The 115,343-nt window shown below is 45.9% G+C and carries 108 protein-coding genes, 1 tRNA gene, 1 rRNA gene and 2 riboswitches (1 of these 112 running past the window's edge); of the genes, 81 read left to right on the top strand and 29 right to left on the bottom strand.

Annotated elements, in window-relative coordinates; all coding sequences use genetic code 11:
* The 4 genes from ACI3E1_RS04975 to ACI3E1_RS04960 form a co-directional block, all read left to right on the top strand.
* A protein-coding gene (locus tag ACI3E1_RS04975; RefSeq protein ID WP_405024554.1) for an adenylosuccinate synthase crosses the window boundary here: on the top strand, positions 1-980 show its 3' portion. It extends 316 nt beyond the left edge of the window; 980 of the gene's 1,296 nt are visible here — the last part of the coding sequence; the start codon falls outside the window, past its left edge; it ends in the stop codon at positions 978-980.
* 700 nt (positions 981-1,680) lie between these two features.
* Complete coding sequence (locus tag ACI3E1_RS04970) at positions 1,681-2,565, top strand: LysR family transcriptional regulator (protein WP_405024553.1); 885 nt, start codon at positions 1,681-1,683, stop codon at positions 2,563-2,565.
* Positions 2,566-2,664: 99 nt separating this feature from the next.
* Complete coding sequence (locus tag ACI3E1_RS04965; RefSeq protein WP_405024552.1) at positions 2,665-3,228, top strand: redoxin domain-containing protein; 564 nt, start codon at positions 2,665-2,667, stop codon at positions 3,226-3,228.
* A gap of 172 nt (positions 3,229-3,400) precedes the next feature.
* Positions 3,401-3,775: a hypothetical protein gene (locus tag ACI3E1_RS04960; protein ID WP_405024551.1), complete on the top strand. Its 375-nt coding sequence runs from the start codon at positions 3,401-3,403 to the stop codon at positions 3,773-3,775.
* A 153-nt stretch (positions 3,776-3,928) separates the two neighbouring features.
* Here the strand turns inward: ACI3E1_RS04960 and ACI3E1_RS04955 are convergent, their stop codons facing one another.
* Positions 3,929-4,906, bottom strand: coding sequence for an FAD:protein FMN transferase (locus ACI3E1_RS04955; protein WP_405024550.1), 978 nt, complete (start codon positions 4,904-4,906; stop codon positions 3,929-3,931).
* Positions 4,907-5,102: 196 nt separating this feature from the next.
* Here ACI3E1_RS04955 and mnmE point away from each other — a divergent pair, with 196 nt between their 5' ends.
* The 5 genes from mnmE to ACI3E1_RS04930 all read left to right on the top strand — a co-directional run bounded on the left by mnmE (position 5,103) and on the right by ACI3E1_RS04930 (position 13,274).
* Positions 5,103-6,497, top strand: a complete 1,395-nt coding sequence (mnmE, locus tag ACI3E1_RS04950) for a tRNA uridine-5-carboxymethylaminomethyl(34) synthesis GTPase MnmE (protein ID WP_405024549.1) — start codon at positions 5,103-5,105, stop codon at positions 6,495-6,497.
* A gap of 13 nt (positions 6,498-6,510) precedes the next feature.
* Entirely contained in the window at positions 6,511-8,418 is a 1,908-nt protein-coding gene (gene mnmG, locus ACI3E1_RS04945) for a tRNA uridine-5-carboxymethylaminomethyl(34) synthesis enzyme MnmG (RefSeq protein WP_405024548.1), read from the top strand.
* Between the two features lie 263 nt (positions 8,419-8,681).
* Positions 8,682-10,109 (top strand): flippase, encoded by a 1,428-nt coding sequence (locus ACI3E1_RS04940; RefSeq protein WP_405024547.1) that lies wholly within the window; start codon positions 8,682-8,684, stop codon positions 10,107-10,109.
* A 154-nt stretch (positions 10,110-10,263) separates the two neighbouring features.
* The gene (locus ACI3E1_RS04935; protein WP_405024546.1) at positions 10,264-12,225 is read left to right on the top strand and encodes a GH25 family lysozyme; all 1,962 of its coding nucleotides are present in this window, start codon (positions 10,264-10,266) and stop codon (positions 12,223-12,225) included.
* A gap of 401 nt (positions 12,226-12,626) precedes the next feature.
* Entirely contained in the window at positions 12,627-13,274 is a 648-nt protein-coding gene (locus ACI3E1_RS04930; RefSeq protein ID WP_405024611.1) for a uracil-DNA glycosylase, read from the top strand.
* A 35-nt stretch (positions 13,275-13,309) separates the two neighbouring features.
* Here the strand turns inward: ACI3E1_RS04930 and ACI3E1_RS04925 are convergent, their stop codons facing one another.
* Complete coding sequence (locus ACI3E1_RS04925) at positions 13,310-13,567, bottom strand: hypothetical protein (protein ID WP_405024545.1); 258 nt, start codon at positions 13,565-13,567, stop codon at positions 13,310-13,312.
* 152 nt (positions 13,568-13,719) lie between these two features.
* Here ACI3E1_RS04925 and ACI3E1_RS04920 point away from each other — a divergent pair, with 152 nt between their 5' ends.
* The 12 genes from ACI3E1_RS04920 to ACI3E1_RS04865 all read left to right on the top strand — a co-directional run bounded on the left by ACI3E1_RS04920 (position 13,720) and on the right by ACI3E1_RS04865 (position 32,550).
* The gene (locus ACI3E1_RS04920) at positions 13,720-16,743 is read left to right on the top strand and encodes a glycoside hydrolase family 2 TIM barrel-domain containing protein (protein WP_405024544.1); all 3,024 of its coding nucleotides are present in this window, start codon (positions 13,720-13,722) and stop codon (positions 16,741-16,743) included.
* Positions 16,744-16,770: 27 nt separating this feature from the next.
* Positions 16,771-18,384 (top strand): hypothetical protein, encoded by a 1,614-nt coding sequence (locus ACI3E1_RS04915; RefSeq protein WP_405024543.1) that lies wholly within the window; start codon positions 16,771-16,773, stop codon positions 18,382-18,384.
* A gap of 34 nt (positions 18,385-18,418) precedes the next feature.
* Positions 18,419-21,022 carry a YfhO family protein gene (locus ACI3E1_RS04910; protein WP_405024542.1) on the top strand — a complete coding sequence of 868 codons (2,604 nt, stop codon included), beginning with the start codon at positions 18,419-18,421 and terminating at the stop codon, positions 21,020-21,022.
* Positions 21,023-21,085: 63 nt separating this feature from the next.
* Positions 21,086-22,864, top strand: a complete 1,779-nt coding sequence (locus ACI3E1_RS04905; RefSeq protein WP_405024541.1) for a hypothetical protein — start codon at positions 21,086-21,088, stop codon at positions 22,862-22,864.
* Between the two features lie 92 nt (positions 22,865-22,956).
* Positions 22,957-24,675, top strand: a complete 1,719-nt coding sequence (locus tag ACI3E1_RS04900) for a hypothetical protein (protein ID WP_405024540.1) — start codon at positions 22,957-22,959, stop codon at positions 24,673-24,675.
* A gap of 23 nt (positions 24,676-24,698) precedes the next feature.
* A complete protein-coding gene (locus ACI3E1_RS04895) occupies positions 24,699-26,318 on the top strand; it encodes a hypothetical protein (RefSeq protein ID WP_405024539.1) in 1,620 nt (539 codons plus the stop codon).
* 33 nt (positions 26,319-26,351) lie between these two features.
* Positions 26,352-27,407: a glycosyltransferase gene (locus tag ACI3E1_RS04890; RefSeq protein WP_405024538.1), complete on the top strand. Its 1,056-nt coding sequence runs from the start codon at positions 26,352-26,354 to the stop codon at positions 27,405-27,407.
* A gap of 6 nt (positions 27,408-27,413) precedes the next feature.
* Positions 27,414-28,235 (top strand): DUF4422 domain-containing protein, encoded by an 822-nt coding sequence (locus ACI3E1_RS04885; protein ID WP_405024537.1) that lies wholly within the window; start codon positions 27,414-27,416, stop codon positions 28,233-28,235.
* A 44-nt stretch (positions 28,236-28,279) separates the two neighbouring features.
* Positions 28,280-28,729 carry a GtrA family protein gene (locus ACI3E1_RS04880; protein ID WP_405024536.1) on the top strand — a complete coding sequence of 150 codons (450 nt, stop codon included), beginning with the start codon at positions 28,280-28,282 and terminating at the stop codon, positions 28,727-28,729.
* A 189-nt stretch (positions 28,730-28,918) separates the two neighbouring features.
* Positions 28,919-29,674: a DeoR/GlpR family DNA-binding transcription regulator gene (locus tag ACI3E1_RS04875; RefSeq protein WP_405024610.1), complete on the top strand. Its 756-nt coding sequence runs from the start codon at positions 28,919-28,921 to the stop codon at positions 29,672-29,674.
* On the top strand, positions 29,671-30,585 hold the full coding sequence (gene pfkB / locus ACI3E1_RS04870) for a 1-phosphofructokinase (protein ID WP_405024535.1): 915 nt from the start codon (positions 29,671-29,673) through the stop codon (positions 30,583-30,585). The genes ACI3E1_RS04875 and pfkB overlap by 4 nt, the downstream gene beginning before the upstream one ends.
* Positions 30,586-30,603: 18 nt before the next feature.
* Positions 30,604-32,550 carry a fructose-specific PTS transporter subunit EIIC gene (locus ACI3E1_RS04865; RefSeq protein WP_405024534.1) on the top strand — a complete coding sequence of 649 codons (1,947 nt, stop codon included), beginning with the start codon at positions 30,604-30,606 and terminating at the stop codon, positions 32,548-32,550.
* Positions 32,551-32,704: 154 nt separating this feature from the next.
* On the opposite strand, the gene ACI3E1_RS04860 is transcribed toward ACI3E1_RS04865, so the two are convergent.
* Entirely contained in the window at positions 32,705-33,727 is a 1,023-nt protein-coding gene (locus ACI3E1_RS04860) for a galactofuranosyltransferase (RefSeq protein WP_405024533.1), read from the bottom strand.
* A gap of 185 nt (positions 33,728-33,912) precedes the next feature.
* Here ACI3E1_RS04860 and glf point away from each other — a divergent pair, with 185 nt between their 5' ends.
* The 13 genes from glf to ACI3E1_RS04795 all read left to right on the top strand — a co-directional run bounded on the left by glf (position 33,913) and on the right by ACI3E1_RS04795 (position 44,337).
* Positions 33,913-35,028, top strand: a complete 1,116-nt coding sequence (gene glf, locus ACI3E1_RS04855; protein ID WP_405024532.1) for a UDP-galactopyranose mutase — start codon at positions 33,913-33,915, stop codon at positions 35,026-35,028.
* A gap of 104 nt (positions 35,029-35,132) precedes the next feature.
* A complete protein-coding gene (locus ACI3E1_RS04850) occupies positions 35,133-35,777 on the top strand; it encodes a sugar transferase (protein ID WP_405024531.1) in 645 nt (214 codons plus the stop codon).
* Positions 35,777-36,592, top strand: a complete 816-nt coding sequence (locus ACI3E1_RS04845) for a DUF4422 domain-containing protein (RefSeq protein ID WP_405024530.1) — start codon at positions 35,777-35,779, stop codon at positions 36,590-36,592. The genes ACI3E1_RS04850 and ACI3E1_RS04845 overlap by 1 nt, the downstream gene beginning before the upstream one ends.
* 78 nt (positions 36,593-36,670) lie before the next feature.
* On the top strand, positions 36,671-37,879 hold the full coding sequence (locus tag ACI3E1_RS04840) for a hypothetical protein (RefSeq protein WP_405024529.1): 1,209 nt from the start codon (positions 36,671-36,673) through the stop codon (positions 37,877-37,879).
* Between the two features lie 9 nt (positions 37,880-37,888).
* Complete coding sequence (locus tag ACI3E1_RS04835; protein ID WP_405024528.1) at positions 37,889-38,794, top strand: beta-1,6-N-acetylglucosaminyltransferase; 906 nt, start codon at positions 37,889-37,891, stop codon at positions 38,792-38,794.
* A 2-nt stretch (positions 38,795-38,796) separates the two neighbouring features.
* Complete coding sequence (locus ACI3E1_RS04830; RefSeq protein ID WP_405024527.1) at positions 38,797-39,774, top strand: glycosyltransferase family 2 protein; 978 nt, start codon at positions 38,797-38,799, stop codon at positions 39,772-39,774.
* The gene (locus ACI3E1_RS04825; protein WP_405024526.1) at positions 39,767-40,183 is read left to right on the top strand and encodes a helix-turn-helix domain-containing protein; all 417 of its coding nucleotides are present in this window, start codon (positions 39,767-39,769) and stop codon (positions 40,181-40,183) included. The genes ACI3E1_RS04830 and ACI3E1_RS04825 overlap by 8 nt, the downstream gene beginning before the upstream one ends.
* A gap of 47 nt (positions 40,184-40,230) precedes the next feature.
* Positions 40,231-41,067, top strand: a complete 837-nt coding sequence (locus ACI3E1_RS04820; protein WP_405024525.1) for a YitT family protein — start codon at positions 40,231-40,233, stop codon at positions 41,065-41,067.
* 42 nt (positions 41,068-41,109) lie between these two features.
* Positions 41,110-41,835 (top strand): TerC family protein, encoded by a 726-nt coding sequence (locus ACI3E1_RS04815; protein ID WP_405024524.1) that lies wholly within the window; start codon positions 41,110-41,112, stop codon positions 41,833-41,835.
* 29 nt (positions 41,836-41,864) lie between these two features.
* Positions 41,865-42,698 carry a Cof-type HAD-IIB family hydrolase gene (locus tag ACI3E1_RS04810; RefSeq protein ID WP_405024523.1) on the top strand — a complete coding sequence of 278 codons (834 nt, stop codon included), beginning with the start codon at positions 41,865-41,867 and terminating at the stop codon, positions 42,696-42,698.
* Between the two features lie 30 nt (positions 42,699-42,728).
* The gene (locus tag ACI3E1_RS04805; RefSeq protein ID WP_405024522.1) at positions 42,729-43,103 is read left to right on the top strand and encodes a fluoride efflux transporter FluC; all 375 of its coding nucleotides are present in this window, start codon (positions 42,729-42,731) and stop codon (positions 43,101-43,103) included.
* The gene (locus tag ACI3E1_RS04800) at positions 43,100-43,453 is read left to right on the top strand and encodes a fluoride efflux transporter FluC (RefSeq protein WP_405024521.1); all 354 of its coding nucleotides are present in this window, start codon (positions 43,100-43,102) and stop codon (positions 43,451-43,453) included. Before ACI3E1_RS04805 ends, ACI3E1_RS04800 begins: the two co-directional genes overlap by 4 nt.
* 11 nt (positions 43,454-43,464) lie before the next feature.
* Positions 43,465-44,337: a DegV family protein gene (locus ACI3E1_RS04795; RefSeq protein ID WP_405024520.1), complete on the top strand. Its 873-nt coding sequence runs from the start codon at positions 43,465-43,467 to the stop codon at positions 44,335-44,337.
* Between the two features lie 71 nt (positions 44,338-44,408).
* Here the strand turns inward: ACI3E1_RS04795 and ACI3E1_RS04790 are convergent, their stop codons facing one another.
* Positions 44,409-44,570 carry a hypothetical protein gene (locus ACI3E1_RS04790; RefSeq protein WP_405024519.1) on the bottom strand — a complete coding sequence of 54 codons (162 nt, stop codon included), beginning with the start codon at positions 44,568-44,570 and terminating at the stop codon, positions 44,409-44,411.
* Positions 44,571-44,830: 260 nt separating this feature from the next.
* Between ACI3E1_RS04790 and ACI3E1_RS04785 the strand changes: the two genes are divergently transcribed.
* From ACI3E1_RS04785 to ACI3E1_RS04775, 3 genes are all read left to right on the top strand, one after another.
* A complete protein-coding gene (locus ACI3E1_RS04785) occupies positions 44,831-45,442 on the top strand; it encodes a class A sortase (RefSeq protein ID WP_405024518.1) in 612 nt (203 codons plus the stop codon).
* Between the two features lie 91 nt (positions 45,443-45,533).
* Positions 45,534-45,674 carry a hypothetical protein gene (locus ACI3E1_RS04780; protein WP_283582288.1) on the top strand — a complete coding sequence of 47 codons (141 nt, stop codon included), beginning with the start codon at positions 45,534-45,536 and terminating at the stop codon, positions 45,672-45,674.
* Positions 45,675-45,770: 96 nt separating this feature from the next.
* A complete protein-coding gene (locus ACI3E1_RS04775; RefSeq protein ID WP_405024517.1) occupies positions 45,771-46,583 on the top strand; it encodes a L,D-transpeptidase in 813 nt (270 codons plus the stop codon).
* A gap of 140 nt (positions 46,584-46,723) precedes the next feature.
* On the opposite strand, the gene ACI3E1_RS04770 is transcribed toward ACI3E1_RS04775, so the two are convergent.
* Both ACI3E1_RS04770 and ACI3E1_RS04765 read right to left on the bottom strand, forming a co-directional pair.
* Positions 46,724-47,326: a L,D-transpeptidase gene (locus ACI3E1_RS04770; RefSeq protein ID WP_405024516.1), complete on the bottom strand. Its 603-nt coding sequence runs from the start codon at positions 47,324-47,326 to the stop codon at positions 46,724-46,726.
* Between the two features lie 58 nt (positions 47,327-47,384).
* Positions 47,385-48,080 (bottom strand): L,D-transpeptidase, encoded by a 696-nt coding sequence (locus ACI3E1_RS04765; RefSeq protein WP_405024515.1) that lies wholly within the window; start codon positions 48,078-48,080, stop codon positions 47,385-47,387.
* A gap of 154 nt (positions 48,081-48,234) precedes the next feature.
* On the opposite strand from ACI3E1_RS04765, the gene ACI3E1_RS04760 reads away from it, so the two are divergent.
* The 10 genes from ACI3E1_RS04760 to ACI3E1_RS04715 all read left to right on the top strand — a co-directional run bounded on the left by ACI3E1_RS04760 (position 48,235) and on the right by ACI3E1_RS04715 (position 57,994).
* The gene (locus tag ACI3E1_RS04760; protein WP_405024514.1) at positions 48,235-48,705 is read left to right on the top strand and encodes a hypothetical protein; all 471 of its coding nucleotides are present in this window, start codon (positions 48,235-48,237) and stop codon (positions 48,703-48,705) included.
* A gap of 59 nt (positions 48,706-48,764) precedes the next feature.
* A complete protein-coding gene (locus tag ACI3E1_RS04755; protein ID WP_405024513.1) occupies positions 48,765-50,138 on the top strand; it encodes a hemolysin family protein in 1,374 nt (457 codons plus the stop codon).
* A gap of 62 nt (positions 50,139-50,200) precedes the next feature.
* Complete coding sequence (locus ACI3E1_RS04750; RefSeq protein WP_405024512.1) at positions 50,201-50,977, top strand: tyrosine-protein phosphatase; 777 nt, start codon at positions 50,201-50,203, stop codon at positions 50,975-50,977.
* Between the two features lie 138 nt (positions 50,978-51,115).
* Positions 51,116-52,606 (top strand): IMP dehydrogenase, encoded by a 1,491-nt coding sequence (gene guaB, locus ACI3E1_RS04745; protein WP_405024511.1) that lies wholly within the window; start codon positions 51,116-51,118, stop codon positions 52,604-52,606.
* Between the two features lie 210 nt (positions 52,607-52,816).
* Positions 52,817-53,503 (top strand): response regulator transcription factor, encoded by a 687-nt coding sequence (locus ACI3E1_RS04740; protein WP_405024510.1) that lies wholly within the window; start codon positions 52,817-52,819, stop codon positions 53,501-53,503.
* Positions 53,504-53,515: 12 nt separating this feature from the next.
* Positions 53,516-54,670 carry a sensor histidine kinase gene (locus tag ACI3E1_RS04735; RefSeq protein WP_405024509.1) on the top strand — a complete coding sequence of 385 codons (1,155 nt, stop codon included), beginning with the start codon at positions 53,516-53,518 and terminating at the stop codon, positions 54,668-54,670.
* 21 nt (positions 54,671-54,691) lie between these two features.
* A complete protein-coding gene (locus ACI3E1_RS04730; protein WP_405024508.1) occupies positions 54,692-55,951 on the top strand; it encodes a D-alanyl-D-alanine carboxypeptidase family protein in 1,260 nt (419 codons plus the stop codon).
* Between the two features lie 10 nt (positions 55,952-55,961).
* Positions 55,962-56,210 carry a hypothetical protein gene (locus ACI3E1_RS04725; RefSeq protein WP_405024507.1) on the top strand — a complete coding sequence of 83 codons (249 nt, stop codon included), beginning with the start codon at positions 55,962-55,964 and terminating at the stop codon, positions 56,208-56,210.
* Positions 56,211-56,222: 12 nt separating this feature from the next.
* The gene (locus ACI3E1_RS04720) at positions 56,223-56,879 is read left to right on the top strand and encodes a TVP38/TMEM64 family protein (protein ID WP_405024506.1); all 657 of its coding nucleotides are present in this window, start codon (positions 56,223-56,225) and stop codon (positions 56,877-56,879) included.
* Between the two features lie 200 nt (positions 56,880-57,079).
* Positions 57,080-57,994, top strand: a complete 915-nt coding sequence (locus tag ACI3E1_RS04715) for a LysM peptidoglycan-binding domain-containing protein (RefSeq protein WP_405024505.1) — start codon at positions 57,080-57,082, stop codon at positions 57,992-57,994.
* A 75-nt stretch (positions 57,995-58,069) separates the two neighbouring features.
* Here ACI3E1_RS04715 and ACI3E1_RS04710 read toward each other — a convergent pair whose 3' ends face one another.
* Both ACI3E1_RS04710 and ACI3E1_RS04705 read right to left on the bottom strand, forming a co-directional pair.
* Entirely contained in the window at positions 58,070-59,182 is a 1,113-nt protein-coding gene (locus ACI3E1_RS04710; protein WP_405024504.1) for an MFS transporter, read from the bottom strand.
* Positions 59,183-59,395: 213 nt separating this feature from the next.
* Positions 59,396-59,989, bottom strand: a complete 594-nt coding sequence (locus ACI3E1_RS04705; protein WP_405024503.1) for a LysM peptidoglycan-binding domain-containing protein — start codon at positions 59,987-59,989, stop codon at positions 59,396-59,398.
* 272 nt (positions 59,990-60,261) lie between these two features.
* Here ACI3E1_RS04705 and ACI3E1_RS04700 point away from each other — a divergent pair, with 272 nt between their 5' ends.
* The gene (locus ACI3E1_RS04700) at positions 60,262-61,470 is read left to right on the top strand and encodes an acetate/propionate family kinase (protein ID WP_405024502.1); all 1,209 of its coding nucleotides are present in this window, start codon (positions 60,262-60,264) and stop codon (positions 61,468-61,470) included.
* A 58-nt stretch (positions 61,471-61,528) separates the two neighbouring features.
* Here ACI3E1_RS04700 and ACI3E1_RS04695 read toward each other — a convergent pair whose 3' ends face one another.
* Positions 61,529-62,155 carry a TetR/AcrR family transcriptional regulator gene (locus tag ACI3E1_RS04695; protein ID WP_405024501.1) on the bottom strand — a complete coding sequence of 209 codons (627 nt, stop codon included), beginning with the start codon at positions 62,153-62,155 and terminating at the stop codon, positions 61,529-61,531.
* Between the two features lie 211 nt (positions 62,156-62,366).
* Here ACI3E1_RS04695 and ACI3E1_RS04690 point away from each other — a divergent pair, with 211 nt between their 5' ends.
* Both ACI3E1_RS04690 and ACI3E1_RS04685 read left to right on the top strand, forming a co-directional pair.
* Positions 62,367-65,864 (top strand): MMPL family transporter, encoded by a 3,498-nt coding sequence (locus tag ACI3E1_RS04690; protein WP_405024500.1) that lies wholly within the window; start codon positions 62,367-62,369, stop codon positions 65,862-65,864.
* Positions 65,865-66,033: 169 nt separating this feature from the next.
* A complete protein-coding gene (locus tag ACI3E1_RS04685) occupies positions 66,034-67,401 on the top strand; it encodes a sugar porter family MFS transporter (protein WP_405024499.1) in 1,368 nt (455 codons plus the stop codon).
* A 120-nt stretch (positions 67,402-67,521) separates the two neighbouring features.
* On the opposite strand, the gene ACI3E1_RS04680 is transcribed toward ACI3E1_RS04685, so the two are convergent.
* The 4 genes from ACI3E1_RS04680 to ACI3E1_RS04665 form a co-directional block, all read right to left on the bottom strand.
* On the bottom strand, positions 67,522-68,394 hold the full coding sequence (locus ACI3E1_RS04680) for a DNA/RNA non-specific endonuclease (RefSeq protein ID WP_405024498.1): 873 nt from the start codon (positions 68,392-68,394) through the stop codon (positions 67,522-67,524).
* A gap of 13 nt (positions 68,395-68,407) precedes the next feature.
* The gene (locus tag ACI3E1_RS04675) at positions 68,408-68,854 is read right to left on the bottom strand and encodes a DUF805 domain-containing protein (RefSeq protein ID WP_405024497.1); all 447 of its coding nucleotides are present in this window, start codon (positions 68,852-68,854) and stop codon (positions 68,408-68,410) included.
* A 123-nt stretch (positions 68,855-68,977) separates the two neighbouring features.
* Positions 68,978-69,565, bottom strand: coding sequence for a sigma-70 family RNA polymerase sigma factor (locus ACI3E1_RS04670; protein WP_405024496.1), 588 nt, complete (start codon positions 69,563-69,565; stop codon positions 68,978-68,980).
* A 191-nt stretch (positions 69,566-69,756) separates the two neighbouring features.
* Positions 69,757-69,829: transfer RNA gene (locus ACI3E1_RS04665), tRNA-Thr, on the bottom strand.
* Between the two features lie 293 nt (positions 69,830-70,122).
* On the opposite strand from ACI3E1_RS04665, the gene trpS reads away from it, so the two are divergent.
* The gene (trpS, locus tag ACI3E1_RS04660; protein WP_405024495.1) at positions 70,123-71,142 is read left to right on the top strand and encodes a tryptophan--tRNA ligase; all 1,020 of its coding nucleotides are present in this window, start codon (positions 70,123-70,125) and stop codon (positions 71,140-71,142) included.
* A gap of 12 nt (positions 71,143-71,154) precedes the next feature.
* Entirely contained in the window at positions 71,155-72,084 is a 930-nt protein-coding gene (locus tag ACI3E1_RS04655) for an exopolyphosphatase (RefSeq protein WP_405024494.1), read from the top strand.
* A gap of 56 nt (positions 72,085-72,140) precedes the next feature.
* Here the strand turns inward: ACI3E1_RS04655 and dltD are convergent, their stop codons facing one another.
* The 6 genes from dltD to ACI3E1_RS04625 all read right to left on the bottom strand — a co-directional run bounded on the left by dltD (position 72,141) and on the right by ACI3E1_RS04625 (position 77,640).
* Positions 72,141-73,433: a D-alanyl-lipoteichoic acid biosynthesis protein DltD gene (gene dltD / locus ACI3E1_RS04650; protein WP_405024493.1), complete on the bottom strand. Its 1,293-nt coding sequence runs from the start codon at positions 73,431-73,433 to the stop codon at positions 72,141-72,143.
* Complete coding sequence (dltC, locus tag ACI3E1_RS04645; protein ID WP_405024492.1) at positions 73,426-73,665, bottom strand: D-alanine--poly(phosphoribitol) ligase subunit DltC; 240 nt, start codon at positions 73,663-73,665, stop codon at positions 73,426-73,428. The genes dltD and dltC overlap by 8 nt, the downstream gene beginning before the upstream one ends.
* Positions 73,666-73,701: 36 nt before the next feature.
* A complete protein-coding gene (dltB, locus tag ACI3E1_RS04640) occupies positions 73,702-74,940 on the bottom strand; it encodes a D-alanyl-lipoteichoic acid biosynthesis protein DltB (RefSeq protein ID WP_405024491.1) in 1,239 nt (412 codons plus the stop codon).
* Positions 74,940-76,466, bottom strand: coding sequence for a D-alanine--poly(phosphoribitol) ligase subunit DltA (gene dltA / locus ACI3E1_RS04635; RefSeq protein ID WP_405024609.1), 1,527 nt, complete (start codon positions 76,464-76,466; stop codon positions 74,940-74,942). Before dltA ends, dltB begins: the two co-directional genes overlap by 1 nt.
* 73 nt (positions 76,467-76,539) lie before the next feature.
* Positions 76,540-76,680 (bottom strand): teichoic acid D-Ala incorporation-associated protein DltX, encoded by a 141-nt coding sequence (locus ACI3E1_RS04630; RefSeq protein WP_405024490.1) that lies wholly within the window; start codon positions 76,678-76,680, stop codon positions 76,540-76,542.
* 153 nt (positions 76,681-76,833) lie between these two features.
* Entirely contained in the window at positions 76,834-77,640 is an 807-nt protein-coding gene (locus tag ACI3E1_RS04625; RefSeq protein WP_405024489.1) for a transporter substrate-binding domain-containing protein, read from the bottom strand.
* A gap of 116 nt (positions 77,641-77,756) precedes the next feature.
* Between ACI3E1_RS04625 and ACI3E1_RS04620 the strand changes: the two genes are divergently transcribed.
* The 6 genes from ACI3E1_RS04620 (at position 77,757) to ACI3E1_RS04595 (ending at position 83,654) form a co-directional block, all read left to right on the top strand.
* A complete protein-coding gene (locus ACI3E1_RS04620) occupies positions 77,757-79,016 on the top strand; it encodes a hydroxymethylglutaryl-CoA reductase, degradative (protein ID WP_405024488.1) in 1,260 nt (419 codons plus the stop codon).
* An 83-nt stretch (positions 79,017-79,099) separates the two neighbouring features.
* Positions 79,100-81,124, top strand: coding sequence for a methionine--tRNA ligase (metG, locus tag ACI3E1_RS04615; protein ID WP_405024487.1), 2,025 nt, complete (start codon positions 79,100-79,102; stop codon positions 81,122-81,124).
* A 1-nt stretch (position 81,125) separates the two neighbouring features.
* On the top strand, positions 81,126-81,914 hold the full coding sequence (locus ACI3E1_RS04610; RefSeq protein WP_405024486.1) for a TatD family hydrolase: 789 nt from the start codon (positions 81,126-81,128) through the stop codon (positions 81,912-81,914).
* The gene (gene rnmV / locus ACI3E1_RS04605) at positions 81,904-82,458 is read left to right on the top strand and encodes a ribonuclease M5 (protein WP_405024485.1); all 555 of its coding nucleotides are present in this window, start codon (positions 81,904-81,906) and stop codon (positions 82,456-82,458) included. The genes ACI3E1_RS04610 and rnmV overlap by 11 nt, the downstream gene beginning before the upstream one ends.
* Position 82,459: 1 nt before the next feature.
* Positions 82,460-83,335, top strand: a complete 876-nt coding sequence (rsmA, locus tag ACI3E1_RS04600) for a 16S rRNA (adenine(1518)-N(6)/adenine(1519)-N(6))-dimethyltransferase RsmA (protein ID WP_405024484.1) — start codon at positions 82,460-82,462, stop codon at positions 83,333-83,335.
* Between the two features lie 73 nt (positions 83,336-83,408).
* Positions 83,409-83,654 carry a Veg family protein gene (locus ACI3E1_RS04595; protein ID WP_405024483.1) on the top strand — a complete coding sequence of 82 codons (246 nt, stop codon included), beginning with the start codon at positions 83,409-83,411 and terminating at the stop codon, positions 83,652-83,654.
* Positions 83,655-83,731: 77 nt separating this feature from the next.
* On the opposite strand, the gene ACI3E1_RS04590 is transcribed toward ACI3E1_RS04595, so the two are convergent.
* From ACI3E1_RS04590 to ACI3E1_RS04580, 3 genes are all read right to left on the bottom strand, one after another.
* Positions 83,732-85,348: a bifunctional aspartate transaminase/aspartate 4-decarboxylase gene (locus ACI3E1_RS04590; protein WP_405024482.1), complete on the bottom strand. Its 1,617-nt coding sequence runs from the start codon at positions 85,346-85,348 to the stop codon at positions 83,732-83,734.
* Between the two features lie 392 nt (positions 85,349-85,740).
* Positions 85,741-86,601, bottom strand: coding sequence for a DegV family protein (locus ACI3E1_RS04585; protein WP_405024481.1), 861 nt, complete (start codon positions 86,599-86,601; stop codon positions 85,741-85,743).
* Between the two features lie 79 nt (positions 86,602-86,680).
* Positions 86,681-87,223 carry a folate family ECF transporter S component gene (locus ACI3E1_RS04580; RefSeq protein WP_405024480.1) on the bottom strand — a complete coding sequence of 181 codons (543 nt, stop codon included), beginning with the start codon at positions 87,221-87,223 and terminating at the stop codon, positions 86,681-86,683.
* Positions 87,224-87,275: 52 nt separating this feature from the next.
* Positions 87,276-87,371, bottom strand: a riboswitch (THF riboswitch).
* A 453-nt stretch (positions 87,372-87,824) separates the two neighbouring features.
* On the opposite strand from ACI3E1_RS04580, the gene rsmG reads away from it, so the two are divergent.
* From rsmG to ACI3E1_RS04530, 10 genes are all read left to right on the top strand, one after another.
* Entirely contained in the window at positions 87,825-88,556 is a 732-nt protein-coding gene (gene rsmG / locus ACI3E1_RS04575) for a 16S rRNA (guanine(527)-N(7))-methyltransferase RsmG (RefSeq protein WP_405024479.1), read from the top strand.
* Positions 88,557-88,566: 10 nt separating this feature from the next.
* A complete protein-coding gene (locus ACI3E1_RS04570; RefSeq protein ID WP_405024478.1) occupies positions 88,567-89,412 on the top strand; it encodes a ParB/RepB/Spo0J family partition protein in 846 nt (281 codons plus the stop codon).
* A 2-nt stretch (positions 89,413-89,414) separates the two neighbouring features.
* Positions 89,415-90,179 (top strand): ParA family protein, encoded by a 765-nt coding sequence (locus ACI3E1_RS04565; RefSeq protein ID WP_405024477.1) that lies wholly within the window; start codon positions 89,415-89,417, stop codon positions 90,177-90,179.
* A complete protein-coding gene (locus tag ACI3E1_RS04560; protein WP_405024476.1) occupies positions 90,172-91,053 on the top strand; it encodes a ParB/RepB/Spo0J family partition protein in 882 nt (293 codons plus the stop codon). The genes ACI3E1_RS04565 and ACI3E1_RS04560 overlap by 8 nt, the downstream gene beginning before the upstream one ends.
* A gap of 14 nt (positions 91,054-91,067) precedes the next feature.
* Entirely contained in the window at positions 91,068-91,271 is a 204-nt protein-coding gene (locus tag ACI3E1_RS04555) for a DUF951 domain-containing protein (RefSeq protein ID WP_405024608.1), read from the top strand.
* A complete protein-coding gene (gene ychF / locus ACI3E1_RS04550) occupies positions 91,271-92,380 on the top strand; it encodes a redox-regulated ATPase YchF (RefSeq protein ID WP_405024475.1) in 1,110 nt (369 codons plus the stop codon). Before ACI3E1_RS04555 ends, ychF begins: the two co-directional genes overlap by 1 nt.
* Before the next feature lie 42 nt (positions 92,381-92,422).
* On the top strand, positions 92,423-93,160 hold the full coding sequence (locus ACI3E1_RS04545; protein WP_405024474.1) for a DUF1129 domain-containing protein: 738 nt from the start codon (positions 92,423-92,425) through the stop codon (positions 93,158-93,160).
* Between the two features lie 172 nt (positions 93,161-93,332).
* Complete coding sequence (locus ACI3E1_RS04540; RefSeq protein WP_405024473.1) at positions 93,333-94,610, top strand: PTS transporter subunit EIIC; 1,278 nt, start codon at positions 93,333-93,335, stop codon at positions 94,608-94,610.
* Between the two features lie 7 nt (positions 94,611-94,617).
* The gene (locus tag ACI3E1_RS04535; protein ID WP_405024472.1) at positions 94,618-95,523 is read left to right on the top strand and encodes an alpha/beta hydrolase; all 906 of its coding nucleotides are present in this window, start codon (positions 94,618-94,620) and stop codon (positions 95,521-95,523) included.
* Positions 95,524-95,591: 68 nt separating this feature from the next.
* Complete coding sequence (locus ACI3E1_RS04530) at positions 95,592-96,542, top strand: ribose-phosphate diphosphokinase (RefSeq protein WP_405024471.1); 951 nt, start codon at positions 95,592-95,594, stop codon at positions 96,540-96,542.
* Between the two features lie 114 nt (positions 96,543-96,656).
* On the opposite strand, the gene ACI3E1_RS04525 is transcribed toward ACI3E1_RS04530, so the two are convergent.
* From ACI3E1_RS04525 to ACI3E1_RS04515, 3 genes are read right to left on the bottom strand one after another with little or no spacing between them, the layout of a single operon-like run.
* Positions 96,657-98,588, bottom strand: a complete 1,932-nt coding sequence (locus ACI3E1_RS04525) for a copper-translocating P-type ATPase (RefSeq protein WP_405024470.1) — start codon at positions 98,586-98,588, stop codon at positions 96,657-96,659.
* Positions 98,589-98,613: 25 nt separating this feature from the next.
* Positions 98,614-98,931: a cupredoxin domain-containing protein gene (locus ACI3E1_RS04520; protein ID WP_405024469.1), complete on the bottom strand. Its 318-nt coding sequence runs from the start codon at positions 98,929-98,931 to the stop codon at positions 98,614-98,616.
* Positions 98,932-98,950: 19 nt separating this feature from the next.
* Entirely contained in the window at positions 98,951-99,337 is a 387-nt protein-coding gene (locus tag ACI3E1_RS04515; RefSeq protein ID WP_405024468.1) for a cupredoxin domain-containing protein, read from the bottom strand.
* Positions 99,338-99,651: 314 nt separating this feature from the next.
* Here ACI3E1_RS04515 and tyrS point away from each other — a divergent pair, with 314 nt between their 5' ends.
* The 4 genes from tyrS to ACI3E1_RS04495 all read left to right on the top strand — a co-directional run bounded on the left by tyrS (position 99,652) and on the right by ACI3E1_RS04495 (position 102,328).
* Positions 99,652-100,905 (top strand): tyrosine--tRNA ligase, encoded by a 1,254-nt coding sequence (gene tyrS / locus ACI3E1_RS04510; RefSeq protein WP_405024467.1) that lies wholly within the window; start codon positions 99,652-99,654, stop codon positions 100,903-100,905.
* 251 nt (positions 100,906-101,156) lie between these two features.
* Positions 101,157-101,732, top strand: coding sequence for an NADPH-dependent FMN reductase (locus ACI3E1_RS04505; protein ID WP_405024466.1), 576 nt, complete (start codon positions 101,157-101,159; stop codon positions 101,730-101,732).
* A 112-nt stretch (positions 101,733-101,844) separates the two neighbouring features.
* On the top strand, positions 101,845-101,994 hold the full coding sequence (locus tag ACI3E1_RS04500; RefSeq protein ID WP_405024465.1) for an HTH domain-containing protein: 150 nt from the start codon (positions 101,845-101,847) through the stop codon (positions 101,992-101,994).
* Positions 101,995-102,151: 157 nt separating this feature from the next.
* Positions 102,152-102,328, top strand: a complete 177-nt coding sequence (locus ACI3E1_RS04495; RefSeq protein ID WP_405024464.1) for a hypothetical protein — start codon at positions 102,152-102,154, stop codon at positions 102,326-102,328.
* A 120-nt stretch (positions 102,329-102,448) separates the two neighbouring features.
* On the opposite strand, the gene ispE is transcribed toward ACI3E1_RS04495, so the two are convergent.
* Complete coding sequence (gene ispE / locus ACI3E1_RS04490) at positions 102,449-103,303, bottom strand: 4-(cytidine 5'-diphospho)-2-C-methyl-D-erythritol kinase (protein ID WP_405024463.1); 855 nt, start codon at positions 103,301-103,303, stop codon at positions 102,449-102,451.
* A 180-nt stretch (positions 103,304-103,483) separates the two neighbouring features.
* Here ispE and ACI3E1_RS04485 point away from each other — a divergent pair, with 180 nt between their 5' ends.
* From ACI3E1_RS04485 to purR, 4 genes are all read left to right on the top strand, one after another.
* Entirely contained in the window at positions 103,484-104,458 is a 975-nt protein-coding gene (locus ACI3E1_RS04485; protein WP_405024462.1) for a metal ABC transporter substrate-binding protein, read from the top strand.
* 9 nt (positions 104,459-104,467) lie between these two features.
* Complete coding sequence (locus tag ACI3E1_RS04480) at positions 104,468-105,160, top strand: metal ABC transporter ATP-binding protein (protein ID WP_405024461.1); 693 nt, start codon at positions 104,468-104,470, stop codon at positions 105,158-105,160.
* The gene (locus tag ACI3E1_RS04475) at positions 105,121-105,957 is read left to right on the top strand and encodes a metal ABC transporter permease (protein WP_405024460.1); all 837 of its coding nucleotides are present in this window, start codon (positions 105,121-105,123) and stop codon (positions 105,955-105,957) included. The genes ACI3E1_RS04480 and ACI3E1_RS04475 overlap by 40 nt, the downstream gene beginning before the upstream one ends.
* Before the next feature lie 167 nt (positions 105,958-106,124).
* Positions 106,125-106,952 (top strand): pur operon repressor, encoded by an 828-nt coding sequence (gene purR, locus ACI3E1_RS04470; RefSeq protein WP_405024459.1) that lies wholly within the window; start codon positions 106,125-106,127, stop codon positions 106,950-106,952.
* A gap of 78 nt (positions 106,953-107,030) precedes the next feature.
* On the opposite strand, the gene ACI3E1_RS04465 is transcribed toward purR, so the two are convergent.
* The 3 genes from ACI3E1_RS04465 to ACI3E1_RS04455 all read right to left on the bottom strand — a co-directional run bounded on the left by ACI3E1_RS04465 (position 107,031) and on the right by ACI3E1_RS04455 (position 109,795).
* Positions 107,031-108,389 (bottom strand): LCP family protein, encoded by a 1,359-nt coding sequence (locus ACI3E1_RS04465; protein ID WP_405024458.1) that lies wholly within the window; start codon positions 108,387-108,389, stop codon positions 107,031-107,033.
* Positions 108,390-108,534: 145 nt separating this feature from the next.
* Positions 108,535-108,849 (bottom strand): DUF1634 domain-containing protein, encoded by a 315-nt coding sequence (locus tag ACI3E1_RS04460; protein ID WP_405024607.1) that lies wholly within the window; start codon positions 108,847-108,849, stop codon positions 108,535-108,537.
* Between the two features lie 97 nt (positions 108,850-108,946).
* Entirely contained in the window at positions 108,947-109,795 is an 849-nt protein-coding gene (locus ACI3E1_RS04455; protein ID WP_405024457.1) for a sulfite exporter TauE/SafE family protein, read from the bottom strand.
* 148 nt (positions 109,796-109,943) lie between these two features.
* On the opposite strand from ACI3E1_RS04455, the gene ACI3E1_RS04450 reads away from it, so the two are divergent.
* From ACI3E1_RS04450 to ACI3E1_RS04430, 5 genes are all read left to right on the top strand, one after another.
* Positions 109,944-110,846, top strand: coding sequence for a zinc-ribbon domain-containing protein (locus ACI3E1_RS04450; RefSeq protein ID WP_405024456.1), 903 nt, complete (start codon positions 109,944-109,946; stop codon positions 110,844-110,846).
* 41 nt (positions 110,847-110,887) lie between these two features.
* A riboswitch (Lysine riboswitch) is annotated at positions 110,888-111,063 on the top strand.
* A gap of 107 nt (positions 111,064-111,170) precedes the next feature.
* On the top strand, positions 111,171-112,643 hold the full coding sequence (locus ACI3E1_RS04445) for an amino acid permease (RefSeq protein ID WP_405024455.1): 1,473 nt from the start codon (positions 111,171-111,173) through the stop codon (positions 112,641-112,643).
* Between the two features lie 256 nt (positions 112,644-112,899).
* Positions 112,900-114,171 carry a serine--tRNA ligase gene (serS, locus tag ACI3E1_RS04440; protein ID WP_405024454.1) on the top strand — a complete coding sequence of 424 codons (1,272 nt, stop codon included), beginning with the start codon at positions 112,900-112,902 and terminating at the stop codon, positions 114,169-114,171.
* Positions 114,172-114,372: 201 nt separating this feature from the next.
* Positions 114,373-114,993 carry a histidine phosphatase family protein gene (locus ACI3E1_RS04435; protein WP_405024453.1) on the top strand — a complete coding sequence of 207 codons (621 nt, stop codon included), beginning with the start codon at positions 114,373-114,375 and terminating at the stop codon, positions 114,991-114,993.
* 239 nt (positions 114,994-115,232) lie between these two features.
* Positions 115,233-115,343: ribosomal RNA gene (locus tag ACI3E1_RS04430) — 16S ribosomal RNA — on the top strand; the annotation flags it as partial.

Raw genomic sequence — 115,343 nt, 5'->3', positions numbered from 1 at the left:
TTCCATACCATATTCTTCTCGATAAATTACAGGAACGGGCTAAACAGGATGGTAAAATCGGGACGACCCAGAAGGGAATTGGCCCGGCGTACGTTGATAAGGCTGCCCGGGTAGGAATTCGGGTAGCTGACTTACTTGATGAGGAGACATTTGCGACAAAACTTAAGCAAAATTTGGCCGTAAAAAATGAGCTATTTACAAAGATTTATGACGTAGCGCCACTGTCATTTGATGACATTTTCACCGAGTATTATGGTTACGGGCAGCAAATTAAGAAGTTTGTTTGTGACACGGCGGTTGTGATTGATGATGCCTTGAATGCAGGACAAAACGTTTTGTTTGAGGGCGCTCAGGGAGTAATGCTTGACATTGACCATGGAACGTACCCGTTTGTCACGTCGTCGAATCCAATTGCCGGGGGTGCAGCAACCGGTAACGGTGTCGGTCCCGAACAGATCGGCGCGGTTTGCGGTGCTTGCAAGGCATATACTTCTCGTGTAGGTGCGGGCCCGTTCCCAACGGAATTAGCGGGCCAGACGGGCGATTATATTCGCGAACGAGGGCACGAGTACGGGACGGTTACTAAGCGGCCCCGGCGGGTTGGCTGGCTTGATACGGTTGTGTTACGGCATTCCAGGCGGGTATCCGGGCTAAGTGCAATGTGTTTGAACTGTCTAGACGTACTAACCGGACTTGACGAGGTAAAGGTTTGCACAGCGTATGAACTTGACGGTAACCGTATTGACCGGTATCCAGCCACCCTGAAGGAGATTGCAGCATGTCACCCGGTTTACGAAACTCTTCCGGGATGGCAAGAAGATATTACCGGCTGCCGGAGCTTAGCGGAATTACCGGTAAATGCCCAAAATTACGTAAAACGGGTTGCTGAGCTGGTAGGGGTACCCGTTGCAATGTTTTCGGTTGGCCCGGACAGGGAGCAGACAATTGTTTTGCAGAATTGCTGGGATATGACCCGGTAAAGAGTAGTTGAATGACTTTTTGCAAAACAGTAAAAGAAAACGATTCTATTAATGCTATATGTAGAATATAATGCGTAGATAAGTATATAATTATATAAAGTCTAGAAGAATTCTAGTAAGAAACGCACTCTCAGTTAGGTACAGGGATTATTTGGCTGGGGGTGCGTTAGTTCTTGCTAGTGGAAGGTTTCGCTTTGAAATGTTAACCGAAGAAGAGGGATTTTGAAATTTAATTTATTAAGTTTTCTTGGGAATTTTTTTAGAGTGAAGACGGACTGCCAAAGCACGCTTAATTCGCTGTCAAGTAAATTTTTAGAGTTAAAATTAAGGGGTGTTCAGTAGTAAGGGAACGCGTTAGAATAGGACACGTAGTTCCGAAACGGAAACATGTGTTCGGATAAATGGACGGATGGAGGGATTAACGTGGTAATCTCGGCACACACATCGGCGGCGGAGCTTGCGCGGCAAATTATGGACCAACAAGGGTGCAGTTACCAGGAAGCGCTGGAGGCATTGCTGGCAGTTGCACAGGGTAAATAGGTTCGAAGAGCGCGTGATGGAGAAGGTGTTTTCCATCACGTTCTTTTTATTTCTAGTAATAATTGCAGCTTTCTATAAAATTCCATATCATAAGGGGGAAGAATAGCTTCGTAAACTAGAAAGCTAATTCAAACTAAACGAGATAAAGGAATGAGATTAATTGGATATCCAGAAGCTAACACTTTTTGCAACGCTTGCGAAAACGAAAAGTTACCCGGAAACAGCCGCGCAGCTACAAATGAGCGTAACTGCGGTACGGGAACAAATTCGTGAGTTTGAGGATCAATTAGGCGCCCCCCTCTTTGAGCGGGAGGTTGAAGCAGTACGGTTAACGGGAAGCGGCCAGGCGCTTTACCCTGCCGTGCAGCGGTTCCTGGTTGATTACCAGCGGGTTGAAAAACAAATGCATCGATTAAGGAACCAGCGGGACCATGAACTCTACCTAATTACGATCCCTACCATGCTTAACTACGCTGCTTTTGACCGGGTGACCCACTTCCTTCGGGAGCACCCAGTTGTTAATGCCCGGTTCCGGGAAACAACGAAGCATATTTTTAACCCGCAAAATGTAACTGATCCGGGGGACATCATGTTTACCCGGATTTTTAAGAATTGTAGGGATAACAGGTTCGAGTATATTTCCGTGGATGATGACGAGTATGTTTTGGTTACTGCTAAGGATGGGCGGTGGGCTCACCGCCCGGATCTCACCCTAAAAGACGTTCAGGATGAACCGTTGTACACGTTAGATCAGGCAACGGGGCTATATGATGGAGCGTTGAAGGTGTGTGCCCAAAATGATGCCCAGCCACGGGAGTTACGGCCGCAGCACCGGGTTGACCTTATTTTGCAGGCAGTGCGGAACGGCGAAGGAGTTGGGTTATTAATGCGGAAATCCGTTGTCAACCGGCCGAACGCCAACGTTCAGGTGATTTCGGTTCCGCATAATATCGCTTTGGGGTTATATTTTATTCGGCCTACCGGAGAGCATACGGCTGCTGCGGACGATTTGTGGCGGTTTTTAAAGCAACAGTATCAGGAATAACTTGGTTGGAATAATTCTGAATTATCGAGCAAAACGCTTTAATCATTGACTTTTTGGCGGTATACTATCAATGAATTAAGTTTCTAATGGGGTGAGATAATGAACTACATCGATAAGGAAATTGATGATTTTAAAGTAACTGCATACCAGCAAGGTGAAACCATGGACGTTACGAAACAAGACGTCTTAGGAAAGTGGGCTATTTTCCTGTTTTATCCGGCGGATTTTTCGTTTATTTGTCCAACAGAGCTAGAAGCACTTCAGGATAAGTACGAGGAGTTTAAGCAGGCGGGGGCTGAAATCTACACGATTTCAGAGGACACTGAATTTGTTCACAAGGCGTGGGCAGATGCCTCGCCAGAAATTGGGAAGATTCAGTATAAAATGCTTGCTGACCCGGCTGGGAAACTGGCCCGGCAGTTTGATGTCCTTGACGAAGAGGCTGGGCAAGCATACCGGGGGGTCTTTATCATTGACCCTGACGGAAAGATCCAGTCATACACGGTAAATAACATGGCGATTGGCCGGAGCGTGGATGAAATTTTGCGGACGCTTCAGGCCGCACAGTTTGTTCGGAAGTACGGCGATCAGGTTTGCCCGGTAAATTGGCATCCGGGTGACAAGACCCTTAAGCCGGGAATGGACTTAGTAGGGAAGTTATAAACATTGTGTTAAAAAAACCGTGACGAAAGTTGCGGTTTTTTGTTGCCTTCGGGTAACTAGCCTTTTCCCTTATTTTGAGCAGTTTGCCGGAAAAACATCATCAATGTTAGAATTAAAGTACGAATGACGGGATTATTTCCGCGGAAATAGCCTGAGAAAGAGGGAAGTATGGATGGCAAAGGAAGATTTAACCCGGTTAACGGAGCTTGCTGATCAGGTAACTGAATTGCCGGCGTTTAAGCGGACGGAAACTGAGGGAGCATATAATAAGGTGGTTATTCCCCTTAAGAAAATTATCAAGGCAAACCAGGCAGAGGATTTATATGATCAGCTCAACATTGTTCCTGTAATGCAGGGAAAGCCGATCATGGACATGATGCGGGATGTTCCCCTTAAGGTCCGGGAAAAAGCAATGTGGGATTTTAGTAAGAAGATGGAGATGCACTATTTTACCAAGGAAGAAGACGGGTACTATTATTTCCATGATGATCATCTTCAACAGATCTTATTAAAGTTAATTGCTGCTTTACAGCAACGGCTCGGTTAGGAAAACAAGGTGGATCAAGAGGACAGGAAGCGAATAAATCACGAAACAAAGATCCAGAGGTGCGAACGTCCACTTAGCTCGCTTGTTTTGGAACCTAATTATGTGAAGATAATAAAGAGGTTGCGACTTGTGTCACAACCTCTTGTTATTCGATTAGGGTTCATTCGTAAATCCCACCCGCTCAACGTGGTGATCCTGGTAAACGAAAACGGCACCATAAATGGCGGGGTTGTTTTGCCCCCATCCTTTAGGAGCATGTCCGGCAAAAAATAACCGGGTTGATTCAATTTCACCGATAACAGAATCCCGGGTAAAAACGGTAACCCCCGCAACGGAGGTTTCTAGTGGGTGACCTGTCCGGGGATCAATAATATGGTGATAGGTGTGCCCATCCTTCTTGAGGTAGCGTTCATAAATGCCAGATGTAACTGCAGAACACGCGGCGTGGTGGACAGTGGCCACTACGCGCCCTCGGGCTTTGACGGGGTCTTGGACCCCAATTCGCCATAAGCCATCAGGATGAAGGGGACACGGGCCCATTGTTAAAAGATTGCCGCCAAGGTTAATCATGCCGGATTGGATTCCGCGGGAGCGCCAGAGGTCCCGGATACGGTCCGCAATGTAGCCCTTCGCAATTCCCCCGAGGTCAAGCTCCATCCCATGCTTAGTCAAGAAGACTGTAAGGTTGTCATCGTCAAGCAGAATGTTTTTAGGATCACATAGTGCTTGGTGCTTTTTGATTGCCGTTTCTGAGGGAACGTTGGCCCCTGAAAAACCAATCCGCCAGAGTTTGACGAGAGGTCCGATTGCGGCGTTAAAGCCGCAGTTTTCCCGGCTTACTGCCACGGCGAGTTTAGTAAGAGCGTACGTGCTGGCGCTAACCTGAACTGGATGGTCCCCCGCAGCGTGATTGACGCTCATGAGTTCGGAGTGGTCGCGGTTAACGGTTAACCGATCTTCATACCCCTGGATGAGGTGGTACGCATCATCTAGGTCGGCTTCGGCTGCCGTGCCAAAAGCGGTTAGCTCGATTTGGGTGCCAAGGGCAAAGTATTGTTTTTGAATTTGGCGGCGCCGGACACCTGGAATGGCCGGGGTGGTTGCCCGCCATGTATTTTCAGTGACTGTCATTTGCGTGTTCCCCCTATAAGTTCATGGTGTCATTATATCATTTCGCGGACTTAGAAAATTGACAGGTGGGGGAAACGGGGTATAATAAACGGCGTAAATATTAGACCGGTAAAGTAGTCAAAGTGCTTTATCCACAAGTTTTCGCAGGGGCGGAGTGTGGACGAAAGCACTTTTTTTATGGCAAGGAGGAATGAAGATGCCGTTAGCAAAGGCAACAGAATACGATACGATTGCAGCGATTGCCACGCCACCAGGTGAAGGAGCCATCTCGATCGTGCGGGTTAGTGGGGATGATGCCGTCGAATTAGTGACTAAGTTATTCCGGGGAAAGGACCTCCGGCAGGTGCCAACCCATACAATTAACTACGGTCACATTGTTGATCCAAAGACGCACGAGGAAATCGACGAGGTGTTGGTGTCAGTAATGCGAGCGCCCCGGACGTTTACCCGGGAAGACATCGTGGAAATTAATTGTCATGGCGGAATCGTTCCGACAAACCGAATTCTTCAGCTGGCATTGACAAACGGGGCGCGGCTGGCGGAACCGGGAGAGTTTACCAAACGTGCCTTCTTACACGGGCGGATTGACCTTTCGCAGGCGGAAGCCGTGATGGATATGATCACCGCAAAAACGGACCGGTCGCGGCAAGTAGCGCTCGGACAACTGGACGGTAACTTAGCCACGCGGATTCGAGCCCTTCGGCAGGAGATTCTGGATGTACTGGCTGAGGTTGAGGTTAATATTGATTATCCAGAATACGATGACGTTGAAACGGTCACAACGAAGCTCATGCATGACCACGCAATCAGTGTTCGGCAAAAAATTAAGGAATTGCTGGCAACTGCCCAGCAAGGAAAGGTTTTGCGGGATGGTCTTGCTACGGCAATTGTTGGGCGGCCAAATGTCGGGAAATCAAGTTTGCTGAATTACCTTTTACATGAGGATAAGGCGATTGTGACCGATGTTGCCGGAACCACCCGGGACGTGATTGAAGAATACGTCAACGTCCACGGAGTCCCGTTAAAGTTGATTGATACGGCTGGGATCCACGCAACGGATGATAAGGTTGAAAAAATTGGGGTTGAGCGGTCGAAGCAGGCAATTCAACGCGCCGATCTTGTAATTGTGGTGCTAAACGCAAGCGAACCCTTAACCACCGAAGATCGGGATTTACTGCAGTTTACGCAGGGAAAGAAGCGGATCATTCTGTTAAATAAGACGGATCTCCCCCAGCAAATCGAGCGCGATACCATCCAGCAATTAAGCGGTGATGATCCAGTAATGTCAATCTCCGTGTTACAAAATGATGGCTTAACGGCTTTGGAGGATAAAATTCAGGAACTTTTCTTCGGCGGAATTGAGAATTCCCAGACAACGGTGATGGTTACTAACGACCGGCACATCGCGTTGTTGAACCAGGCGGAACAGGCCCTTGATGACGTGTTAACGGGAATTGCGAATGGGATGCCAGTTGACTTGGTCCAGATTGACCTTACTCATTGTTGGGATCTGTTGGGAGAAATTACTGGTGATAGTTATACGGATGAGCTCTTGGATGAACTCTTTAGTAAGTTCTGTTTAGGAAAGTAACGGGGGAAAGAACATGAAGTTATATGATGGCGGAAACTATGATGTAATCGTAGTTGGTGCCGGTCACGCAGGATGTGAGGCGGCACTAGCGGCAGCGCGCATGGGAAACGAAACGTTGTTAATTACGATTAACCTTGAGATGGTTGCCTTTATGCCGTGTAACCCGTCGGTGGGGGGACCAGCGAAGGGAATTGTGGTTCGGGAACTTGACGCCCTAGGGGGCGAAATGGGCCGAAACATTGATAAGACCTACGTCCAAATGCGGATGTTGAATACCGGGAAGGGTCCAGCCGTCCAGGCACTCCGCGCCCAAGCAGATAAGCGGCAATACTCGATCGAGATGAAACATACCCTTGAGCGGCAGGAGCACCTGACGCTTCGCCAGGCAGTAGTGGACGACCTGATTGTTGAAGACGGAACGGTTAAGGGCGTTATTACGAATACCGGTGCTAAGTACGGCGCTAAGGCGGTTGTTTTAACAACGGGAACAGCGGCCCGCGGAAAGATTTTTATTGGCGAATTATCCTATTCATCAGGGCCAAATAACACGAAACCTGCTGAGAAGTTATCCGGCAACTTAGAGAAACTCGGTTTCAGCCTAAAACGGTTTAAGACGGGGACCCCGCCGCGGATTGACGGGAACACCATTGACTATGATGAGACGGAAGAACAACCGGGGGATGCAACGCCCAACCACTTTAGTTTTACAACGCCGGATGAAGACTACCTTCCTGTTTCCCAGCAGTTATCGTGTTGGTTAACGTACACTAACCCGGAAGTCCATCAGATTATTCGCGATAACTTTGATCGGGCCCCAATGTTTTCGGGGGTGATTAAGGGGGTCGGCCCGCGGTATTGCCCGTCAATCGAAGATAAATTGGTGCGGTTTGCCGATAAAACCCGACATCAACTTTTCTTAGAACCTGAAGGCCGCAACACGGATGAAGTGTACGTTCAAGGATTGTCCACCTCAATGCCCGAAGAGGTCCAGCAGGAGATGATCCACGGAATCCAAGGAATGCACCACGCCCAAATGATGCGTCCCGGTTACGCCATTGAGTATGACATTATTGAACCCTACCAGTTACGCCCAACCCTGGAAACAAAGTTAGTGAAGGGGTTATATACAGCCGGTCAGACAAACGGAACTTCCGGGTACGAAGAGGCTGCCGGTCAGGGAATGATTGCCGGAATTAATGCGGGACGGCACGCACTTGGGAAAAGCGAAGTTGTCCTTAAACGGAGTGAGGCATATATCGGTGTTATGATTGATGACCTGGTAACGAAGGGAACGAACGAACCGTACCGGTTGTTAACTTCCCGGGCGGAATACCGGCTACTTCTCCGCCACGATAATGCGGATTTACGCTTAACTGACCTTGGGTATGAACTTGGTTTAATTAACGAGGAACGGTACGCCCGGTTTAAACAGAAGCGGGCAACGATTGCTGCTGAAAAGGACCGGCTGCGCCGTCTGCGGATTAAACCGGGAAAGGAAGTTGATGAATTTTTGAAAGCCCACGGTGCTCATCCGTTGAAGGATGCCGTGTTAGCGGCTGATTTCCTTCGGCGGCCAGAGGTAACGTATCGGGACTTACTTCAATTCATTCCGGCACCTGAAACACCGTTAAAACGGCGGGAAATTGAACAAGTTGAAATCCAGTTCAAGTATGAAGGGTATATCAAAAAGGAAGAACGGAACGTTGAGAAGTTAAAGAAGATGGAAGCCAAGAAGATTCCGGACCGGATCAATTATGATGCGATTGAGGGACTAGCAACCGAAGCGCGGCAAAAGTTCGATAAGATTCGGCCCGAAACAATGGCTCAAGCCAGTCGAATTAGTGGGGTTAATCCAGCAGACCTGTCGATTTTAGCGGTGTACATCGAACAGGGAAAGATTGATAAGTTACCAGCAGAATAGTAAGGAATAAAGGTTGGGACAGCAGTCCTAGCCTTTTTACGTTCGCTGGATACAAATAACCGAACTGAGAAGGAATGCACCAGCCGTGAGTTTTGTAGCTTGCGTTATGGTTATTTTTAACTTTGGTATGCGTTTACTTATTAAGCCAAAATATTTCCCGGGAAATTACCTTAAATAAAAAATAAGCAAACTATATTACCGCCAGTGAATTAAAATGTGCTAAATTATAGGGTGAATTAATTGAACGGTCACGGTGAATTAAAATGAAGGTCATTAAAAATTTTCTGTACAATGCGGGCTATCAGCTTTTAGTATTAATTGTCCCGTTTGTTACGGCTCCCTACATTAGCCGGGTTTTACACGCCGGGGGGGTGGGAATTAATGCGTACACAAATTCAATTGTGCAGTACTTTGTGCTGTTAGCTGGATTAGGAATCGAGACGTACGGGAACCGGGAAATTGCGTATGTACGGGAAAACCCGAGAAAATTATCACAAGTTTTCTGGGAAATTCAAATTGTGAAGATTATTATGACGATGGTGTCGTTGATAATTTTCTTTCTTTTTGTTAGGACATACAATAAGTACGTTTACTTTTTAGCAATTCAAGCGATTAATATTGTCGGGGTTGCGTTTGATATTTCGTGGGCTTATATGGGGCTCGAGGATTTTAAGCGAACGGCTGTTAAGAATACGGTTGTTCGGTTACTGTCCGTTGTTTTGATTTTTACGCTGGTTCGAAATATCCATGATGTTGGATTATATATATTAATTGTTGCTGGCTCTAATCTGGCGGGTAATCTTACCCTGTGGCCGCATATGAGACGGATTCTTCGACCGGTTCGACTTCATGATCTTCGTCCTTTGCGGCACATCGGGCCAACAATCAGTTTATTTATTCCGACTATTGCAACCCAAATTTATGTTCAGTTAAATAAAACAATGCTTGGGGTAATGATTGGTGCAACTTATTCGGGGTATTACTATAACTCTGATCAAGTAATTAAAATGGTATTGTCGGTTGCAACGGCATTGGGAGTTGTAATGCTGCCCCACGTGGCAGCTGAGTTTGCGAAGGGGAACCAGGAGAAAATTAATGAACTCCTGTATAAGTCGTTTGATGCCATGAGTCTGCTGTGTACTGCGATGTTCTTTGGGGTGGCGGCGGTTAGCTTGCGCCTTGGGCCGTGGTTTTACGGGAAGGGATTTCAACCGGTTGGTCCTGCGATGGTGATTGAATCGGTTGTCCTTCTTGTAATCGGGTGGAGTAATGTCATTGGGACGCAATTCTTGGTTCCGACTAACCGGGTTCGGCCGTATACGGTGTCGATTATTGCAGGATCGTTATTTAATATTTGTGCAAATTTTTTCCTAATCAAGACCTGGGGGCTAAACGGGGCAATGGTTTCAACCGTGTTATCAGAAATCGTGGTAACAAGTTATCAGTTATGGTCGATTCGCCACATTGTTCGGTTCCAGGCAATGTTTAAAAACGTGTGGAAGTATTTGCTAGCTGGAGCTGGAATGTTTGTTCCAGTGTTCTACCTTAACTATACGTTAACACCTGGAATAATTCACTTTGCAATCGAGATCATCCTAGGCGCGGTAATTTATGTTGTCTTGGTCATTCTTTTACATCCAGCAATTGTGCGGGAAGCCGTTGCTTTGATAAAGCAACGGCGGGCCGATTGATTTGTTAATAACTAATAATTATGTGTCGAATGAGAAAATCATTCGGCTTTTTATTTAGGGAAGGTTAAAAAACGGATAACAATGTTGATTTTAAATTGACAAAAAAGCAGTGCTTCTTTCATAATGCCTTCAGGATATTTATTTGGAGGTTACCATGGAAAAGAAAAAGCATTTTAAGATGTATAAAAGTGGCAAGCAGTGGGTAATTGCGGGAATTACTACGGCAGTAGCGACGATTGGAACGGTTACTGTTGGTAATCACCGGGTAAAGGCGGATGCACCCGCAACGGCAACAACGCAATCAACAACAACGCCAGTGGCTCAATCTTCCCGGACAGTTGTTTTGCGGAACACACCGGCGACCGCAGCAAGTAGTTCTTCGGCAACGACCGGAGCAAGTGCTTCTACCCAACAGAAGGATGCGCAGTTAAGTTCAGCTTCATCCCAACCAGCAACAAAGGCGGCAAATGAACAAAGTCAAGAGAAGAATGATACTCCTCAGACGAATATCACGGCAACGCAAGAGGCTACCAATCAGCAAATTCTAGATAATGGAAAGAATACACTTCGGGAAAACCAGAATGCAAATATTTACAACATGACTTGCTTTTCAGCAGGCGTGGTTTCTAACCGGAGCTTAGGGGTTGACGTTTCAAGTTACCAGGGAACGGACATGTCTTCGTACGCACAGGCAGGAGCAACGTTCTCAATCGTTAAGGTTTCGCAAGGAACGGGATACGTAAATCCTAATGCTGCTGGCCAGATTAGTTCGTCAGAAGCAAACGGAATGATGACGCAGGGGTACCACTACGCAACGTTTGGGGGAAATTCTGGCGCGGCTGACGCTGAGGCGGCCCATGCCATTGCTGCCGCTCAGCAAGTAGGGTTACCTAAGGGGACGTACCTGGCATGTGACTACGAACAATACGCAAGTGGGGACGTTAATGCCAATACAAGTGCGGTTATTGAATTCATGCAACGAATTAAGGATGCTGGGTACATTCCACTTCTATATTCTGGGGCATATTACATGAAGACCAACCTTAATTTAAGCGCAATTACTGGCCGGTTTGGAAATTGTCTATGGATCGCATCATATCCAACGACGGCAGCAGTTGATGGTCCTGATTTTAATTATTTTCCAAGTACTGATGGGGTTATCATGTGGCAGTACACTGATAACTGGAAGGGAATGAACGTTGATTCTAGTGTAAACGTGCTGCCGATGCAGACGCAAAACACTGCGCAACATTCTCAGGGTTATGAGTGGATTTCCGGGCAGAATATTGAAGTTTATTATGATGCTCAGGGGAACATGGTTCATGGTGAACAATGTATTAACGGCCATTGGCAATACTTTGATCCGCAAACTGGCGCACAAGCTAAAAACCAGTATGTATGGTTAGACGATAAGAATGAGGAAGTCTACTATGATGGTATGGGCAACATGGTTTATGGTGAGCAGACCATTAATGGTCACCAGCAATACTTCGATCCGCAAACCGGCGCGCAAGCTAAGAACCAGTATGTATGGTTAGACGATAAGAATGAGGAAGTCTACTATGATGGTATGGGCAACATGGTTTATGGCGAGCAGACCATTAATGGCCATCGGCAGTACTTTGACCCGCAGACTGGCGCACAGGCGAAGAACCGTTATGTATGGCTGAGTGACAAGAATGAGGAAGTTTACTATGACGGCGTAGGTAACATGGTTTACGGCGAACAAACTATTGATGGTCAGCAGCAGTACTTTGATCTGCAGACTGGCGCGCAAGCCAAGAACCAGTACGTATGGCTGGGCGATAAGAACGAAGAAGTTTACTACGATGGGTTAGGGAACATGGTTCATGGTGAACAATACATTAATGGTCACTGGCAATACTTTGACCCGCAGACTGGCGCGCAAGCCAAGAACCGGTACGTATGGCTGAGCGATAAGAACGAAGAAGTCTACTACGATGGGCTAGGTAATATGGTTTACGGTGAACAGTACATCAACGGTCACTGGCAGTACTTTGATCCGCAGACTGGTGCGCAAGCTAAGAATAAATATGTCTATTTGGCGGATAAGAACAAAGCTGTTTACTATGATGGTTTAGGAAACCTTGTTTAGTAAGAAAAAATAATAAACGCCCGTAGCGGTAATTCTTATCCGCTACGGGCGTTTATTATTATCATCAGCCATTACTTCCGGCACTCCTTTTCCTTGGCGATCGTTGCTGCCTGGTTAATTGGTTCTTGCGGCAGAGCGCCTGCACACCGAACAAACGTATCCATTACTTCAGTAATTAATGTTATGGGAAAACAGCTCCTTCCTTGATTTCACCTGCATTTTATCAAGTGAATAACGGGGTTGTCTTGAAAACCTGATGATAATCAAGTAAGTTTTTGCTGCTCTTTTTAAGAATAGTATGGGTAAAATCCTTAAAAAGGACGGCGATTTTAAGAACCGTTCTTAGGAAAAGCATGGTATGGTAGGGAAGAAGCTGGGCGAACGGAGGAATAGGGATGAAAATGAGGTATCCTGATAAGCTAATTCAGCGGGTTAATGCAGAGCTAGCAGGACAGCAACTTGAAGGTTTAGTGACTGGGCGGGGGCCATGCCACCCGCAACTAATGGTTGTGGGAGAGGCTCCCGGAAGAACCGAAATTGAAACGCACGTTCCGTTTTGTGGGGCGGCAGGAAAAGAATTAACAAAATCATTAGCAACAATCGGCCTTAATCGGGATGACGTATACATTACAAGTGTGGTGCGGAGTCGACCGTATGCGATCAAGCACGTTCGGGACAAACGGAGTGGACAGGTCGTTGAAAAACGGCCTAACCGCCCCCCGACTAAGCGAGAAGTGCGAGCGTTTGCGCCGGTTTTTGACTGGGAAGTGGATCAGGTTGCCCCGCAGTTAATTGCAACTGTCGGGAATACTGCTCTTCAACGGTTACTGGGATCCCGTTATACCGTCGGAACGGTTCACGGTCAACTCTTTATGCAACCGTTGCAACGGGCAGCTAACCGGTTAACCGGAAAATACGAACGGGCAGCCTGCCCGACAGCGGTGATTCCTTTGTTTCATCCCGCAGCAGTGTTTTACAACCGTAAACTTCAGCCCCAAATTGAGGCAGACTGGCGGCGGGTTGCAAGGTACGTTGCGACCGGTAAATAACTAATCCCCGCGGATTTCTATCCAGCGGGGATTAGTTATTTATCATTAGAAGTCCTATTATTTACCTGGTTATTCTCTTTCTGCGTTCGGCGCAACCACCGAATAACCTGGACATCTACCGTCACAGCCGTAAAAAAAGCGGTGAGGGCCAAAAAGGTAATAAACATGGCGCCAAGGATGACCCCTTTTTTAGGGGTAAGCAGCGTGACGATAATGGTTGCCATTACGGAAAGAACCGCTAAAATCATGGTAAATCCTGTAATAAGAATTAGGTTGCGTTTTAAGTGTTTCATGGAAATATTCCCCCGGAAATAATCTAGTTTTATTGTACATTAATTTGTGATCGTGGGGAATGAGGAGTGGTTTGGTATAATGACAGGGAAGGGATTTTCCTGGCAATAATGAGTGTAGAAGAGAATAATGCAGTGCATTAGGAGGAGTTTACATGAACGCAACGGAACCAACATTAGACTGGTTAACGGATCCAACGGTGTTTGCGGTGAACCGGGTAGCGGCTCACGCGGATTTTGATTTTTACCAGAATCAGGAGGAGGCCGTCCACGATAAGTCGAGTTTAAAGCAAAGCCTTAACGGTGTATGGCGGGTTTCCTGGGTAAATGGTCCGGCACTCCGGGCAAAGGAATTTTATCAACCAGATTTTGATTGCAGTGGGTTTGATACTGTCCGCGTTCCAAGCAACCTTGAAATGGAAGGTTTTGGTAAGCCGCAGTACGTAAATACCCAGTACCCCTGGGATGGGAAGGAGAACCTGCGGCCCCCGTACGTTTCAATGGCGGATAATCCGGTTGCAAGTTACGTAAAAACCTTTCGGGTGGCTAATGGATTGAAGGGGAAACGGACGTTTATCTCCTTTCAAGGGGTGCAAACGGCCATGTACGTGTGGCTGAACGGTCACTTTGTAGGCTATAGCGAAGATTCGTTTACCCCTAGTGAGTTCGAAGTAACCCAATACCTTAAGGAAGGGGACAATAAACTTGCAGTAGAAGTATACAAATATTCCAGTGCTAGCTGGATTGAGGATCAGGATATGTGGCGGTTATCCGGAATTTTCCGGGATGTTTTCCTGTACGCGGTGCCGGATACGCATGTCATGGATCTTTTTGCTAAACCGGACCTCGATGAAACGTACACGAAAGGACGGTTAAACCTTGATTTGAAGCTGGGAGGTGCAACGGACGACGTTACTTTGCGCTTTTTACTGGTAAGCGACGACCGGCAGCCGGTTTGGCAATACGAATTGCCAGCCAAGGAACGAATTCAGATGATGGTTAAGCTCAAGCAAGTCAACCTGTGGAGTGCTGAGGATCCGCGGTTATACCGGTTGGTAATTGAGGTTGCTCGGGGCGAAGAGCAGCTTGAGGTGGTTACTACCCGGGTCGGTTTCCGGAAGTTTGAAATGAAAAACCACATTATGTGCCTGAATAATAAGCGGATTGTTTTTAAGGGAATTAACCGCCATGAATTTGATTACCGGCGGGGGCATGCCGTTACTAAGGAACAGATGGAAGCCGACGTTAAGTTTATGAAGCAGCATAACATTAACGCGGTTCGGACATCCCACTACCCGAATAACTCGTACTGGTACCAATTGTGTGACGAATACGGGTTATACGTGATTGACGAAACAAACCTGGAAAGCCACGGCTCTTGGCAAAAGCTCGGAAAGTGTGACCCAGAATGGAACGTTCCGGGTGATCAGGAAGAGTGGGCTGAAAACGTAATTGACCGCGCTAATTCGATGATGCAGCGTGATAAGAATCACCCGTCGATTTTGATTTGGTCGTGCGGAAACGAGTCATACGCTGGGACGGATATCCTTGGAATGACACAGTACTTCCACCATTACGATGATTCGCGGCTCGTTCATTATGAGGGGGTCTTCTGGAATCGGAGGTATGAGCAGATTTCTGACATGGAAAGTCGGATGTACGCTAAACCGGCAGAAATTAAGGAGTACCTGGAAAACCACCCGCAAAAACCGTACATTTCATGTGAATACATGCATTCAATGGGAAACTCAACCGGGGGGATGAAGCTCTATACCGACCTGGAAGATCAGTACGCCCAGTACCAAGGCGGGTTTATCTGGGATTTTGTTGACCAGGCAATCCTTCGGCAAAATGATCAGGGCGAGAAGGTTCTTGCATATGGTGGGGATTTTGACGACCGCCCGACTGATTATGAATTTTCTGGGGATGGGATTGTCTTTGCTGACCGGACGCCGTCACCCGAAGCGGCGGAGGTTAAGCAGCTTTATTCCAATATTAAGCTGACCGTTAACGAACAGGGCTTTACGGTAACAAACAAAAACCTCTTCAAGGATACGCAGGGATTAGTATTTGATGTGCGTGTTCTTCATGAGGGTGAAGAAATGTGGGCTAACCAGTATCTCCTTAATGTTCAGCCCGGAACAACGGGAGAATGCGCCGTTGATTGGCCGGAGCTCTATGAAGGCGGCGAGTACGTTTTCGAAGTGTCTGCACACTTGAACTACTACGCACAGTGGGCGGAAATTGGTCATGAGCTGGCCTTTGCGCAGATGACGGTTCAAAAGGAGCAACCGGCGAAGGTAATTTTTGGTGACCTTGAAGTAATTAACGGCGACGTGAACGTTGGTATTCGGGGCGAAAACTTCAGTGTGCTGTTATCAAAAGCAGAAGGCGGGATTTGTTCGTACCGGTACAACGGCCGGGAAATGATTGCGCGCACCCCGCAAACGACGTTCTGGCGGGCAATGACGGACAATGACCGCGGGGCTGGTCAGGGCTTTGAGCGGGGATTATGGTTACAAGCTGGAAAGTTCCAGAAATTAATTGACACGCAGGTTGTTGAAGCAGATCATGATGTAACCGTAACGTTTACGTTTCAGTTACCACTAGCGGACGAAGCCCTCAATACGGTTCAGTACCGGGTGACAGCGGACGGGGCGGTGCACGTAACGGCAACGTACCACGGTGCTCCGGGATTACCAAGCATTCCAGCATACGGGATGGACCTTAAGATGCATGCCCGTTACCATAATTACCGGTTCTACGGTTTAGGACCGGATGAAAACTACGTTGACCGGGACAATGGGGTTAAGTTGGGAATCTACTCCGGGACGGCCCGACAAAACCTTGCACCGTACCTTGTTCCACAAGAAACGGGGAATCACCGGGGTACCCGGTGGTTAGAGGTGACGGATGATCAGGGACTTGGACTTCGGATTGAGAATGAAGGCGCGACCCTAGAAAGTGCCGTTCTCCCGTACAGTGAATACGAACTAGAAAACGCCCTTCACCAAGAAGAACTGGGAACCCCGCACTTCACGTGGGTCCGGTTGCTTGCGGCTCAGATGGGTGTTGGCGGTGACGACTCGTGGGGCGCACCAGTACATGATGAGTTCTTGTTGCCAGCGGATAAGGAATATGTGGTGAAGTTTAGTTTGCAGGGAGTGGAAAATATTTAAGTGTATGAATTATCAGGAGGAAGTTTTGTGAAATTTGATACGCGTAAACACGAATATTGGATTGTAGGTATAGTAGTTGTGTTGTCCGCTATATTCTACGTTACATTAGGCGGACACTACCTAGTTAGTTATCAAAATTCTGATATTATTATCCATTTAGATCGAGTCTTGGGACTTGGTGGTGTGTGGTTTCATCCTGTTAATTTTAAGACTTTTGCTCAAATAGGAGATGGAATAAATTATTTTTATCCGTGGCTGACATTATATCCAGCTTATATACTAGTCCGGTTAACACACTCCCTGGTAATTGGGATGGGGATATTTATTATCTGGATAAACATCCTGACTGGATTAATTGCGTATTATTCTAGTAAGTCAATATTCTATGATAAATTAGTGGCATTAACATTTTCGATACTATATATTTTTACGACATACCGTTCTCTCGATCTATACCGGCGTTTTGACATTGGTGAATTTATTGCGATGGCGTTTATCCCTTTGATGATAAGCGCATTATATCAAATTATAGTATGTGATAAACAGCGGTGGATGATGCTCGCTATTGCAATGGCTTTAATTTTGTACTCCCACCTTTTATCCTTAGTGCTTTGTGGAGTTGCTGGAGCGCTGGAGGTTATTGCCTTGTATTCGTTTTCTAAAAATAAATGGGGAAGTGTAAAACAACTCATTAAAGCAGTTATTTTATGGTTCCTTTTGGGACTTGGCTTTCTTATTCCATGTATTCAGCAAAAACAGCTGGGAGTGGCAATGCCATTTAAGGCTTGGCTACCAAATATGGCGTTGCCAGTTAAGCAGATGATTGTTAACGGTCTTAGTAATTCGTTAGGGAATAACAGGGATATTATTGTTAGTCTAGGCGTTTTATGTACGTTAATTTGTGTAACGGGACTATTTTTGCAAAAAAAATCACGGGTAGAATGGCGATTCTTGATAGTAGGGATTGTGCTGGCATTAATGATGACTAAGTTATTTCCTTGGAAATTATTTGGTCATTTACCTGATTTTATTCAATTCCCGTGGCGATTTGGTGAAGTGGCGGTTATTTTCTTGCTTTTGTTCGGTGTAAGTTGGCTTCTGAGAAGAAAGCATTCATATGCGATTGCAGGGGGATTAATTATTGCAAGCCTGTGTTCATTTGTAATCCGAACACAGCGACTTAATGCTTATGCAAATTCATCAATAATAGTAACGAGTAGTCAAAATTTATGTAATCCACCGAAGTTATTCTTACCTGTTGATTACCAACTACAAAAGGCAGTGTTGAACGAAACGGGAATTGTCCAACATAACTTTATGGACGGGAAAGATAATACTCAACCAGAAATAGAGATTACTCCTAGTCAGGTTATGGTTGTTCCCAAATTTACTACGTCTGAATTAGATACGCCCTTTGAAGCGTATAAAGGTGTATTTGCGAAGGAACCGTCCGGAAAGGTTTTATCGAGTGGGGTGTCTTTCCGTGACACGCTTTTGATTAAACATGTCAAGCGGGGAGGGCATATTGTGGTAACGAGCCGTTATACTTTAGCAGCGCGAATTGCACAATGGATCTCTTTGATAACGTTAATTGGTTGTTTGTGGTTTTGGGTTAAGAACAGACGAAGAATGTTATATTAGAGTCATGATTTGTACAGAGAGGATATAATTATTCATGAACCAATGGGTCAAAAAGCACACTAATCAAATAGCCGCATTTATTTTGCCAGTGTTAATAATGTTGGCTCTTTTTGCAGTTTGTCATGCATACCCGTTTGGCCGCCGGTTATACGATAATGGTGATATGGTCAACCAGTATATTGCAATCATGGCCTATTTCCGGCAGAACTGGGGTAATTGGCACGCTTTGATTTATTCTCATAGTTTAGGTCTTGGCGGTAACTTTTTCACTGTTTGGGCGTATTATTTGGCATCGCCACTTAATTTATTGGCGTTGTTGTTCCCCGTTCGGTTAATCCCAGTATTTTATGAATTAAACATTCTCTTGGTTGCTGGATTAACGGGGTTATTTACTAATGTGTACTTGGTACGTTCTAAGTGGTTAAACAGATGCAACGTGTCTTCTAAGTTAGTTGCAGTCCGTTTAATTTTAAGTACTGGTCTTGCATTATCAACTTATTTTGTTACCAATGCCGCTTGCATTATGTGGTTTGATGTAATCATGCTTTTACCATTGCTAATGTTAGCGCTGGAGCGATTATTAGAAGACGAGAAGCCAGGATGGTTTGGAATCCTCTATGGAGCGTGCTTACTTGCTAATTATTATACGGGTTACATCATTTCGGTTTTTCTCGTTTTCGTGGTGATAAGTTGGCTAGCATATCAATTGTGGATTAAGCGGGCAACCATTAAATACGTTATTAAGCGGCTAGTAATCTTACTAATTGCTGGTAGTGCTGGACTGCTGATTGGGTGTTTCACACTCCTTCCTAGTATGCATGCGCAAAAATTAGTTAGTGCCGCTCCGTTTACTATTACTAATGAAACGTTATCACCATTAGTGCAATTGCCATTAGGGTTATTTAATGGTGCGATTAGTGCTGCTCAAACTGGAATTTATAATAAAATCCCGATGCTTTTTACAACCACCCTTACGGTAATTCTTGTTGTTACTTTTTTCTTAATGCGCCGAATCAATTGGCGTGAGAAGGTAATTTGTGGAGTTGGATTACTTATTTTTGCGCTTAGCGTCCATTTTCAAACGACCTATATGATATGGCATGCATTTACGATGCCAAATGGTTATGATCATCGAGAATCTTTTGTCTTGGTATTTGCGCTTACTGCTTTAGCGTACTACACTGCCCAGTATTACTTAGCTAAGCCAACGCAGGTAGTTTACTGGAGTATCGCTATTTTAATTAGCATAATGGGAATTCTTCGGTTTGCGACACACGGTGCGTTTATACAGTTACATACAGTATGCATAAACATCATCTTGATGGTAATTTTTGCAGTTTTTCTCAGATATTCTTTCTGTTGGAATAGCATTGCGTTAGTTGGCCTTGCTTGTGTAGACCTTCTAAGTGCCAACTATGTCGCTGCATCGCAAACCGTTGCTGGGGGACTGAACTGGCCATCTTATAGTATGCAAGAACAGAAAATGGGGCGGGTTATTAATGTCATTCGCCCATCAAAAGGAAGTTTTTACCGGATTGGCACTAACGCACGGATTAATAATAATGATCCGTTACAGTTTAATTATTACGGGTTATCTGATTATACTTCCCAGCAACCAACGTTTGAAACGGACTTTCTCTCGTCGGTTGGTTATTATCAGAAATATTCATGGACACGGTGGAGCAACTTTAATAATGGCGCAACTAGGGCGATGAACGACCTGCTTGGGGTAAAGTATTACGTTCATTATGCCGCGAAAAGCTTGCGGTTAACTGGTGCTAAGCGTCAACCGGCATACTATCGCAATGAAGTTTATCATAGCGGTGGTAATCAGGTCTATCGTAGTAATACTGTTTTTCCGCTTGCTTTTAAGGTGTCGAATAAGACCACGAGCGCCCCAGAACCGTATAACATCGACAATAATCCGTTTTTCTTCCAAAATAATATTTGGAATAAGATTGCAGGACGTCAAGTGAATATGTATTCTGAGCAGCGTGTGGGTCGCAAAATTAATAACAGTAATCATACCATTACCTATTATGTAGTTGCTACCCATACTGGTCAGGCATACCTTTACATTCCCGTCCAGAATGATCCCGGAGTTGTTCGGGTTAGTTGTAATGGACGAATCCTTACGGCTAATTTATATCAGATACAAGATGACGAGAATGGAATTATCAGTCTTGGTTATTTTAGATCAGGGAATGTTATTAATGTTAAGCTCAGGATTAAACACCTACATGATAATATCTGGGCAGAATACCGTCAGTTACTGCCGGATGTTGCTGTTGAAAATGAAACAGCATTTCAACAATTACGTAATCAATGTACGGGACAAATTAATAGTATCCGGGTAGACGGATCACGGATTAGTTTCAAAACTACCGGTAAATGGAAGAACAGTATGGTAATGCTAACAATCCCGTTTGACAGTGGCTGGCATATAAAGGTTGATGGTCATGCTGTTAAACCGCAGAAATTACTCGGGACGTTTGTGGGAGTTCCGGTTTCATCTGGAAGGCATGATGTTCGACTTATCTACCAAGTGCCAAAGGTTTATAGCGGGATTTTAGGATTAATCAGCGGGATTATTATTCTTGGAGTTGAATGTGGGGTTCTTAAGAAAAGAAAAGGCTAGTTTTGAAGGCCATTATTGGGTATCATCAGTAAGAGATAATGGCAGAGCAAGGAGTGATTTTGGTTGAATGTAAATGAGGGTAATAAAAACAATGTTTTTAAGGATATATTAGTCGTATTATTTTTGGGGATTGTAACCATACTATCAATGTTTACGTTTCTTTCCTTACTAAGATTGAGTATCCAATCGGACGGATTTTTCCATTTTTCTAGGGCGGAAGAAATCTACCGTAATTTACGGAGCGGGGTTCCGTTTACTTTCATTGCAACGCATACTTTCCAACAAACGGGGGTTGGGAATTTCCTGTTCTATCCCGATATATTTCTATATCCATGGGCATTATTACGTTTTATTCTTCGCCCGGTTACGGCTTATTATGTTTGGGATAGTTTATTTGTGTTCGCTACATTTGTAATTGGTTATTTTTGCATGAAGGATTATTCTAAAGACCGGTTACGAAGTGTGTTTTTTGCTATTATTTATGGCTTGGGAACATACCATGTTTACTTAGGACAGTGTAATTTTGTTCTAGGTGAGTTTATTGCATATACCTTCCTTCCGATAGTTGCCCTTGGAATTTATCATATTGTATTTGCGAATGAAAAGAAGTGGCCGTTATTAGCATTGGGAATGACATTACTAACGTATAGCCATATTTTAAGTGTGTACATTATGTGTCTCTTTTGTGCAGGGCTATGCTTATGTACGTTGCTTTCACGGTTATGGATTAATCGACGGCGATTATTAGCACTATTAAAGGCCATTGGTCTGTACTTTTTGCTTAGTGCATGGTTTTTTATTCCGCTTATAACTGATTATATTGGTCAGGAGATTGTTAGTCCTGGAGCGGGCTTTATGCTTTTGAGTTCACCGCAACAAATGATTGCTAATTCGTTTAATCCAACGAGTGCACTTTCATCGCATAGTATAGGGATATTGTTGATGATAACCGCTTTTGTAGGGTGGTTTTTTGTTAAGAAAAATACTCAGGAATTAGTTACATATATTATTGGAGTATGTTTGTTGTTGATGACTACAAATTTTATTCCGTACGCTCAAATTCAAAATATTAAGTGGCTTGCTAATATTTTGGGGGTTATCCAATTCCCGTATAGGTTACTGAGTATAGCAACATTGTTTATGGCAATAACAGCGTCATTCATCATGGTTAGTTTTGTTCGAAAGGGCTATCGCAATTCTAGCCGGGTAGGATTAATAGTTTTTTGTTTAGGAATAATAATGACATGCTATTATTCTGAACAGACACCTCTTGTAAGCCAACTGACAAGTCCTGCTCGCCAATATTTGAAATATCCTAAAAGTGGGACACCAACGTCCTATCAAGCCTTAATGAAAGAGGCTCCCGGAAAAATCGTTAACAATGATAATTATAACGATATTTTTGATTATGAGGTACTGTTTGGACAAACCGATTATTATCGAGAAACGGCATTTTCTGTCCATCCTAAATGGGGATCCTTTGCTCCAAAGGCGTTTTCGATCCAGCAACATGTTATGTATGTTAATGGACACGCTGAGCATGGTAGACCACACGTCGCTCCGAATAAAATTTCTTATGAGGTGTTTATTAGTAAGAAGCGAGCAAAAGTCGATTTGCCGGTAGTCGCCTATCATAATACTGTCGTTTATGACAATGGACGACGTATAGCCGCTAAGATCAGTTCACGTGGAACTGTCCTGGTTCGAGTAGGCCATGGTAAACATTATTTAACAGTAGGGTATAAGCCTAACAAAGTGTACTACGTATTGTTAGGGATTGCGTTACTAACCTGGGTAATATTAATTCTTTTGTTTACGGGCATTCTTCATAGAAAAAAATAACTATATTGAATTAGCAGTGATATGTCTAATTATTAATCAAGCGTTTAATAATATAGATGTTTGATTAACTGGTATTGAACGGGGTGTTTCCATTGTTCTCTAATGTAATTATGAATAAAAAAATAAAGAGAGAAGGGAGGGTAGCGCTTTTCTCTGCCATTATAGTGTTACTGATGATTATTCCTTTTATTCATTCAGGAACACTACAGATTACAAACGACGGTGCGTTTCATTTACAACGTATTAATGAGATCTTTATGGATTTAAAAAGCGGTAGGTTATCATACATTGCCACGCACACATTCAGCCATGCAGGGATAGCATCATTTGAATTTTATCCTAGTGTCTTCCTATACCCATGGGCAGCATTACAGTTTATATTTAAGCCGGTAACAGCATTTTACGTTGGATGGGGAATAGTTCTTTTCGTAACGTTTGAAATTGCTTTTCATTGCATGTGGAGCTTTTCAAATGGTAATTGGTTACGAAGCATCTTTTTTGCGACTATATATGGTCTATCAGGAAAATTTATTACGGAGTTTGCCAAGTTTCAGTTAGGTGAACTATTCGCATACATGTTTTTACCCCTTGCATTCTTAGGGTTTTATAGAGTCTTTGTAATAGGTGATAGGAAAGGTATATTACCGTTAACTTTAGGGATAACGTTAATTGCTTATAGTCATTTCATCACGTTGTATATGACGGGAGGATTAATGCTGTTCCTTTTTGTAATTCTAATCTTAAGAAAAGAAATTACGAGAAACAAAATCCTTTATGCAATTAAAAGCTTGAGTATTTTTTTATTGTTATCGCTATGGGAGTTTATTCCGTTGATAACAAATTCTTTTAATAAGAGTGTTGCGACGCCAGTTTTCTCTTTTTGGCCTGTTGACGTTAATGCTTTATGGAATACGTCCTGGTGTAACCAATTATATTCGGATTCTTCTGTAGGATTAACGATAATAATTATTTTAGTTATTGGTTGGGCGTTTGTTGCATCTAAGAAAGAAAAATGGATTTATGTTTTGGGAATGTTTCTTTGCTTCATAACAACGTCGTTATTTCCTTGGAATATGATTTCCAAAACTAAATTAATTCATTTGTTTATGCCGCTACAGTTTTCGTTTCGCTTTTTACCGTTAGCAGTATTAATGTTAAGCGTAACAGGATCGTTAATATGTACTAGATTAGTACAATTGTGTATAAAAGAGATTAAGCCGTTAGTTATATTATTGTTGTTAGTATTTGTTGCAGGAAATTATGTAACGTTAATTCATCCTCTTTTCAGTGCAATCAATAGCAAGGAGACTCAGTTGTTAGCTACTAAACCACGCAATCTGGCTCCAACTATTTTTGTTCGTAATAAACAATATAATTGGATAAATGAAGGAATTGCACCAAATGGGTCAATCGATTATATGCCTAAAGTAACGGTTGGGTCACAAAAGCGGATTAATAGTGTTCAATCAGGTGATGTGTATATTAACGGCAGTCGTATTAAGAAGGAAAGAGTGGTAGCAGGGCCTAATACTCTTGTATATAAGATTTATGCTCGTAAAGGGGACAGGATAAATTTACCTGCTGTGGAGTATAAGAGGACATTTGTTAAATTAAATGGTAAGTCAATCACAGCATACAGAAGTGCGCGCGGAACCGTTCAGATAAATGTAATGAATACGGGCTACCAACGAGTGTTAGTAACTTATAAACCAACACTATTTTACCGTTTCCTGATGGTTGTGGCGTTGTTTACTTGGTTGGTGTTGTTTATGAAATCCATTGTAATAAGGCTGATAAGGATGACAATGTAAGCAATACTGGAGGAGGATTATATATGAAACCAATCAGCACAATGTTCCTTATTCTCCTAATAGGTATAATTATTTGGCTGGTTACCTATATGTATCGAAGACTAGGATGGTGGCGTAGCCTGATAGTCGGCGGAAGCTTGATATTTATCGTATTATTTGAATTTCATGCCTTAGGACGTCTGCCATATGTATATGGTGATGAAGGTTACGCTTTTTATGATAGCTTTTCAATTGGTCGTTATGGGATTGATTCACATCTTATGCACAATTCCGTGTATTCACTCTCGTCTGGTGGGCAATCGGTCCTTTATAAATACATTGCTGCTCCGTTATTAAAGGCTTTCGGCGCAAATTTAGCAGCATACCGTTTCCCAATGGCTTTGTTGATGGTTACCTCCGTAATGTTTTTTATATACACCCTCTATGTTAGCCGGGTACATCCCAATATAGTTACTGGATGTACGTTAATGCTGTGTACGGCGGAGTGGCTATTGATATGCGGTCATTGGGCGGATGATTGCAATATTGTTGTTCCAGTCTTTATTTTAATGGTTACGTTTGCGTTTCGAGGATTAGTAGGGAAAAAGTATAATATTTACATTACTTTTGTACTGCTTACACTTCTAGCATATTGTTACATTGGTGTGTGGATCAGTCTGCCATTAATATACATTGCGCTGTTCGTAATGTATTGGTGGAAACAAAAGATTGGTTGGCGAGATGGTCTGATAAATATTGTAATTAACGCTGTACTGTTATTCCCAATAGGATGTTATGTTTTAGTCCAGTTCTTTCATGTCCCATCATTTAAATGTGCATGGTTTTCTGTTGCCCGATTACCAGTTACACGGCAAGGATACTCGATCATTTCATTTAAAGGGAATGTTTTATTAAATATAGTTACTAATGTTATTGGTGGGTTCCACCAAGTTATGCTTGGATTTGACGGATTTACTCCAACTAGTATCCAGGGGTTCGGATTAATTTATACCGTAACTCTTATTTTAGCTGTGATGGGAATTGTCGTGGCGGTCAAACGCTGGCGTAACTCTGCGTTTATCCAGTTAATGCTATTAATGACAATTTGTGTATTACCAATTGTGGCTTTTGTTACGGATCGAACGTGTTTCACGCATTGGACAGTGGTTCTACTTATTATTACAGCTTGGGCCGGAGTAGGGTTGGGTTGGATTTTAGGCCTTCATGGTAACTTGAGTTGGTTGTTTAATTTAATAAAGGTCGTACTCGTGCTAGTTGTTATTGTAACGACTGGTAAGTTTACGAAATATTACTTTACTGAATATGTTCAGTTACAACCTGTAAGTGGATGGTATGTTTCTTTCTCACAGGCACAGCAGTTTATGGAAAAATTAGATAGCTTACCAGTACGAACATACTATGGTATGCCGTTTGACAACCGAATGATTGTTGAATGTATTAAAGAGGCCGATCCTCATACGATTAGCCAGGTTCAAAATAAATACCAGTGTGGTAATCCACCGCAGACTGTTCAGCCGGGATCAGCGGCATACATTGTCCCAAAACAGGACACTAATCAGTATCGTAAATTACGTGTTTTACCACATAAAGAGTGGACGTTGATGGGCCAGAAATATGTAGTATATTACAAAGTATCGGATTAGTATAAACAAAGACGAACTAGGGAGGCGATGGTCATGAATCTAACGTTTATATGTCCCCAATTAAGTGGAAATGGGGGCACAGAAGTAGCGTTAGTGAAAGCAGTTAATGCTTTAGTTGATCAGCATGATATTACCGTTATTTTATCAAGTACTCCCGGTAATCCAACGTGGCTAAGACAAATAAATTCACGGGTACGTGTAATAACAAATGATTTCACTAATTCACTAACGAAGGCATTTTATTTTGGAAAACTTTTCGTAGGTGCGCGGTCGGATGATCACTTTATAATCTTGGCCGCTAATCTTATTAAATACGCAAGCATTATAAGGCGTTATTGTCATAAGCAATATACAATAACATCATGGATTCACTATTCGTTAGACGATCAGCAAATGTTTAACGCAGATAATGTTCTATTCGCTGATAACCACTGGGCGATTAGCAGTAGTATAAAAGAGCAGTTAATTAACCGGGGAGTCAGTGAAAAACAAATTACCTTGGTTTATAATGCGGTCGATGAATATAATGGTAAGTTGAATCAGGTACAAAACGATGATGTGTTGCGGTTAGTATATATCGGAAGAATTGAGTTGGATGATCAAAAGAATTTACGTGAATTAATGGATGGACTTACGCAGTATTCTGGGAAATTTACGGTTGATTTTTACGGCGATGCAGCTGATTTAAGTGCATGTCAACAGTATAGTAAAAAGGTTGGAATTAGTTCCTGTGTAAGATGGCATGGTTGGGTTGCCAACCCGTGGGATGAAGTTTTAGAGAAAATTCACCCTAATGCTTTAGTATTAACTTCACGGTATGAGGGGTTGCCGATGACACTCCTTGAGGGGATTAGTCGGGGGATTCCAGCAATTGTGGCTGATTTTGTTGGCTATCAGGATGTAATCGAAAATGGTGTTAATGGATTAAGTTACTCCCGAGGAAACCTAGCGATGTTAATTAGACAGTTAGAGCGGGTAAAGCAAACGCGTTGGTCATCAACATTAGTATCACAGAGTACGAAACAATACTCATTGGATGCCTATAAAAAACGGTTGGAATACGCAGTTAAGCAGATTAGTAGGAGTTGATAATTAATGACGGTTTATGTAATTACGCATAAGCAATTTAATGAACTCTATCCCCCTAAGGGTTACCAAAAACTTCTAGTGGGGGCAAAAAATAACCGAAAGAATGTCCCACTTAATGAACAGGAATCCTTTTTGTTTGACGATACAGGTGACAATATTTCTGATCGGAATGATCGCTTCTGTGAGCTAACGGGATTATATTGGATTTGGAAGAATATTCATAATGATGGCAATGTTGGGATTGTTCATTATCGTCGGTATTTTGGAACATATCCAGCAACTTTCCTCGGAAAAGTACGTGAATATTCGGCGGGGCTGATGGGAAGACAATTACAAATTATATCAACTGAATCGTTGGATAGTCTGTTGAATAATTACGACGTAGTAGTAACTAATAATCAAACAACCGTGCCGTACGGTGATCCACAGATGATTTGGCAGGAATATGCCAGCGCGCATTATCTTAACGATTTAGAGGTCACGCGGGATGCCATTATTTCTCAGTTTCCTGAATATGAAGATACTTTTCAACAGGTAATTCATGGTAAGAGGTACCATCACTACAATATGATGTATACAACTCGAAGTAACTTTAACCGATATTGTGAGTGGTTGTTTTCAATTCTGTTTGAGGTAGAACAACAAGTTGATATTAGTCAGTATAATCCATATCAACGAAGAATTTTTGGCTTTTTAAGTGAACGATTGATGGATGTTTGGTTGTTGCATAATAATCTTCGGATAAAGGAATTGCGGGTTTTGAAAGCTGAAAGTACAGATGACCTTGATGTTCGGATAAAGATTAAGCGACGGTTTATTCGAAAATAGGAATTATGATAATTAGGTTAATTTGGAATTGAGGAATGTATGTAATGAAAAAAATAGTTGATTCAGTTATTCGTTTTTTTAAATCGTCGATTTTTAAGTTTGCGCTTGTAGGAGTGGTTAATACCCTTGTTGGCTGGATTGCTATGTTTATATGTTTAGCAATTTTAAGGCATGGAGGGTGGTTCTCTAAAACGGTAAACTATTGGGCCTCGTCGGCAATCAATATTGTTGTTGGTAGTATTGTTAGTTATATTCTCAATAAGCACTTTACGTTTGAAAGCAATACGGATGCAAATAAAGACGTGTGGCGGTTTATTGTTAACGTTGCCGTATGTTACTTGGTTGCTTATGGAATCGCGCGGCCAATTGTAATGCCACTGGTTGCGGGAGCTTCAAGTTTGGTTAAAGAAGTTGTTTCCCTTCTCTGTGGATCAGTTCTTTTTACTGTTATCAACTACTTCGGTCAGCGATTTTATGTATTCCGAGAGGATTAATTTAGAAAGAGTTAGTAATATTGTATTGTTATTAAAAATATCATTACATCAAAGGAACTAAATTATACATTAACCTAATAGACCCAAGCTCTTGGAGAATTGAAGTAGCATGCTTTTATTCATTTTTTGACTGGATTTGATTGTTTTTTATTGTTTTTGGTAGTAATATATCAATTGGAGGTAATGAAAGTGCTTGCAGAGGAACGTCAACAACAAATTCTTGCTCTTTTGCAGACGCAGAGCATTGTTTCGTTGCAGGATATTTGTCAGGCAACAAATTGTTCCGAATCATCAGCGCGGCGTGACTTACAACAACTGGAAGATGCCGGAAAACTCGTGCGGGTTCATGGTGGGGCAAAGCTTAGTCAAGAACTGCAACGTGAACCGGATATGCCAGGGAAATTACGCTTGAACGGGCCGGCGAAAATGGCGATTGCTAAAGAAGCGGTCAAAAACGTTCATCCAGGGGATACCGTTTATTTGGATGCTGGGACCACAACGCTAGCAATGATTGAATTGCTTGATCCGGCGGCAAACCTGACTGTGGTGACAAACGGCGTGCTTCACGCCTCGTTTCTTGCTGATCAAGGAATTCGAACGTTGCTCCTCGGTGGAGTGTTACGGAATACGACGAAGGCGATTGTTGGAACCACGGCGGTTCGGGCTCTTAAACAGTACCGGTTCAATCGGGTTTTTCTCGGAACGAACGGAGTTCACCCGACAGCGGGGTTAACCACGCCAAGCCCAGAGGAAGCGGTGCTGAAGCAGGCCGCTGCGGCGCAAGCGGAGCAGGTTTTTGTTTTAGCCGACGCATCAAAGTTTGATCAAACTGCGTTTGTGCGCTTTGGCGATTGTGACTTGGGGATACTTATTACAAGTACTTTACCACCGGTAATTAGTGATCGTTACCACCAGGTGGCAACGGTGCGGGAGGTTAGAGAATGATATACACAGTAACCGTAAATCCATCGATTGATTATATTGTTCAATTAAAAGAGTTAACGCTGGGCGAGGTTAACCGGATGGATTACGATAACAAACTCCCCGGGGGAAAGGGAATTAACGTTTCCCGGATTCTGCGGGAGTTGGGTCATGACAGCGTGGCGCTTGGCTTTCTTGGCGGGAAGACCGGTGAGATTGTTCGCGAGGCTCTTGAACATGATGGGTTGAAAACGGATTTTACGCCAATTGCGCAGGATACGCGGATTAACGTTAAGATTCACGCCCAACAGGAAACTGAAATCAATGGGCGGGGGCCGCACGTTAGTGATGTCGAAGTTGCTAATTTTAAGGAGCAACTCAGTCACCTTACAGCGGATGATACCGTGATTTTTGCGGGAAGCTTGGCACCCAACCTTGATTCTGGGTTCTACTTTGACCTGATTAAGATGATTCGGCAACAAGGGGCGCAGTTTGTAATTGATACAACGGGTGAGAGCCTGCTGAAGACCTTACCGGAGCACCCATTACTTGTTAAGCCGAATAACCACGAGTTAGCCGACCTGTTCCATACCACCTTCAACGGGTTAGCCGATATCGTAGCAGCTGGCCGCAAGCTGTTAACGATGGGGGCCCAACACGTTTTGGTTTCGATGGCTGGTGATGGGGGATTAATGATTACTCCAGACAAGGTCTACCGGAGCTTAGCCCCGAAAGGAACGGTGATTAATTCCGTTGGTGCCGGGGATTCGATGATTGGCGGTTTTGTAGGGACGTTTGCCGCAACGAATGATCCACTGGAAGCTTTCCGGTACGGATTGGCATGCGGTTCAGCAACGGCGTTCTCTGAAGATTTGGCAACCCGCGCGAAGATTAATGAAATTCTTCCGCAGATTGAAATTAATGAGTACAAATAATAGATAGGAAGTGTTGACATGGATATTCGTGAACTCCTAATGAAGGACATCATGATTATGGACCTTAAGGCTACAACTAAGGCCGGGGTTATTGATGAAATGGTGCACCACTACTACGAAAAGGGCATCATTGACGATGAAGAACTGTATAAGCAGGATATCCTTAAGCGCGAAGCTGAGGGTTCAACGGGAATGGGCGATGGGATTGCAATTCCCCACGCCCACGATAAGGCTGTTAAAAAGGCAGCGGTAATGTTTGCCCGGAGTAAAGCCGGTGTTGACTATGATTCAATGGATGGGCAGCCGGCCCACCTGTTCTTTATGATTGCGGCTCCTGAAGGGGCGGATAATACGCACTTGGCTGCGTTAGCGGCCCTTTCTAAGGTGTTAATGAACCCGGATGTTGTTACCGCCCTTAAGGAAGCAAATACGCCGGATGATGTTCAGGCGATTTTTACGAAGGCCGTTGCTGAAAAGCAGGCCGAAGAGGCAAAGAAGGATGCCCAAGCAACTCCGAGTGGGGACAAGCCGTACATCGTTGCGGTGACCGCATGCCCGAACGGGATTGCACACACCTACATGGCAGAGGAAAATCTTGAGAAGGCGGCTGAAAAGCTGGGCGTTGACATTAAGGTGGAGACAAACGGTTCTGAAGGGGTTAAGCACCTGTTAACCGCTGACGAAATCAAGAAGGCCGCCGGGGTGGTAATTGCGGCTGACAAGAAGGTCAAGATGGCCCGTTTTGACGGCAAGCACCTGGTAAACCAACCAGTTACTGCTGGAATTAAGGAACCAGAAAAACTGCTCCAGGAGGTTCTTGATGGAAAGGCCCCGGTATACCATGCTGATGGTGCTGATGAAGGGGAAGAACAGGAAGTTGCTTCAGGTTCCGTTTGGAGTAACATTTATAAGCAGTTAATGAACGGGATTTCCCACATGTTACCGTTCGTTATTGGCGGTGGGATTTTAATGGCCCTTTCCTTTGTGGTGGAAAACTACTTTGGGGGTCCGCATTCATTGGCGTTTATTTTCCTGAATAACGCCGGGAACATGGCATTTGCGTTTATGGTTCCGGTTTTAGCAGCATACATTGCTGAGGCGATTGGGGATCAACCGGCGTTAATGCCTGGGTTTGTTGGTGGTTTCATGGCGATGGTTTACAAAGGTTCCTTTGGCGGGGCGTATATCGCAAACGTTCAGCATTCTGCTGGTTCCGCCGCAGGGTTCTTAGGCGGAATTGCTGCTGGGTTCATTGCCGGATACGTTATGCTGGGACTAAAGAAGCTCTTTGCTAAGTTACCGCACTCCCTCGATGGGATGAAGCCGATGTTAATCTATCCAATTTTAGGGCTGTTGATTATTGCGTTGATTATGTTCTTCATTATCAACCCAATCTTTTCAACGATTAACCTGTACATTACGCGGTTCTTAAACCACATGGGGACCGGAAACCTGGTAATTTTGACGGCAATTCTTGCCGGGATGATGTCCATCGATATGGGCGGCCCGTTCAACAAGGCGGCCTACGTCTTCGCTTCGGGAGCTTTTGCTAATAACCCGCATTCTGTAACGGCCGCAATTCTAATGGCTGCCGTAATGGTTGGGGGAATGGTTCCACCATTTGCAACCGCCATTGGAACAATCCTGTTCAAGCATAAGTTTACGAAGAGTGAGCGGGAAGCTGGGGTAACGAACTGGGTTCTCGGATTTTCCTTTATTACCGAAGGGGCTATTCCGTTTGCAACGGCGGATCCGCTCCGGGTAATCCCAGCCTGCATTGTTGGATCAGCTGTTGGGGGTGCGTTGGTTGGACTCTTCCACGTTAGTGTGCCGGCACCACACGGTGGTTTGTGGGTAACACCGCTGGCAACACACTGGCTGATGTACATTGTTGCCACCATCATCGGTTCAATTATTGCCGGGGTAATAATGGGACTAATTAAGAAGACGGTAACGGAGAAATAAGTGTTAGCTAATTAATAAACAAGCAAAAGTAAGGAGGCTGCGCCGTTAAGGCGCAGCCTCTTACCGTTTTGGAATAAACCAGCATAAAATAAACGAACTAAATAGGGATAAAAAATCGCCGATTTAGCTCGCTTATTAATTTAATGCATTGTAATTATTTAAGTTGAGATAGAGCCTTTTTAGTGTAGTAACCATTGCGAAGGCGTTCGGCTAGCTGCTCTGCATTTTGCTTCATATGAGTGTACTGTTCCTTCGTCACATTGGCGAGAATGTTATCGATATCTCTCAGACTATCAACAACAATCCCTACATGATTGGTTGTAATAAAGTCAGTAATTGCGGCCTTCCGCCACGTAATTACTGGAATTCCAGAGCTGAGATACAGTGAAGTTTTATGTGGGTTATTATAGCGCATATAATTACCATCGATTCCCGAACATTCATCAAGTGAATCGCCATCCCATACAAGTCCAAAGTTTTCCGTTAAGAAACGAGGGATTTCGGTTGGCGTTTTACTTCCGCGGTAATTAACTGATGGGCCGTATTTAAGGGGATTAATTCCATAAACAATAAATTTTGTTCTGGTAGAAAGCTTTGTTAAGAAAACAGGCTTGTAAAGATTTCCCGCAAAGTTAACGTTCTTATCGAAATTAGTCATTTGGTTAATTGGCTGGGGATTAAGGTAATCAAAAATTTCCAGTGAAATCATCGGGACGATTACCCCGTGGTCGCGAAGCCATGCTTTCATTTGATCGTTATGGACAATCAAACCGGCGTAGCGATTGAATAACTTAATTTCATTGCGGTTGAAATTACCAGCGTTTAGGTTATCCGGGGTATTTGTCCGAAGAGTTTTAACATCATGAACAAATAGATAAAACGGAACGTGCCTATTGTATTTTCTGAGTTCATGGAGGGCGATGTAGCTAGTAAACCGGTTATATCCGGAATATTGAAAAATAATTTGATCTGGATGACGTTGGTAAACGTTTTTTAATTGCCCCGTAATGGCTTTATAAAGGTAATTTAAACGTGCTCGTTTACCCTGAGGATTAGCAATAAGGAGCGATTCGTAGCCCATACTTTGGGCAATCGTAATAATGTCATCTTTTGCCTTGGGGCCAGCGGTGTTTTTTTGGTTGGCTTGTTCTTGGATGGTGACAAGTAATTTAACCATAAATAGTTATCCTCCATAGGTTGATTATAAATAATGATATGTAACTTAGACAGTTCTTCATTATTTTATTACAGAGAGTCACTGTTTACTATGCAATAGTCGATTTTGTTTGGAATGAATAAAGTGATAGTATGGTCGTATTAAAAGGGACGTTATTCGTTAATTGAATTGATAGGAGAATTATAATGACAAAATATCTAGTTGTTGGTGCTGGTCTGTTTGGCGCAACCTTTGCTTATGAGGCAGCCAAGCGGGGCCATGAAGTGCACGTAATCGAGAAACGGGATCACATTGCTGGGAACGTTTATACAAAAAAGATTGCTGGCATTAATGTTCACCAGTACGGGGCACACATCTTTCATACTTCAAATAAGCGGATTTGGGAGTATGTTAACCAGTTTGCGGAATTTAATCGTTATACTAATGCGCCGATTGCTAATTATAACGGTGAAATTTACAACATGCCGTTTAATATGAACACCTTTAATAAATTATGGGGAGTGGTAACCCCCAAGGAAGCGCAAACTAAAATCGAGGAGCAGCGGGCCGTTTTGAAGGGGAAGACGCCTGAGAACCTTGAGGAGCAGGCGATTTCCTTAGTAGGAACTGATATCTACCAAAAACTGGTAAAGGGTTATACCGAAAAACAGTGGGGGCGGAAAGCGACCGAGTTGCCACCGTTCATCATTAAGCGGTTGCCGGTCCGGTTCACGTACGATAACAACTACTTTAATGATACCTACCAAGGGATTCCGGTTGGCGGGTATACCCAAATTGTTGAGAAAATGCTGGCGGATGATCGGATTAGCGTTGAAACGGGCGTTGATTTCTTTGATAAACGGGATGAGTATCTCCGTGATTACGACCGGATTGTCTTTACCGGGATGATTGACCAGTTCTTTGACTACCGGTTAGGTGAATTGGAATACCGGAGCCTGCGGTTTGAGACGGAAGTTCTGGATGAGGATAATCATCAAGGAAATGCAGTAGTCAATTACACGGATGCCGAAACGCCATACACGCGAATTATTGAACACAAGCACTTTGAATTTGGCGCAGGGGATAAAGGGAAGACCGTGATTACCCGTGAATACCCGCATGACTGGCAACGAGGCGATGAGCCGTACTACCCGGTTAATGACGATCAAAATAACGCATTATACAAGCAGTACCAAGAATTAGCGGCTAAGGAAGCAGAAAACGTAATCTTTGGTGGCCGGCTTGGACAGTACCGGTACTATAACATGGATCAAGTTTTGGCGGCAGCGTTAGAAACGGTTGCCCGGGAGTTTGGTGAATAAGTTGGTTGGCGGAGTGCCATTTGCTTGATATAATAAGATGTATGGCCGTGAACTAAAATAAAGGTTCACGGTTTACATGTTAGTTTAAGATGGAGATTTTGAAGATGGGAAATGGGAGAATGCGCCAACATCGACCATCCGTTATTTATCGGATTATGAAGCGTTGTTTTGATATTACTATTAGTGCACTGATGTTGGTATTATTAAGCCCGGTTTTTCTGATAGTAGCATTATTAATTCATTATGAGGATCACGGGCCGGCACTATACCGGCACCGGCGAATTGGCAAAGGCGGGCGCCCGTTTGACTGTTTGAAGTTTCGGTCCATGCGGATTGATTCCGCCGAAATGATGATTCGCTTTACTCCTGAACAGCGGGCAGAATTTGCAAAGTACCATAAATTGAAAGATGACCCGCGGATTACCCGAATTGGTAATTTTCTCCGGAATTCTAGCCTCGATGAGTTACCGCAGTTGTGGAATATTTTAATTGGTCAGATGAGCTTTGTGGGCCCGCGGCCAATTACAGAAGTTGAGCTTGAACAGTACGGCCCTAAACAACGGGCAAAATATGAATCAGTTCTTCCGGGATTAACTGGGATGTGGCAAGCATCAGGGCGGAATAATTTAACATTCAAGCAACGGATGTACTACGACGCCTACTACGTTGATCATCAAGGTATTTGGTTAGATATTAAAATCCTGTTTAAGACGTTTTCGGCGGTCCTAAACGGTGAGGGGGCAGCGTAGTGAAGACGGAGATTTATGTTGTTAGCCATAAGCAAGCCCGAATGCCCGAAGATCTGATGTATGTGCCGGTTCAGGTTGGAAATGTCGGTCAGTCTTTTCAAGGCTTTCAGCGGGATAATACGGGAGATAATATTGCTGATAAAAACGCATCGTACTGTGAGTTAACCGCACAGTACTGGGGGGCGTATAACAGGCAAGCGGATATTAAAGGGTTGGTTCATTACCGGCGATTATTTTCAACGGGGCGAACGTATTTCTTTAGTTCCGTTAACCAAAAGTGGCAGCATGTTTTAGACACCCCAACGTTAATGCACTTAATGAGGGAAACTGATATGATTCTCCCTCGCAAACGAAATTATTACATTGAAAATATGTGGCAGCATTATCAAAAAGCCCATCATATTGAAGGGTTAGTTGTTACCAGACAAGTCTTGCAAGAAAAGTATCCTGATTATGTGCCGTTCTTTGACCAGCATATGCAAGAAAAGAAGGGTCACATGTTTAACATGTTGATTGCTCGGGGAGCACTCTTTGAGGCGTATACTGACTGGTTGATGGATGTGTTAACAACTGTTGAGCAGCGGGTGGATATTTCAGACTATAACCAATATGAGCAACGAATTTTCGGCTTCATCAGTGAATTATTGCTTGACGTGTGGGTTAATAAAAACCATATCCATTACCGGGAGCTTCCGGTAATGTTTATGGGAAACCAACACTGGGGGCGGAAGCTGGCCCGGTTCTTTTGGCGGACGGTTAAGCCAGATTATGATAATCACCCGGCGTTGGCTAATAAAGACCAACGTGATAAATGAAATTAATGTGAATATTGATTGAATGGGGGTTGTAGGTGGTAAGCTTACAATCTCCGTTTTGTGTTAGGAGGGTGAATTGTGTTTACACAGTTAATGGATTACCGGGAGCGATTTGCAGAGCGTCATCAACGAGCAGGTGAAAAGGTTTATCTCTTTATTCTGGCAGTCTTTTTAATAACTCAGTTTTTGTCTGACTCGTTATGGTTTACCCACTTTCACCAACAGGCGATGTGGGGAATTTTCTATGATGTAGAAAAGTTCTTAATGGTTTGTGCATTACTGAAGATAGTGTTTTTTGACCGCTTTGATGACTGGAAAGAACCTGCATTATTTATAACGACAGCGATTATTGTGTGGGTGGGGAGCCGATTTGCGCGCACCAACACGTTTATTGCGTACTTAATCTTCATTTACGCCGCGCGGAAAATCGATTTTAAGAAGATTATCCAGGTCTTTTTAGGAATGGTTGGAATTCTGTTATTGGTTTCGGTTGTTGGTGCTGTTCTGGGAAGTTTTCCAAACGTGACCGTCACTCGGGGACTAGGAACAAATCTGCGGTTTGCAATGGGAATGAATTACACGACAGATTTTGCTGCGCGGATTTTCTACTTATGCATGGCCTACGTTGCTTTACGTCGTTTTCAGGTAACTTTGCCCGAAAAGATTTCACTGTTTGTGGTTATTTTATGGACAGGGATTGTTACGGGAGCACGGCTGGATATTCTGCTGATGTTAATGTTGTTAGGAACAGTTGTCTTCTACAAACAAACCGTTCAATTAATTAACTGGCTAGGCAGTTGGGGATTACTTATAATTCAAAGCCTTGGAATATTGAGTATTTTTCTGATGTCATTAGTGTTTAACCCGAATAACCGGGTATTAGCTGCCGTTAATCATTTATTATCTGGCCGCCTTGTTGAAGGGCACATTGCATTTAAAAATTATTCCGTTAACCTCTTTGGCCAGTACATTGCCGAGCAGGGAAACGGTGGCTTTCATCCACACATCGTTCATTACTTCTTTATTGATTCGAGTTACCTAATTGCCCTTTTGAAAAATGGGGCAGTGACGTTTATGCTGTTATTGGTATTAATTACTTTTGTGACGAAGCGGTTAGTTAAGGCGCAAGCTTATCCGTTAGTGATTGTAATGTTCTTAACGGTTATCAGTTCGATTATCGATCAGCACTTACCGGAGTTGTCATTTGATTTTATTTTCTTAGTAACGATGGCAAATATCACATACTTTACGGTAAACAAACAGAATTTAGTGACTAATAAAGAATAGGAAATCAATATGAAACATGCTTTTTTAATTACCGCATACCAACATCATGAACAACTCCGAATTCTCCTTCAATTGTTGGATCATAAGGATTGTGATATATACGTTCATGTTGATAAGGCAGACATCACTTTTAATGAGGCAGCCTTTGCTGGAGCGTGCCAACAATCGCGGGTGATATTTATTCCACGAATTAAGGTGACGTGGGGCGACTATACGCAAGTTTGGGCTGAAATGAATCTGTTACAGGAAGCATTACATCGAGGGGAATATGACTATTTCCACTTGTTGTCTGGCCAGGATTTGCCGATCAAGCCAATGGATGGGATCATGGACTTTTTTGAAAAACATGAGGGACAAATCTTTGTTGACTGCAACGATGAGAAGCATGATGAGGATCCACTACGGTTTAGATTACGGTATGATGTTTTTCATCCGTTTCAAAAATATGTGGGGAAAGGCCGGTCTTTTATTAAGGGGCGTCGCGGGTTAAAGTATGTTGATTTTGGGATAGCACTGCTACAGCATTACCTAGGAGTCTCACGAACGAGGAATAGTAACTTAGCGATTAAAAGCGGAGCAAACTGGTTTAGTATACCAACGGATTTTGCAATGTACCTAAATGAACAGCGAGAAGCAATTCTCCGGTTTTGCAGGTATGGTTACTGCGTTGACGAAGTGTTTGTTGCTACGTGGCTGTATAATTCTCCATTTTATAAGCGAGTGTACCGGCATAGCGACTATCGCGACGCCATTCTTCGGCGGTATAAATGGCAAGATCATAATCCGACGTTGGTGACAGTTACGGATTTAAAAGAATATGAGCGGCAACCGGATGCGTTATTTGCCCGAAAGTTTGATGTTCGTGTTAATACGGAACCAGTTCAATATTTACTGTCATTAATAAAGGAGGGCTAATAGTGAACATTGCTGTAATCATTCCGGTGTATAACGCGGCTGCTAACATTCAGCGGTGTGTCGATGGGATATTAGCCGAGAAGTGTATGCAACAGGGGGATATTTACCTGGTTGATGATGGCTCAACGGACCAATCGGCGGAAACAATGAAAAAATTGTACGGTCAGTTAGCAAACGTTCACCTGTTTCAACAGGACTCTCAAGGCCAGGCGATTGCTCGTCAAAAAGGCCTTGTTCAAGCTATTAGCGATGGGGCGAGCCACGTTATCTTTATTGATAGTGATGATCAAATTGAGCGGGGGATGTTGGATCGATTGGCAACGGTAATCGGTGACCAACTGTTAGCAGTTTGTGGAATTAAAAAAATTTTCCCTAGTCATGCGGAATGTGAAATAACCAGTACACTTCAGCAGGCGACAACCCAGCTTGATTTGGTTACCCGTTTTTTGTGTCGTAACCAGGAAATGGATGCTGGCTTGTGGAATAAACTCTTTCGGACGGATATAATTGCTCAAAATGGGATTAAATTTCAGGGGAAAAACTTCTATGAGGATTCATTTTTTGTCCTCCAGTACTTGACACATTGTACCCCTCAACAAATCAAGTGGGTTAAGCAGCCATTGTATGATTTATACAAACATGAAGGCTCAACAACGTATACGTATGACCAGCATCTTGGTGAAAAATTTGAGTGGTATGTTACGGCTGTTCAGGAGCTGATGAGACAGGTGGGAATAACCCTCCCTTCTGATGTTTGGACTGCGTTTTATTTTCGAATAGCGCTTCATTTTATTCACCATCAGTTAAGGTTAAGTAATCAATGGATGAGTCGTGATACCAAAAAGAAGTTACGGAAATTACCGTTAAAATTGGGGGTTCTTAAGCAGTTACCCCGGAAATACGCGGCCTCTTTCATCTTGATTAAAACGTTTTCGGGAGTGTACCATAAACTATACAGGATAAAACGAAGTAATGATTAAACGGGGTGATTGGATGTTTCCAGAGCGTTTACGGGCGTTGCGGAAGGGGCGCGGGTTATCCTTGCCTGCGTTGGCAACACAGTTAAATCGGGATATTGATGATGGCCACCCTAATACCGGTCCACAAATTGGAAGCTGGGAACGGGGGACTAATACCCCGTCATACCTTGAAGTCCGTAAATTGGCAACCTTTTTTGGTGTTTCCGTTGATTACCTAAGTGGTTACCAGCCAACAACCGTTGAATTAGAGGATCTGTTTGTCGGTGAAACTCAGTTGCATTTTAACGGACACGCGTTAACGGTAAAGGAGCGGACGGAGGTGTATGCCCTTATTAAGGGGTACCTTCACGGGCGGAATGACCGAGGGAAGAGGCAATCATCGGATGAAGTGACGTTACCACTTGAATAGAATTTTGCCGGCGCGGGAGTGTCGGTATTTTTATTATGGGGGATAAAATGAAGCACTGGATAAAGAACGTTTGTTTAATTACGGCCGGAGGGATCCTGTATGCCATCGCAATGGACTGTTTATTGCTTGCTAATCATATTGGTGAGGGCGGGGTTTCTGGGTTAATGACGTTGGGATACTATTTATTCCATATTGCTCCTAGTTTAACGAATTTTGTGTTGAATGGTGTGCTCCTAATTGTGGGGTGGCGCTTCCTTGATCAGCAAACTGTCGGGTGGACTTGTTACGCAATCGCAGTAATGACAGTTGCTTTGCGTGTTTTTCATGACGTCCGGCTACCACTCCGTGAACCACTCGTTGCGGCGTTGGTTGGTGGTGTCTTAATGGGAATTGCCATTGGCATAATTATGCAGGGGGACGGAACAATTGCGGGTAGTACGATTTTAGCGCGGATTTGTAATCGGTATTTGGGGGTTGCAACGGGGAATGCAATGCTGTTCTTTGATTTGGCAGTAGCCCTTCCGTCGGTACTGGTGATTGGTGGGGAAAACATGCTTCTTACCATCATAGAACTGTACGTTTCAGCGGTTGTCCTTAACCGGGTATTGGCGCAACTTGTTGAAAAACGCTGCGTAATGATTGTTTCGGATCAGGCGGATAAGTTAGCGGGGGCGTTGAACCACCAGACCCACCGGGGGGTAACCCTTTTAGATGGTCATGGCTATAAGAGCGGGCAACGTAAACAGGTGATTTACTGCGTGTGTGAACGGCAGGATTTAACTCAAGTAATGGCGTTAATCACTACCATTGATCCTCATGCGTTTGTAACCTTACAAGTTGTCCGGAGTACGTTTACCGGTGATATTCTTCAACTGTTTCGGTGATATGCTAAAATAATGGTAACTTAAGACGAAAGGAAGATGTGATTGTCACTTTTAGAGCACCTTTATGGTCCCTTTTTTGATCTTCATAATTGGGTTACGGTGATCAGTTCAGCGCAGGATTGGCTAACGATTTTGTCGTTAGTTGTTATTGAATGTCTCTTATCAGTGGATAATGCTATTGTATTAGCAGCTCAGACAAGAAAGCTACCGACAAAAAAGGAGCAGGAAAAATCGCTGTTCTACGGTTTAGGCGGTGCATACCTATTTCGGTTTATTTTGATTGGTATTGGCGCGTACCTGATTAATTTTTGGGAGATTAAGGTACTTGGTGCAGGGTATCTCCTCTACCTCGCGGGGAGTCATTTTTATCATATGGCCCGTCCCAGTCATAAAAAACAGAATCGGCCGCGGCGCCGGCTGTTACCGCTCTTTTGGTCGGTAATTATTTCGATTGAATTAATGGACCTAGTATTTTCTGTTGATTCAATTTTAGCGTCATTAGCGATTTCACCGAATCCCGTGATTGTTTTGATTGGCGGAATGATTGGAATTCTTGCGATGCGGGGGATCGCTGAAGTAATTATGCGGTTAATGGAATTAGTCCCTGAGCTGGAAGTGATGGCATACGCTCTCATTATTGTTATCGGGATTAAGTTGTTCTTAACAATTCCACAAATTGGAATTGAAATTCCAGCGCCCCTTTTTGGAGGAATCGTTGTAGTGGCAGTCGTTGTTACGTTGGTTGTTCACCGGATACGGAATAGGTAATGGGTGAATGGATTTAGGGGGAGTTTTAGGTGTACCGGTTAATTGTATGTGATATGGATGAGACACTGCTTGGAAGTGATGCGCAAATTCCGGTGCGTAATGTTGCGGCAATTAAGGCTGCGTATGAGCAAGGCGTTAAGTTCGTTCCCAATACGGGGCGGGCGGCGCGATCATTAGGTTATGTGTTGGATACCTTAGGTTTAGCCATGCTAAAGGATGAGTACGTTATTTCGTATAATGGAGCGGCGGTATTTTCAAATATTGACCTACTACACCCCATCATTACGAACGGCTTATCGTACACAACCGTTGTGCAACTCTTCAACCTCGCGCAGAGTAGAGGATTGGATACCCACGTTTACACTGCAGATCAATTATATGTGTGGAATATGACGGCGGCTGATCAGAATTACCTTAATCAGCGGAAGGTTATTTATGAAGAGGCTACGGGGACACTATCCTTTTTAAAGACAACGCCGATTATGAAAATTATTTTTTATCTTGCTGATGAGCAGGAAAGGCGCACTTTCCGAAGGGTGATCACTGAAACAATTCACGAGCCGCTCAATATTACCTTTTCGTCGGATATGTACGTGGAGGTGAATGCGCCGGGAGCGGATAAGGGACAGGCGGCTGTTGCTTTAGGACGGTATTTGGGAGTTAAGCCGGGAGAGATTGTTGCAATTGGTGATAATTTAAATGACGTGGCGATGTTAAAAACTGCGGGATTAGGAGTCTGTGTTGCGAACGGCCGGGATGATGTTAAGCAGGTTGCTGACTACGTAACCATGGCGGATAATGATGCTGGTGCGGTCGGAGAGGTAATTGAACGGTTCATTTTGAATGATGATCGCCATAGTTAAGTTATTGAGAATGGAGAGGAAGAGTAAAGCGTGAACTGGAAAAACTGCTTAGCGGTGGCGGGAGGTGCCTTTTTGGGAGGCGCTGCCCGGTATCTTTGCGGCCTTTTATGGGGACTGTGGGGTGATGTAACGGCAAACCTGGTAGGATGTTTTGCACTATCATTTTTAACCTATGCTATCTTAACGCGAATTTCGTTTCCGGAGTGGTTATCGCTTGGGTTAGGAACGGGGTTTATCGGGGCTTTTACAACGTTTTCTTCGTACGTTATTGATGCCCTTAAATTGATGGGAACGCATTTAAAAGGAGCGATGGGAGTTTACGTCGTGCTGAGTTTGTTAGGTGGTTTTTTGTGTGTAACGGCGGGGTATCTTCTGGCCCGAATGGTTGGAGGTGAACACCTGTGATTATTACGGTCGGTTTGGGAGCAGCGCTTGGTGCTCTTTTGCGGTTCGGGGTAACAACTTTTTTCCGGTCTCATGGGTGGGATCACTTTCCGTGGGCGACCCTGTTATTGAACTTATCGGGGGCATTTTTATTAGGAATTCTTGTTGGTCGGGGTTTGAAAACAGGTTGGTATGCCTTCTTCGGAACAGGAGTACTGGGGGGATACACTACCTTTTCAACCTTCCAAACGGAACTGTTTGGATTGTTACATAGTAGACGCTACGTAGCGGGCTTGGGGTATTTTTTGATGAGTACTTGTGGTTTTATTTGCGGGTTTCTTGGAATGATGGTTGGTAACGGACAGTTTTAACGAATGGATGGGTGACAAAAGTGAAATGTGCGCTTGTAACTGATAGTGCAGCGGGATTTACGGTACGTGAAGCAAAGGAACTTGATATAACGGTGTTACCACTTCCTTTCCAGGTCGGCCAGCATGTTTGTTGGGAGGGGATTGACTTAAACTACCAGCAAATAGTAGCATCCATGGATGCCGAAACCGTGCCAACGCCAACGCCCATTCCCCGTGAGCGACTTGTGGGTGTCTTTCGGGCGCTTCAAAACGAAGGAATTACTGATGTTTTAGTTATTCATCTTGCTGGGGGAATTAATAGTTTGGGGGCTAATGTTCAGGCGTGCGTTTCCCAATTGCCAGAATTAACTTTTCACATTTTCGATACGAATACGGCGGGCCTCCCTGAGCAACAGTATGTTCGGTATGCGTTACGGTTACTTGAACAAGGGCGGGCTTTGCCTCAAGTAATGGCGCGGCTAATAACAATGCGTGATCAGAGTCAAACTTTGATGATTGTTGATCGGATGAGTCAATTAGCCCAGATGGGGTATATTTCAAACGGCGCAACGGTAGTTGGAAATAAGCTTCGGCGGTTGAAGACGGTGTTAACGTTTAATCAGGCAGGAAAGATTACCGCAGTTGAAACTAAGTCGCGGATTAAGCGAGCGAACCAGGCAATCTGTGACCGGATAATTCCGTGGTATGATCGGTTTGGCGCACAGCTGCGGATTACCGTGATGACGTGTGGCGACGAAGCCAATCGCTTTGCTCGCATGGGGTTCTTTAAGGAAGAGTTCCCGTTGTGTCAGCTTTCCAGTGCACCAATGGGGCCAGCGTTGGCGGTTTATCTTGGAACGGATAGTATTGTGGTTGGATGCGGGCCGGACTATCAGCAGATGTAAGTTAATTAAAAAAAGGGCGTAATGTCTTCACGCCCGCTTTTTCTTCTTGTCGTACTCTTGTAGTTAACTCATTAACGTAATGTTGGGGAGACGGCAGCGAATTCCATCATTGCTTGGAGAGTATCAAGTACTTCGGGGCTTACCCCTTCAAGTGAGAGTTCATCGGTTTGTTTATTATAATTTCCTGGGAAATACTGGAACATTTGCGATGAAAAACTGTCAGCATCGTTCATAACTGCCACCTCCACTGGCTCATAATCAACTTTAATTTATCAGAATTAGTATTTTTTTGCAATCGATTTCAACCGTGAAAATTGCGGTTCGGTATCTGACGCGGTATACTGGCGATAAGTAATTAATTTGAGCTAAAGGTAGATGAATCGATGTGCGAAAATTAAGAAAATGGTTACGGTGGATACTGGTAGTCGTGCTTGTAGTAGTAGGGTTGGCTCTTGTATTTAACGAACAGTTAAAGGAATTAGGAATCGGAATTATGAGTAACCACGCTGCGGACCAAAAAATTGAGCGTGTAACCGCGACGGATAAGAAGCATGCAACGTTTAATTATAGTGGGGTTGAAGCTGCAAATATTAGTAATATGTTGAAAGCAATGCGGTCAAACCCAAGCGTAATTGGGAAGATTGCAATTCCATCAGATGATATCCATTTACCGATTTATTATGGCGTTTCAAATTATGTTTTGCTTAAAGGAGCTGGAACGTTAAGCCCAACACAGAAAATGGGTGAAGGGAACTATGCACTCGCAAGCCATCACGTTCCTAATAAGCACCTTCTTTTTTCCTCATTGGGGAAGATAAAGCTTAAGAGTTGGATTTACTTAACAGATGGAGAACACGTTTATATTTATAAAACGTACTTAAAAAAGATTGTTAATGAAGATAATATTGGTGTTTTGCGTGCAGTTTCCGGCGAAAAAATATGTACACTTGTTACTTGTCGGACTTGGCATCCGGGAGAAACGAAGAGAATTGTTGTTAAGGGAAGGTTGATTAAAGAGGAACCTGCTAATAATAAAACATTAAAAGTATTTGCTCATCAATCAAATATATTTGAGTCTTTATTGAAGATGCATTTAGGGTATTAATACAAACGGCTATTAGAATATAGCCTTGAAAAATCCCCCTAAACCAGGTAAAATGAATCAAGCATAGACAGTGTGAGGGGAGGTTAAGCTCATGGCACACAATAATCATATCGGTGCTGCTAATGACCGGCGCCCGGTTAACTCAAAGAATGTTAAGAAGCGGCGGAAGGAGCACCTGGCAGTTTTAGACTTCTTAAAGGAACGTGAAGAGGCTGATAAAGCTGCTAAGTAATATTTATTTTAATGACGTAATTACTAAGGCGGGGTCGTGACGGTGGTCATGACCCCGATTTAGTTAGGAATCTTAACTGGACGGTGGAGAAAGATAATGAAAAAAGAGAAGCACGTTCTGGCATGGACGATAACCGTAGTTTTGATTTTGATCACAGGAATTAGTGTTGTGGTTGTTCACCGTGCAAGCCGGGAAAATAATATTCGCATGGCTCGTCAAGCGCGTCTTGACCGGCGTCTTGACCGACGAATTGCTCATCAAAAACGGCTTCAAAAGAAAGCAATGCGCCAAAATATCCAGTGGAATCAGCCATCAATGACAATTCCATATCCAAATGTTTCTCGGGAGATGAAACGCCAGACGACGATATTAGCCCGCGCACAAAAAAAGAAGGGTTCGGCCCAGCGGACTTATTTGAGAAAAAAACTTAATCGGGATAATCGACACACCGTTTGGTTATTGGTATCAACTAAACGGCAGCGAGTTTTTGTAATGGAAGGACCGTATCCGGTGTATACAATGTATGCATCAATTGGGAAAAATTATCAGAACGGAACAAAGCAAAACGAGACGGTTCTTGGCTTTGCTCATATTACCCGGAGAGGCGGGCAGTTTTTTGATCCGCAATTGAATCAGGGGACTAGCGGATGGTTAATTTATTCGACGGGGCAAAGCCAAGGACAAATTAAGTCCATTCCGTTATCACAAAAGGGTCACCCGTTAAAAAGGGGTTTGTGGCGCTTTGGTTCAACCAAATTATCGAAAAAACATAACCACCGGAATAATGGGGCTATTTATGTGTCTGTCCCTGATGCTCAGTGGCTTAGTAGAAACATTAAGCCTGGGACCCAGATTATTGTTAACGATTACCAATCAGATAGTATTGCACAGTACTGGAATCAATTTTAAAATTGCATAACAAGCTTGGGGCGTAAGGTGTAATTTTCTAATTCGAGCCAAAATAAACAAGCGTAGTGAAAGCATAGCGTGATTTGCTTAGTTTGCTGCTTTCATTGCGCTTGTTTTTACTTTATCTTGTTTTTTACGGGTTACTCACTGGTAATTACGACTTTAGTACCCGTTGGAACAGCAGTATGGAACCATTTAGCATCGGCTACGGATAACCGAATGCAGCCGTGTGATCCTGGATGCTTTCCGAGCTTTTTGGCTTCCTTGACGTTGTATTGGCCGTTTGCTTTAGTGGGAACGGAGTGAAAAAGGTAAACCCCATTTCCCTTCCATGAAACATAGTAATTAGCGCCTTCACCAAGTTTGTTATTGAAGAAGGAATCTCCCCGAACGTTTTGAATGTGAAACGTGCCTGTTGGGGTGGTGCTGACCATTTTATGGTTCTTTGGATTACGCTGGTATACCCCACCCGAACAATACATTGTATAAATCACTTTTTTACCGGACATGATGTAGACCCTGCACTTTTTTAGTGCAACTTTAATCCATAGCTTTTTAGTGGTTTCGAGGTTAGGGTATGCGATCGTTTCGGATGGTTTGTGCCAGTTAATTGGTGTCCGCATGTGGTGGCTGACGGTTGTTGCGCGGACAAGTGGTGTTGTTAAAGTAATAACCGAAGTGCTACTCCCGCCGATGGTCAAACCAATGCAACCGGCCACCAATAATGGTAAAAATTTTTTCATTTTCTTTAATCCTCCTTTGGATACCCCTTATTAATGTGCTGATTTAACGGGCTGGGGATTACCCTAGAGCGATTGTTACTTTGGTATGATCCGGAAGGTTCTGGTACAACCATTGTGCGTCCGTTTTTGTTAACCAGATGCTCCCGTCCGTTACGTTCTTTTTCCCGATTGCTTTGTTTTTCTTAGCGTTGTAGTTTCCACTTAAGTTTGTCGGACCAGTGCGGAAATATAAGGTTGTCCCGTTGTGGTTAGTAAATGCGATGTTGAAGTGGTAACCTTGCTGGTTGTTAACAAGTGGTTCTTGCTTATCCCCCGTAGTAAAATTTCCGCTCGGCGTCTTACTAGTAGGCTCTTCGTTATTTGGATTGCTGGTAAGTGTCCCGGCGGACGCATACATCGTGTAGACTGGATGGTTATTGCTCATCACGTAGACCCGTTTTTTCCTAATGTTTACTAGTAAGGAAAGATTATGAACGTGCTTTAAATCCGGGTACTCCTTTGTTTCTGAGGATTGCTGCCAATTAATTGGTTGGCGCATGTCTTTGGGAGTGGGAAATGCAATCCGTTGTTGCTTATTGACCGGTGTCCTCGGGGTAGAATGGTGTGTTGTTTGCTTGGTTGAATGAACGATTACGTGTGGGCGGGACGATTGTGTCGGGTGGTGGGTGAGACCGTAGCCGAGAAGTCCGCCCCCAAGAATAATTAATCCGAGTGCTCCAATCAGGAGAACTGGCTTGCGTAAATTGGTCTTCATATTACTAATCTCCGTTCGTTTTTACTATTATTTAGTACTATAGATAAATTAGCCGGAACGGCTAGAAAAGTCAATTTTTACCAGCAATGATTGCATTTCGCCGAATTATCGGGTAGAATACCGCATGATTTAAACTAGCCCAGGAGGATTCAGCATGGAGATTAAGGTGGCAACGTTTATCGATCAGGTAACGGCGGGAATGACGCAAGAAACGGTCACCGCTGGTGTTGAGGAGTACGCACGGTTGGGCAGTGAAAGGGTGGCCGCTGTCTTAGTTGATGGATTGACCAAGCATGTGGTAAAGAACGAACTGGTCCAAAGCAGCGTGACAACGCAATTTGCGGGGGAGCAAGTGACACTGCGATTAGAGACGGGAATCATTAATTTGCCGGCTGAAAATATTACAAAGGTTGCTAATTTTTTTGATGATCCGGATGAAAGTGTTCCGGTTAATGCGTATCTGGTTGTTAAATCATCCGCAATCAACCGTTCGGGATTACGAATTGATAAGGTGGCTTCTGTTGCGGCGGTTTTAAGCGCTCCTAACGACGTAATCGCTAAGTTAACTATAATGCTCGCTGAAAAACAAGCGGTAATTGAGAAAAACGTGGCAACTGAAAAGTGATAGAATGGGGCTAGAAAAGATTTACGGGTAAAAGCCCGAAAAGAAATGGGGAATGACCTGTGCCAGGTGGTCCGGCGATAATTGACCTAGTTACTGTACTTATTGTGTTTTACTTTGCTGCCTTCTTTGTGGCGGCAGAATTTGCGTTGGTATCGGTGCGGAAAACAGCCCTGGAGAGTCGGCTTGAAAGCGGGCAGGGAAGTGCACGAAAACTTAAAATGGCCTTGCAGATGGTGTCTAACCTAAACGAGTATCTTTCAACCACGCAAGTGGGGGTTTCACTAGCGGGAATCCTCTTAGGATGGATTGGTGCCGACGGGTTGGCAACGTTTTTTGGTCGTCTTTTAGGACTGGCGCATGTTAACCACACGACAGCCGTTGCGGTTAGTTCAGCCCTTGGTGTCTTATTATTAACGTACCTTGAAGTGGTGTTAACGGAGATTGTTCCCAAAAACATCAGCATCGATAAGCCGATGAAAATGATGATGTTTGTTGTAACGCCACTCCATTATTTCCATGTCTTATTTTACCCGTTTGTATGGTTATTAAACGTTTCGGCATCGACGATTGTTAAGTGGTTAGGGCTTCCGCCGGCTGGGAAAGAAGAGGATGCGTTGTCGCAAAACGAAATTCTCAACCTATCGCGGAATGCTGTTTCGGGGGGGACCCTTGAAAAGAACGACTACGTGTACATGCAACGGGCGTTTGACTTGAATGATAAGGTTGCTAAGGACGTTATGGTGGACCGGACAAGCCTTGAAGTCGTTGACATTAATAGTACTGTTCAGGAGGTTATTAACCGGTACCTGCAAGATGGTTTTAGCCGGTTCCCAGTTGTTGCACAAAATGATAAGGACAAGATCCTTGGGTACGTCTACATCTATGACATGATCAGGCAGGCGCAGGTTGACGCCCAACTGCCCGTTAGCCGGCTTTTACGGACAATCATAAGTGTACCGGAAGTTACCCCGATTCAGGAGCTTCTCCAGCAGATGATTAAACGGCAAACCCCGATTGTCGTTGTTCTGGATGAGTATGGCGGAACGAGTGGGATCGTAACTGACAAGGATATCTACGAAGAACTCTTTGGGACCGTCAAGGATGAAATTGACGATGTTTCTGCTGAAGACATTATAAAAAACGACGACGGGACTTATCAGGTATCCGGGAAGACAACGTTGTATGACTTTGAACGATTCTTTAAGTTTCGGAGTAAGGACTTCTTGGAATCGGAAAGCGTAACGGTAGCTGGCTATTTACTTGAAAATTACCAGCAGATTAAACAGGGGACAAAGGTTCGGATTGGACCATTTGAACTGGAAGTAACGAAGTTTGAGCGGAACTTCATTGAGTGGGTTACTGTGCGGCGGCTCCCCGCAGATGAGGTGCACGAAGATGATGGGGATGCATCGGTTCTCCCACTAGACAAATGATGCGTAGATTGGCGGTTGCAGCGGGGCAACCGCTTTATTTGTAAAAAGGTAAGGTGAGCATAATGGAACGGATTTTACCGCTAGAACGGGGAATTAACCTCCGTGAGCTTGGTGGATACGAAACAGCGGATGGGCGGCATGTTCGGTGGCATAAGCTAATGCGGAGCGGCCATCTCGGTGAATTGAGTAAGGCGGACGAGGCTACCCTTAAAGCTGCTGGTTTACGACAAGTTGTTGATCTCCGTGAGGAAGCTGAAACCATTGTGGTTCCCGACCGGCCGATGCACGGGGTGTCCTTCCACCACATGTCCGTTTATCCGTTCACCAATCAGCTTTCCCAAAACGTCGGCTTTGCCCGGATGGCGCGACTAAACCGTGTGGGGTTAAGTCTTGCCGGGCAGGCCTATGCCCAGATGTTGACGGATCCGCATGCCCTTGGTGTTTGGCGCGAACTCTTTGTAATCTTATTAAAAAACCGGCGGCGACATCAGGCAGTCTTGTTCCACTGCACGGCGGGAAAGGACCGCACGGGGGTGGCTGCGTTTTTGGTTTTAAATGCGCTGGGTGTGCGGCGAGCGGATATTTTGCGGGATTACATGCTGACTAACCTGACGTTCAGTTCGCTTTCGCCCTCGGAGTTAAACGAGCTATTGGTGCCAGGACAGGATGCTGCTCTGGTAAACGAAATGAATAAACAACCAATGGTTAGTGAACAAGATTTTAAGGTGATGGAGTTGACAATTCAATTGATGGCGGGGGATTTTATGGCGTACCTAACAAATATCGTGGGAATTACGTCCCGACAGGTCGCCCGGCTCCGTAAGTTGTATTTAAACTAATACGGCATAATTTGCGAACTATTTTGTAAATAATAATGATATTAGCATTAGAATTGCCTTAGTTAGCCGAATTTACTTGCCAAACGTTCATCTTTCTTGTAGATTAGACGTTAAATAATTAATAAAGGAGACAGCGCAATGACAAATTGGGATACCAAGTTTGATAAAAAAGGATTTACTTTTGACGACGTCTTGTTAATTCCGGCGGAGAGCCATGTTTTGCCAAATGAGGTGGATTTGGGTGTCCAGTTGGCAAAGAATATCAAGCTGAATATCCCGATTATTAGTGCTGGGATGGACACTGTTACGGAATCGGCGATGGCCATTGCCATGGCCCGGCAAGGAGGCCTGGGTGTCATTCATAAAAACATGACAATTGACCGTCAGGTTGATGAGGTGCGGAAGGTTAAGCGATCCGAAAACGGCGTTATTATTAATCCATTCTTCTTGACTCCTGACCGGGCCGTTAGCGAAGCAGAAGCGCTAATGAGCAAGTATCATATTAGCGGGGTGCCGGTGGTTAACAATGCGACGGATAAGAAGTTGGTGGGGATTATTACTAACCGGGATATTCGGTTTGTTAGCGATTACTCTGTTTCAATCGAAACTGTAATGAGTCCGGAAGAAGAGTTGATAACGGCACCGCAGGGAACGACCGTGCAAGAAGCACAGCAGATTCTTGAAGATAACAAGATTGAAAAGCTACCGATGGTTGATGATAAAGGACGGTTGACGGGGTTAATTACCCTTAAGGATATTGAGAAGGTCGTTGAGTTCCCGCATGCAGCTAAGGATAAGTACGGCCGACTTTTGGTTGCCGCTGCTGTTGGGGTAACGAGCGATACGTTTGACCGGGCAGCTGCTTTGCTTGATGCTGGAGCAGATGCACTGGTTATTGATACGGCCCACGGACATTCTGCTGGTGTTTTACGGAAAATTAAGGAAATTCGGGAGCATTTCCCGGACGCAACGCTGGTTGCGGGGAACGTTGCTACGGGTGAAGCAACCCGGGCTCTGTTTGAAGCGGGCGTTGATGTGGTTAAGGTTGGAATTGGCCCTGGGTCAATTTGTACAACCCGGATTGTGGCTGGGGTAGGAGTTCCCCAGTTAACGGCGGTTTATGATGCAGCAAGCGTTGCCCGCGAGTACGGGAAGCCGATTATTGCTGATGGGGGGATCAAGTACTCTGGTGACATTGTTAAGGCAATTGCGGCCGGCGGGAACGCTGTTATGTTGGGTTCAATGTTGGCCGGAACGGACGAAGCCCCGGGTGAAACGGAAATTTATCAGGGCCGGCGGTTCAAGACCTATCGTGGAATGGGGAGTTTAGGAGCCATGGACTCGACGCACGGTTCATCAGACCGGTACTTCCAAAGTGGAGTAAACGAGGCTAATAAACTCGTGCCGGAAGGGATTGAAGGTCGGGTTGCTTATAAGGGTAAGGTTGCTGACATGGTTTACCAATTATGTGGTGGCCTTCGAGCAGGAATGGGCTATTGTGGGGCCTCAAACCTCCAAGCTTTAATTGATAATGCTCAGTTTGTCCAGATTACTGGGGCTGGGTTGCGGGAATCACACCCCCACGACGTTCAGATTACTAAGGAAGCGCCGAACTATTCTCGGAAATAATCAAAGAAAAGACTAAATTAACTTAATTTTAAATAATAATAAAAACAAACCGGTTGGCCGACCAAACCCGCAATAGAACGGGGATGATGGTCTTCCGGTTTGTTTTTGTTTGGGAGATATAATCCGATCATTTCCCAGAGAGCGGATAAAATTTGCTATAATAAAGCCAACCGTCCACGTAATTCGTGGGTAAGTAAGGAGACGTGACGAATGAAAATTTTAGTTGTTGATGACGATAAGGAAATTGTTGAATTACTCGGCATTTACATCGAAAATGAAGGTTACGAAGTAGAAAAGGCCTACAATGGCCGGGAAGCCCTCACGAAGTTAAATACTAACCCGGATACTGCATTGATGATTCTTGATGTGATGATGCCAGAAATGGACGGGCTGGCTGTTATCCGGGAAGTACGGCGCGATTCGCAAATTCCGATTTTGATGCTTTCCGCAAAAACAGACGACCTAGACAAGATTCAGGGACTTGTTCAGGGAGCGGATGACTACGTAACGAAACCGTTTAACCCGCTGGAAGTTATGGCCCGGGTAAAGTCGCTTATGCGGCGGGCACAGCATGAGGTTAAGAACGACGAACCTGATAGGATTGAAGTGGGACCATTAATTATTAAAAAAGATTCTCACGAAGTTAAGACTGTAAACGGGAATAATATTCAGCTGACGGCCCTTGAGTTTGGAATTTTATATTTACTCGCAAGTTACCCGAACCGGGTATTTTCTGCCGATGAAATTTTTGAACGGGTTTGGCGCCAGGAATCAGTTGTTTCTGCCAAGACCGTAATGGTTCATGTTAGCCATTTGCGGGATAAGATTGAAGAAGCTACTGGTGGTGAAAAGGTGATTCAGACCGTTTGGGGCGTTGGTTACAAGATTGAGGCATAATACAAAAGAAAAATGAAGTTAAAGCTAACATCGCGGGAAAAAAGTGAGTTAGTTGGCGAGGGTGTCGTAACGTTAATTTTATCGTTGCTTCTTGAGACGTCCGTCTTTGTTATTCTTAACACGGCACTTTCTGCTGACCCACAGCTGCGGTCTGGGCTTTTTGCACTTAGAACGTCGTTTATCTTTGGAGCTAACCGGGCAACGATGCTTAGTTGGGGAACCATTTTTGTTTTGGTAATGATGGTGGTTAATTTTATCATTGTGCACTGGCGGCTAGTGCGACGAATGCATCAGATCGAGCTTCGTCATATTATTATGGAGCTGCACTACATTGGCGCGGGTCATTTTGAACACCGAATTCCGTTTGTTCTTAAGGGCCAGATGCAGCGGATTGTAACTAGTGTTAACACGTTAGTTGATAGTACGATTAACGCAATGGCTGAGGAACGGCGAATTGAACGGTCGAAGGATGAATTAATTGTAAATGTTAGTCATGATATTCGCACACCGTTAACCTCAATTATCGGGTATTTAGGATTAATTGAAGAAGGTCAGTATAAGGATGAAGATGACCTTCTGAAGTATACCCATACAGCTTACTTAAAAGCGAAGCAAATGAAGTCGCTGGTAGAGGATCTTTTTGAGTATACTAAGATCCAACAAACGGACAACCCGTTAAAACTAACAACAGTTAATCTGGGATCAATGCTTGACCAGTTAACGGCAAGTTTTGAGTTAGAGGCCGAAGAGAAGGGAATGGAATTAACTTCTAATGTTCCGGATAATCTCCGGGTTGAGGTTGACCCAGAAAAACTTGCGCGGGTTTTCAGCAATCTTATTACAAATGCGATTAAGTATGGGAAAGGCGGTAAGCACATCGTTGTGACGTGTCGCAAGCTCTCTTCCCAGGAAGTAATTGTTACCGTGGCTAATGATGGGGAACCAATTCCAGCTGGCGCCCTCCCTAAACTGTTTGATCGGTTTTACCGGGTTGAAGGTTCTCGTTCCCGGAAAACGGGGGGAACCGGATTGGGACTGGCTATTACGCAGGGAATTGTTAACCGGCACCACGGATATATTCAAGTAACGTCTGATAGTGAGTGGACAAAGTTTATGGTACACCTTCCATTTAATCATGCGGATAAGTTGCAACCACCACGAAAATAATGCTTAAGGGACTTAAAAGAAATGAAACGTTTTGGAATTATGGTAATGGAGATTGCGTTCCTCACCTTAATTGCGCTAGGAGGAGCGCTCCCTGCTAGTGCAGCGCGGACAGAGGGATTGCGTGTTAACCAAGCAAATGTGCGGGCCGCGATGGTTGTTGATAATCAGACTGGGCAGATTCTTGCGACGAAAAATAGTCGCCAGGTTGTTCCGATTGCTTCGTTAACCAAATTAGTAACGCTGTATATTGTGGTGCAACAGATTAAAACAGGGAAGCTCCGGTGGAATCAGCGGATTGTTGTTTCGAAGGCGGCAGCTGGATTAACTAAGGATAAAACGCTAATGAATGTTCCGCTGACTGCTGGGAAGAAGTACCGGGTTCGGGATCTTTTTCAGGCAGCTCTTGTTTGTTCTGCGAATGACGCGGCCCAAGCGCTCGCTGATGTTGTTTCTCATAATCATCCGGCGAGATTTGCGGCTATGATGCGAGCGCAGCTGTGCCGGTGGGGAATTAAGGATGCCAAGATGTATACCGCCAATGGCCTTGATAACGGTGACGATGGTGCTGACCGGATTGCGGGCGTTTCTAAAGCGGCGAAGGATCAGTTATCTGCACGTGATTTGGTAATTGTAACGCAACATTTGCTCCGCGCGGATCCCCAAATTTTAACGATGAGCCAACAACGACAGCTTACGTTTGCTGGCCGGCAGTATCAGGGTTCTAATCAGATGCTTCCGGGGGGGTCTGCAGCCGATCCGGCGTACCACGTTTTAGGATTAAAAACCGGGTCAACGAAGGCTGCGGGTCAATGCTTTGTTGGTGTTGTTGACGTAAAGGGTCGTCGGCTAATTACGGTTGTTTTGGGAGTACCTAATAAGGAGCAAAATGCCCGGTTTTCGGCAACTAAACAGTTACTTGATCAGGTAACCAATAATTATCGTGTTCAGCAAATCGCAGCCCACAAAACAGTTCGGGGGGCCCGCACAATTCGTGTTGTGGATGGACACAAATACCGGGTTAAGGTTGTTCCTCAACGGGGAACAGCAATTTGGGTGCACAAGGGAAGCCGGCTTCAAAAAAAGTTAACCCCCATAACAAGCTGTGCTAAAAATAATCAAGTCATAGCCCCAGTAGTTCGTTACCAACGAGTGGGAACCCTTAATGTAACTACTCAGGGACTGCAGCGAATGGATGGGACGTCAACGGTGAAGCTTCCGGTTGAAGCTACTCAGGCAACCACTCGAATTAGCTGGTGGGCTCGGTTGATACGCTCAATATAGGAGGAGAACGATGCGGGAAAAATTTACCCGGATATTTTATGGGGCAACGGTGCTATTAATGATTGCACTGTTTGTGGTAGCGGCACTTGGTTTTTTTCTTGGGCGAACGGTGATGCTACGGTGGCTTTCCCCGCTCGGATGGCTAACTCTTTGCGCAACAGGTGCAACTGGAATTATACGCCGACGGTTAACTGCACAGGAATGGGGGTTAATTATTGTCCTTGTGCTAATTATAATGATTAGTTGGTGGTTAGGTTAATTGGAGGTTTACGTGAAGGATAAACGAAAATGGCTAGTTGGTGGGGGAATTACCCTGATTATTATTTTAGGGATATTGGTTATTCACCAGTATTATCCCGATTTTAAATTGGGATTACCCCTGGGACGGATAGGTCTGCGGCAATTATTGCGCCACCATGGCCCGGTAAGTGCAGTAATTTTAATTTTATTGACCGCTGCAATGACGGCGGTTCCTGGTGTATCGAGTTCCATTGTGTGTGTGTTTAACGGAGTTGCATATGGCCCAATTATAGGGTTTCTAATGAACATCATTGGAATGGCGCTAGGAAATGGCGGCGTAATTATGACCCTTGATAGGCTTCCGGCCCAGGATAAAAGCCGTTCGCGAATTAATCTGCAAGCAACGGGTTACCCGGGAATGACCGCAATGTTGGGTTATATGATTCCAGTAATTCCGTCCGTATTGGTAAGTTACGCGGCGGTAAAAGCACGTCTTCAGATTTCTAAGATCATTATGGCGGTCGTCGGGGGAAGTTTACCGACCGCCTTCTTGTATGCCTTTGGTGGTGATGCTCTCTTACGGGGGAATTACCGGCGCTTATTAGTTGTTGGCGGCGGATTATTAATTTTGATTGCGGGGGTACTCCTTTTCCATCGGTTTCATCATACTACTCGCTGGTCTCGGTAAAGTAGATAGTAATTATTCGTTATGGATAATATTACAGAATGTTACAAAATAACGCTTATGTTACAAAATAACGCCGTTTAGTAATTTTACTGGCAAAACGCTGTTACATATGCCCCGTATACTTAAGGATAGTTATCCTAGCGGACTAGGAATAGATTAGTTGTAAATAAAAGGTTAGTTTACGGGAGTGAATGCAGTTTATGAAGTTAAACAAAGTTTTGATGTCAGTTGCAACGATGGCCGGGGTTGTAGCCGCTGGTTCAGTTGCTGCCAATGCTGATACTGTTACGGTTCAGCAGGGAGATACGGTTTGGGGCTTTGCTCAGGAAACTAATTCAACGGTTTCACAGATTGCGCAGCAGAACAACCTGCAAAATCCGAATTTGATTTTCGTTGGTCAACAGCTCCAGATTGGGCAGACCGTTCAGCAGGCTGATGCTCAGGCTCAGGCAAACGCAGAAGCTCAGGCCGCCGCTGCCCAGCAGGCTCAGGATGCTGCAGCTCAGGATGCTAAGGAACAGCAACAAGCTGCCGCAGCTCAGGCCCAGGCAAACGCAGAAGCTCAGGCCGCCGCTGCCCAGCAAGCTCAGGATGCTGCAGCTCAGGCTGCTAAGGAACAGCAACAAGCTGCCGCAGCTCAGGCTCAGGCCCAAGCGGCAGCTCAAGCACAGCAAGAGGCTCAACAGAAGGCTGCTGCGGAAGCTGCCCAGCAAAAAGCGCAGGCTGAAGCTAACGCCGCTGCTCAGCAGAAGCAAAGTGAGGAGCAACAGTACGCTCAACAGCAAAACCGGGTTAATTACAACAACGCTAACCGGACGGTTCAGCGGGTTGTTCGGTCCACTCAGGCTTCTGCTTCAACAAACAATACGTCATCGGATAATAATCTAGACGCTGCTAATGATGCTGCTCGGGCGTGGATCGTTGCGCGTGAGTCAGGTGGTAATTACAACGCTACGAACGGAAATTACTACGGAAAGTATCAGTTATCACGGTCATACCTGAACGGTGATTACTCACCGGCAAACCAAGATCGGGTTGCTAACCAGTATGTTTCAAGCCGGTACGGTTCATGGGTTAATGCCGAAAACCACTGGAAGCAGTGTGGTTGGTACTAAAACCAGATAAAAATAACACTGAAAACGAGAAGGCCAGATGACCTTCCCGTTTTTGTTTTATGGATTTTACTGGAACTATGAGCATTGGCGGGGTGTTTGCCAACTTATAATGAGAACTAAAACGATGAGAATAAGTGTGATGAGGTAGCTGATTCGAATTCCTGTTAATTCATGGTAACGATTGGTAACCATGATTAATGATCCTACCGAACTTCCTAAAGCGATAGCGATGTTTTGGGTCATTCGTTGAAGGGCACTCATGCTTCCCTGGAGGGTGAATCCTACAGCATGCATCAGAGCGGTAATATTGGCTGGCTGAAAGAACCCGCCACCGCTTCTGTAAATAAACAAGGCTAATGTGATAAATACCGGCGAAACCGTTGGCGGAAGAAGTAGCAAAACGATAAAGCTAATTAACATAATTCCGATTCCACTAAGGATAAACGTCCGGTTACGGGTCCCGTCGTTAATGTTGCCGGTAATCTTAGAAAAGATAGCGATACCAACAGGGGCACCAAGCACCAGGAGACCGGTAATCCCGGTGTTAACGTGCATAATGTTTTCAAATAAAAACGGCGGAAGAAGGAAGATCATTGCCGATGCAAAGCCAAACAGCATGGTTTGTGTTAGTAAAATAAGAGGCACTTTCCTGGTTAGGATTGTCATGTCAATTAACGGTGTGGTGCGGTGGTGTTCGATTTTAAACAGAATAAATGCAGTAATCCCCGCAACTCCGAGAAGGACCACCCCGGATAATCTTTCCGCTGGTTTTTCGAGGACGTTTAATCCTCCAAGGAGACTTACGATAAAAATGGCGTTGACGATAAATCCCCAGTAATCAATACCTTGTCCGGTGGTACGTTCTTGAATTTGACTATTAAGAATTGCCGCACAGATAATTCCGATTAGGGTAAACGGAACGTTAATTAAAAAGATTAGTCGCCATGATCCGAGGGCAAGAAGAATCCCGCCAAGCGAAGGTCCAAGAACTGGCCCCAGACCAATCATAATTCCCACTGTTCCAATGGCACGGTTTTGCCTTGCTGGTTGGATTAGGGTGGTGACTAGTGAAGCAGAGGTTGCCTGTAGTGCGGCTGCCCCGATTCCTTGAATAACGCGGAACAAGATGATGAGGGTAATGTTATTAGCAAGTTCGCATAAAAGTGATGCGGTCATAAACAGTCCCATAGTTGCGTATCCCGTGATTTGCAGCTATTAAAGGAGAGTGGCGTGATTATTCCGCACCGGCAGGGAAAATTTGTTTTTTATCGGGTAACGGGAAAGATTACAAGGTTGATGCCTCGTTTCTTTGAATATTTAGATAAAAATAATAATTAAGCAAATAAAAAACAGGTCCAGAACGAACCTGTTTTTTATTTGCTTAATAGTTGATACTAGATTTTAGTACCAACCGTGTGATTCCCAGAAACGCTGAGCGTTTACCCAAGAACCGTACCGGCTAGCAACGTACTGGTTAGCAACGGCGTCCTGATGAGCTGGTGAGTAGTCACCGCCAAGGTAGCTGGCGCTTAACTGGTACTTACCAATGTACTGACCGTTCCGAGCATTGTAGTTACCGCCTGATTCGCGAGCAACGATCCATGCCTGGGCAGCTGCTTCAGAACCGGATAACTGCTGACTGCCGTTATCACTCTGCGTGTTGGCAACTTGGTTATTGTTCTGGCTCTGACCTTGACTTTGGCTCTGGTTATTAGTAGCAGTAGCGGCGGCGTTGTTAGCCTGACCATTGTTCTGGTTGCTTGTTTGAGATTGGCTGTTGTTTCCAATTTGAAGCTGTTGTCCAACGTAAATTAGGTTAGCGTTGGAAATGTGGTTTTGCTTAACGATTTCGTCAACTGTTGTGTTGTACTTTTGAGCTAATGCTGAAAGCGTGTCACCCGCCTTAACGGTTACCGTGTCGGCCTTTGCAACGGCGCTAACGGCAAAAACTCCACCTAATGCTGCTACAGATGCAAGTGTCTTCTTTAAATTCATAAAATATCTTCACTCCTGTAATGTTTGATACTTGCTAAACATCTTACTCATTCGGGATATCGTTCCCCCGAACCAACAATTCATAGTATACGGGCGGAAGGTGACACTCATGTAGCAGCTAAATTACGAAATTAGTTGTTCTTGTAATATTCCTCCATATTTGTAATATTTTGTAACGAAAACGGGTTTTGTTAAGACCTATTTAATAAATAAAGGGGTATTGGGGTAGGTGTACGGTATAATAGGGACAAAATGATTGGGGGATGGTCTAATTGGCACATATTCTTCTTATGAATGCGGGAAGTTCGTCGGTTAAGTGGAAATTATTTCGAATGAGTACGGAGGAGCTTTTGGCTCGGGGAGAAGTGGAGCGGATTAATCTTCCCCATTCAAAACTCACTATCAAATACGCCGGGAAGCAGGACGAAACGGTAGTTGATAATTTAACGTATGCAGCTGCTGCGCAGTTAATTATCGATAAGATTCAGGAATTAGGAATTACAACGCTGGATAAAATTTCATGTGTGGGTCACCGGGTAGTCGCAGGGGGCCATGAATTTGAGCATGCAATACGGGTCACTCCTAATCGGTTGAAAAAGATTATTGCAATGAGTGACTATGCCCCGCTTCATAACCCGATGGAGGCAAAGTACATTAAGTTAATGCAGCGGATTCTGCCAGCCGTTCCCCAGTATGCGGTTTTTGATAGTAAGTTCTTCTTGGGAATGCCAGAAATGAATGCTATTTATAGTCTTCCTTATAGGTATACCGAAAAATACCATATTCGCCGGTACGGAGAGCATGGAATTAGCCATGAATATTTGATGAACCGGGTGGCAACCCTCCTTAAACGGGATGTCCGTGACCTCCGCATTATTACCCTCCACCTTGGTGGCGGCGCATCAATTACCGCCGAGCGTGATGGCCACGCCTTTGACACATCAATGGGCTTCACGCCCCTTGATGGAATTACGATGGGAACCCGAAGTGGGGATATTGATCCCGAAATTGTTCCTTTTTTAATGGATAAATTGGGAAAAACAGCCCGGGAGGTACTTGATCTTCTTAATAAGGAATCAGGAATGTATGGAATTTCTGGGGTTTCATCGGATATGCGGGATATTATGGCGCAGTATAAAACTAATAAACGGGCTAAGTTAGCCGTGGATGTCTTTATCAACCGAATTGTCAAATTTGTGGGTGGTTATGCCGTGGAAATGGGCGGTGTAGATGCCATTGCCTTTGCGGGTGGAATCGGCGAAAATGATGCTTACGTTCGACGGGAAGTGTGCCATCAACTTGCACTTCTTGGAATTAAACTTGACCCTGAAAAGAATAAGCAATTAAATCATGGGGGCGAAGGATTGATTTCAACGCCGGATTCGACAGTCCGGGTTTTCCTTGTTCCAACGAACGAAGAGTTGTTTATGGTCCAACAGATTAAGGCAGAACAGCAGCGCGAACGGGGTACAAACCATTAATTATCAAGATAGCGTATAATAACCGGATTATCCTTATTGAGGATGATCTGGTTATTGACTAATTTGCAGGGTTAGTAACCCCCAAGATATCGTGGGGGCTCATGTACCGGGTACGCATAATAATTTCGGTAATTTGCTGGGGCGGCTCGGGGTTATCCTTAGTTAGCCATAGTTTAATGATGTCAAGAATCTGAGAAATGATAATTTCATGCGCGTAATCGTTAGGGATGGCGGTTGTCATCTGGTGGTTACCCTTGATAATGTCAAGGTCTTTATCAATGATATCAATTAGCCAGTGCTTAATTTTATCCTCAAAATGAGGATCTCCGTTGGGACCGAGAAGGGCCTTAGCAAGGTCGAACTCTTCGTAGATATAATCCACAATCTTATTAACCGTTGCGTACAGTTTCATTTGGGATTCAGTCGTTGTTACGCCGTCTTTTGGTAAGTGTTTGATGAAACCATCATTTAACGAAGCGGCAATTTCCGTGAGGATGGTTTGTTCGTAGTAACTAACCAACGCCGGTTTATCCACGAAGTGTTTGTAGAACGTACTGCGATTAATATTTGCTGCCTGAGTAATATCCTTGACGGTAACGCGACTGAGGCCCTTTTCATTTACCAGGTAAATGAAGGCGGCCTTGATTTTTCGCTGGGTTGTTACGATTTTTCCATGAACTGTCATATGTATTCCCCCTCGCTACGTTTATCCTACCATGTTCTTTCTTTAAAACAACACATTGTTGCCCAAAAAAGTATTAACCATGAAGATTAAGGCAACACTTTTGCTGATTTTGTCCGTTGTCGCAGGTTTATAATCGCGTTATCATGTACGTGAAAAGCAACACTGTGTTTATTTCACAAGAAACAGTGAAAAGGAAAGAAAGGAGAATATCATGAACGAACAAAATCAACGGCATAAACGGCGTTACGTTGCTCAGGCGCTGGTCTGGATTGTTTTGCTCCTTGCGGGACTTTTCATGATGCCAAATATTAATGCGTTGGTGCGAGAAAAGGGACAAATTAAGCTTCCGGCATCAGCGAATAGTCAGGTAGCCCAGGTGATTCAAAACCATTGGGGTCATCATATGGATAATACGCGGGAAGTTGTTGTAGTGTTTAATAACGGTAATGATAAGCTAAGTGCCCAGCAGAAACACCGAATTAACACAACAATTTCATACCTTAAGGCACACAAACAGCGCTACCACATTAAGGCGATGACGGCGCCGAATGAAAATGAGTATACGAAAAAGCAGTTGATTTCCAAGGACAAGACAACGGAACTTCTGCAATTAAATGTCGATAAGAAGGAACCCGTTGCTCAGATGCGCCAAAGGCTTGAACGGGGCGCAAAAACCGCGGGGGTAAAAACCTACGTTACCGGTGCGGACATCTTACAGGACGACTTTGACGCTGAGACAGAAGAAGGAATTAAGAAGACGGAGTTAATCACCATTATCTTTATCTTCATTGTATTGGCGTACGTCTTTCGCTCTCCGCTTACCCCGATTTTCTCACTCCTTTCAGTGGGAATTTCATTTTTGATTTCATTGAGCGTAGTAATGAATTTCGCCAAGCATTTTGGATTTCCGCTATCAAACTTTACCCAGGTCTTTATGGTGGTGGTGCTCTTTGGGATTGGAACGGATTATAATATCCTGCTGTTTGACCAGTTTAAGGAGGAACTCAGTAAGGGCCTTGATCGGGTAACGGCGACCCGCAATGCGTTGAAGGTGGCAGGTCATACGATCCTGATGAGTGGGTCCACCGTTTTGATTGGGTTTGCGACGTTGGGGCTAGCAAAGTTTAGTATTTATAGGTCAACACTTGGGGTAGCCGTGGCCGTTGCGGTGCTCCTGCTGGCATTGCTTACGTTGAACCCATTCTTTATGGCGCTATTGGGGCAGAAGATTTTCTGGCCAACTAAGCAGTTTAACGGGTCCAGTAAAAGTAGGATGTGGCGGTGGATCTCGTCCAATGCGGTGAAGATGCCCCTTCTTGGACTCGGCGTTGCCATTTTATGTGCATTACCGTTTCTTTTATCTGGGAGTCATCCGCTGAACTACGATACACTTGTTGAACTGCGGGACACGCTTCCAGCCAAGGAAGGCTTCCGCGTTGTACAAAAACACTTCACCCCGGGGACCGCGGAGCCGACGACGTTGTATATCCGCACTAATCACCGGTTGGATAACGAAAAAGACCTGCGGGAAATTGATGCGCTCGCTCAGAGACTGCAACGGGTTCCGGGAGTTAAGACGGTTGCAACGGTAACGGAACCTGGTGGCAGTCGGATTAAACAGCTGTACGTTAAGAATCAGTTAGGAACAATCACAAGCGGGATGAAGGACGCCCGGAAGGGATTGAATCAGATTAGTAATGGTTTGAACGGAGCAGTTGCCCAGATGCAAGGCGCTAACCTCCAGGGGGGCATTGACGGGGTTAACATGCTGGCCGCTGGTTCTAATCAGTTATTAAACGGGAGTGAGCAACTTCAGGCTGGGGCCAATGCGTTGGCAAACGGGGCCGGGACGCTTGGTAACGGCCTTAACCTGTTGAACGCCCAGCAGGGAGCTATTCAAAACGGAACGGGACAGTTGGTTAATAGTATTGGCCAACTGCAGAATGGAGCCAGCCAGGTGGCTAACGGCTTGAGTCAGGTTCAACAGCAGGTTCAATCACAGTTAAATCCCCAACAGTTAAGTCAGTTAAATGCAGCGCTTAATTCGATGAACAGTGCGCTCAGTGCGTTAAATAACATGCCCGATATGGGAAAGGTCCAGCAAACTGCTCAATCCCTTGAACAGAACAGTAACCAGGCGAAAAACGACGCGGCTACCTTACAGCAGGCCCTTAGCAAGATGGGCGGTAGTGGAGTTGATACCAATCAGGTGGCTAATCAGGTAGCGGGAGCGGTTTCTGGATTATCCCCGCAACAAAAACAGCAGCTGCAAGGTGCTTTGCAGCAAGCTGTTGGCCAGATGCAGCAACAAAACAGTGGGGCTATTAATAACGCTAAGTCGGCGGCCCAGAACCTTCAAAACGATATGGGGAACGTTCAGCAGGCTGGAAGTCAGCTTTCCAGTCAACTGAACACCCTGAAGAGTGCGAGTGACCAGTTGAATAACTTAAAGCAGCAGGCTAACGGGATGAACGTGGGTGCAATGCAGCAGCAACTGAATCAGCTCGAATCGTCGGCTAGCCAGTTATCCAGTGTTCTTGGTCAGTTACAAAACGGTTCTGCTCAGGTAGCAAATGGGCTTAGCCAACTCCAAAATGGAGCAAGCGGGATGCAAAACAGTCTCCAACAGTACACTAATGGGGTGGCAAGTGCGGCCGCTGGCGCTAACCAGCTTGAGAATGGGGCGGCACTCCTGGCAACTAAACAGGGTGAGTTGACGGCTGGATTAGTCACGCTAAACGATGGGGTTACCCAGATGGCAACGGAGATGCAGGGTCTCCTTGGTCAGATGCAGCAGCTTGAGTATGGGTTACAAACGGCAAGTGCTGGTGCCCAGAAGATCAACGACGGCGTTGGGGCGGCTAATAGTTATCTGACAGGATTAAAGAATTCTGCTGCGGCAGATACGTACTACGTGCCAAAGAATGTTTTGCGGAGTAAGACGTATAAGACGGCAAAGGATGCGTACTTATCAGCCGATAAGAAGGCCGTTAAGTTTACGATTATTCTGGACATGAACCCGAGTTCATTGCGGGCAATGCATAAGGTTGATGAACTGCGGGCAATCGTTAACCAATCAGTGAAGGGGACGCCACTTGCTGGGGCAACCGTTGCTTTAGGCGGACAATCCGCCAAGACAAACGTTACGCATAAGGTAGCACAAAGTGACTTTATGCGGACAGCAGCGATCATGCTAACGGGAATTCTTCTGGCACTGATGGTAATTACCCGGTCGGTTCTCCAGCCGTTTTACATCATTGGAACCCTTCTCTTGGCGTACGTCATGGCGTTAAACATTACGCGGTGGATTAGCGCCATAACGATGGGTCATTCAATGTTGACCTGGAATACACCATTCTTCGGCTTTGTTGTTCTTGTCGCGTTGGGAGTTGATTATAGTATCTTCCTGATGATGCGGTACCGTGAATTTGATATGGGTTCGGCAACGCCAGCTAAACGGATTGTGACGGCGGCCTTAGAAATCGGAGCGGTAGTCATTTCCGCGGCTGCCATCCTGAGTGGGACGTTTGCCGCGTTGATTCCATCAGGTGTGCTGACGTTGATTCAGGTAGCCCTTGTGGTAATTATTGGGTTAATTATTCTGGTCTTTGCCATTCCACTAATTATCCCGAGCCTGTTACGGTTGACGTATCCGCTCACGGACCGGATGGAAAAGGAAGCCGAGGTTGTGCGGCGCCGGAAAAGGTAGTTAACGTGAATTAAGGGATATAATCTAAAGGGACCAGCAAAGCAGCTGGTCTTTTTTAGGAGTTAAAATCGTTTTTGAAGAATTCTAATTTTATGAGCAAAGTGCTGTGCATGCCGCGTAATTTTGCTTACAATATACCGAGAGAAACTGAAAAAAGTGGGGGATTTAGATGCAAGGAGAACGGCTCGCGCGCGCGTACGTATATTTTTTTGGTTCATTTGGAGGGATTCTATTTGGATATGATATTGGGGTAATGACCGGAGCCCTGCCATTTCTCCAGCTTGATTGGCACATGCATAACGCGCTGATCATCGGGATGATTACGTCGTCGCTGATGTTTGGGGCAATCTTTGGGGGGTTATTAGCTGGTCGGTGGGCAGACCGGTATGGCCGTAAAACCATGATCACCGTAGCAGCAACGGTTTTTGCCTGTGGCTCCCTTATTTCGGCAGTTGTTCCGAATGATGGGGGATGGTTATTGATTGCTGTTCGAATTATTCTTGGATTATCCGTGGGGGCCCTCTCGGCGATTGTCCCGGCATACATGGCTGAGATGGCACCAGCTCGGTTACGGGGACGGATGACGGGAATTAATTTCACCATGATTGCAGCGGGGACGTTACTGTCGTACGTGGTTGATTATTGCTTGAAGGACTTACCCGCCTCCTTCGCATGGCGGGCAATGCTTGGAATGGCGGCTGTTCCGGCGTTGGTTCTTTTGGTTGGAAGTTTGAAGTTACCAGCAACGCCCCGCTTTTTGATGGTTCAAGGGAACCGTGCGGCCGCTACCAAGGTTTTGCGGGTAATGCAGCCCGATGCAAACATTGATGCGGAGATTGCAACGATTCAGCAGGTCAGTGTGCAAGATGCGACTGAGCGCGCTCTTCCGTATGGCCAAATGCTGACGGGAAAATATCGTGCATTGGTAATTGCGGGTGTCGGCGTTGCGGGATTGCAACAGTTTATCGGAGTAAATGCGATTTTTTACTACATTCCGTTAATCGTGGCCCAAGCAACGGGGCATGCGGCAGCATCTAACCTAATGTGGCCTGTGATTGAGGGACTGATTCTTTTGGGAGCATCGTTTGTTTTCCTGGCTATTGCGAGTCACTTTAACCGGCGAACCCTCCTGATTTTTGGCGGTGTTGGGATGGGGCTAGCATTTGTTCTCCCAGTAGTGATTAACTGGCTTTGGCCACACGCTAATCCATTAATTACGTTAGTTCTGCTATGTATTTACGTCGCGTTTTACGGGTTTACGTGGGCGCCGTTAACGTGGGTGTTGGTTGGCGAAATTTTTCCATTGGCTGTTCGCGGAAAGGCATCAGGCTTAGCGTCCGCCCTTAATTGGGTAGGAGCGTTTGTCGTTGGGCTTGTTTTTCCGGTAATGACGGCAATAATGAAGCAGGCGACTGTTTTTGGAATCTTTGGATTAGTCTGTTTTGCAGCGGTCCTCTTTGTTTGGCTGGTTGTTCCGGAAACAAAGGGCCATACGTTAGAGGAAATTGAGCAGCAGTACATGAAGGGAAAAGGGTAATTAAAAAGGGCCCTTGAGTAAAAGTAAACGAGCGCGGCGGAAGTAGAAACCCGAATTTATAGTTCGGGTTTTAAACTTCCAGCGTGCTCGTTTTTTCGTATTTATTGTTTTAAACAGCAATTACCAGCGGTAAGTCCGTCGATAGCGGTGATAGTGATGCCGTATATTTCCATGAACCCGGTAATGGTCATAGTGGGGTGCTTCTGGCGGTGTTGGGATGGTCATTGCTGGATCACTGGTTGATGTTCCGTCCTGATAGTTAAACTGATAACCGGGCTGGACGTTATACAGGTAAACGTTAAAGTTAAGGCCGTTTGAGCCAATCGCTTGCATCCATACTCCCTTTGCCATCAAATCATTCCCCTGAAAGATGGGCTGTACCCGGTAAATAACCCGGGCACCGTCCCGGAGGGCATGCCGCACTTTTTCTTCATAAATTGTCTGGAGTTTTTGATTGCAAAATGCTGTTTGGGTAAAGAGGTTACGTGGGTTATTCTGGTCTCCTGATTGTTGACCGGGATCATACTGACCCGTAGTTGCAATGCCCTTTGAAAGTGAATAGGCAATGATGTGCCCACGGTTTAGAATTGCCGTGTGGTGGCGGTTAAATTTCTGGTGCCAACCGGTGGGTTTGACTGTTTGCCGTTCCCGTAATTGGTCATTTGCCACGTTACGCGGTAGTAACATGGCAGTTGCGGGCGCCGCTGTCCGGTTAAGTTGATCAAGGTGGCTGTACTCAACATGGTTAGAATGCCAGTCGTTTAGTGACAGGGTGGCTTTTCCCCCGTTAACCTGGACAACCGGGGAGGTTCCTGGGTGGTAGTCAAGGCTTGCAAGGTGTGTCGCTGTTGAAATATCACTGGTAGCAGAAACAGAAGTAATTGTTGGCCGGGAAATCCCCGGAATAGTAGCGGTAATAGTTCCTCCAAGAATTGTTAGGAGGACAAGTGATGCCGTGGTAATTCGCCCAAGCCAGTTGTGTTTTTTTCTCATACTTAGTTTCTCCCTATTTATGACTATCGCGCGGTTCACAAATCACTGTCCAGATGCTTTGGGGGGCAACACGGAATTTATTAGTCGGAAACATCAGGACAACTAATTCAAGAATGAAGATTACCGTAAAAACAACCCCGGAAAAAAGACGCACGAGGTACATTGCGCAGAAGAAGAGAATGACTGCGTTCAGGCTGAAGCCTACATCACGGAGACGGCGTGCTACCAGGCTAAGGGAGGCCAGGCAGTTGGCGGCAAAGAAAACGGTGATGATAAGCATTGCAACGGTGATGAGTAGACTTGAGTGCCCCCATGAGAACCATTTAATAATTGCAAAAACAATGGCGATAGGAAGGAGAATTAACTGGGTGTACCAGAATTTTTTCCTGCTAACCGGGTTGCGCCAGTTCAAGATATACCGAAAAGCATCAGTCCACACGTGAAAAATATTCTGAAACATAGTAATTGGGCTCCTTTAGTAAATGATAACTAACTTCCATTTTACCAGAGATTTCAACTGACCGATGCTATTATGTAAAACCACCGGAAAGCCCGGTGGTTCGGTTCCACTGTGGAAGTGTAATTACTGGGAAGATGACTGGCGCAGCTTTACCTTACATCGGTAAATGAGACTGTAAACTGATGAACGGGAGCATTGCATTTGCCGTGCAAGGGTTGAGACGGAACAGTGGGGTTCTGTCAGAAAGTTCCGTAAAAGGAACGCTTCCCGGACATTCAACTGTTCCGTATAAAGTCGAAGCCATTCGCGCAGGATAACAATATCCTCAGCGGATGATGCGTGTGCAATGGTATCGCTGGGGTGAATCCCCCTGGTATCAACAAAATGTTCAAGCGACGTTGTTGCAAACGCAACTCCTCTTTTTTGCGTGTGGGCTTCACGGATTAATCCAGCAATGCAGTGCGCAAGACAAACCCGAAAATATGCCCCAAACGAGACATCGTTTGTTAATGAAAAGGAAGTCACGGCCCGCCAGCAGACGATGCGGGCCTCTTGTTCAAGATCGTCCCAGTCATAGCCAGGAATAAAACGTACCCGGCTTAACATACTGCGAACCAGCGGAGAATACTGGTCAAACAGTGCGTTGAAATTAGCACTAGTTGGTGATGCATAGTAAGCCCAAAGCTGCAAATCGGCACGGGTGTTTGCCATAAGACCCTCCATGTGTGGAACCGTGGCTTAAATATAAGGGTTCTAGTGGAGAAGTGATAGTCAAAAATGAGCATGAATTGTGATTTTTTAATGAGAATAGTGGGGGAATTTTAGTTTTGGATAAAAAGAAACCGCTCCTTGCGTAACGCCATAACAGCGGTGCAAAAAACGGCCATCGTATTAATCATTAAAGCTACCTATCGGGTTTGAACCGACGACCCCCACCTTACCATGGTGATGCTCTACCTACTGAGCTAAGGTAGCATAATCAAGTACCATAAAAGTATATTATATTTAGGATTCTTTTGCAATAAGGAATTTTAATTCCCCCTAAAATTCGTTATAATAGGGGTAATCCTAATGAAGCGAAGGAAGTAGCGGGGCCAGTGACAGAGAGAAACGGGTGTTGAAAAGTTTCGTGGTCAAGCGAAGTGGGTTCGTGAGGGTAGAAAATAGATAACGTAAAGAGTGGCGGGATTTTCCCGCAACGTAGGTGGTACCACGCGGCAGCGTCCTATGGATGGACGCTGTCGTTTTTTACTTAAGGAGGAGATACGATGGGTGAACAAAAGCAGGTAATTTTAACGGGGGACCGCCCGACCGGAAAGCTTCACATCGGTCATTACATTGGTTCGTTAAAGAAGCGGGTTGAATTACAAAACACGGGGAAGTACGAGCCGTTTATCATGATTGCTGACCAGCAAGCCCTTACTGATAACGCCCGTGATCCGGAAAAAATCCGGCGTTCATTAACGGAGGTTGCTTTGGATTACCTAGCCGTTGGGATTGATCCTGCGAAGACCACTATTTTTGTGCAATCGCAGATTCCGGCTCTTTCGGAGTTAAACCTGTATTACCTGAACCTAGTAACGGTTTCCCGGTTGGAGCGAAACCCTACGGTAAAGGCGGAAATTAAGCAAAAGGATTTTGAACGGTCTATTCCAGCAGGGTTCTTCACTTATCCGGTAAGTCAGGCTGCTGATATTACGGCATTTAAGGCTAGTTTGGTTCCGGTCGGGGATGATCAGGAGCCGATGCTTGAACAAACGCGTGAAATTGTTCGTAGTTTTAATTCAATTTATGGTGATGTGTTGGTTGAACCACAGGGGATCTTCCCGCCCAAGGGTTCTGGACGGCTGCCGGGGTTAGATGGTAATGCAAAGATGAGTAAATCATTGAACAATGCCATTTATCTGGCAGATGATGCTGACACGCTTCGGAAGAAGGTTATGTCAATGTACACTGATCCTACCCATGTTCACGTTGAGGATCCTGGCCACATTGAGGGGAACATGGTCTTTACCTATTTGGATATCTTTGCGGATGATCAGGAGAAGGTTGCCGAGTTAAAGGCCCAGTATCAACACGGGGGGCTTGGTGATGTGAAGATTAAACGTTACCTGAATGAAGTGCTCGAAGACGTCTTAGCGCCAATCCGGCAACGGCGGCAGGAGTTCGCGCGGGACATGAGTGCCGTGTATGCCATCCTTAAAAAAGGGAGTGCCCGAGCAAACGAGGTGGCGAACCAGACGCTTGCGGAAGTGCGGCGGGCAATCGGAGTTAACTACTTCGATTAATGGAGGCAGCAAATGAAAAACTTGGTAATTTTAGACTTTGGTTCTAATTCGACCCGTCTTGCCGTTTATACGCAGCAACCAACTGGGGACTGGCAGGAAACGCTTCGGAGAAAACAAATGACCCGGTTGGCTGCAGGAATGGGAATGACCCAAAAGCTTCAACCAGAAGCAATTGACCGGGTGATGGCAACGGTCTGCGAATATCAGCAAGAATATACGCAACTTTCCGATTACCGGGTTGTGGCAATTGCAACAGCCGCAGTGCGGAATGCGCGGAATCCGGAGGCACTGGTGACGCGCGTTGAGGAACAAACCGGGTGCACTATTCGAATCCTCAGCGGGGAAGAAGAGGCCCGTTACGATTTCCTTGGGGTGGTTAACACGTTGGGAGTGCGTGACTTTATTATGTGTGATATGGGCGGCGGTAGCTTTGAGGTGGCCGTGGGAGCGAATTGCCAACTTTTGGGGTGTGCGAGCGTTCCTTGGGGGGCGGTTAGCATGAGCGAGCGGTTTGGGTTACAAGACCGCGTGACCGGGCAACAACTTGCCCAACTCCAACGTCTATTAAGCACTCAGTTAAATCAATTTCGGTGGCTGCAGCAGGGCTTTGGGAAACCAATTGTTTTAATTGGGGGAACGAATCGGGTTGTTACGCGTTATGAATTGAATGATATGAATGCTTCAAACCAGCAACTCCACGGGGTAACGGTGGCGCCAGCGACGATTCTTGACTTATACGAGCAGTGGTTAGGTGTCGGGATCGATGAACGACGGCGACTTCTGGGGGCTGAAGGTGACCGGGCAGATATTATTTTAGGCGGCCTTACCCCGGTTGTTCAACTAATTGAACGCCTTTGCCCAGCAAAGGTGCTTTTCTCAGAAAGCGGTGTTCGTGAGGGGCTACTCGCCGAGTTAACTGCCGGTGATGTAACTGGGAAGTAGGCTTAGGTAATAGTAATAAAAGAATCCCGGAAGAACAGTAATCTTCCGGGATTCTTTTATTTGTCTAGTTTAGTTTGTTTGAATTTATTTAGATTCTGCTGTGTTGGTTTTAAGTTCTGCCACTTCTTGGATAAGAACGCCTTGTTCATGTGATAGTGGGGGGTTGGCTGTTTATGATCGATAAAGCCGCTAACCTTTTTATCAAATGCAACCCAACCAGCATAACCAATATGAATTGTATCGTTCATAAAGGCCGGCTTACTCCCATCACGGGAGAAGTCCACAATATTGTTGAACCCTTGCTGTTGCAATTGGAACTTAATTTTGGCTACTGACTGGTAGTACATCTTCATCGGCAAGCCAGTGTAGGCTTCCCATTTAGTGTTAACCGGTTGAATGACAAAAATAACGTTCGTATGCGTCTTTTTAAATTGGTGCAGGACCGTTTGGAAGTCGCTGAATTCAACTGATTGTGTATAGTTAAAATGTTTTTGCTCGCCCTTTAAATCCGGGAGAACATCCTTAATTTCATTATTGTAAAACTGGTTATTGATCCCGAACCGGTTATTTGATGTTTCTGGCTTAGCATCGCGTTGAGCCTGTTTAATTAAAGCATCATAGTTGTACCTTGACGGAAGCTGGTTAACCTTCGGTTTAATCCGGGTTTCATAATTGTTATTTAACGAAATTTCAGAGAACAGCGCATCCTCGTGTTTTAAGAAGTTAATGCGAAGGTTGATTACTGTCTTATCCAGACCAGACAGCGACTGACCATTTGCAATTCGCTTGCAGTAAACAGCAGTCATGTTGTCCGTTCCGATTAGCTTGATGATCCGCTTGGCAACGTACCGGTCATACCGGGAATGTGGGTTAGCTTGGCGTAACCACATGAGGTTTTGCAAAATTCCGTTGTACATCTGGAAAGCCCCCGGCTTAATTCCACCCTTAACGAACCACTGAGGGGAGACAACAAAGACGACTTTCCGTCCTTGCATTTCCTTTGGCATCATCGCCATGTTCATGTACTGTGGAAGGGACTGGGCGCCCTTCTTACCGAAGAAAAACGGGGTGTAGCCATGATACCGGGCAGCCATTACAGCTGGGTGGTACCGGTCCATTCGGTTAAATTCACTTGATCCGAAGAACGGAACAAAGTTAGCCTTCTTGTCAGAAAGCGCCTCTACTTTAAGTGACTCGTTTTTCATTACCAGCGGACTAAGGGATACCGCCGCCTTTTTTTCGGTTAATAGGGAATGGTGGTTCCCAATGGGAAGAGAAAATAAGCCGACGATTAAGAGAACCGCAATAAGAACCGGGCCGAAGATCCGCCACAGTTTACGCTTAGTCATTTTGTAGTTCCTTGACCTTTCCGACAATTTTGTCAATTGTATTCCATTCGCTCCGGTCAAATTCCGAAACCGGGACGTTGATGTCGTATTTATCCTGTAGCGCTAATAGAAAACTAACCGTTGCCATTGAATCCATTAATCCTGATTCAAAGAGGTCCTGATTATTGTCAGCAAAATCCGCAGCGTCCCGTCCAGTTGCGTCAGCAAGAATGTTTTTAATGTCCTCTTCCATGATAAATCCCTCCATTTATAATTACACGTTTATTAATTAGAGTAACCGGGCACCCTTAAACCACAAGGTGTTGAGGAAACCACTAAACAATAAGAATGTTAGCATAACAAAGTTAAACGTAACAAAGATCGCAATGGCATTCGTAACCTTGTTATGCGGCATCTTCTTGAGGTGCTTACGTTTGAACCGACCCCACCAGTCGCAAACGGCTAGGGCGATCCCATGTAAGAGCCCGTATAAAATATAGTACCACGTTACACCATGCCAGAATCCCATGATTGTCATGTCCAGAATATAAGCAATTGCGGACAGAACGTTCCGGTTCTTGAACCACCTTTTTTTAGTTGCCATGAAGACAAACCGCATAAAGATGTAATCCCGGAACCAGAAGGACAGTGACATATGCCACCGGTTCCAGAATTCCTTAATGTTCTTTGATTTGAATGGTTTGTTGAAGTTCATTGGTGCTTCAACGCCCATAAAATAACTGAACGCTACGGCAAATAAGGAATACCCGGCAAAATTGAAGAACAGGTGCATCCCGTACAGGTACATGACGGCAACAACCCACCATGACATGTGGGGTGCATACTGCATTGCTTGCGCCTCGGCCGCTGGCAACCACACCGCCCCGAAGAAGTGATCGATAATGAAGTTATACAGCAATCCAAGGAACAGGTATTTAATCCCTTTTTGGACCAAGTCCATGTATTTTTCGCGGTCAGGGACCTTTTGGTAGTCCTTGGCAAACCGCCGGTACCGGTCAATCGGCCCGGAAGTGATGGTTGGCATGAACAGTGTAAACCGAACAAACGTCCACCACGAGAAATCTTTTACCATTCCGTCCCGGGTTTCAATTACCGTTCCGGTTGCCCGGAAAGTCATGTAACTGATTCCCATGAATCCTAATAAGGAGTCGTGTCCGACCATCGCGGGGGACACTTTCACAATAATTAAGGGAATGAGGGTTAGTAACGTAATTAGGTAGAAGACCCATGACTGGTTATGTTGCTGTCGGTAATGGTAGTACCACGTTACAATAATTGTTTGGTAAATGACGTACCCAATTAGGGAAATCATTTGGGGAGCGTTCGCCCCATCAAACATGACGAATAAAAACAGCGCACTGATGATTACTTCGTACCAATCAAAGCGTTTACCATAGTATAGCCCGATGCCCAACGGGATCAACGCAATCAGTAAAACCAGCAGATAGCCGGGAGTACCGTACGCAGAAAAACTGGGTAAACCTGATAACCAATGCATAATTGCCATTATGAGTTAGCCTCTTTGATTAGTGCCTTAACCGCAATCTTACCGTTAGCGGAGAGCGGGAATGAATCACGGTAGATAAATTGAGTGGGCATCATGTAATCCATGATTATTCCGTTCAAATCAGCACGAATTTGCTTTGTTAGTTCTTTTTCATCGACTGGCGTTTCTTTCGGGATGACGTAGGCAAGCAGGTGACTTACTTGACCATCCTTTGTATACCGCGGGACGGCCACTGCTTGTTTAATGTGGGGGCTCTTTTCTAGGCTGGCTCGGACTTCATCGAGTTCGACCCGGAAGCCGTGGAGCTTAATTTGGAAGTCCATTCGCCCCATGTGGTGAAGAAGGCCATCCGCATCCAAAACCCCGAGATCACCAGTATGGTATGCTGGTTGACCATTATATTCAAAGAACGCAGCCTTCGTTTTTTCAGGGTTATTCATGTACCCCCGAGCCACGCTGTCCCCAATAATGATTGATTCACCCTTTTCACCGGCAGGAAGAACCTGACCATTCTTCATAACAAGCATCTTAACCCCCGGTTTAGCGTATCCTACTGGGAGGCGGTCAAGCCCTTGAATGTTTTCCTTAGTTGGTTCGAAGGCTGTAACCGCAACGGCAGCCTCCGTTGGCCCGTACAGGTCAAAAATACGGGCGTTCGGGAACCGCTCGAGGAGGGCTTTCGTTGTTTTAACGGTTAGCTCTTCCCCGCACAGCAAGAACGTTTTAATCTCAGGCATCTTCTCTGCGTTGAAATCCTTACTTAAAAGGAGCATCTCTGCAAATGAGGGGGTTCCCGTAAAGACGTTAAATTTAAGTGTTGGTAGGACGGTAAAGAGCTTGGCAAAATTATCTACCGCCGCCTTCGGTAGGGCAATAACCTTCCCCCCCGTTAAAAGAGCAGGTAACCATGACATGTTTGAAATATCAAATGAGAACGGCGGTTGTCCCAGGTAGCTTGCACCTTCTGGAATGCCAAACGAATCGCTAAGTTCCCATTCAATGTATGACTTAATATTGTCATGCATTACCTCAACACCCTTTGGATTTCCGGTCGTTCCGGAGGTAAACAGGATGTAGAAAATGTCCTGACCGTTAATAGGGTTAGTAACCGTAAAATTTTGAGGTGTTGCAAGAATTTGTTTAAGGTCAGTGTTTTTGAGAACCTGCCCGTTAAAGTTTGTTAGTTCGGCGTGTGGAAATTCGTCAATTGCGATTGCCAATAAAGGGTTGGCCGTTGCAATAATCGAATCCATTCGCTCTAAGCCCGTCCCCGTTTCAACGGGAATATACGGGTGACCAGTTTTAATGGCGGCCGTAAAGGCAACAATCATCTCAAATTGATGGTCACCATATACGAGGATGGGGCTCTTTTCCGGAAACTTCTGGTTGGTAATCCACGCAGCTAAGGCATTGGATTGCTCGTAAAAGTCCTGGTAGGTATGTGTTACCCCAAGTTCGTCATAGGCGATTTTTTGGGGGTTGGCCTGGGCAACCCGGTCAAGTGTGTTAACAATATTTTCCAAGATAATCCTACTTTCCGAAACGGTCGAGCCGCTTCAAATACTTCCGTCCACACGGGTGAACGGTAATTAACATTGCTTAGAATTCATTATAAAGGAACGTAGCGCGACCAACGCCATAGTAGCCGTAGAGATATGCGAGTGCGAGGAGCACTGCAAAGAAAAAGGCGGTCTTTAAACAAAACGTCAATACTGGATGGGCATTGAGTGCCTTTAACATGTCCACAAACCCTCTTTCTGTGACGGTCTTTCATAAAAGATAGTAGTCTAACGCGTAAAATTATAACGCAAATGGCGGGGAATTAAAATTCTGATCAACACCCAAATAAATTGAACGGTTAGTTCTTTATCAATCAATAATTAATCCTAAGCACTATTGTTTGCTCATATCTCGCTGGAAGAATTGTTGCGAAAGCTTTGCAAGTGTTCCTTCGTTGCGGAGGTCGTCAATGGCGCGATTAACGGTCTGGGTGACTTGTTTGTGGTGGTACGTAACGGCGACGAGTTGCTGAGCATAAATCCCGTTCCCCTTAATCTGTTTAAGCACTTTTCCCCGCTCAGTTGTATTTGCTGGGTTCATTGGTTGGACTAAGCTGGGGTGATCCTTAAGGTAGTTGGTGTATTGAAAATTAGTTACAATCCCCGCCTGGACTTGGCCACGATTAATTGCTGAAATCAAGGCGTTCATTGATTGATATTGTTTAGGCCGAAAAACCAACCGGCGAAGGAGGGTTGCTTGGTTCCCGTTTTTAAGCATTCCAACTGCACATCCCGTCATTCCGGTGACGGTTGAGTGCTTGTTTGCAGTAGTAGTAAAAAGGACGTTTGTGGGGTACAGGTACGGGCTTGATGTGCTGTACTTGCCGTCTGGAAGATTAATCAGGTCCGTTGCACCTAGGGCGACCATTACCTTTCCGTGCCGAAGTCCTGCAAGGAGGTCCTCATCGGTCTGGTAAGTGATAAATTTCGGCTTCATTCCTGTTTTTTGGGCGATGGCCGTTCCAAGCTTAATATCGTATCCAGTAAGTTGCCCAGGTTGGCCGGCACAGTACGGTGAATTATTCATAACCGTTCCGATTGTTAATGTTTTAGACTTTGATTGTTGCCGGCCGCACGAGCATAGAATGAATACGCTTGCCAGCGTAACAATAATTGTTAACCATTTTTTTAGATGTTTCACGTTTCTGGCCTCCACCAAATGATCAATCTACCTATGCTATTATATAATGGAAATAATGGCTGAACTAGAGGAAAGATTAGCGTTTTTACTAAGGATCCGTTAAGGAGGACTGAAACGTGAAGGCGTTTAATAAGTATTATCAAAAAAAATGGACAGACCGCTTAGCTATTTTGAAGACAGGAATGTTACCTGAGACCGATTGTGCAACGTTGAAGAAGATGGCACGGACGCCGACGATTGGTGACACGATGATTGAAAATTATGTGACCGACTTTACGATTCCGGAAGGATTGGCGTTAAACTACGTTGTTAATAAAAAGGAATACGTTATTCCAATGGTTGTGGAAGAACCGTCCGTGATTGCCGCTAGTTGTAATGCAGCGGGAATCGTAAAGAAAGCGGGGGGCTTTCATGCGGAAGTTACCAGCCGGCAGATGATTGGCCAGGTAATTATAGAAAATGTCCGCGACGTCGTTTCCCTAAGCGGGAGTCTACAAAGCCACGCGGAGCAGTTAGTGGCGGTGGCTAATGCCGCCCACCCATCGCTGCAAAAGCGAGGCGGGGGGGCCCGCAATGTCCGTGTCCGGGCGCTAGATAATGATTTGGTGTCGCTGGATTTGATTGTTGATACCTTAGAAGCAATGGGAGCCAACATGATGAATACCATGCTGGAAGCCGTGGCAACGTATATTCGGCAACAGTTTGATCAGGATGTCTTAATGAGTATCCTCTCTAACTACACGACCCAGTGTCTTGTTACAGCAACGTGTTGCGTACCCGTTGAGCTGCTAACGAAACGGCAGGTTGATGGCGCTCAGGCGGCGGTTAAGATTGCGATGGCCAGCCGAGTAGCACAGTTAGATCCGTACCGGGCAGTCACCCATAATAAGGGAATTATGAACGGGGTGGATGCTGTGGTGATTGCTACTGGGAATGATTGGCGGGCAATTGAGGGGGCAGCGCATGCCTATGCCTCCCGGGATGGTCATTATCGGGGGCTTTCCACGTGGGAAGTGGTTGATAATGAATTGTGTGGACGGATTACCATTCCTATGCCGGTAGGAACCGTTGGGGGATCAATTAAAATTGTTCCCCTAGTAAAGATTAACCATGAGTTGTTGCGGGTTAATGATGCGCGGGAACTAATGACGGTGATTACGACGGTTGGCTTAGGACAGAACTTGGCAGCATTATATGCCCTTGTAACGGAGGGAATTCAGCGTGGTCATATGCGACTCCAATTAAAGTCCCTCGCGCGTAGTGTGGGCGCTAGTGATGAGGAAATTCCAGCAGTAGTTGCCCGGATGACCGCCCAAAATACCCGGGATTCGGCAGGAGCCCAAGCGGCCCTTAAATGGGTGCGCGCTCACGCATAACTCCGGTTCAAAGCCGGACAGGGAACATGCTATAATGAAAATTAACTACATTAGTAACAATGATTAGCGGAGGAACAATCAGGATGAGCAAACAACCAACGTTTTACATTACAACGCCAATTTATTATCCATCGGGTCGGCTTCATATTGGGAATTCATATACGACCGTAGCGTGTGATATTTTAGCCCGCTACAAACGCCTGCAAGGATATGACGTTTTCTTCTTAACGGGGACGGATGAACATGGATTAAAAATCGAACAAAAAGCGGCTGCGCAGGGAAAGACACCGCAGGAATACGTTGATGGGATGGCGGCTGATATTAAGCAGTTATGGAAGAAGCTCGAAATTACTAACGATAAGTTTATCCGGACGACGGATGACTACCACGAGCGGGCCATTCAAAAGATTTTCCAACGTTTGCTTGATCAGGGTGATATCTACCTAGGAAAGTATCGGGGATGGTATTCTGTTTCTGATGAAGAATACTTTACCGAATCCCAGTTGGCTGAGGTATACCGCGATGATGACGGAAAAATGATTGGGGGGAAAGCGCCGTCTGGTCATGAAGTTAAACTCGTTGAGGAGGATTGCTACTTCTTTAAGATGAGTAAGTACGCTGATCGCCTCGTTCAGTATTACGACGAACATCCTGAGTTTATCCTTCCAGTATCCCGGAAAAAAGAGATGCTCAACAACTTCATTAAGCCAGGGCTTGAGGATCTGGCTATTACCCGGACGTCGTTTAACTGGGGAGTAAAGGTCCCTAATGACCCCCAGCACGTGGTGTACGTGTGGATTGATGCGCTGTGCAATTATATTACGGCGCTAGGTTATATGGGGAAGGATGACACGCTCTTCAAGAAGTTTTGGCCAGCTAATGTTCAGATGGTGGGGAAGGAGATTGTTCGTTTTCACACGATTTATTGGCCAATTATTTTAATGGCTTTGGATCTTCCGTTACCGGAACACATTGTGGGCCACGGTTGGCTTTTGATGAAGGACGGTAAGATGTCAAAGTCGAAGGGAAACGTCATCTATCCTGAACTAATTGTTGAGCGCTACGGGTTAGATGCCTTACGTTACTATCTGGCCCGGGCGCTGCCATTTGGTAATGATGGGATTTTCACTCCCGAAGACTTTATTGACCGGGTCAACTTTGACCTGGCAAATGATCTGGGGAACCTGTTAAACCGAACAGTTGCCATGATTAATAAGTACCGTAACGGGGTGCTTCCAGCTCTTCATCACAAAGTTACACCGGTTGATAATGATCTGGAGAAGGTTGCAGCGGCATCCTTTGCGGCGTACCAGCGGGAAATGGACCGGTATCACTTCGCAGATGCTTTAGCGGCAGTCTGGCAGTTAATTAACCGGACAAACAAGTACATTGACGAGACGGAACCATGGAAGTTGGCAAAGGATGATAACGCCCAGGATCAGCTTGATAGCGTATTAGCCCACCTCACGGCAAGTTTGCGGTTTGCGGCCATTATGCTTCAACCAGTAATGACACACGCGCCCCAGGAGATTTTTGCACAGCTTGGGCTACCAACGGATCAGGTAATGTTGACGGATGCCAAGTACGATGATCTTCCGGCAGGCGAACATGTTGTTGCTAAGGGAACACCACTTTTTCCGCGCTTAGACGTTGATGAAGAGGTTGCGTACCTTAAAGGGAAGATGAGTAAGGACGAGAAGGCGAAGGGGCGGAAGAATATGGCTCATGCGAAGCAGGGCGATTTTGATCCGCAAAAGACGACGTTGACCCTTACCAAGAAGGAAATTCGGTTTGATAAGTTTGATAAGGTTGAACTTAAGGTGGTAGCAATTAAGGCGGTAAGCCGGGTCGCCAATGCGGATAAGCTTTTGAAATTCCGCGTTGACGCCGGCGATGAGGGCGACCGGCAAATTATTTCGGGGATTGCTGAATGGTACCCGGAGCCAGACAAGCTGGTTGGCAAAAAGGTAATCGCTGTTACTAACTTAAAGCCACGGGAAATGCGTGGGGAATTAAGCCAGGGGATGCTATTATCAGCAGAATTTGGCAATCAGGTTCAACTATTAACAGTGCCAGATGACGTTCCAGCCGGATCGCTGGTTAGTTAACATGCAAATTTTTGATTCACATACGCACATTAACGCTGATCAATTTGTGGGTGACCTGCCAGCAGTGGTCGAGCGTGCGCGGGCATTAGATGTAACCCACATGCTTGTACTAGGGGATAATAAGCGCACCAACGCGCGACTGATGACCATGCTTGAACAGTTTCCTCATATCTTTGGTGCGGCGGGATGTCATCCTGAGGATGCTTCTCAATATGACAAGGAATGGGAAGGTATGTTGCGGGAAATGGCGTTGCACCCGCGTTTTCGGGTCATTGGTGAAATTGGACTGGACTACCATTGCGCCGTTGACCACCGGCTGCAATGGCGGGTATTTGAAGCCCAGTTAACGTTAGCCGAGGAGCTAGGGCTGCCGGTAAGCATTCATAACCGGGATGCATTTGCGGATACGTATGCTATTTTACAAGACCATCAGCCCGCCCTCGTTGGCGGGGTAATGCATAGCTTTAACGGTGATGCTCAGTGGGCGAAGAAATTTTTAGCGTTAGGGTTTAACCTGTCGTATAGCGGAGTAGTAACGTTTCACGGTGCACCGGAGGTCCGGGAAGCGGCTCAGGTTACCCCGCTATCACGAATGCTAGTGGAAACGGATGCGCCTTACCTAACGCCAATGCCGTACCGGGATCGGATGAACGAGCCCGGAATGACCCGGTATACCGTCGAATACCTAGCACGGTTACGGGGAATACCAGCTGTGGTGCTTGCCCGGCAGACGTTTAACAATGCAATGAGGATGATTGAGAGTGGGAAACAGCAAGCAAATGAAAATTAAAGAAGTCATCGTAGTCGAAGGTAAGGATGACACCCGGCAAATTCACCGGGCAGTTGAGGCTGATACATTGGAAACGCGGGGCGCTGCCTTAAATGAAGAGACCCTTCACCAAATTAAGGTGTTAAACGCTCGGCGGGGAGTAATTGTCTTTACCGATCCGGATTATTCTGGTGAAAAGATTAGGAAGATGATTGCCCGTGAAGTTCCGGAAGTTAAACATGCCTTCCTGGAGCGCCGTGATGCTGTGCCCCATGGCCCGGGAAGCTTAGGTGTGGAACATGCTACTCCGGCGGCTATCCGTGCAGCCTTGCGGAATGTTTATACGGAAACTCCCGACGCGCCTACGGTTATTTCCCGGGAAATGCTGTTTGAGGCGGGGCTGATTGCTGGCAGAACCGCTAGGAAACGGCGGGAACGATTAGGCGATTTTCTGGGTATCGGGTACGTTAACGGAAAGCACTTATTAGAGCGGTTGCGGTTATTTCGAGTTACCCGGGAAGCTTTTAACCAGGCTGTACAACAACTGGACGAGGGGGACCAGTAGGATGAAAGAGGGACAATCATTACCAATTGCTGCGCCTACCCGTACCCGGGAAATTATGGCTACGCACGGGTTAACTTTTAAAAAGAGTCTGGGACAAAATTTTTTAACGGATATTAATGTCCTGACCAAGATTGTTGATGCAGCAGCTGTATCAACTGATGATGATGTGATTGAAATCGGGCCGGGAATTGGGGCGCTCACTGAGCAGTTGGCACAACGAGCGCATCACGTTGTAGCTGTTGAGATTGATCAGCGGTTAATTCCGGTGCTTGCTGATACGTTAGCTCCGTATAAGAATATTACGGTGGTAAATGCGGATATTTTAAAAACGGATGTTGCTGCTTTAGTAGCGGCGCATTTGGATGGGCAACACCCGGTGAAGGTGGTTGCTAATCTTCCGTATTACATCACAACGCCGATTATTATGCGGTTGTTAGCCGCCCCGATTTCGTTTGCGGCAATTACAGTAATGATGCAACGGGAAGTTGCAGCTCGGTTGGAAGCAAAACCGGGAACAAAGGACTACGGTTCGTTATCGGTGGCAGTTCAACTTGCAATGCACGCCCGTGTTGCGTTTATTGTCCCCCGGACGGTCTTTGTCCCCCAACCGAACGTTGATTCGGCAATTGTAGTATTAACTCCTGCGGTTACCCCAGAAGTTACTGACCCAGCCGCCTTTACCCGTTTGGTAAAGGGAGCGTTTATGCACCGCCGGAAGAGTTTATGGAATAACTTAGTAGCTTTGTACGGGAAAAAGAATAAGGAACAACTGCTAGAAGCACTCCGGGAAGCACAAATTGATGCGGGAGTTCGGGCGGAACAACTTACCGTTGCGGCGTTTGTGCGGTTGAGTAACGCACTGACTACGGCCCTATAATATTTCTTTAAAAAAAATTAATTTGAAAATTCATTTTAATCGGCATACAATACCTTCATAAGAGGTGAGCATGATGCCAAAGAATTTAGTTGCCATCAAGAAGGAACTTGATGCCCGCATTGGCAAGCCACTGACCGTCACCTCCCAGATTGGGCGGAAGAAGGTATTGCGCCGGCGAGGAATCTTACGGAAGACGTTTCCGGCTGTTTTTATCGTTGAGTTAGATCAGGATGAAAGTGCTGTTGAGAATGCGTCGTTTAGCTATACGGATGTGTTGACGCAGAGCATTGAACTGTCGTTTGAGGACGGCCACGACTAGAGAAAGTGAATTGAAAAAGAAGCTGTGACTTACCGTCGCAGCTTCTATTTTTATATGGAATGCATTTTCTTTCTTCATTAGTTCTGACTGGCCTTAACGAATTGATCATAGTAGTCAGCAAGAAGGGCGCGTACTTGTCGGGCAATCATCGTGTAGTCTTTATCAGGAAGATTAGCCTGGGAAACCCGTAAAATGCCTGGCTTTGAGCCGAAACCAACCCCATCCATTAAAACAACCCCGTTTTTCTGGGATAGTTGAACGAGGAAATCCACCTGCTCAAAGTTATCCTTGAGCCACCTAGCAAAAGCGGCTCCGTAGTACTGGGCGGCTAAATCGTAGATATCAATCAAGGAGTAGTATTCAGCGTTTGCGGGATCGTTAAATGCGGGAGCATTAAGCCCCTTATGAAGAGCGTTGTACCGTGTTCGAACAATCCGCTTAGCTTCTTGGATGTAGTGGTCGTTGTCCAGGCCATCAGTCTGTTCGTTTAGCAGGTGAGCCATTGAAAACAGGCATTCCATGATTTGTTGGGGCGTTGATAACCCAGAAGTGTGGTATAACCCAACAGCCCGGCTGTCAGCAACCATTCGGTCAATGAATTTCATCTTGTTAGGGTCAAGGACGACGTGACGATACCGGGCGTAAAGCTCCTTTTTGTCAGCGACCGGGAGTTGACTGATGAGGTCATCAAAGACGTTGTGTTTGTGGACGCCAATAACACCAAGCCGCCATCCGGTCGCGCCGAAGAGCTTGGAATACGAGTAAACCAGTAGTGTATTGTATGGAGCAACGGCATAGACGCTTTCAAAGTCGGCCACAAACGTCCCGTAAACGTCGTCGGTGATGATCATCAGGTGCGGGTTTTTCTCAACGGCGTGTTTAATGGCCTGCAGTGTTTGGGGGCTAAGGGCCACCGAACCTGGGTTGGACGGATTAACGAGGAAGAGAGCCTTAACTGCCGGGTCTTCCAGTTGGGCCGCTGCGTCCGGTTCAAGTTCCCAGTTATTTTCTTCCGTTGATTTAAGGTCGATTTCAGTCATCTGGTAATCGCTGAGTTCAGGAATCTCAATGTATGGGGTGAATATCGGCGTGTTAATGATAATTTTATCACCGGGATGAATCAGCTTATTTTCCTTTAGTGAGTTAAAAATGTAAACAATTGCTGCAGTTCCCCCTTCAGTTGGGAATAGCTGGGTATCAGCAGCCAACTCCTTGTTAGTGGTGTTGTGATACAGGGTAGAACTAAGGTATTCATTAATTACTCGCTCGGTATACTTTAATATTCGACTTGGAACCGGGTAGTTGTTTCCAATTACGCCGTCAGTTAGCTCCTTAACGAAGGCATTTTTGGCAATTTCCCATTTTTGATGGGCGTAGTCTACAGCTGCTAGAATTAGGTGATCAGCGGAGGATTTTTCAGGGTTGAGAAACGTTTCAAGTCGTTCATGAATTCCGGCGTTTTCGGTGTATCCTGCGAGGTCTGGTTGGTTAATTGTTCGTTGTGACTCTTGCACTCCAAATTGAATTAACCGGGCAAAGGCTTGCCGGCTAATTGTTTGAATCCAATTAGGGTTTCCGCGGCCAGCGTTAAGGAAGATGTTTTGTTTATCGTTATTTTTAGCTAGACTTAAAAGCTTGAAGGAAATTTCAAATGCGCCGAGTTGCTCTAGTTCACGTTCGTCGTGTGGTGTCATTACTATTACCCCCATAATTTAGTAGTGCCATAATTGGTTATATCTTTGTTATAGGAGCAGGGGGAGTTTGATGCAAATGGAGTGTATTCTTTGGGGATAATGAATTCTAAAAGGGGAATAAAGGATAAAAGAAAAACCCCGCACCAACATGGTTGATACGAGGAAAAAGGAATAGGCAACAGCCACTTATCGTAGCTGTTATTTCATCTACTTAATAGGGGGAGTAAATGAAAGAGTTGTTTTATTAGGTTACTTAGGATATTCTAAGCATAATTCTATAAGAAATGTTAAAGAAAAAGTTAAGGATAACTTAATTATAACGAATCTCCTTGAATAAGAAATCGTTTTCAGTTAGCCGAAGGAAACTAACATATCGGGAAAGATTCTTCGGCTTAGTAATCTTTCGGAAGGGGTTTTTCCGCCAATGTAATTACACCGACCGCGTTGAGCCCGGTATGGGTCATGATAATTGGACTTGTTAACCGGGCAATATAGCTGGCATCACTGTCTTCCGGAAGAATAATATTCTTAATTCGCTCCAAAAACGCCGGATCAGTTCCCACGTTTGAAAGGGATAACTGCTGAATCGGGTTGTTTTCATGATCCTTGGCAAGCTGTTTGCAGTGCTTGATAAACGTTTTTTGACTCCGCCCCTTAGTAAGCACCTTAATTTCATCATCATGAACCCGAATAATAACTTTAATGTTAGCAATTTTGGCGAGAGCCCCGGCTAGCTTACTAACCCGGCCTCCCCGGACCAGACAATCTAGTTGATCAACGAGAACTTCAGTTGTTGTTCGGCTTTTAATGTCAGCGCAGTGGGCAACGATTTCATCAACGGACTTACCGTCCCGGATATCCTGTGCTGCTGCAAGTACTTGGAATGATTCAGCCCGGTCGGTGCTCTTGCTATTGATAACCGTTACCTTAGTGGTGGTTATCTTAGCGGCTGCTTGTGCGGTTTCGACGGTTCCGCTCAAGATGTCCGAGAGGAGGATAGCAATGACTTCGCTCCCATCTTTTCCAAGTTCGTCGAACATTTCGACAAATTTTCCTATTGGTGGTTGGCTGGTCTTCGGAAACTTACCATCCCGGAGTGCTTGAACGAGTTCTTCCCGGGTAATATCCACGCCGTCAACGTAGTTTTTTCCGTCAATTTCAACGGATAGCGGGACAATGTGGATATCGTTTGCGGTAATTTCCTCCGGGGTTAACTGAACCGAAGAGTCGGTAACAAGCTTGATTTGTGCCATAAAAGTCTCTCCTTAACGTCTTCCGTGTTAATTGTCCCTATTATACCGTATTTAGTTGGTAAACGGAACTAACGTGGCGCTAATTTAACCCGAAACGGTCGTGAAGCTTAAACCGGGCGACTGCTTGGAGGACAATCCACCCGACAATAAAGTTAAATGCGAGGGTAATGATTTCCTTCGGCACCCGAGGAATTAGTAATGCCATAATCGGCGTTTTGTACATCAAGTGAAGATTAAGGGTTGTAATGATTAGGTTTGAGATGATTACCTGAGTAAGCTCATATAAGAGAACCCGGAGGGCGGTAACCTTCTGCCGGTACAAGAATAGTCCGGCGATAAATCCTGAAATGCCGGCACCAATGGTGAATCCAATGAAGAAGTTTGCATTGGTAGCAAGAATGGTATGACCGATAATGTCGCTTATCACTAATGCAACGGCACCCCACCACGGACCGAGGTAGTACCCAACCAGGATAGTTCCGATAAACCCAAGTCCAATTTCCATTAGATTGCTGGGACCAAACGAGATCTTGGATAGTACTAATTCCAGAGCAATCAACAGCGCTGCGAGGGTTAATACCCGGGTATTAAACCGTGGTCCTCGCCAAGAAAAGTAATGCATGAAAGCCATCTCCTTAATAATATTAAGGGTTTCATTGCACTATATAAGAATTGATAGTGAATGCGGCCCAGGAGCGCGACCGACTGGCCTTCTGTTGCCGTTCACATTCCGTTCCGGCAACCCTTAACGTTCCAACGCCTACCCTATACGAACAATGATATATTAAACAACGTTATAATTCAACAACGTGCGAACTATTTAGTCAATTCAAAGGGTGAATTACAAAAGAAGCAGAATAAAAAGAAAAACCCCAGCGTTACGCTGAGGAAAAGGGAGTTGTGAAATGAATTTTTAGGGGGAGTTCATTTCACTATTACTACTTAGGAATTATGGGGGCGAAGATGGGGAATCATCTTCGCAGGAAAGTAGTAATGATTATTTAAACCACGACTGTAGTGTAAGAAACAGAAATGAAGAAAAGGCAACCATTTTCTTGGAAAAACACAATAATTGGTTTAAGAAAAGGTTAACGATGCCAGATAAACCGCTGGTGGAAAGCGGAATGGCGGGTTGTTATTTTAAGGGGGTTAGCATACACTATAGGTATGTGTGAAACGCTTAAAATGGTGTTTCACAGCAAAGAATGGAGGGAGGATGTTGCATGGCACCTGCTTTTTTTAAGGAACAGTTGATTCGGGTGGGCTTTACCCCAACAGAGGACCAACTTGTCCAGTTCCGCCGGTATTACGAATTGTTAGTTGCGGCGAATCAACACGTTAACCTAACAGCGATTACTGCTAAGGATGAAGTGTATGAGAAACATTTCTTTGATTCGTTGATTCCCGCACTGGCTGTTCCGCAGTTTCAGCAGGCGGCGGTGAGTTTGTGTGATGTGGGTGCAGGTGCAGGGTTTCCTTCCCTTCCGCTAAAGATCATGTTTCCCCAGTTGCGGATTACAATTGTTGATTCGTTAAATAAGCGAATTCGTTTTTTGACCGATTTATGCCAAGAACTGGAACTAACAAATGTAACGTTGGTTCATGCGCGGGCCGAAGAATTTGGGGGAAAGAAAAGCATTCATCGGGAAAAGTTTGATTACGTGACTGCCCGAGCAGTTGCCCGCCTAAGCGTTTTAAGTGAGCTGTGTTTGCCACTTGTGCGGGTGGGCGGTCAGTTGGTTGCCCTTAAAGCTCAGAAGGCAGCTGCTGAATTGGAAGCGGCCCAGCGGGCAATTACGTTATTAGGCGGGCGGGTAGCCACAACTAAGCGGTTTTTCCTTCCCCGGTCAGGTGATGAACGCAACGTAATTGTGATTGATAAGAAACACACGACTCCCCGGCAGTATCCGCGGAAGGCGGGGACCCCGGCTAAAAAGCCGTTGACGAATAAGTAGGAGGATGCAGATGGCATTTTCATTTTTTGGAAAGAAACACGACGAAGAGGATGCAACGGTGAGGGAATTACCCGTTGCGGCAATTACGCCTAACCGGTATCAGCCGCGCCATTTATTTGGTGACCGGGATATTTATGAACTAGCGGCCACCATTAAGGAACACGGCCTGCTTCAGCCGATTATTGTGCGGGAGACAGATCCCGAAAAGTACGAAATCATTGCTGGTGAACGGCGGTTCCGGGCGGTTAAACAGCTTGAGTGGGACCATATTCCGGCCATTGTTAAACAAATGAATGATAATGAAGCAGCTTCAATGGCAGTCATTGAAAACCTTCAGCGGGAGGAATTGTCGCCGATTGAAGAAGCGCGGGCCTATCACCGGCTCTTGGAGCTTAACAAGTTGACGCAGAGTGATTTGGCAACCGCGTTGGGGAAGAGTCAGTCGTTTATCGCTAACAAACTCCGGCTTTTGCGGCTATCGCCCCTGGTTCAGCGGGCAGTTATGCAACGGCAACTCACCGAGCGGCACGGTCGGTGTCTGGTAGGGCTTCCCGAAAAGAATCAGGTTAAATTGATGAATCAAATTATGCACGAGCATCTTTCGGTTGAACAAACGGAGCAGCTGGTTCAGCAGACCCGGGAGGGACAGCAGCCACTCAAAAACGTGCGCCTAAAGAATCCGGCCCACGAAACACCAGAATATCACTACCAAAAAACCATGAAGGATATTCAGCGGGTTATCCAACGTGCAGGAAAGGATGGAATGGCCATTCATAGTTGGGAAGAAGACGTAGTGGGGTATCACCGGGTTATTATTGATATTCCTGTAGTAGATGACCAGGAAGGGGAAGATTAAGGATGGCGGTAACGATTGCGCTTGCTAACCAGAAAGGTGGCGTAGGGAAAACCACGACGGCCGTAAACCTGGGCGCTTGTTTGAACGAATTAGGGAAGCGGGTATTGATTGTAGACACCGATGCCCAGGGGAACGCCACAAGTGGAATCGGAATTAGTAAGGGTGATATTCAACACGATGTTTACGACGTTCTAGTTAACGGGATGGATTTGAAAACGGTAATTATGCCTACTAGTCGGGTTCACCTGGATGTGGTCCCGGCGACCCTTCAGTTGTCCGGAGCGGAGATTGAGTTAGCCTCTCAGATTGGCCGGGAACAGCGCCTTGCTGATGCTCTTAAGCCAGTGGCTGATTGCTACGATTATATTCTGGTTGATTGTCCCCCAGCGTTAGGGATTTTAACGATCAATGCGTTCACAGCGTGTGATTCCATTTTGATTCCGGTTCAAAGTGAATACTATGCCCTGGAAGGATTAAGCCAGTTAATGAAAACAATCCACCTGGTTAAGAAGCATTATAATCCTATCCTGCACGTTGAGGGGGTTCTACTAACAATGCTCGATGCCCGAACAAACCTCGGAAACGAAGTGGTGACGGAGGTACAAAAGTTCTTTAAGGAACGCGTATACACGACGATTATCCCCCGGAATGTCCGGCTATCGGAGGCTCCAAGTCACGGGCAGGCGGTCATTGATTATGACCGGACGTCCCGGGGAGCAGTGGAATATATGGCACTGGCTAAAGAGGTGGTGGCAGCCCATGAGTAAGGAGAACAGAGGACTTGGAAAGGGGATTGAGGCTCTTTTTCAAGATTTTGATGAGCAAGTAACGTCCGGGGCGTCCGGGGAACACGTTGTTGAGTTAAGGGTAGCTGATATTCGTCCCAACCCGTACCAGCCGCGAGTGACGTTTGATGATCAGCGGCTTCAAGAACTGGCTGATTCTATTGCTAAGCAAGGGGTCTTCCAACCGATAATTGTGCGGCAATCCCGGGTAAAGGGGTATGAACTTATTGCCGGGGAACGGCGGTTCCGGGCTTCCAAATTGGCCCATAAGGAGACCATTCCTGCCATTGTTCGGGACTTTGACGAAGAACGGATGATGGAGGTGGCGGTGTTAGAAAACCTACAACGGGAAGATCTCACCCCGCTTGAAGAAGCCCAGGCATACGCAACGCTGATTGATAAGTTACACTTAACTCAGACGGAGGTGTCGGCCCGATTGGGAAAATCGCGCCCGTACATTGCTAACTACCTCCGATTATTGGGATTACCGACGGCAGTTAAGAAAATGCTGCAAGCAAACCAGCTGTCTATGGGGCAGGCGCGAACGTTGCTTGGGCTGAAGGATGCCTCCCAGCAGGTCCGGCTTGCTAAGCGAACAGTTAAGGAGGGATTGACTGTACGCCAACTGGAACGGTTGGTCAACCAGATTAACGGGGTACATTCCGTTAAAAGGAAGGTGCCAGTGCACCGGGATCCGTACCTTCATCAGGGTGAGCAACAACTCGGCGAGCGCCTCGGAACGAAGGTGGCGATTAAGCAGACGGCCCGAACGGGAAAGGGGAAAATCGAGATTGAGTACCTTTCCCCGGATGACCTTAACCGAATTCTGGCGGTTTTAAACGTTAACATTGATTGATGGGGGAATATATGGTGTATCAACTTCATGATATTGTTAAAATGAAAAAGCCGCATCCATGTGGCACTAATCGCTGGGAAATTATCCGGATGGGAATGGACATTAAAATCCGGTGTCTGCAGTGTAACCGGCTAGTTATGCTTCCCCGGCGGGAATTTGAAAAAAAATTAAAACAGGTTTTAGAACACGCGAATCAAAATGAAAGTGGGAATGAATAATGGCACTGACAGCAGGAATTGTTGGGCTTCCCAATGTTGGAAAGTCCACGCTTTTTAACGCAATTACGAAGGCGGGCGCCGAGATGGCAAATTACCCGTTTGCAACAATCGACCCGAATGTTGGAATGGTGGAAGTTCCGGATCAACGGTTAGCCCGGATTGATGAGATTATCCCCGCCAAGAAAATTGTGCATACGACCTTTGAATTTACCGACATTGCTGGCATTGTGAAGGGGGCCAGCAAGGGGGAAGGCTTGGGAAACAAGTTTCTTGAAAATATTCGGCAATGTGATGCCATTGTTCACGTAGTACGGGCGTTTGATGATGATAACATCACGCACGTTTCCGGGAAGGTTGATCCAATTGATGATATTAATACGATCAATTTGGAATTGGTTTTGGCTGATTTAGAATCAATTAATAAGCGTTACACTCGGGTCGAAAAGGTTGCGCGGACTGGACGTGATAAGGAAGCAAAGGCTGAGTTTGCGGTTTTACAAAAGATTAAGCCAGTTCTTGAAGACGGCAAGCCCGTTCGTTCAATCGAATTTAATGATGATGAAAAGAAGATTGTTAAGGGGCTGTTCTTGTTAACTTCTAAACCGGTTCTTTATGTTGCTAACATTGCTGAGGATGACATGGCGAACCCGGATGGCAATAAGTACATGCCTGAAATCAAGAAGTTTTTGGCGGAAAATGATCCAGGTTCAGGAGTGATTGGGGTTGCCGCCGGGACGGAGGAAGAAATCGCTGAGATGGATGACGACGAGAAGAAGGAATTTCTCGAGATGGAAGGGGTTGACGAACCCGGATTAAACCGGTTAATCCGGGCTTCATACAAGCTGCTGGGTCTTGAAACCTTCTTTACGGCCGGCGGGAAGGAAACCCGGGCATGGACTTTCAGGCACGGAATGAAAGCGCCGCAAGTTGCGGGTATCATTCACTCTGATTTTGAACGCGGGTTCATCCGGGCGGAAACCGTTTCGTTTGCCGACTTGGATAAATACGGTAGTATGCAAGCTGTTAAGGAAGCTGGTAAAATGCGGCTGGAAGGAAAGGATTACGTTGTTCAAGACGGCGACATTATCGAATTCCGGTTTAATGTTTAGTTTTTAAGCAGAACGACGAATCAAGTTAAGGAGGATTAAGACGTGGCAGACGAAACGACACGGGAAAAGAATCAGGCGGCAGCAGCCCGCCAGAAGGCCGTCCGGGAAGAGCGGGTGCACACGGAGCGGAGTAACCATTTTGCAGGGTTGACGAAGCGGAACCGGGAATACCTGTTTAAGATTGAGAAAGAATTAACGGTACAGGGCTATCCAGCAGAAAAGCGCACGGCAGCCATTGAACAGATGAAGAATGAGCTGCAGCAACGGCAGCGGGAGGGGATGACTGCCGTTAAGCTGTACGGATCAGTTAAGCAGCACGCCCAGGAAATTATTGCGGGACCCAAGAAGGACCCGCAACCCCAGAAGTTTTGGGAAGCCGCGCTGGATAACGGATTGATTATGTTTATGATGTTCTGCGTGATGTACGCACTGATTGAGGCTTTTGGCGGGAAGAAGGCTGTCGGGACAAACGGCGGCATCCTGACCATTGTGATTATTTCGGTGATTTCTGGTTGTGGTTTGGGATACTTTTATCAGATGATGACGCCCGTGAACGGAAAGCGGCCTAAGATTAAGTGGGTTCGGACCGTCCTGCTATTGGTAGTCTTAATGGCTGTATGGATGGTTGCATACGGTTTTGTTGCCCAGATTGGCGGCCCGCTGAACACAACAATGCCGTGGTTTGTCTACGTAATCTTCGGTGTTCTTGGTTGGGGAGCACGGTACGTTTTGAAAAATTACTTTCATCTCAACTTCGGTCGGGCGTTCGGCCGAAATTAAGAAGGATTTCCCCGGAAATAATACTAACCATATAATGACAAGCGGAGGACTAGGGTTCACCATAAAGTGAAACGGGGGTCGCCGCTTGTTATTGTCTTATTATAAAATTGGCAGTGAGGTGTTTTTTTAGGAATGGGATATAATCGAGAAAAAGGTGAAGGAGATGAATCGAATGGTAGTTGACCGCTTAGTTAATTGGATCGCGGCGTTTCGCCGACGGTCCTTTATGCGGGTTATCCAGCAGACTCTTAGTGTGCTGTTTCCGTTTGTTTTACTGGGAAGCCTTGCCCAGGTAATTGCCCAGTCGTGTTTGACAAAACAGGGTTTTTTTAATTGCCTGTTGCGGATTGACCGGTGGTTACCTCATTTTCAAGCCGTGTACTATTCGTTTGATAATTTTGCGGGACTGACGGTTGGCATTGTTGCCCTGTTGGCAGCATATCAGTCTGCGCGGTATACAGCTAAGCTTTATCGGCGGGATTCAGCTACTGCGGGGTTAACCGCGCTGATTGCATTCTTATTACTGAGTTCTCGGTACATGAAGGCAGCTGTTGAAGGGCTTGATAGCCGTTTTTTGGGTTTTGGTGGTCTTTTATTGGGGCTGATTCTCGGTTACGTTGTGGGGCAGATTTTTCACCTGTGCGGGCGGCCACTTCGGCGGGGAAGCCGAATTGACTCGGTCACAATTATTAAACGAACGTTTGACTCGTTTTGGGCTATCTTAATAGTGCTTGGCGGGGCTTTTCTGCTAAATAAGCTCCTGATTCTTATCCTGTTCTATAACTGGTCAACCAGTATTTCGTCGGCAATAGCGGGGAGTGTTAACCGGCACCACGGATTAGGAATGACCCTGGTTTTCAGTGCGGTTACGGCGCTGTGTGCGTGGTTTGGTGCCGACGGACCGTATAGTAGCATGGCTCCTAGCAACAGCTATACGGTGAACCTAAACACGGCTCTTATTCATCATTCAAGTTGGAACGTTCCGTATAAGTACTGTGATTATTCGCTGTATCATGCCTTTGCAGCGGTGGGAGGAACGGGTGCGACCCTCGCGTTACTGATTGCCATTGCTTTGGTTGCTAGACAACGAGCAAACCACCGGGTCGCCCGGTGGACGGTGCTGCCAACCCTACTGAACAGTAATAGTGCGGTCATGATGGGAATCCCGCTGCTTTTCAATCCGGTTTTTCTCATGCCGATGGTGGGGGTACCGTTGTTGAACGTTTTACTAGCTGCAGGAGCGGTCTTCATTCATCTGATCCCGCCCGTAGTTTACCCCGTACCGACAGGGACACCCGGGCTTTTAGTGGCGTTCATTGGAAGTAACGGAAACTGGATGACCTTGGTAGTTACGGCGCTTATTCTGGTGGTTGACGTGGCGTGCTACATTCCGTTTGTGCGGTTAGCTGAACGGGTAACGGCACGGATGACGGTTCAGGAACGGAGGTGAAGTTACTATGCGGATTAAGGCCCGGCAGCGGCGGCGGTGGTCCGTTCTTAACTTGCTGGTATGGCTTGGGGTCGTGTGTGCCCTGGTTTTTCCGGCGTACCGGTGGACGAAAAGTAATATTACGGAATTAGCGGAGTGGCGGAATTCACAGTTGTCGCCGGTAATCATGATTCCGGGAAGTTCGGCAACCCCGAACCGGTTTGATACGATGGTTAAAAAGATTAACGCACACGCCCCCCAAAAGCACAGCCTGTTAAAAATTAAGGTGTGGAATAACGGGAAGATTACTTATTCGGGGAAGGTTCGCCCTAAGGATAACGAACCGTTTATTGTTGTGGGATTTCAGAATAATCATGATGGGTATGACAATATTAAGCAGCAGGCGGCCATGTTTAATCGCGTATTCGGGATTTTGTGTTCACGGTATCATTTCAACAATTTCAAAGCAATTGGTCATTCCAACGGTGGGTTAATTTACACCCTCTTCTTTGAAAAGTATTTTCACCAATATTCTGACCGGGAACACGTTGATCAGATTATGACGATTGGAACACCGTACAATTTTTCGGAGGACTCCATTACGCATAAGACCCAGATGTTAGCGGACTTTATTAAGGGCCGCAAGAACTTACCGCACGATACGGATATGTACTCGGTCGCAGGAACAGAAAACTACGATAGTGACGGGCTGGTCCCGGATGCTAGTGTAACGGCCGGAAAGTATATTTACCAGGGGGTGGTACGACACTACACGGAAATTACCGTTACTGGGAGTAATGCAGAACACTCTGATTTGCCGCAGAACCCGCAGATTATTAACCTGATTAAACGGGATATTCTTGATAATAATATTAATAAACGAGGTGGTTCCCGCATACCTAACCGGCAACTAATGTTTATGGTAGGCAACTAGGAGTAGCTATTTCGTGATACAATGAGAGCGAAGTACGAACGAACCGAACCTTCGAAGGAGAACAAATAATGCAAGAGAACGCAACGATGAAGTTGTTTGCCTTGAATTCAAATCAGCCACTTGCCCGTAAAATTGCGGCTGAGTTAGACGTTACGCTGTGCAACGCGTCGGTTAAGCACTTTAGCGACGGTGAAATTCAGATTAACATTAACGAAAGTGTGCGGGGGGATGACGTGTTTGTCATCCAGTCCATCGCGGATCCAGTTAATGAAAATTTCATGGAACTCATGATTATGATTGATGCGTTAAAGCGGGCGAGTGCGGGAACGATTAACGTGGTAATTCCGTACTATGGTTATGCGCGCGCGGATCGGAAAACCCGTTCGCGGGAACCCATCACGGCAAAATTGATCGCCAACTACCTGCAATTGGCGGGGGCTAACCGGGTGATTACGCTTGATTTACATGCTGGCCAGATTCAGGGTTTCTTTAATATTCCGGTTGACCACTTAACGGCTCTGTACGATAAGGTGGCATACTATCAGGACAAAGAGATTGATAAGAATCTGGTAGTGGTTGCTCCAAACCATGATGGGGTAAAAGGAGCCCGGAACCTGGCAGAGCGGTTAAAGGCGCCGATTGCGATTGTCGATAAGCGGGGGAAAGGACGGATTGATCCGGAAACAACGGCGATTATTGGCGATGTTGCTGGGCGGACGTGTTTGATTACCGATGATATGATTGATACGGGTGCTAAGATGGTTGACGCGGCCCGGACGCTTAAGGCTCATGGAGCTACGGCAATTTATGGGTGTGCCACGCACGCAATTTTGTCAGGGAATGCAGTGCAGGAACTCGCTGCTGCTCCGTTTGAAGAAATTTTGGTAACGGATACGATTTCCATTCCAGAAGAGAAACGGCTTTCAAACATGCACGTGTTATCAGTAGCCCCAACAATGGCGAAGGCGCTCCGGTTGATTTACAATAACAAGTCGGTTGACTCGTTGTTTAACAGGTAGGGATTAAAAATAACGGGGCTTTTATAATTATGGTAAAAGCCAACAATGCAGAAAACAGCACCGGTGAAATTCAAATTCACTAGTGCTGTTTTATATTTTGATACGAGTTTAATTTCAGTGTGATTGGTGGGGCTCCCCCTCGATGGGGGTTATGTTCAGGAGAAGTGATGATCCGACTACCGTCACGGAAGAAAGGGCCATCGCCAATCCTGCAATCGCCGGACTAAGCTGAAGTCCGATTCCACTGAAAATGCCAGCAGCAAGCGGAATTCCGATTATGTTATAGATTAATGATCCGGTCAGGTTAAGCTTAATTCGCCGATAGGTCTTGGTAGCAATAGCCAGGGCCCGGACGACACTGGTTAAGTCGTTGTGAACAAGAACGATGTCACCTGATTCTAAGGCAACGTCTGTTCCGGAGCCCATCGCGATTCCCACAGTTGCAGTTGCAAGGGCTGGTGCATCGTTTACTCCATCGCCGACAAATGCAACGGGGCCGTGTTGTTTAAGGGCTTGGACGTGCATTGCTTTGTCGGCCGGAAGAACGCCGGAAATCACTTGCTTAATTCCCACCTGGTGGGCAATTGCTTGGGCTACCTGAGCGTTATCCCCCGTTAGCATTACCGGCGTGATTCCTTGCCGTTTGAGGGCGGCAATTGCCGCTGGAGCATCAGACTTGGGGGTGTCTTGAATGGCAATTAGCCCGCACGGGGTTCCGTCTTCGCTTACAACGGCGACGGTTTTAGCAGCGTGCCGAAGAGTTTGTTGTTGCACGGCGAGGGCGGGAGAAAGTTGCTGGGAAGCGAGGGTTTTCTGCCCGACCGTTACGAAATGACCGTTGACTATTCCCGTAACGCCCTGACCAGCATGGTTTTTAAAGTTGCTCCCCGCTGGAACTTGAACCTTCGCCTTCGTAGCGGCTGTTACGATAGCGGCGGCGAGGGGGTGTTCGGATGATTGTTCAAGGGCGGCCGCAAGGGCTAAGACGTGGTCGCGGTTTCCGACGACATCGGTGACGACGGGCTTTCCCGTGGTAATTGTTCCCGTTTTATCAAACACAACGATTTTAATTCCGGCGGTTGCTTGCAAAGCTTCCCCGTTTTTAATCAGAACCCCCAGTCTAGCTGCCCGGGTCGTTCCGACCATTAATGCTGTAGGGGTGGCTAGTCCCAGTGCACACGGGCAGGCAATTACAATGACAGCCACTGCAAAAAGCATGGCCCGAACAGCACTAACATTGCCTAACACATACCAAGCCGTAAAAGTGGTAATGGCAGCAATTAGAACGGCAGGAACGAAAATTCCTGCAACCCGGTCAGTCAGTTTTTGAATAGGGGCGTGGCTGGTTTGGGCCCGCTTTACCATGGTGACAATCTGGGCCAGCATGGTTTGGTTTCCCACCTTAGTGGCCTTAAAGGTAATGACGCTGTCGGTGTTAATGGTACTTCCGACAACGGTATCGCCGGGATGCTTGGTTACGGGCATGCTTTCGCCGGTAATGGTTGCTTCGTTGATGCTTGCGGTTCCCGTTAGGATGACACCGTCAACGGGAATTTTTTCGCCTGGTTCCACTCGGAGGTGATCGCCCACCTTCACTTGACTGAGTGGAACGGTAACAAATTGTCCCTGACGGAGAACCGTGGCCTCCTTGGCCTGGAGGGCGAATAACTTTTCGAGGGCCCCGGAAGCATTATTGTGCATGCGCTCTTCCATTGCATCCCCCAGGAGGACAAAAACCGTGACGAACGCCGCGCTTTCAAAGTATACGGCCCGCCCGGTTAGCAGGGCAAAAACCGAATAAAAGTACGCGACGGCTGTTCCTACGGCAACAAGCGTATTCATGTTTGCTTCATGGTGCCAGAACGCTGCCCAGGCGCTTTTCCAGTACGGGAAAGCGGCCACTACCATGATGATCGTTGTCGTTAAAAAGGCGATTATCCGGTAACCCGGCATGGTCCAGTGCCACGGCATGGCTAGCATTTGAAGCAACATGGGAATTGCGAGGATAAAGGCAATCCCAAACCGGGTGAGGTTTGAGAGTTTCATCGGGATCACTTCCTTAATCGAAGAACTACTTAACAACTAATTGACCATGGAACATGTTCATGCCACAGTGGTATTGGTATGTTCCGGGGGTGAGCCCGGTAAACGTTACTACTACGTCTTGGTTGAGGGGTAATTCAACGTCAAAGGCGGGATGTTCACCTTGGACGCGCGCAAGGCACATTGAATCGTTTGTTCGGTTAAAAACGAGCTTGGTGGGAATATTCGCCGCTAATTCAATTTTTGCGGGTTCGTATCCCTTTTCGCCGACCATAATGTGAGCGGTTTGTTGGCCGTTTTTAATGGTCGCTTTAGGTATTTTGTGGAATAAGGCTGATAATTTCATTGAAATAACCTCCTTTAAATTACTTAACGATAATCTTTCCGTGAAACATATTCATCCCGCAGGCGTAGTTAAATTCTTTTGCCTGGTCCGTAGGGACGGTGATGGTCGTAACAGGTTGTTTGGTGAGGTCCTTATCAATTCCCAATTGTTCAACCACCACGTGGGAAAGGCACGCCGTGGAGTCGTGCATCTCAAAGTTAACCTTTGCGGGAACGCCTTTCTTGAGCACCACGGTTGCGGGTGAATAGCCGCCGTTAACCACCACCGTAACTTCCTGCCCGCTTTTCGTTCGGGTAGCCCGCCCTGCTCGTTGGACGTGGTTACCGAAAAACCACCAACAAATCAAGCCGATTAGCATGAAAGCCCCACCGATGACAATCAGCTTTACCATTCGAATCACCTTCATTTACGTTATTCTATTTGTATTTTACGGCTTTTGTTTACAAATGTAAACGAAAGCGCTAGTTGACTTTTACCGGACTTCACGGTGTAATAGTAGTAGAAACAAAACAGGGATACAGTAACGGGAGCGAATTTTCATGACAGAGAGCCGGGAGTGCTGGAAATCGGTCGGAGCGGTGCCGTGAATTACGTCCCTGATATTTTTAGGAACACTAGAATAAGGCCCGGTGACGGGTGAAGATGGGTGGTACCACGATTTAATCGTCCCTGCCGCAGTGATGCGGTAGGGGCTTTTTGTGGAATGAAAGGAGCGGTTTCATGGATATTATTGAAGAACTCGAATGGCGGGGCGCTATTAACCAGCAGACCGATGCGGCAGGGCTAAAGGAGCTCCTTAAGAAAAAGAAAATTGGGGTGTACTGTGGGACGGACCCCACTGGCGATAGTCTCCACGTTGGTCACTTAATTCCGTTTATTGTCCTTAAGCGATTTGAATTAGCCGGCTACCACCCGTACATTTTAATCGGTGGGGGCACTGGTGCAATCGGGGACCCCAGCGGAAAGAATGCCGAACGGAAGTTACAGACCCCAGGGCAGGTGAAGCACAATGTTGATGCGCTTACGGCGCAGACGACTAAGCTCTTTGGGGGTGACGGGCACATTACGTTTGTCAACAACTACGACTGGTTGGCCCAGATGGACCTTTTGGGATTCTTGCGGGACTACGGGAAGCAGTTTAGCGTAAATACGATGATTCATAAAGAAGTCGTTGCCAACCGGCTGGAAGTGGGAATTTCATTTACTGAGTTTACCTACCAGATTCTTCAGGCCGTGGACTTTTTGACGTTGTATCGTGAACACGGTGTTCAGTTGCAGGTCGGAGGGGCAGACCAGTGGGGCAATATCACTGCCGGCATTGACCTGATTCACCGGGAAGCGGGTCAGGATGCAGAGGCGTACGGGCTAACAATTCCGTTGATGGTTAAAGCCGACGGGACGAAATTTGGAAAGACGGCCGGTGGGGCGGTTTGGTTGGATTCAGAGAAGACATCTCCATACGAGTTCTACCAATTCTGGTTAAACCAGGACGACCGGGACGTAGTGAAGTATTTGAAGTACTTTACTTTCCTTAGCAAGGAAGAAATTGATGCACTGGCTAAGCAGGTGGAAGAGGAGCCATGGAAGCGAGCAGCCCAGAAAGCCCTAGCGGCAGCGGTAACCACGTTTGTTCACGGGGAGGAAGCGACTAAGGAAGCCCAGAGAATTTCCCAAATCCTCTTCAGTGGCAATGTTCAGGAACTAACGACGGCGCAGGTTGAGCAGGCTTTCGGAAAAATGCCATCGGTGACCGTCACGGCAGAGCCGATGAACATTGTTGACTGGTTGGTTGAGTATGGCATTGAACAGTCTAAGCGCCGAGCCCGCGAAGATGTTACCAATGGGGCGATTACCGTGAATGGTGAACGGATCCAGGACGTTGAATACGTACTCGACCCGAAAAGTGCGTTTGACGGAAAGTACGTTATTCTTCGGAAGGGGAAGCGGAAGTACACGTTGGCAAAGGTGAAATAAGGATAATCTACGAGAGGTTGGGACATAGGTTCTAGCCTCTTTGTTACTTCCGTATAGTTTAGGACCTAAAGAAGCGGACTGTGTGGAAGTTCGCGCATGCTTTGTGATTTATTTGGTTTGCTGCTTCCGCTCACCGGCTTCTCCGTTTTAGCACGCCATCTTTTTCCATTTTCCACTAAAATAATTGCGTTAAATATGGTAAGATAAAGTTAATTGTTAATTAATGAACAATCAAAGGATAGGTGATCTGAATGGGGGAAAAGAAACACCTCCTTGCCGTTGTTGGCAATAATTCGTCAAAATCATATAACCGTAAGCTTGTTTATGCAATGAAGGAACTTTTCGGCAATGACGTTGACTTTGTGATCCAGGAGATTAAGGATCTGCCACTTTTTAGCGAGGATTTACTTGATGATGTTCCAGCGGCCGTTACGACCATCGCACAGCGCATTGAGCAAGCCGACGGGGTGGTATTGGCAACCTGTGAATATGACCATGCGGTACCGGCTGCCCTTAAGAGTTTTATTGAGTGGATGTCCAGTGCGTACCACCCGTTTACCAATAAGCCGGTAATGATTGTTGGGGCTTCATTGGGAATTCAGGGGACGGTCCGGGCTCAGATGAATCTACGGCAGATTCTTGATAGTCCGGGGGTGAACGCTATCGTTGTTCCTGGAAATGAATTTATGCTTCCGCGGGCAGCGGCAGCCTTTACGGAGGATGGTCAACTAAAAGATGAGCACAGCGTAGCTTTTTTAAAGCAGTGTTTCGACAATTTTATGGCGTACATTGATATCAATAATTCTTCCCGGTTAGTACAGAATTAAGTCTAGTAAATTTAAACCATAAGGGGCGGTGAAATCGCATGTAAAGCGATTTCACCGTCCCTTTTTGTGTGGTATGATGAACGCGATTCATGAAAAAGAATTGAGGGAGAACATGGTAATTTTTACGAAAAGACAACAACGGGAACTGCGTGCCCTGTTAGAAAGTCATGCGGGATTACCGCTTGATGATTTGGCTTCTAAGGTGGAAATTAGCTGGCGGACCCTTTACCGGGACATTGCGGCAAATGCGCCTTGCACTTGATTTAGACGTCAGCACGGGGACGGTTACGGCTGGCTTGGTGGTGTTGGATCGAATGTTTGCTCCAAATAGCAAAAAAACATAATTTTCGTTTATTTTAACCTGCTTTTTGAAATGAAGGCGTGACATAATAAGACCACACGTGAAGGGAGTGGTTAAAATGATGGTATCAACGTTGATGCAAGTTGGTGATATGGGGGTTCTGACTGTTCCGGATGAGCTCCTTGAGCAGGGGAAAATGGAGCCGTACTATTGTGTTCGGCACGAAGAAGATGGGGTTCTCGTGTTCTATCCGTTAGGATCGTTTTTACGGGAACAGCAGCAGGGAGACTTGTAAAAGTAGAAGGGTAAATTAAAACAAATAAAACGGGCGTGGTGGAAGGAGCATGCCGAACCGAAAATAGTTCAGTGGTATGCGCACTTCCACCGCGCTTATTTACTATGGGAATTTTCAGAATTATTGGAGAGACCGCACAACGTGGACGTCCCGGCAAAAGCCCTTTAGTGCGTTGTATACGTGTTGAGCACGGGAATACTTGGTGCAAATTCCTAGAACAGTTGGCCCGGTTCCCGTCATGGTGGCGGCATCTGCCCCGAACTGCAGCATTTTGGTTTTAATCCGGGTAATGGCCGGGCAAACCTGGGCAGTGATTGGTTCTAATACGTTCCCTGTTAGTTCAAGTAATCGGGTATAATTTCCAGCTTGAATAGCTCGAACGGCCTCGATGACCGCCACGTGTTCTAAGGTTTCGTAGTTAATTTGCCGTAAAATCGTGGGAGTTGAAATGTTATCGTGTGGTTTAGCGATGACAAACCACATTGGTGGGAGCGTCTTTAACGGTGTAATTTGCTCTCCCCGGCCAGTTACGTGAGCGGGAATCCCGTAAACGCAAAACGGAACATCTGCATCAATCGTTAGGCCAATTTGGGCAAGCTCGCGGATAGTTAAGCCTAACTGCCATAAGGAATTAAGGCCGCGTAAGACGGCTGCTGCATCGCTTGAACCGCCCCCCATTCCGGCGGCAACGGGAATGTGCTTGTCAATAGTAATGGTGACCCCTTCGTGAATGTTAAATCGCGTTTGAAGGGTCTTAGCAGCCTGGTACGCAAGGTTGTGGTAGTCCCGTGGCAGGTAGCTTGTATCTGTTTGGACGGTAATTTTCATCGTATCCGGAATGGTTTTAAGGTGGATGTAATCGGCCAGGTCAATGGCGGTCATGATCATGTCCCATTCAGGGGCGCCATCCTGGTGACGAAACGGGGTATCAAGGATCAGGTTTACCTTGGCAGGGGCTTTCGCGGTTAATTCCATCTTGTCACCATCTTTCCGTCCATTTTTCTTCCATCATTATACTGGTTATCAAAATATGAAACAAGCAACCGTGAAATGAAAGAAAAAGTTATTGACGCGGGAAAACTGCGATGATACCCTAAACATTGTCTTAAATAGTACTTATTACTATTTACATTACGATTAACAGGAGGACAGTGAATGATGAGGTGGCATCGCTGGTGGGTTGCAGTAATCGCACTCTTTACTTTGGGAGTTACTTGGAGTACTACCCCACAACGGGTGGTCGCGGCATCAACGCACCGGCTTCAGGTTGTGACGACTTTTTATCCGGTATACGACTTTACAAAGGCGGTTGTAGGAAATAGGGCGGACGTATCCGTTTTAATTCCTGCAGGGACAGAACCCCATGATTTTGAACCGACCGCCCGGGAGGTAGCCCGGATGTCACGGGCGGACATGGTAATTTACACAACAAAGTACATGGCACCGTGGATTGATGCTTTACGGCCAAGTTTGCGGGATGATCACACGACATTGGTTGCGGCTGGCAAGGGAATTCCGCTGATTAGTACACGGAATGAGATGAATGCGCAGGATGCTTTGCTAGTTCAGGAACACCGGCAGGAAGCGGGCTATTTTGGTGGTGGGGGTGCGAAGGACCCGCATATTTGGCTTGATCCGGTTAATGCAGTTGCGATGGTTCGAAACATTGAACGGGGAGTATGCCAAAAAGATCCCGGAAACGCCGCTTATTACCGGCGAAACGCCCGACACTATATTAGGCAGTTGTACGGTCTTGATCGGAAATACCGGCGGGCATTTAAGGGGTGTCATTCGCGAACGTTTATTACCCAACACGCTGCGTTTGGCTATCTTGCGCGGCGGTACGGGTTACACCAGATTACGATTGCGGGGATTTCCGATAATGAGGAACCTAGCCCGCAACGGCTGGCACTTCTGCACCAGTACATTCGGCGCACACATACGCCAGTGCTCTTTGCTGAGGCGGATGCATCCCAGAAAATTGCACGGGTGTTAGCTCATGATACCCAGGTGCAGGTGCGCCCGCTTAATCCGCTTGAAAGTTTAACGACAACGGAAATTCGGCACGGCGCTAACTACTTAACGGTCATGAGGACCAACTTGCAGGAACTGAAGCACGCAATTCACTAGGAGGAAAGAATGAATTACATTGAAGTTCACGATTTATCCTTTGTTTATGAGGACCATCCCGTTCTTCAACACGTTAGCATGACAGTGCGGGACGGTGAGTTTGTTGTTTTGGCAGGGGAAAATGGGGCGGCTAAGTCCACGTTATTGCGAACCATTCTTGGGGAAGCTAGGCCGGCCCACGGGACAGCCCGGATGGCGCCCCGTAATCGGTACGGCCGCTCCTTAAAAGTGGGGTATTTACCCCAACAAATTGCGGCGTTTAACGCCGGTTTTCCGTCAACCGTCTATGAACTGGTGGCTTCCGGTCGCTTTCAACGGGGACGGTGGTTTCACCCACTTCGGGAGCATGACCGGCGCCATATTCAAAAGGCGCTTGATGCTGTTGGAATGTGGGAGTGGCGGCAACACCGCATTGGGGAACTCTCAGGGGGGCAAAAGCAGCGGGTTTGTCTGGCTCGTATCTTTGCGGCGGACCCTGATTTGTTTATTTTGGATGAGCCCACAACTGGAATGGATACTGAAACCCGGGCGCAGTTTTATCAGCTATTGCAACACGAGGTTCAAGCACACAGGAAGAGTATTTTAATGGTGTCGCACGATAACGATAACGTGATGGATTATGCAGACCGGCAGGTTCGGTTGGTTAGAATGGAGGGAATCCAATGGCGATGTTTTTCTATAGCTTCATGCAACGCGCACTAGTTACCGCGGTTTTAATGGCGGTTTTGGCCCCGCTACTCGGGTTGTTTTTAATTTTACGGCGACAATCCCTGATGGCTGATACTCTTTCCCACGTTTCATTGGCGGGGGTGGCCCTGGGGTTATTCGTTAACCTAAACCCTACGATTACCACATTGGTGGTGGTGGTACTGGCAACCATCTTAATTGAGTACATTACCCGGGCATACAAAACGTACGCTGAAGTTGCGATTGCAATTATTATGGCAGCGGGGTTAGCGATTGCGTTAACCTTGATGAGCCTTGATCGGGGGACCTCTGCGCTGAGCGTTGATCAGTATCTGTTCGGGTCAATCGTTGCGATTAGTAACCAGCAGGTGCTTTTATTGGCGGTGCTTACGGTGATTGTGGTTGGAGCATATATTCTTTTTCACCGGCCGATGTACGTGATGACGTTTAGCCCAGCAACGGCGCGGGCAGAAGGGTTACCCGTGTCGTACATGTCGTTGGTTTTTAACGCCTTAACGGGAATTACAATTGCAGTGATTATGCCGATTGCGGGGGCGTTATTAGTCTCAGCGGTAATGATTCTTCCGGCAGCGATTGCGATGCGGATAGCCCGGCGCTTCAATGCTGTTGTTTTTGCCGGTATTGGTATTGGAATGATTGGCACAGTTGGGGGACTAGTGTGCTCGTATGATTTTAACACACCACCGGGCGCAGCCATCACTTTGCTACTGGTAGCCATTTTTTTGACTTGCCTTGGTGGTCGGGGAATATGGTGGCGGCTTCGCGGCCGGCGCCAGCAGATTAATCACTAATGTTTCCGGACAAATGGTGTTATTGTGAACCTTTTTTAGTGACAAAGACGAACTTTTTTATAAAAAACAGGGGCAAAGGGTTGTAAATTCGTCAGGGTTCCATATAATTTAATTATGCAAATCATGGACTTCATTCATTATTTTTTATTAGAAACGGAGGAATTGTGGTGAAGGCACGGCGCAGTGAGCGGCTGATTGACATGACTAATTACCTGTTATCCCGGCCGCATAAGCTTATTTCGTTAACGTTCTTTGCTAACCGGTACGAGTCGGCAAAGTCATCAATCAGTGAGGATTTAACCATTGTAAAGCGAACGTTCGCTCAGTGGGGGATCGGGGTAATCGAAACGATTCCCGGTGCTGCTGGCGGCGTGATTTTTACTCCGTCCATTAGCGAACAAGAGGTCCGAGCGTTTATTGATGAAATGACGGACCAGCTTTCAGAGGAGAGCCGGCTGCTTCCGGGAGGATACGTTTACCTGTCCGATTTATTAGGGCAACCTGAGGTTCTTCAGCGGGTTGGGCGGTTAATTGCCCGGCAATACATTGACAAGAAGGTTGATGCGGTGATGACCGTTGCAACCAAAGGGGTGCCGATTGCACAGAGTGCCTCCCAGTATCTGGATGTTCCGTTTGTTATTGTACGGCGGGATTCTAAGATTACTGAGGGGGCGACCGTTTCGGTCAACTACGTTTCGGGCTCAAGTAAGCGGGTTGAAAAAATGGAGTTGTCTAAGCGGAGCCTGCAAGAGGGCGCGAATGTTCTGGTAGTTGATGACTTCATGAAGGGCGGCGGAACCGTTAACGGAATGAAGAGCATGATTGAGGAGTTTAACGCTAACCTGGTTGGAATTACGGTCTTTGCGGAAGCGGCCTTTGATGGTCAGCGGATGGTTGAAGATTACACTTCATTATTAAAGGTTGATAAGGTCAATACGTTGGATAAGAAAATCCACGTTAGTGCGGGAAACTACCTCGAACAGGTTTTTGGGTAAAACAAAAGTGTGAATGTGAAAAACCGGGAACATGATGAGGATCATGTTCCCGGTTTTTAATTATCACTATTGAATTAATTACTGGGCGCCGTAAACAGCTGGTGCGGTGTGCCCGGTTCCTAATCCTTGATTAGCAGCTTGGGAATCATAGGTATTTGCGGGCGTAGTTGCACCCGTAGAATTACCATATGGAGTACCCGCATCCTTAATATCTTGCTCATATTCTTGCTCGGTAGAGGTTCCGGCAAGGGTCGTTCCGGTCTTGGCGTGTTTTAATCCTAGTGCAGCCCGAATGATATTAGTAATTCGCTGTTTTTCGGAGTGGTATGGCACCTCGTAATCTTCACCGCCAATTACTTCGGTATGGCCTTGAAGGTGGGTGGACTTCATGTGATGAGTTGCTACCCGGTACTTTGAACCGAGAATCAGGAGGTCATCAAAGGTTAAGTCGGTGCGCATTTGCTTGGAAACCGTCTTCATGAAGTTCTGGTTAATCAGACTGGTGAGGTCTGATCCCTTAAAGGCCAATTTCATAAGAACCTGTCGTTGCCGTTCTTGCCGACCATAATCACCGAGTGGATCCTGGTGGCGCATTCGGACATAAGCCAGGGTTTTTTTGGCGTTCATGTGCGTCTTCTTTCCCTCGGTGAAGTGGTACCCACCATAACTAAAGGTTAACGTTGGCTTAACCGTTACCCCATCTACGGCCTTAATGAGACTTTCTAGCCCACCCATGTTGATGGTGGCGTAAAAATCAATCGGAATGTTGAGGTAACGTTGCACGGTCTTTACCGCCGTGTACGAACTGCCGTACTGGTAGGCGGCGTTAATCTTACTCGGGTAGTCGTTTTCGTGCTTGTAGATGGCAACTAGCGTATCCCGGGGAATGCTGACTAGCGTCATCGCCTTTTTCTTAGGATTCAGCACGCACACAATCATCGTGTCGGTCCGTCCCTTGAAGTTTCGGCCAAGCGCTCCGGTATCTGTTCCCATTAGTAAGACAGAAATCGGTTTCCCTTCTTTTAGCATCTTGGAAACATTGCGTTCCTTTTGCATTCCGGTGGCCTGAAACATCAGGTTAGATTCCTGGTGAGCGTACTCAAACCGGTTATAAAAGAAGAAACACCCGTAAGCAAGCGCAATTACAGTCACAAGGAGCCCCCAGAAGAACCACCGTTGCCGCTTTTCCTGGCGATTGTTGGTTGTTGTTGGCCGGGAAAAGGTCCGTCGGCGTTCCCGCCGGCTGTGGCGGGAAGGGGAGGCGTTCCCGACGTATCCTTTTTCCTCTTCTTCGGGGGTTAGGGAGTACGGTTCCCGGGAGTTATCTTCATAGTGGCCGTGTTGCCCATCGTCTTCAAATGGATAACCAATCCGCCGGCGTTGTTGCTGGTGGGGATTGAATTCAGAATCATTATGTTGTGTTCGCCGTGAGGCCATTAAAACTTCCTCCAATTCATCGGGGGTTGATAGCGGTAATCGCTATTAAACGTGATAAACAAAGCGGAGGCCGTGCATAGCGCACTCTCCGTTCTAGTTGCGGGAATTAGAATGGATTCCCTAATTACAAAGTTACGGGTAAAGATTACCTACTGTGTCCCATGATAAAACTGAAAATGAGGATAAGCAACACAATCGTTGTTAAGACAACGTAAAGTATGTCCTTTTCCTTAACGAAGGAGTAGATAGAAACAACCACCCGTAAAACTGGCGTTAACAGCAAAAGGAACAATCCCCCCATCATGATAGCCGCCGGTTTTAGTGTGCAAATCCCGGTTACAATTCCTGTGAGGGTTGTGGGGAAGAAGTTTTTCGTTGCATAGCCGCCGCCATGACGAATAAACAGCAGAAGTAATCCGATTAACATAACAACGGCTGCAAAAATTACTCCGATCCGCATGATATGACCGATTAGCAGTGCAACATCTTGTTCCTTATCAACACCCGTTTGGTTGTGCGTGAGTTTATTTTGTTGGTTTTTTTCGTTCATTTCATCATCACCCAATGTTAATTCCAAATGCTTTCAGGGCCATCTGTAATCCAAGGTACAAGAAAACCGGGACAAAGATCATGCGTAGGATCCGCGTTGGCAGTTTTTGCATAATCCGGCTACCAAGTAGGGAGCCGACAAGAATTCCTAGAGCCAAAGGAACGGCGATTTCTGGCCGGATGGCGCCGCTAAAGAAATAAACCGTTGCTGATGCGGCGGCCGTAACCCCCATCATTAGGTTACTCGTTGCACTTGATGGCTTTAGGGGCATCTTCATGGCGTTATCAAGTGCCATGACCTTGAATGCTCCTGAACCAATTCCCAGCATTCCAGAAGCAAGCCCAGCCCCAAACATAATGGCTAACCCGCCGGGAATATTTTGAACATCGTAATGCACTTCCTCGTGGGTGTTCTTATCGTAGTAAGAACTGTTGAGCTTGAAACGGACAGCCCATTTATCAGGTTTTGCCCGGTGAAGCACTTCCTCACCAGCCATTAATTTCCGCACCATGTTAAGTGATGCGAAGAGTAAGAGGCATCCAAACAGAAAATATAGAATCTTACCGTTCATTGACCCGGTTAAGAGGGCCCCAATGACGGCCCCGCTGGCTGTGGCCACTTCTAAGAACATGGCAACCCGAAGGTTGATTAAGTCGTCTTTTAAAAAAGCGATGGTTGAACCAGAGCTGGTGGCAATCACCGCGATGATGCTTGCTCCGATAGCGTACTTAATGTTGAGCCCGAATAGGAGGGTGACGATTGGAGTGACAATCATCCCGCCCCCAATTCCAAGAATTGCGCCGAGCGTTCCGGCAAGGAACCCCACAAAAAGCATGATCGCTGCTGTTGTAATCATACGTAACGCTCCTTTTTATAAAATCACCTTCATTATACTCTTTTCAAAAAGACCGGCTGATTAAGTTTTGGTTCTGCTGCGGGTTAGTGCATAAAGTATGGTATATTGAAGGCAAACTGAAATATGACTAAGAACGGGTGAGGAGTTAATGTATACGTGTGAACGCTGTGGCCACCAGTTAGAAGGAAACCAAGACAAGTGTGCCTTTTGCGGTGCCCGGCAACAACGGGATAATGCTACGGGTGAAAAGAAAAAATGTAAGAAGTGTCACCGTGATATTCCGGTAAACGCTAATTTTTGTCCGTACTGTGGGGCGGATCAAGCATACCTCGATCCGAATGAACTCCACCAGGAAGAAGAGGAGGATCTCCAGGGAAAGACCGTGCAGGGTGACAGGCCAATTCGGGTGACAACAATCAATAGTGAGGAGGACCTTCAGCGGTTCTTGATGGAAATGCAGCAGCAAATGCAACGAGAACAGCAGCGGGTGCCACACCTTCCCCGAAATGAGTCAGCTGAACCGGGGATTATTCCTTCAACGAAGTTAATGATGCGGGATACGTTTGTTTTAGGAAAACGGATGGGCCGGGCAGATTTTTGGTGGGGAACGCTTGGATTGGTTTTATTGCTGGCCTGTTATACGGTGGTTGTTGGGCTAGGGGTTCAGCTGTTAGTTGAACTCGGAATTAGTAAAACACTTGCTCTTCGGGTTGGCTTTACCCTTGGAATGGCTGGAACAACGGCAGCTGTGATTTGTAACTTAACGGCTCAGGTTCGGCGGTTTCATGACGCTGAATTACCCGCGTTTTTCTTTCTTTTTATTATCCTGTTAGGGGATATTCCGCTGCTTTTATTGTGCATAAAGGGACAGGTAATTACTAATGATCGGTATACTTTTCAGGCTCCCCGGGAACGGATGATAGCGTTTGAACAGCACTTCCAGCAGCACCAGCAAGAAGCCAAACAAGAAGAGGAACAAGATGAAGCGGAGAACCGGGTGCGGAATGCGGGGAAACAGCATGATGAGCACCATGACGATCAAGATGAGTGAGTTAGGGATTGTATTTAAGCGCTAAGTTTGGTATTGTAACACTATCGAACAGAGGTTGCGGTAATCAGTAGTAACTTAGTTGAGGCAGGGGATTGCCATTGAAGCTAGGTGAAAGGGTGCACCGCCGAAGCCTTACCTGGATCCTCCCGGGTGAAGCTGGGCGTCTGGTTAAGAGCTGGACGACTGTCGCGGGTGACCGCGGAGCGCTATCGATATCCATGAATCAGAGATAACTGTGAAGTGAGTGGGGCGTAGTTCGAGGCTACGCCCTTTTTGGTGTTGATTAGTGTTTGCCTCAATAATATTACTGAGGAGGACGAACCCATGAAAAAGGATTCGCACGAATATTCACTAAAACGGGACTTAAAGACCCGGCATCTTTCGATGATTGCCCTCGGAGGAAGTATCGGGACGGGGCTGTTTGTCGCTTCGGGTTCCGCAATCTCTACGGCCGGCCCTGGAGGCGGGTTGATTGCCTACGTCGCAATTGGGGTGATGGTGTACTTCTTGATGACGTCACTGGGAGAAATGGCGACATACATGCCGGTGTCGGGATCATTTGCTACGTACACAAAGCGGTTTGTTGACCCGGCATTAGGCTTTGCGATGGGGTGGAATTACTGGTTTAACTGGGCAATCACTATTGCGGTTGATGTCTCAACGGCGGCATTGGTGCTGCAGTTCTGGTTCCCCCACGTTCCTAATTGGATTTTTAGTCTGGGCGCATTAAGCTTAGTCTTCTTGATTAACTTTCTCTCCGTTAGGTCGTACGGAGAGACAGAATACTGGTTATCCCTGGTAAAGATTGTTACCGTTATTGTTTTCTTGTTGGTTGGTTTTCTTACCATCTTAGGCATTATGGGAGGGGGCCATGCGGTTGGCCTTCGTAACTTCACATACAAGCAGGCCCCGTTTGTGGGCGGATTGCCGGCAATTCTCAACGTCTTTGTTGTTGCTGGATTCTCATTCCAGGGGACGGAACTTGTTGGGGTTACGGCTGGCGAATCAGCCACACCTGAAAAAAGTGTGCCGACAGCAATCAAGCAGGTTTTCTGGCGGATTCTGTTATTTTACATCCTGTCAATCTTCGTAATTGCTTGCATTATTCCGTATACCAGTCCGGATTTACTAGGTTCTTCGGCTAAGGATATTGCCATTAGCCCGTTCACGCTGGTCTTTAAACGGGTCGGGTTAGCCTCGGCGGCCTCCGTGATGAATGCGGTCATTCTTACGGCGGTTCTGTCATCGGCTAATTCGGGGATGTACGCATCAACCCGGATGTTAATGTCGCTGGGGCAAACCGGTGATGCTCCGCGGATTTTTGGCAAAGTGAACCAACGGGGAATTCCGCTTCCAGCGTTACTGGTAACAACATTGGTTGGGTTGGCCACGTTCTTGACGAGTATTTTTGGGCAAAAGGTTTATATTTTCTTAGTGGCTGCGAGCGGGTTAACCGGGTTTATTGCGTGGGTTGGAATTGCAATTTCGCATTATCGGTTCCGGCGGGCGTACGTTGCTCAGGGGAAGGACTTAAACGCTCTGAAGTACAAGGCAAAATGGTTCCCGTTTGGGCCGGTTATGGCGTTTGTAATGTGTATTTTAGTGATTGTGGGGCAAAATACTAAGGCGTTTACCCACCTTGACTGGTATCAAATTTTGATTACGTACATGTCGATTCCGTTGTTCTTCGGACTGTTTTTCTACTACAAATTCAAGCATCATACGAAGTTAATTCCGCTCAAGGAAGTTGACCTGACGACGACCCGGGTAACGGAGAAGAAACAGGTTGACAAGTAGGCGGAGCGGATTATACTGAAACCAAAGCTAAAGTGTTAAACATCATAATTCGCCATAAGTAGGTTTTCAGAGACGGGGAATGGTGAGAGCTCCGAACCGAAACTCCAGCGGGTTAAGTATGGGCGGGTAATGCCGCACGGGAGACCGTTACCTCAGTTGAGTGCGCAAGGAATGCGAACTTGGGTGGTACCGCGAAACGGAGTCCGTTCGTCCCATGGGATGACGGGCTCCGTTTACTTTTTTAAGGAGGAATACCATGTTAGACGTTAAGGATATTCGAAAGAACCCGGATGAATACAAACAGCGGTTGGCTGCCCGGGGAGTGACTGCGGACCAGATTGATCAATTAATTGCGGCGGATGCCAAGCGGCGGGAACTTCTCCAGCAAAGTGAAGAGCTCAAAAAAGAACGGAATGATGTTTCGGCAGCAATTGCTCAGGCCAAGCGAAATAAAGAAGATGCCACGAATGCGATTACCCGGATGCGGGAGGTTGGGCAGCAAATTAAGCAACTGGATAATGAATTGATGATGGTTCAAGAACAGGTTAAGGATATGGCTTCACGGTTGCCGAACCTTCCAAACCCGACCATCCCGATGAGTATGAATGAGGAAGACGCTGTTGAGATCAAAAAGGTGGGGACACCACGGGAGTTTGATTTTGAACCTAAGGCTCACTGGGACATCGGTGAGGACCTTGACATTCTTGATTTTGAACGGGGAGCGAAAGTTGCGGGTGCTCGGTTTGTGTATTACAAGGGATTAGGTGCTAAGTTGGAGCGGGCCGTGTACAACTTTATGCTAGATGAGCATGAAAGGGAAGGGTACACGGAAATGATCCCACCATACATCGTTAATGCTGCTTCGATGTACGGAACGAGTCAGTTTCCAAAATTTAAAGAAGACGTTTATCAGGTAAATGGTGAGGACATGACGTTAATTCCAACAGCTGAGGTGCCCCTTACTAATTATTACCGCGATGAGGTGATTCCGCGGGAACAGCTACCGGTTTACGAAACGGCCCTGACGCCGTGTTTCCGGTCTGAAGCCGGAAGTGCTGGTCGGGATACCCGGGGGTTAATTCGGATGCATCAGTTTAATAAGGTGGAAATGGTGAAGTTCTGTACGCCAGAGACATCCTATGATGAATTAGAAAAGATGACGCAAAACGCCGGGAATATTTTGGATAAACTGGGATTGCCGTACCATATTATTACGCTGGCTTCCGGTGATATGAGCTTCAGTGCGGCAATGACGCATGACCTTGAAGTGTGGATGCCAGCACAGAATAAGTACCGGGAAATTTCTAGTTGCTCTAACTGTGAGGATTTCCAGGCACGGCGGGCGCACATTCAGTACCGTGACGAAAACGGCAAGCGACACTTTGTTCATACGCTAAACGGTTCTGGGTTAGCAGTTGGGCGGACGGTAGCAGCCATCCTTGAGAATTATCAGAATGTGGACGGGACGGTTACCATCCCAGAGGTTTTGCGGCCATACATGCATGGGATTGAAAAGATTACGAAGTAGCGGCGGAATTAAAACTACAAGGTAGGAGGAGCGGAAGCATAGGTTGGATTAATCCTGGGTTACAGGTATGGTGAAATTTGGATGTTTCCGTACTAAGAATACGAATAACAAGAAGGATGAAACTTCTTGGTTAAAAGGCTTCAGGGAATTGTTCCCTGAGGCCTTTTGTGGTATCGTGACGGTAAAAAATGGAGAATAACGATGACAAAGTTTTACTTTTTGCGCCACGGGCGTACAGTGTATAACAAAGAGCTTCGTATTCAAGGCGCACGGGCGGATTCGCCGTTATTAGATCAAAGTGTTCAGGATGCACGTTTAGCGGGAAAGTATTTACAAAACATTCCGTTTGAGGCAGTGTATGCCAGTCCCCTTGGTCGAACCCAACGCACCGTTCAGTTAGCGTGTGCGGCAGCGGGGATTACATTGCATCCAGTGCTAGTCGATGATTGGCGAGAGTTCGATTTTGGAAAATGGGATGGTGTTTTAGAAGACGATGTGGTTAAGCGACCGGAGTTTGATGCGTTGATTAATCATCCCAGTCAGTTCGATGGAACGGCGTTAGGCGCGGAATCGTATGCGCATTTTATTCAGCGAATTAAACGGCCGTTGCAGTCTGTTTATCGGCAACACCCTAGTGGGAATGTGCTGGTAGTGGCCCACGCGATGGTAATTTCATACTTACTCCAAACGATTCGGGGATTAAGTGTGGATGAGGTTCGTCCGGCCGGGTTAGTGGCGAATACGAGCATTTCGGTCCTTGAAACGCAAGATGGGCAATCATACGCCGTTCCTATGTGGAACAATACGGAATTTTTAAAATAGTGGTTGACGCTGTTTTGTTGAACTGGTATATTAATAGGCGTTGTCGGTGGACGACCGTTATTGAGAATTAGGGCTTGACGGACAGGTTCTTTTCTCGCTATAATAGGTTAGTCGCTTGGGCGACGGTAGATCTTTGAAAACTGAACACAGTATCGACGAATTAAATGTGTAGGGCTCTTTTGAGCAACATAATTTAACGAAGTCAAACTTCGCTAGTAATAAATAATGAGTCACGAATTCAAAATGAGAGTTTGATCCTGGCTCAGGACGAACGCTGGCGGCGTGCCTAATACATGCAAGTCGAACGCGAAACCTTTACACCGAGTGCTTGCACTCACCGTAAAGGATTC

Source organism: Ligilactobacillus sp. LYQ139 (genome assembly GCF_045033025.1).
Taxonomy (GTDB): Bacteria; Bacillota; Bacilli; order Lactobacillales; family Lactobacillaceae; genus Ligilactobacillus.
The sequence above is the reverse complement of the archived record's forward strand: the minus strand, read 5'-3'. Positions and strand labels throughout refer to the sequence as shown.

Excerpts from the sequence above, each read along its gene's own strand:
- ACI3E1_RS04965 (WP_405024552.1), top strand. The coding sequence starts at position 2,665 with ATGAACTACATCGATAAGGAAATTGATGATTTTAAAGTAACTGCATAC.
- ACI3E1_RS04960 (WP_405024551.1), top strand. The coding sequence starts at position 3,401 with ATGGCAAAGGAAGATTTAACCCGGTTAACGGAGCTTGCTGATCAGGTA.
- ACI3E1_RS04955 (WP_405024550.1), bottom strand. The coding sequence starts at position 4,906 with ATGACAGTCACTGAAAATACATGGCGGGCAACCACCCCGGCCATTCCA.
- mnmE (WP_405024549.1), top strand. The coding sequence starts at position 5,103 with ATGCCGTTAGCAAAGGCAACAGAATACGATACGATTGCAGCGATTGCC.
- mnmG (WP_405024548.1), top strand. The coding sequence starts at position 6,511 with ATGAAGTTATATGATGGCGGAAACTATGATGTAATCGTAGTTGGTGCC.
- ACI3E1_RS04940 (WP_405024547.1), top strand. The coding sequence starts at position 8,682 with ATGAAGGTCATTAAAAATTTTCTGTACAATGCGGGCTATCAGCTTTTA.
- ACI3E1_RS04935 (WP_405024546.1), top strand. The coding sequence starts at position 10,264 with ATGGAAAAGAAAAAGCATTTTAAGATGTATAAAAGTGGCAAGCAGTGG.
- ACI3E1_RS04930 (WP_405024611.1), top strand. The coding sequence starts at position 12,627 with ATGAGGTATCCTGATAAGCTAATTCAGCGGGTTAATGCAGAGCTAGCA.
- ACI3E1_RS04925 (WP_405024545.1), bottom strand. The coding sequence starts at position 13,567 with ATGAAACACTTAAAACGCAACCTAATTCTTATTACAGGATTTACCATG.
- ACI3E1_RS04920 (WP_405024544.1), top strand. The coding sequence starts at position 13,720 with ATGAACGCAACGGAACCAACATTAGACTGGTTAACGGATCCAACGGTG.
- ACI3E1_RS04910 (WP_405024542.1), top strand. The coding sequence starts at position 18,419 with ATGAACCAATGGGTCAAAAAGCACACTAATCAAATAGCCGCATTTATT.
- ACI3E1_RS04895 (WP_405024539.1), top strand. The coding sequence starts at position 24,699 with ATGAAACCAATCAGCACAATGTTCCTTATTCTCCTAATAGGTATAATT.
- ACI3E1_RS04890 (WP_405024538.1), top strand. The coding sequence starts at position 26,352 with ATGAATCTAACGTTTATATGTCCCCAATTAAGTGGAAATGGGGGCACA.
- ACI3E1_RS04885 (WP_405024537.1), top strand. The coding sequence starts at position 27,414 with ATGACGGTTTATGTAATTACGCATAAGCAATTTAATGAACTCTATCCC.
- ACI3E1_RS04880 (WP_405024536.1), top strand. The coding sequence starts at position 28,280 with ATGAAAAAAATAGTTGATTCAGTTATTCGTTTTTTTAAATCGTCGATT.
- pfkB (WP_405024535.1), top strand. The coding sequence starts at position 29,671 with ATGATATACACAGTAACCGTAAATCCATCGATTGATTATATTGTTCAA.
- ACI3E1_RS04865 (WP_405024534.1), top strand. The coding sequence starts at position 30,604 with ATGGATATTCGTGAACTCCTAATGAAGGACATCATGATTATGGACCTT.
- ACI3E1_RS04860 (WP_405024533.1), bottom strand. The coding sequence starts at position 33,727 with ATGGTTAAATTACTTGTCACCATCCAAGAACAAGCCAACCAAAAAAAC.
- glf (WP_405024532.1), top strand. The coding sequence starts at position 33,913 with ATGACAAAATATCTAGTTGTTGGTGCTGGTCTGTTTGGCGCAACCTTT.
- ACI3E1_RS04850 (WP_405024531.1), top strand. The coding sequence starts at position 35,133 with ATGGGAAATGGGAGAATGCGCCAACATCGACCATCCGTTATTTATCGG.
- ACI3E1_RS04835 (WP_405024528.1), top strand. The coding sequence starts at position 37,889 with ATGAAACATGCTTTTTTAATTACCGCATACCAACATCATGAACAACTC.
- ACI3E1_RS04825 (WP_405024526.1), top strand. The coding sequence starts at position 39,767 with ATGATTAAACGGGGTGATTGGATGTTTCCAGAGCGTTTACGGGCGTTG.
- ACI3E1_RS04820 (WP_405024525.1), top strand. The coding sequence starts at position 40,231 with ATGAAGCACTGGATAAAGAACGTTTGTTTAATTACGGCCGGAGGGATC.
- ACI3E1_RS04790 (WP_405024519.1), bottom strand. The coding sequence starts at position 44,570 with ATGAACGATGCTGACAGTTTTTCATCGCAAATGTTCCAGTATTTCCCA.
- ACI3E1_RS04785 (WP_405024518.1), top strand. The coding sequence starts at position 44,831 with ATGAGTAACCACGCTGCGGACCAAAAAATTGAGCGTGTAACCGCGACG.
- ACI3E1_RS04780 (WP_283582288.1), top strand. The coding sequence starts at position 45,534 with ATGGCACACAATAATCATATCGGTGCTGCTAATGACCGGCGCCCGGTT.
- ACI3E1_RS04775 (WP_405024517.1), top strand. The coding sequence starts at position 45,771 with ATGAAAAAAGAGAAGCACGTTCTGGCATGGACGATAACCGTAGTTTTG.
- ACI3E1_RS04770 (WP_405024516.1), bottom strand. The coding sequence starts at position 47,326 with ATGAAAAAATTTTTACCATTATTGGTGGCCGGTTGCATTGGTTTGACC.
- ACI3E1_RS04765 (WP_405024515.1), bottom strand. The coding sequence starts at position 48,080 with ATGAAGACCAATTTACGCAAGCCAGTTCTCCTGATTGGAGCACTCGGA.
- ACI3E1_RS04760 (WP_405024514.1), top strand. The coding sequence starts at position 48,235 with ATGGAGATTAAGGTGGCAACGTTTATCGATCAGGTAACGGCGGGAATG.
- ACI3E1_RS04750 (WP_405024512.1), top strand. The coding sequence starts at position 50,201 with ATGGAACGGATTTTACCGCTAGAACGGGGAATTAACCTCCGTGAGCTT.
- guaB (WP_405024511.1), top strand. The coding sequence starts at position 51,116 with ATGACAAATTGGGATACCAAGTTTGATAAAAAAGGATTTACTTTTGAC.
- ACI3E1_RS04740 (WP_405024510.1), top strand. The coding sequence starts at position 52,817 with ATGAAAATTTTAGTTGTTGATGACGATAAGGAAATTGTTGAATTACTC.
- ACI3E1_RS04735 (WP_405024509.1), top strand. The coding sequence starts at position 53,516 with ATGAAGTTAAAGCTAACATCGCGGGAAAAAAGTGAGTTAGTTGGCGAG.
- ACI3E1_RS04730 (WP_405024508.1), top strand. The coding sequence starts at position 54,692 with ATGAAACGTTTTGGAATTATGGTAATGGAGATTGCGTTCCTCACCTTA.
- ACI3E1_RS04725 (WP_405024507.1), top strand. The coding sequence starts at position 55,962 with ATGCGGGAAAAATTTACCCGGATATTTTATGGGGCAACGGTGCTATTA.
- ACI3E1_RS04715 (WP_405024505.1), top strand. The coding sequence starts at position 57,080 with ATGAAGTTAAACAAAGTTTTGATGTCAGTTGCAACGATGGCCGGGGTT.
- ACI3E1_RS04710 (WP_405024504.1), bottom strand. The coding sequence starts at position 59,182 with ATGGGACTGTTTATGACCGCATCACTTTTATGCGAACTTGCTAATAAC.
- ACI3E1_RS04705 (WP_405024503.1), bottom strand. The coding sequence starts at position 59,989 with ATGAATTTAAAGAAGACACTTGCATCTGTAGCAGCATTAGGTGGAGTT.
- ACI3E1_RS04695 (WP_405024501.1), bottom strand. The coding sequence starts at position 62,155 with ATGACAGTTCATGGAAAAATCGTAACAACCCAGCGAAAAATCAAGGCC.
- ACI3E1_RS04690 (WP_405024500.1), top strand. The coding sequence starts at position 62,367 with ATGAACGAACAAAATCAACGGCATAAACGGCGTTACGTTGCTCAGGCG.
- ACI3E1_RS04685 (WP_405024499.1), top strand. The coding sequence starts at position 66,034 with ATGCAAGGAGAACGGCTCGCGCGCGCGTACGTATATTTTTTTGGTTCA.
- ACI3E1_RS04680 (WP_405024498.1), bottom strand. The coding sequence starts at position 68,394 with ATGAGAAAAAAACACAACTGGCTTGGGCGAATTACCACGGCATCACTT.
- ACI3E1_RS04675 (WP_405024497.1), bottom strand. The coding sequence starts at position 68,854 with ATGTTTCAGAATATTTTTCACGTGTGGACTGATGCTTTTCGGTATATC.
- ACI3E1_RS04670 (WP_405024496.1), bottom strand. The coding sequence starts at position 69,565 with ATGGCAAACACCCGTGCCGATTTGCAGCTTTGGGCTTACTATGCATCA.
- trpS (WP_405024495.1), top strand. The coding sequence starts at position 70,123 with ATGGGTGAACAAAAGCAGGTAATTTTAACGGGGGACCGCCCGACCGGA.
- ACI3E1_RS04655 (WP_405024494.1), top strand. The coding sequence starts at position 71,155 with ATGAAAAACTTGGTAATTTTAGACTTTGGTTCTAATTCGACCCGTCTT.
- dltD (WP_405024493.1), bottom strand. The coding sequence starts at position 73,433 with ATGACTAAGCGTAAACTGTGGCGGATCTTCGGCCCGGTTCTTATTGCG.
- dltC (WP_405024492.1), bottom strand. The coding sequence starts at position 73,665 with ATGGAAGAGGACATTAAAAACATTCTTGCTGACGCAACTGGACGGGAC.
- dltB (WP_405024491.1), bottom strand. The coding sequence starts at position 74,940 with ATGGCAATTATGCATTGGTTATCAGGTTTACCCAGTTTTTCTGCGTAC.
- ACI3E1_RS04630 (WP_405024490.1), bottom strand. The coding sequence starts at position 76,680 with ATGTTAAAGGCACTCAATGCCCATCCAGTATTGACGTTTTGTTTAAAG.
- metG (WP_405024487.1), top strand. The coding sequence starts at position 79,100 with ATGAGCAAACAACCAACGTTTTACATTACAACGCCAATTTATTATCCA.
- ACI3E1_RS04610 (WP_405024486.1), top strand. The coding sequence starts at position 81,126 with ATGCAAATTTTTGATTCACATACGCACATTAACGCTGATCAATTTGTG.
- rnmV (WP_405024485.1), top strand. The coding sequence starts at position 81,904 with ATGAAAATTAAAGAAGTCATCGTAGTCGAAGGTAAGGATGACACCCGG.
- rsmA (WP_405024484.1), top strand. The coding sequence starts at position 82,460 with ATGAAAGAGGGACAATCATTACCAATTGCTGCGCCTACCCGTACCCGG.
- ACI3E1_RS04595 (WP_405024483.1), top strand. The coding sequence starts at position 83,409 with ATGCCAAAGAATTTAGTTGCCATCAAGAAGGAACTTGATGCCCGCATT.
- ACI3E1_RS04590 (WP_405024482.1), bottom strand. The coding sequence starts at position 85,348 with ATGACACCACACGACGAACGTGAACTAGAGCAACTCGGCGCATTTGAA.
- ACI3E1_RS04585 (WP_405024481.1), bottom strand. The coding sequence starts at position 86,601 with ATGGCACAAATCAAGCTTGTTACCGACTCTTCGGTTCAGTTAACCCCG.
- ACI3E1_RS04580 (WP_405024480.1), bottom strand. The coding sequence starts at position 87,223 with ATGCATTACTTTTCTTGGCGAGGACCACGGTTTAATACCCGGGTATTA.
- rsmG (WP_405024479.1), top strand. The coding sequence starts at position 87,825 with ATGGCACCTGCTTTTTTTAAGGAACAGTTGATTCGGGTGGGCTTTACC.
- ACI3E1_RS04570 (WP_405024478.1), top strand. The coding sequence starts at position 88,567 with ATGGCATTTTCATTTTTTGGAAAGAAACACGACGAAGAGGATGCAACG.
- ACI3E1_RS04565 (WP_405024477.1), top strand. The coding sequence starts at position 89,415 with ATGGCGGTAACGATTGCGCTTGCTAACCAGAAAGGTGGCGTAGGGAAA.
- ACI3E1_RS04560 (WP_405024476.1), top strand. The coding sequence starts at position 90,172 with ATGAGTAAGGAGAACAGAGGACTTGGAAAGGGGATTGAGGCTCTTTTT.
- ychF (WP_405024475.1), top strand. The coding sequence starts at position 91,271 with ATGGCACTGACAGCAGGAATTGTTGGGCTTCCCAATGTTGGAAAGTCC.
- ACI3E1_RS04540 (WP_405024473.1), top strand. The coding sequence starts at position 93,333 with ATGGTAGTTGACCGCTTAGTTAATTGGATCGCGGCGTTTCGCCGACGG.
- ACI3E1_RS04535 (WP_405024472.1), top strand. The coding sequence starts at position 94,618 with ATGCGGATTAAGGCCCGGCAGCGGCGGCGGTGGTCCGTTCTTAACTTG.
- ACI3E1_RS04530 (WP_405024471.1), top strand. The coding sequence starts at position 95,592 with ATGCAAGAGAACGCAACGATGAAGTTGTTTGCCTTGAATTCAAATCAG.
- ACI3E1_RS04525 (WP_405024470.1), bottom strand. The coding sequence starts at position 98,588 with ATGAAACTCTCAAACCTCACCCGGTTTGGGATTGCCTTTATCCTCGCA.
- ACI3E1_RS04520 (WP_405024469.1), bottom strand. The coding sequence starts at position 98,931 with ATGAAATTATCAGCCTTATTCCACAAAATACCTAAAGCGACCATTAAA.
- ACI3E1_RS04515 (WP_405024468.1), bottom strand. The coding sequence starts at position 99,337 with ATGAAGGTGATTCGAATGGTAAAGCTGATTGTCATCGGTGGGGCTTTC.
- tyrS (WP_405024467.1), top strand. The coding sequence starts at position 99,652 with ATGGATATTATTGAAGAACTCGAATGGCGGGGCGCTATTAACCAGCAG.
- ACI3E1_RS04505 (WP_405024466.1), top strand. The coding sequence starts at position 101,157 with ATGGGGGAAAAGAAACACCTCCTTGCCGTTGTTGGCAATAATTCGTCA.
- ACI3E1_RS04500 (WP_405024465.1), top strand. The coding sequence starts at position 101,845 with ATGGTAATTTTTACGAAAAGACAACAACGGGAACTGCGTGCCCTGTTA.
- ACI3E1_RS04495 (WP_405024464.1), top strand. The coding sequence starts at position 102,152 with ATGATGGTATCAACGTTGATGCAAGTTGGTGATATGGGGGTTCTGACT.
- ispE (WP_405024463.1), bottom strand. The coding sequence starts at position 103,303 with ATGGAATTAACCGCGAAAGCCCCTGCCAAGGTAAACCTGATCCTTGAT.
- ACI3E1_RS04485 (WP_405024462.1), top strand. The coding sequence starts at position 103,484 with ATGATGAGGTGGCATCGCTGGTGGGTTGCAGTAATCGCACTCTTTACT.
- ACI3E1_RS04480 (WP_405024461.1), top strand. The coding sequence starts at position 104,468 with ATGAATTACATTGAAGTTCACGATTTATCCTTTGTTTATGAGGACCAT.
- ACI3E1_RS04475 (WP_405024460.1), top strand. The coding sequence starts at position 105,121 with ATGGCGATGTTTTTCTATAGCTTCATGCAACGCGCACTAGTTACCGCG.
- ACI3E1_RS04465 (WP_405024458.1), bottom strand. The coding sequence starts at position 108,389 with ATGGCCTCACGGCGAACACAACATAATGATTCTGAATTCAATCCCCAC.
- ACI3E1_RS04460 (WP_405024607.1), bottom strand. The coding sequence starts at position 108,849 with ATGCGGATCGGAGTAATTTTTGCAGCCGTTGTTATGTTAATCGGATTA.
- ACI3E1_RS04455 (WP_405024457.1), bottom strand. The coding sequence starts at position 109,795 with ATGATTACAACAGCAGCGATCATGCTTTTTGTGGGGTTCCTTGCCGGA.
- ACI3E1_RS04450 (WP_405024456.1), top strand. The coding sequence starts at position 109,944 with ATGTATACGTGTGAACGCTGTGGCCACCAGTTAGAAGGAAACCAAGAC.
- ACI3E1_RS04445 (WP_405024455.1), top strand. The coding sequence starts at position 111,171 with ATGAAAAAGGATTCGCACGAATATTCACTAAAACGGGACTTAAAGACC.
- serS (WP_405024454.1), top strand. The coding sequence starts at position 112,900 with ATGTTAGACGTTAAGGATATTCGAAAGAACCCGGATGAATACAAACAG.
- ACI3E1_RS04435 (WP_405024453.1), top strand. The coding sequence starts at position 114,373 with ATGACAAAGTTTTACTTTTTGCGCCACGGGCGTACAGTGTATAACAAA.